The organism is Bordetella tumbae, assembly GCF_965139195.1.
GTDB lineage: Bacteria > Pseudomonadota > Gammaproteobacteria > Burkholderiales > Burkholderiaceae_B > Bordetella_A > Bordetella_A tumbae.
The window spans coordinates 637791-751914 of sequence record NZ_CBCSJH010000001.1; the positions used below are offsets into that span (position 1 = coordinate 637791).

Genomic DNA, 114124 nt, shown 5'->3' on the forward strand with positions numbered 1-114124 from the left:
GCACGGAGCGGCTTCGCCGCCGTGCCGCGTGGGGTGCGAGGCCCGCGCCAATGCAGGCATGTCCGCGTGCTCCGCACGACCGGACACGCCATAGCTTGCAGGGACCGCAGCCATGACCGACCGCCGCGACGACGATTTCCGCGTGCGCCCCAGCGCCTTGAAGGACCGGAGCAAAGGCCAGGGCCAGAGCTTCGTTTCCAAGGTGCTTAAGCAGGCTGGCAAGGCCAGCGGCGGCAAGTCCACGGTGCGCCGTCCGGTATCGGCGCGTGGCACCGGCCAGCGCCCCGGCNCGCGCCNGGGGNGNGGCCACACGGCAGCGCGCTTCGCCGGGGCGAAGCTAACGCCCATGTCGCGGCGCGTGACCATCAAGACGCTGCTGGTCAATCACCAGGGGGCCAGCCCGCAATCGCTCGCCAAGCACCTGCGCTACGTCGAGCGCGACGGCGCAGGCCGCGATGGCGAACCCGGCCGGGCCTACGGGCCACAGGCCGACGAAGCTGAGCTGGACGCCTTCAAGGAACGCTGCGCCGACGACCGGCACCATTTTCGCTGCATCGTTTCCCCGGAAGACGGCGCGGAACTGGACGACCTGCGCACCTACACCCGGCATCTGGTGAACCGCATGGAAGCCGACCTGGGCACGCGGCTGGATTGGGTGGCGGTGGATCACTGGAACACCGACAATCCGCACACCCACCTGATCGTGCGCGGGCGCGACGACACCGGCAAAGACCTCATCATCGCGGGCGACTACATCGCCCACGGCTTCCGCCATCGCGCCGCCGAACTGGCGACCGAATGGCTGGGGCCGCGCACCGAGCTGGAGATTCAGCAGGCCTTGGGGCGCGAGATGGATCAGGAACGGTGGACGAGCCTGGATCGCACGTTGCAACGTGAGGTCGGCGAGGACGGCCGGGTGCAGGTCGAGCGCTTCAACGAACCTCGACTGCTACGCCAGCGCCTGCTGCTGATCGGCCGCCTGCAACGCTTGCAGCGCCTGGGCTTGACCGACGAGGCGCAGCCCGGCTCCTGGGTCATACATGCCGATGCCGAGAAGACCTTGCGCGCCCTGGGTGAGCGTGGCGACATCATCCGCACCATGCAACGGGCCATGCGCGGCCAGCAGCGCGAGTTAGCGGTGTTCGAGCCGGGCGACGACGGCCGCACCATCATCGGCCGCGTGGCTGCCAAGGGGCTGGCCGACGAACTGCGCGACCGAGGCTATCTGGTCATCGACGGCACAGATGGCAAGGCCCACTACGTCGCACTGAACGCCCGTGACGAGCTGGCGAACTATCCCACGGGCGCGGTGGTGGAGGTGAAGGGTTCGGCCGACGTGCGCGCCGCCGACAAGAACATCGCCGCGCTGGCGAGTGATGGCCTGTACCGCGCCGATCACCACCTGGCCATCGAACAGGGCCGGGCCAAGCCCGGNCGCGACCCGCAGGAGGTTGTCGCCGCCCATGTCCGGCGGCTGGAAGCGTTACGCCGGGCCGGCATCGTCGCGCGCGTGACCGAAGGACTATGGAAGGTGCCCGACGACCTGGCCGAGCGTGGCCGCCAGTACGATGCGCAGCGCCTGGGCGGCGTGGCCGTGGAACTGAAATCGCACCTGTCCATCGAGAGGCAGGCGCGCGTGATTGGTGCCACCTGGCTCGACCAGCAGTTGATCGGCGGTGGCTCGGGCCTGGGCGAGCTGGGCTTTGGCGGCGAAGTGAAGCAGGCGATGCAGCAGCGCGCCGATTTCCTGGCCGAACAGGGGCTGGCCGAGCAGCGCGGGCAGCGCGTGATTCTCGCCCGCAACTTGCTGGGAACCCTGCGCAATCGGGAACTGACGCAAGTCGCCAAGGACATTGCCGCCGACACTGGCTTGGAGCATCGCCCGGTGACTGACGGGCAGCGCGTGGCCGGCATCTATCAACGCTCCGTCATGCTCGCCAGCGGGCGCTACGCGATGCTCGATGACGGAATGGGATTCAGCTTGGTTCCGTGGCGTCCGGTGATCGAGCAGAGGCTGGGGCAGCAGCTTGCCGCGATGGTGCGCGGTGGCGGCGTGTCGTGGGAGATTGGACGGCAGCGTGGGCCAACTGTTGGTTGAAACGGCATGCATTCATGAGAAGCTCGAAGGTATGCGCTTGGAGCCGCCTGAGGAGACGCTTCGCGATCATCGAACCAGCGAGCAACGCAATGCCGATGGTGAGTCCTCGCAATACAACAGGGGGAGTGAGCGCGCCGGATGCGTCGAAGGTGCCGAGCTTGCCCGCGTATAGAAGGATTGCGCTTGCCGCCTCCGATCCGAGGAATGCGCCACTGCTCATGCCGTAACCAGAGAAGACCGGCGCGCTGAGCGGTCCGGTGGACAATACTAATCCGGTAAGAAATCCGACCAGCGCCCCAGCGAGGGCTCATATGCCAGATGCGCAGGTGGACATGAGCGCGCCTGATGATGGGGCGTAGCGGGATCATCGCGAGGAAGAAGGCGGCTAGGAATACGTCCACGATGGCGGGTGGAATCGTCAGCAGCGTTGGGGGGCGCCTAACACTGCTGCTGGAACACCGGTCAGCGAGTAGCAAGCACCCGTCGCCAACGAAATTCGTGCCACCAAGCGATCGCTCATCCGATATTGCCGAACAGAGAGGCGATCGCCATGATGGGCACAGCGCTCCGTCGCCCGTACAAGCTCACAAGGACGGGCAGCATGATCAGTGACGAGCCTGTGCAAATCATACCGCTGAGGACGCCTGCGCCAAGTGCGAAGAGGAAAATAAGCGATAGTGAGAGCATATGCCGTAACGTCAGCCTGGACCGTCGCTCGCAGCCGCGAGCAGCGGCACCAGGATGTCGCTGATCGGCGTCGGAACACCGTGAGCCCGGCCGCGACGCGCGATGATGCCGTTGCGGATATCCCATTCCAGTGGTCGGCCAGTTTCCCGATCCGTGAGGATGGAGGTGCCCATGTCCGCAGGGGCCGACTGGAATTTGCCGAGGATCTCTTGCGGCACTTCCACACCGAGTTCAATGCCCTCTGCGTTTGCCACGGCCAGGCATTCCCGCAAATAGGCCAGCGCCAGCCCGGCGATGTCAGCGCGGCTGAACATGCCCGAACGACGATGTGTGAGTGCCATGAGGCCTGCTACCGCGTTCTGCAACAGCTTGCGCCAGGCCAGGGAACTGAAGTTTTCGGCCAAGTCCGCGGCGCACCGCGTGCCTTGCAGTGCCTGGGCCACGACACGCGCGGCAGCCGTGTCTGGCAGAGTCAGGCGCGCCTCGCCGCGCAGGCGGACCGAGCCATCGGATTGCGTCTGCGCAGGAAACCACACGACAGCGGGGACGATGTGCCCGCCTGGCGCGTGCGGGCGCACCATCTCAATCTGTTCGATCCCGTTCTGCAAGACGCACACGACGGTTTGCGGGCCGACCAGCGCCGAGAGCCATTCTGCTGCCGCATCGATCTGCGTGGTCTTGACTGCCAGAAACACAAGATCAGCCGCGTGTGTGATCTGCTTCTGGCTCGTCCGAACCGGGCCGGGGACAGTCATGGGACGGCCATCTTCCAGCAGCGTCAGGTGATCGCGGGGAGTCCGTCCACACAGCAAGGGTGTGCGGCCGACCTCATGCAGCATCGCCGCGACCGTGGTGCCGATCGCGCCGGGCCCCACGACTGCGACAACAGGGATGATTTTAGTGGCCATGAAAGTGGATTCCTTTAAGGGCATCTATCCAAGGGCAGGTTGTGTCCCTCGTACGGTGAATGTAATATATTACATATGCATAAGGATGTTGGTAATTTAATTACAGAGGCCGAGCAACGATTGCGGCAATGGATCGGCAGTATTCAAGCACGAAGCGGCGACCTCGCCGCGAGCGAGGCTAAGGTTGTCGATCTGCTGCTCAGCGATCCTTTGTTTGTTGGGACCAGCACGACCGTCCAGGTTGCTGTCCGGGCCGGTGTTTCGCCGCCTACGGTGATCCGCGCGGCGCGTGCGCTTGGGTTCAGCGGCTTTCCCGAACTGAAGATCGAAATTGCCCGTGCTCGCGGCACAGCCCGGTTCTTCGCTCCGCCCGAAGTGCTCAGCGCGGATGCGACGTCGGCCTCCGTGCTGGAAACCTCCATCCGTGCCGGCACCGATGCATTGACTGCGCTGGGCGGGGCCATCGAACTCTCTTCGCTTGATAAGGCCGTCGGTTTGATACAGGACGCGCGGCAGGTCTTTGCGTTCGGTGCCGGTCCTTCCTCGACGGTTGCTGCCGATGCGGTCTTCCGTCTGCGCGCGGTCGGCGTGATGACCGTGAGCATCCCGGATCACTTGTCGGCCATGATTGCAGCACGGCTCCTGGGCGCCGAGGACGTCGTCATCGCCGTCAGTTCGACTGGCCGCACGTCATCCACGCTTGCCGTCGCCGATGCAGCGTCATCGGCCGGCGCCTCGCTGATTGCCATCACCAACCAGTACGACACGCCTTTAGCAACCCTCGCGGACGTCGCACTTGTCGTCGGCGGCGCGCCGCTACCGGCACAGATGGCCGCTGCGGGAAGTCGGCTGGCGCAACTCGTCGTTCTTGATGCGCTGGTCGCCACCCTTGCGCTGCGCGATCCAGATCGCAGCCGCTTGGCGGAGCGGGCAGGCATTGATCTGCCTGACATTTCCTGATGCCCTGATGCAGCCCGACACCATTGCCATGGTCCTTGCCGCAGCGGTAGCGCATGCGGTGTGGAACCTGGCCTCGAAGTACAAACGAGGCAACACCTTGCTGTTCGTCTGGGCCTACAGCTGCGCTTCGACGCTGTTGTGGATCCCTATCGCGGTCGGTCTCATGGTGCAAGGGCAGCAGACGATGGATGGGCAGTTGGCGGTGGCAGCGGTTGTTTCGGCGGCATTGCACATCGCGTACTCGCTGACCTTGCAGGCTGGCTACGATCGCGCCGACCTTGGGGTGGTTTATCCGATCGCTCGTGGCACGGGGCCGGTGCTGACGATGCTGTTCGCGATTCTTGTTCTGGGCGAGTGGCTAAATTTCGTCGCGTTGTTCGGAGCACTCCTGGTTGTCTCAGGCGTGCTTGTCGTCGCAGGCAACCCGTTCCGAAGCGGCAGTCGCCGCCCGCTCCAGGGCATGCTTTGGGGGGCCGCCACAGGTGCCACCATCGCCAGCTATACCGTCTGGGACAGCTACGCGGTCACGTCGCTGCATGTGGCGCCAGTGGGCTACTACGCGGGAACGCTTCTGCTGCAAGGCCTGACCCTGACACCAGGCGCACTGCGGCAGCGACGGCACATCCCCGCAGCACTTCGTGCCAATGCCGCGCCTATTCTCATCGTGGCCATCTTCTCCCCACTGGCCTACATCCTGGTGTTGAACGCCATGCAGGCGGCGCCTCTTGCGCTTGTCGCCCCCTTGCGCGAGTCGTCCATCATCATCGGTTCCCTCTTCGCGTATCTACTCTTTCGTGAGGACCATCTCGCGCGCCGCATCGTGGGTGCGGTCGTCGTGCTGATCGGAATCGCGGCAATCAGTCTGTGATGCTTTTTGCCGCGCTGGTGCGCATTCATTAGTTGATGATGGACTGAATGCAGGCTTGCCGTTGAATGCTTCGTTCGCTATACGAAAGAGCCTATGATTGCATGAAGGTAAATCATAGGAGGGCCAGCCATGTCGCGTCCTGATCTCAATCTCCTGCTGGCGCTGGATGCGCTGCTCGACGAGGGCAGCGTCATCGGCGCCGCACGCCGCATGCATCTCAGCGCGCCGGCGATGAGTCGCACCTTGAGCCGTATCCGAGAGGCGCTGGGCGATCCGGTGTTCGTCCAGGTTGGCCGCAAGCTCGTGCCCACGCCCAGGGCGCTGGCGCTGCGTGAGCAGGTGCGGCTGGCGGTCGAACAGGCCTCGCAGGTGTTCGCCTCCGATGCTGAGATCGACCTGAAATCGCTGGATCGGCGTTTCAACGTCCGCGCCACCGATGAGTTCGTGAGCATCCATCTGGGCCATCTCCTGGATGCGATGGCGCGTGAGATGCCTCGAGCGATGCTGCGTTTTTCGCCAGAGGAAGACGACGTGGACGATGAGGCGCTGCGCAGCGGTCGCATCGACCTGTTCATCAGCGCCTCGCGCAAGCTGGGGCCGGAGATTCGCGTGCAGTCCCTGTTCACCACGACGTTCGTGGGCGTCGCGCGCGCCAACCATCCGATCTTCGACGAAGAAATCACGCCCGAGCGCCTCACGCGCTGGGAGCACATCAACGTGTCGCGGCGTGGCAAGGCCGTCGGGCCAGTCGATGCCGCGCTGGAGGCGCAGGGGCTGCGTCGACACGTCGCCTTGGTACTGCCCAATCCGTACACGGCACTGTTCGCATTGCAAGATTCGGATCTGCTGTTGCCCTTGCCCCAGCATCTGGCCACTACCGCGCTGTCCGCGGGCCTGCGTATGCGCGTGTTCGATTTGCCGACACCGCTGGAAACCGTGCTGCTGACACAAGCCTGGCACCCGCGTCTGGAGGGCGACCCGGCCCATCAATGGCTGCGACAGACCATCCATACGCTCTGCAATGAGAGCCAAGCGCAAGCGGCAATGCGCGCCAAGCCCTAACTAGGTGACTGGCTCTATGAATGCGTTTTACGCAGTCATCTGAATGCAATAAATTCACTTTTCGTAATGATCGACCCTGCCTACAGTGATGCGTATTGATCACTGTAGAAGGGTTGCATCGTGCATTTGGCGAACGTGCCTGACACGGATTCAGGCGTCTCCTTACGCCTATCCCGGTTGCGGGAGCGGTTGGCGCGTGGCCTGCCTTATCTCGACCTGAGCACCCCACGCGCGACCTATGTGATGCGGTCGATCCTGGCCGCGTGTCTGGCCTTGGTGGTGGCGTATCTGCTGGAACTGCACGGTCCCTATGCAGCGGCTTCCAGCGTGCTGCTGGTCATCAACCCCGTCCAGGGCGGCGTGGTCGGCAAGGGAGTGTGGCGAGTGCTGGGTACGCTGGTCGGCATGCTGGCGGCCTTCGTGCTGATGAGCGCCTTCGGCCAGATGCCCTGGTTGTTCCTGCTCGGTTTCGGCCTGTGGCTGGGGGCGTGCGTGGTAAGCATGACCCTGCTGCGTCATTTCCGGGCCTATGGCGCCACGCTGGCAGGCTATACCGTGGGCCTGGCGGCCTACGGCGCCATGCAGCATCCGGAACGCACCTTCGACCAAGTAATGGGACGCGGGGCGTCCGTGATGATCGGCGTGGTCTGCCTGGCGCTGGTCTCGGCCCTTTTCAGCAGCCGCAGCGTGCACAGCCGCCTGGCCTCGCTGCTCGACCGCCTTGCGGCCGCCACGGCGGGCATGCTTGCGACGCATCACCAGGCCATTCAAGGAAGCGGCGGACCCGATGCCAAGCCGCTCGATGCCGGACGGCGCTCCCTCATCACCGAGGTCTACGGCGTGGACGATCTGCTGGCGCTGGGCAAGGCCGAATCCGCCGACCTGGCCCATCGTGCCGGCACTGTGCGGCACACCATGGTCTCGCTGTTTTCCGCTCTGGTGGGCGGTGCGCCGCCCCTGCACGGACACAGCGCCAGCCTCGCTGTACTGAGCGCGTTGCAACCGGACTGGGAAAAGGTATGGCGGGAGGTGGGCCAGTCGCTAGGGCAGGAACCCGGCCAGGCCGAAAGAGCACATGCCATCCAGCTTTTGACCGACCTGCGCACCCGGCTGAGGGACGCGCTCACGGTCACCTCGCTCGACGACGCCTCCGAGCAAGCCACACTGATGATCGCGGGCGACCGCCTGGTCGAGCAACTCGACGATTACTTGCAAGCCCTCGAAGGCATCGAACGTTTCCACCAACCCAGGCCGACGCCGGCGCGCGTGTCCGTGCCGTTCCACCGCGACACCGCGGCAGCCCTCCAGAACGGCGTACGCGCCTTGTTGACCGTGGTGATGGGCGGCGCCTTCTGGATCGCCACCGGCTGGACGGAAGGCAACATGATGCTGGCGGGGTTGGCGGCGGCCTGCGCGCTGCTGTCCACCGCGCCCAATCCCGCGCTGGGTGCGGTCGAATTCATCAAGGGTACGGTGGCCGCCGTGGTGATGGCCTTCCTGTGCACCTTCATCGTGCTGCCTCACGTCTCGGGCCTGCCGCTGCTGCTGGTGATCCTGAGCCTGTTCTGGCTGCCCGGTGTGTATGCCACCACGATGCCGCGCTATGCCCTGGCGGGCGTGGCCTATCTGGTGGCGTTCACGACGCTGGCGGCGGCGGACAACCCGATGCGCTACGACTTTGCGCTGTTCCTCAATGGCGCCGTGGCCTGGATCCTGGCGACGTGTTTCACGCTGCTGGGCTTCAGGATCGTGCTGCCACGCAACGGAGCGCGTGACGTCACGCGCTTGCGCCAGCGCATCCGCGACGCGGCGCTGGGCACCTTGCGCGGCGAGCCGACGGATGCGTCGGCCTGGCAATGGCGCCAGCAGCATCGCATCGCGCAACTCGGCGCCTTGCTCAGAACGCAGCCGCAGGCGATGGATCGCGCCGTCGCCCAGGCGCTGACCAGCCTGCATCTGGGCCGGGAGGTGCTGCGCCTTCGCCGGTGGCTACGCCAAGCCTCTCCGGATGCCGAGTGGGCGCGCGTGGCGGCGCGCACCCTGCGTCATATGCGCCAGCGGGCCGGTGAACCCGCGCGGGCCGCACGCCATGCCCGCCGCGCGGCGTCCTCCTTGGCGCGATTACCGGCGCGATCCAGCGCCGCGATGGATGACGTGCGGCGCGTGACCGCCGTACTGCTCGATATCGCCGCGCTGCTGGAACGCCATGAGAACGACGTTCCGTCCCCCTCTGGAGGCCAAATCCATGCTCAGTGAGTTCTCGTTGGCCGGCATCTACCTGCCGCCGTTCTTTGCCTACGCCTGCCTGACGCTGCCGATCTATCTGGGCCTGCGCTTCGTGCTCGCGCGTAGCGGGGTGCTGCGATGGGTGTGGCATCCAGGCCTGTTCGAGTTCGCCATCTCCCTTTGCCTTGTTTCCCTGTTGGTGCTTTATGTCTGAACGCTCCTTTCCCGCCCAGCGCCTGCTGCGGGCAGGACTCACTCTCGCGGTGGTCGTTGCCGCCGGGTTCCTGGTCAGCGCGCTGTGGCGCGCCTACGTCATCGCCCCCTGGACCCGCGATGGCCGTGTCAGCGCGCAGATCGTGCGTATCGCCCCCGAGGTGTCAGGCACCGTCGCCGAGGTCTCGGTGGCGGACGATCAATACGTAAAGCGCGGCGAGGTGCTCTATCGCATCGACAATGCCAGCTTCGCGCTGGCGCTGGCCCAGGCCGAGGCGCAGTTGGCGGCGGCCGAGGTGTCTCTGCGCCAGAAAACCGAGGAGGCGCGGCGGCGCCGGGGCATGGAAAGCCTGGTGCCCGCTGAGGACATCCAGCGAGCGAATCAGGCCGTGGCCATCGCCCAGGCCGAACTGCGCGGTGCGCGGGTCACCGTGGACAGGGCGAAGCTGGATCTGGCGCGCACCGAACTGCGTGCGCCAACCGATGGCTACGTCACGCGCCTGCGCTTGAACAAGGGCGACTACGCCGTGGCGGGCCAGCCGAACCTGGCCCTGATCGACGCCCATAGCTTCTGGATCACCGGGTATTTCGAGGAAACCAAACTGCGCGGCATCAAGCCCGGCGCGGCGGCGCAAATCCGCCTGATGGGCTTCGACCAAGTGTTGCCAGGGCGGGTGGCCAGCATTGGGCGCGGCATCACCGACAGCAACCAGCAAGCCGACGCGCAGGGGCTGCCGAGCGTGGAACCCAGCTTCAGTTGGGTTCGACTGGCGCAGCGCATTCCCGTGCGCGTCGAGTTCGAGCATGTCCCGCATGAGCTAGTGCTGGCCGCCGGCATGACCGGCAGCATTGAGGTCACGCCTTCGGCAGGCACGCCGGTACCGCAGGGCCGACTGATTTCGCTGTTACACCGCTGGATGTGAGGACAAAGCCATGCATGCACCCATCCCCTGCACACAGCCGCGCCTTCAGCAGGCAATGCTGGCCTCACTGTTGGCCGTCCTGGCCGGCTGCACCACCGTGGGCCCGGACTACCGCACGCCGACGCTGGATGTGCCCGCGCACTGGATCGAGGCCGACGCCACCATGTCCGATGGCGACCACGATGGCCTGCGCACCTGGTGGCGCGCCTTCCAGGATCCGTTGCTCGACCGCCTGGTCGATCAGACCCTGACACATAACCAGGACCTAGATATTGCCTTGGCACGCCTGCGCCAGGCACGCGCCGAACGCGTGCAGATCGCATCAGCCGCCATGCCCGAAGTCTCGGTCGGCGCCGCCGGCGAGGCGGTGCGCAGTAGCAAGGCACTCAGCGCGCAGCCCGGCGGGCGGGCACGAACCTGGCACCTCGGATTCGATGCCAGTTGGGAACTGGACTTGTTTGGCGGCACGCGCCGCGCGGTCGAAGCCGCTGACGCCGGCATCCAGGCGCTCGCCGAAGACCATCGCGCGCTGCAAGTGAGTCTCGTGGCCGAATTGGTATCCGACTACGCCGGGCTGCGCGCCGCGCAATTGCGTCTGGCCATTGCGCAAGACAATATCCGTACGCTGGCCGAAGCCGAACGCCTGGCCGAACAGGCACACCGGGGCGGCTTGGGCACGCTGGCCGACGTCACCCAGGCCCGCGCTGAGCGCGAAACGGCCGAGGCGCAACCGCCTTTGCTGGAAGCGGACATCGCCCGTTTCAGTCATGCCATCGGCGTGCTGGCGGGCGGCTTTCCCGGGGATTGGCATGCCGACCTCGCCACGTCCGCACCGGCATTGCCCATGCCGGCCGACTTGCCGCTGTCACTCCCTTCGGAAGTTATTCGCCAACGCCCCGACCTGCGTGCGGACGAACGACGCCTGGCCGCCGCCACCGCGCAGATTGGCGTGGCCGAGGCCGCACGCTTTCCCGCGTTCCGCATTCCCCTGGGGTTCGGTACCACCGCCAGCGTCATCCACGACCTGTTCTCAGGCGCCAGCCTGGCGTGGTCGGCGGCGATGCAGGGTAGCCAGTCCCTCTACGACGCGGGCCGCGCGCAGGCAGGCGTGACCGCGGCGCAGGCCAACGCCGACGCCGTGCGGCGCGTCTACGAGCGGGACGTGCGTTCGGCGTTGCGCGACGTGGAAGACGCCTTGACCGCATGGACCAGCGAACGCCAGCGGCAAGCCTCGTTGCAGAAGGCTGTGGCCGATAGCCAACAGGCCCTGGGGCAGGCGACCCGACTCTATGCGCGTGGGATGAGTGCCTATTTGCCGGTGCTGGTGGCGCAGCGCAGCCTGAACCAGACACGCGATGCGCTCGCCCTCAGCCAACTGGCGCAACTGCAAGGAGGCATTGCCTTGTACAAGGCGCTGGGTGCGGGAGGGGCGGACACGGCATTGGACCCTGAGTCCGATTAACCCGTCAATGCAGAAACAGTGGCGACGCGGAGTTTCATTGCGCCGATCCGTCATCAACTCCAAAAAGCTAATGTCATGGACCGAACGGGACCAAGCCTCGACTTTGATTTCAACGATATTGCAGTTTTTGTACTAGTCGCCAAACAACGCAGCATTTCCTGCACTGCCGAGTTGATAGGGGTGAGCGCCTCGACAGTATCACGCCGTCTGAGCTCGCTTGAGGAGCACCTGGGCGTGCAGCTTATGTCGCGCAGCACTCGGCGAATCCTGTTGACCGAGGCGGGCAAGCTCTATTACGAACACTGCCATAAACTCATCGAACAGGCACACGACGCTCAGGATCTATTACTGGAGCATACCGCGCAACTACGCGGCACACTCAAGGTATTGCTTCCAGATACGCTGGACGCGATTCAATTGCCAGCCTTTATTCCGCAGTTCGCGCGTGCCTGGCCTGATTTACAGATCCACTACGACTGCCACCAAGACCTTCAATGGGAGCAGCATCGCGATTTTGATGTCGCGTTGCGCTGGGGAACACAGAGCAACAGCGATCTGATCTTACGCAATATTGCTCAAATCGAATTCGGTCTCTATGCCAGCGAGCAATATCTAAAAACACGCGGTATGCCTAAACATCCCGGCGAGTTGGCCCGACATGATTGTGTGTATGCCGACCTATGTAAAGAGCTCGCCAGTTGGACCTTTCACCACTCGGAGCAACCGCTCGTCGTCAAACCTCAAAGCCACCTTGTTCTCAATGACCTGGACCTGGCTTACCGTCTCGCATGCGAAGGCGCGGGCATCGTAGCGCTGCCCCTCACGACGACGAACAGCGAATCACTGATACCGGTATTACCCACATGGCGCCTTGCCCCAGTCACGTTGCATGCCGTGTATTCGGGCCGCACACCGCCTGCCCGTGTGCGGGTCTTCATCGATGAGTTGATCCAGCATGCAAGCGCACTGAAATTAAATATCACCAGGCTGGGTTTGTGCTCTGTGGATCTCACGCACACTGGTTTACAACGGTAATTAATAGAGCCATGCAATGGAAATTCGCCACTTACGCTGTTTTCTGGCTGTAGCAGAGGAGCTCCATTTCGCCCGTGCTGCTGAGCGGTTGCACATGGAGCAGTCGCCGCTGTCTCGGGCTATTAAGGAGCTGGAAGAAGAATTGAGTGTGGTGCTGTTCGCACGTACCACCCGCAGCACGCGGTTGACTCGAGCGGGGAAGCTGTTCCTGGATCATGTGCCGCGTGTCTTTGCCGCTTTACAGCAGGCGCGCGACAGCGTGGATGCGGCCGCCAACGGTTTTTATGGTCAGTTGCGCATCGCACTGTCAGACGGCATTACGCCATCGCGCCTACCTGCTTTGCTGGCTTTGTGCCGGCAGGAAGAACCAGAAATCGAAATCCGCTTGACTGAAGTTCCTCTGGCACAGCAGATCAAGGGGCTGCATGATGACCTGTACGACGTGGGCTTTGCCTGCGCCGATGAAGTCGGAGATGGCGTCGTGACTTTGCCCGTCTGGAGTGATCCGCTGATGGTGGCCGTGCCCGCGAGGCATCCCTTGCTGGCCCACAAGCGCATCCCGCTCGAAGAACTGCTGCGTTACCCACTGGTGCTATGCGATCAGCAAGCGTGCGAAGGCCATGCGAGGCAGGTCGAGCGCGTGCTGCGCCGTGTGGACACAGAACCGTTGGTTGCCGAGCGGGTCGCGTCCTGCGACCTGATGATGGCGTTGGTTTCAGCCGGTTTCGCCCTGGCGCTGACCGGCGCCACATATATCGCGGCTAGCCGAGAACAAGGCGTCATCGCGCGGCCACTGGCCGCTCGCTCGCCCCTGCTTACAACCTATCTCCTACGCCTGGATAGGGAACCTTCGGAAACCCTGGCTCGTTTCATTGAGCGCGTACGGACTATCGAGTCACCGGTAGACACTGGGTCAACATTGGACGACGATCCCGATTCCCTGGAGGAGTTCGGGCCATGAAGAGAACCATTCGATGCTTGTTGATTGCGATATCGACAGTCTGCTGTCACACCGAAACGCCAGAGAGTAAAAAACGTGTCGACTGTTTAAGAGCTGGCGTCTGATCCCATGCAGTTGATTACGTTCGACCCGTCTACAAATTTCCATTTTTCTCTCGTTACGTCGTAGTGTGCCCTTGCTGGCTATGACTGTCCGTACTGTGCTGTTACTGGAAATCTTGCTTTTTTCTCGACCTTTCTGTCGATAACAGTCTTTGACCAGCGATTGACCTGAGCCCGATCCTCGCCTGTACGGCACGCTTTTGTGCCGCGTGTTGTATAGGAGAGAACGGAGGCCAGGATGCAAGGTCAAGGCGTGCTGTTCGGGCAGATTGCCGTGGTTTCCGGCATCGTGATCGCCGGCGTGTGGGCTGCCACACAATGGACGGCCGCTGCTTTGGACTACCAGCTACGCCTGGGCGCGCCCTGGTTCGCCGCCTTCGATACGCCGGTCTACTACCCGTGGCGGTTGTTCGAGTGGTGGTTTTTCTATGGCGCCTATGCGCCCAAGACCTTTGACGTCGGTGGTGCCATCGCCGGTGGTAGTGGCCTGCTGGCTGTCGTCGTGGCCATCGCCATGTCGGTGTGGCGTTCACGCCAATCCAAGCTGGTCACGACTTACGGGTCGGCTCGCTGGGCGCAAATGGCCGACATCCGCAAGGCGGGGCTGGACAAGCCGGCCGGGGTTTTCCTCGGCGCATACCGCGGGCAATACCTGCGCCATGAAGGCCCGGAACACGTCCTGACCTTTGCGCCGACGCGCTCGGGCAAGGGCGTGGGCCTGGTGGTACCGACCTTGCTGAGCTGGCCGGCATCCGCCGTCATACACGACATCAAGGGCGAAAATTGGCAGATCACCGCCGGCTGGCGTTCACGCTTTTCGCATTGCCTGCCGTTCAATCCGACCGATGCCAAATCAGCGGCCTACAACCCGCTGCTGGAAGTGCGGCGCGGCGTCCATGAGGTGCGCGATGTGCAGAACATCGCCGACATCCTCGTCGATCCCGAAGGCGCACTCGAACGCCGCAACCATTGGGAGAAGACTTCGCACGCGCTGCTGGTTGGCGCCATTCTGCACGTGCTCTATGCAGGCACGGACAAGACGCTGCGCGGCGTGGCGAATTTCCTCTCCGATCCGGCATGTCCGTTCGAATTGACGTTGCATCGGATGATGACCACCTGCCATCTGGGTGATGCGCCGCACCCGGTTGTCGCCTCCGCCGCGCGGGAAGTGCTCAACAAGTCCGAGAACGAACGCTCCGGCGTGCTGTCCACGGCCATGTCTTTTCTCGGCCTGTACCGCGACCCTACGGTGGCCGAAGTGACCTCGCGCTGCGACTGGCGCATCGCTGACCTGATCGCCGCCGAATCGCCCGTTTCCCTGTATCTGGTGGTGCCGCCTTCGGATATCAGCCGCACCAAGCCACTGGTGCGCTTGATCCTCAATCAGATCGGCAGGCGCTTGACGGAATCATTGGATGGTAGCGACGGCATCGCGCGTCGCCACAAGCTGCTGCTGATGCTCGACGAGTTTCCCGCACTGGGGCGGCTGGATTTTTTCGAGACGGCGCTGGCGTTCATGGCCGGCTACGGCATCCGCAGTTTCCTGATCGCACAGTCGCTCAATCAGATCGACAAGGCCTATGGCCAGAACCATTCCATCCTCGACAACTGCCATGTACGGGTGACGTTCGCCACCAACGATGAGCGCACCGCCAAGCGCATCTCCGAAACTTTGGGCACGGCGACCGAGCTGCGTGCGCAGCGCAACTACGCCGGTCATCGGCTGGCGCCGTGGCTGGGGCATCTGATGGTGTCGCGCCAGGAAACTGCGCGTCCACTGCTCACGCCTGGTGAGGTGATGCAGCTGCCGCCGACCGAGGCGGTGGTGATGGTCAGCAGTCTGCCGCCGATCAAGGCCAAAAAGCTGCGCTATTACGCCGACGCTAATTTCAAGCGCCGTGTGTTGCCACCGCCCGTGCTGGCGCAAGGGCGCTACGCCGATGCGCCGCCGTCACGCCCGGATGATTGGCATGGCTTGGCGATGCCGGCGATCCCTGCTGCGCCTGTCACGACAGAAGTCCTGGACACGGGCAATGCCGATGACGATGGTCCGCGCCGTCAACCGGAACTGTCGGAGGTCACCGAATACCGACCTGAAGAAGGCTTGGCGAGCAATGACCTGGCGCTGCTCGATGACGACGATGCGCCGTTGCCACTTCCTCGCCAGCTAGATCCCGCTCTGCAGCGCACGGCGCGGCTGGCTTCTCTCGACCAACACGACGGGATCGAACTATGAGCCAGTACCGCCTGAACCTGTTCATTGCCCACGAACACGCCAAGCGCCTGGACGAATTGGCGGCGAAGAAGGGCGTCTCCAAATCCAGCATCGTCGCGGCGGCGCTGGCCTCCTGGCTGTCGCCGGATGCTGGCGATCAGCGTGAAGCGGCCATCGCCAAGCGGCTGGATCGGTTGACGCGCCAGTTCGAGCGGCTGGAGCGCGACCAGAACATCGCCATCGAAACCCTGGCGCTGTTCGTGCGTTATTACCTGACCGTGAGCGCGCCGGTACCGGAGGCGCATCAGGAAGCGGCGCGCGCGCAGGGCAAGGCGCGCTTCGAGCAATTCGTCGAGCAGCTCGGCCGTCATCTACTGCGCGGTCGCAGCCTGGTGCGTGACGTGGTCGAGGAATTGCAACCGGATACCGCCAGGCTGGATGACGCGGCGGCACTGGCCGAGGCTCAGGAGCGTGCTTCATGAGCGCCGTGCCGCAATCGCTGACGATCACGTCCCTGGATCGACGTATCCGCATGCTGCGCACGGCCATGGGGCCGCTGATTGCCGCAGCGCTGGAAGACCCGGACGTGGTGGAAATCATGCTCAACCCCGACCGCAGCCTGTGGGTGGATCGGCTCTCCAGCGGACGCGCGCCGATGGGCGCGGAGCTGACCGAGGAGGAGGGCGAACGCATCATCCGGTTGGTGGCGGCGCACGTCGGCGCCGAAGTGCATCGCAGCCAGCCCTTGTTGACGGCAGAGCTGCCGGAAACCGGCGAGCGTTTCGAGGGCGTGTTGCCGCCTGCCGCACCAGGCCCGGCCTTCGCGCTGCGTAAGCGCGCCGTCGGCGTGATTCCGCTGGAACGCTACATCGCCGACGGGATGATGAGCGTAGAACAGGCTGAGTTCCTGCGCGATGCGGTGCGGCAACGCCAGAACATCCTGATTGCCGGCGGCACCAGTACCGGCAAGACCACGCTTGCCAATGCCTTGCTCGCGGAAATCGCCGCCACGGGCGACCGTGTGCTGGTGCTGGAAGACACGGTGGAGCTGCAATGCGCCGCACGCGACCACGTGCCGCTGCGCACGCGCGCCGGCGTGGTGTCCATGACCGAACTGGTGCGCGCCACCATGCGCCTGCGCCCGGATCGCGTCGTCGTGGGCGAAGTGCGTGGCGGCGAGGCGCTGGATCTCATCAAGGTGTGGGGCACCGGCCACCCCGGCGGCATCGCCACCATTCATGCCGGTTCCGCGCAAGGCGCGTTGCTGCGCCTGGAGCAACTGATTCTGGAAGTGGCGGTGAACCCGCCCCGTGCGCTGATCGCCGAGGCGGTCAACGTCGTCATCCATATCGCCGGTCGAGGCCGACGCCGGCGCATCGCGTGCATTGCCCGCGTCGCCGGTTATGACGGCGCGGGTTATCGCCTGACCGATGCACTGACGCCGGCCATATCCATGCCACTGCCATTTTCTTCCTCTTCACCTTCCCCCGACCCCGTTGGAGACTCGCCATGACCCCGTTGCATGCCCCTGTTTTGCGCTTTTCCGTAAACCCGGTTTCGATGCTGACGCGACTGCGTCGGCTGGCCGCGCCCGCGCACCACGGCCTGCTGATGGCCGCCGTGATGCTGCTGAGTATCGGCACGGCCAAGGCCTCCGGTTCGTCGATGCCGTGGGAGAGTCCGCTGCAGTCGATTCTTGAGTCCATCCAGGGGCCGGTGGCGCGCATCGTGGCGGTCATCATCATCATCGCCACCGGCCTGGCGCTGGCCTTCGGCGATACCTCGGGTGGCTTTCGTAAGCTGATCCAGATCGTGTTCGGTCTATCCATCGCCTTTGCCGCATCCTCGTTCTTCCTGTCTTTCTTCAGCTTCTCCGGCGGGGCGATGGTATGAGCGCCGGCCATGATCTGCCGGGCTTTGAGGTGCCGCTGCATCGCTCGCTGACCGAGCCGATTCTGTTGGGCGGCGCACCGCGCACCGTGGCCATTGCCAACGGCACGCTGGCCGCTGCCGTCGGGCTTGGCCTGCAATTGTGGATTCCCGGCGTGGTGCTTTGGATCGTCGGCCATTCGCTGGCCGTGTGGGGCGCACGCGTCGATCCGCAGTTCATGCAGGTGTTCGCCAAGCACCTCAAGCACAAACCCTTGATGGACGTGTGAGGAAGCGCCGCGATGCTGCACCTTGCCGAATATCGCCAACGCCCGGCCTTGCTGGCTGACTGGTTGCCGTGGGCAGGACTGGTCGCGCCAGGCGTGGTGCTGAACAAGGATGGTTCCTTTCAGCGCACGGCGCGGTTTCGCGGGCCGGACCTGGACAGTGCCACCCAAGGCGAGCTGATCGCCACGACCGCGCGCCTGAACAATGCGCTGCGCCGACTCGGCGCGGGCTGGGCCTTGTATGTCGAGGCCGATCGCCGACCGGCCGCGGATTACCCGCATTCGAACTTCCCGGAGCCCTTATCCTGGCTGGTGGATGAGGAGCGCCGCGCCACCTTCGCCGAATCCGGCCACCATTTCGAGAGCGGCTACCACCTCACGCTGCATTACCTGCCGCCGGAAGAATCGCGGGCGCGCGCCGCCAAACTGCTGTACGAAAACACGCCGACTCAGGGCGTCGATTGGCGCGAACGCCTCAATGCCTTCATCGCCGAAACCGACCGCATCTTCGACCTGCTCGATGGGGTGATGCCGGAAATCGACTGGCTCGACGATGCGCAAACCCTGTGCTATCTGCACGCGACCGTCTCGACGCGCCGCTATCCCTTGCGAGTGCCGGACGTGCCATTTCACCTGGACTCGCTGCTGGCTGACCAGGTCTTGATTGGGGGCCTGGCGCCGATGCTGGGCGATGCGCACCTGCGCGTGGTGACGGTGCGGGGATTTCCAACCTCGACTTGGCCGGGGATTCTGGACGACCTCAATCGGCTGGGTTTTGCCTACCGCTGGAGCACACGCTTTTTGTGCATGGACAAGTCAGAGGCCGAAAAGGAGCTGGGCCGCTTGCGCCGGCAGTGGTTCGCCAAGCGCAAGAACGTGTTGGCGCTCCTGCGCGAAACGATCTTCCAGCAGGAGTCCCCGCTGGTCGATACCGATGCCAGCAATAAGGCCTCCGACGCGGACGCGGCCATGCAGGAGCTGGGCAGCGATCAAGTCGCCTTAGGCTTCGTCACGGCAACCGTCACGGTGCTGGACGCCGACGCTGATACGGCAGACGAAAAACTGCGCATGGTGGAACGGGCGATTCAGGGCAGGGGATTCGTGACCATTCCGGAAACCCTCAATGCGGTTGATGCCTGGTTGTCCTCGATTCCGGGCAATGCCTACGCCAATGTGCGTCAGCCCATTGTTTCGACCTTGAATCTGGCGCACCTGATGCCGGTGTCGGCGGTCTGGGCGGGTCCGGAGAAAAACGCCCATCTGGAAGGTCCACCGTTGATCGTCACTCGAACTGAAGGGGCGACGCCGTTCCGGCTGGTGACGCATGTCGGCGATGTCGGCCACACCCTGATCGCCGGCCCGACAGGCATGGGCAAGTCGGTCTTGCTGGCGACCTTGGCCATGCAGTTCCGCCGCTATCCCGGCTCGCGTATTTTCGCCTTCGACATGGGCCGGTCGATGCGTGCCACGGCGCTGGGGCTGGGCGGCGAGCATTACGACCTGGGCGCGGATGGCAGCATTGCCTTCCAGCCGCTGGCGCGCATCGACCAGGCGGGGTATCGCACCTGGGCCGCCGAATGGGTGGAGGGGCGTCTCGCGCACGAAGGCATCACGGTGGGTCCGGATGAAAAGGCGACGGTCTGGTCAGCGCTGGGCAGTCTGGCCGGCGCGCCGGTGGAGCAGCGCACCATGACCGGTCTATCGGTGTTGCTGCAATCCAATGCCTTGCGCCAGGCCTTGGCACCCTATGTGCTGGGGGGGGCACACGGCAAGCTACTGGACGCCGACCACGACCGGCTGGGCATGGCCGACGTCCAGTGCTTCGAGATGGAAGAACTGATGCATAGCCGCGCCGCCGTGCTGGCGGTGCTGGGCTATCTGTTCGCCCGCTTCGAGGAACGCTTCGATGGCGCGCCGACCCTCTTGATCCTCGACGAGTCCTGGCTGTTTCTGGACGATCCGGTCTTTGCCGCACGCATTCGCCAGTGGCTCAAGACGCTGCGCAAGAAAAACGTCAGCGTCATTTTTGCCACGCAGTCGCTGGCGGACATCAAGGATTCGAGCATCGCGCCGGCCATCATCGAAAGCTGCGCCAGCCGCATCTTCTTGCCCAATCCACAAGCTACCGAACCTCAGATTCGCACGATCTATGAAGGTTTTGGCCTCAATAGCCGGCAAATCGAAATCGTCGCCACTGCCCAGCCCAAGCGCGACTACTACTACCAGTCCCGCGCCGGCAATCGCCTGTTCGACCTTGATCTCGGGCCGGTCACCCTGGCGTTTGCCGGAGCTTCGACCCCGCAAGACCAACGTGACATCGACCGGGTGCTGGCACAGGCCGGCGCGCCAGGTTTTGCCGGTGCCTGGCTGCGCCATCGCGGTCTGGACTGGGCGGCCGACCTGCTGCCGTCCGCGCCGTCGGCCGCGTCCTTTCTCGCTTCCCAACTGCAGGAGATTTCCTCATGAAAACGCGCGTGCTTTCCGCGACGCTTGCCGCCGCACTGTCTCTTTCGCTGCTTGTTGCGCAACCGGCAACAGCCATCACCGTGTTCGATCCGTCGAATTTCGTGCAGAACACGCTGACCGCCGTGCGCACGCTGGAGCAGATCAACAACCAGATCAACCAGCTGCAGAACGAAGCCCAGATGCTGATGAACCAGGCGCGCAATCTGGCTTCGCTGGACTTCAACATCGTCAATCGGCTGCGCACCACGCTCGCCAACACCGAGCGCCTGATCGGAGAGGCACAAGGGCTGGCCTACGACGTGCAGACGATGGATGCCACGTTCTCGCGCCTTTACCCGGAGCAGTATGCCGCCACCATCAGTGGCAACCGCATGGCGCAGGATGCCCGCGAGCGCTGGCAGAACACCTTGAATAGCCTGCATACAGCGATGCGGATGCAGGCGCAGGTGTCGCAGAATCTGATCCAGGATGAAAGCGCGCTGGCTGACCTCGTGAGCCAGAGCCAGTCAGCTACCGGCGCGCTGCAAGCCCAGCAGGTAACCAACCAACTTCTGGCCTTGCAGGCCAAGCAGTCCATCCAGGCCCAGCAGCTCCAGATCACGCAAGATCGCGCGGCATCACTGGAGTTGGCGCGTCAGGCGGCAGCTACCGAGCGCGCCCGCGAGGTACGGCGACGTTTCCTGGGCACGGGAACGCCTTACACGCCGCAGACCGTCAATTTCTACAACCACTGACGGAGGCAGCCATGCGATGCGCTTGCCTCCTGCTGGCTGTGCTGTTGGCCGCGTGCGACCAATCGACAGATGTACAGCAGGGCAAGAACCTGATTGACGCCTTGGCCGCCGATCCTGTGCGGCTCAAGGCGCTGCGCACGCAATGCGCAGCCGATCAGCCGGCGGTAGGTCAAGACGCTTGCCGTGCAGCAGCCGAGGCTTTTCGGCGATGCTTCTTCGCCGGTGACACCGGGCCGGATGAATATGACTCGCTGGCTGAACTGCCACCGATTCCAGCCAGTTTTGATGTGCCCGTCGATGATGTGCCAGAGGATGGTGCCTCGCTCATTTCTCCGGAGGTCACGCCATGAACGACGTGACCATCATTGACCGATTTCTCGATACGTTCTCGCGCTATATCGACTCCGGTTTTGGGTTGCTGCAAGGCGAAGTAGCGTTTCTGACAGCCACGCTCATTGTCATCGACATGACTATCGCGGGCCTGTACTGGGCCATGAGCCATGCTACAGGCCAAGGCGAGGACGTGATCGCCAAGCTGCTGCGCAAGGTGCTCTATGTCGGCGCCTTCGCCTACATCCTCAACAATTTCAACTGGCTGGCCGGCATCGTCTTTCGTTCCTTCGCCGGTCTGGGCCTGGCTGCCACTGGCTCCACCCTGACGATGGACAACTTCCTGAAACCGGGCCGGCTGGCAAAAACCGGTATCGATGCGGCCGCGCCGATCCTGGAGCAGATCGGCGACATGGCCGGCTTTCCCGAAGTCTTCGTGAACCTCGACCCCATCGTGGTGATGTTCCTCGCCTGGTTGGTCGTCATTCTCTGCTTCTTCATATTGGCGGTACAGCTTTTCATCACGCTGATCGAGTTCAAACTCACCACGCTTGCGGGCTTCGTACTGGTGCCGTTCGCGCTGTGGAACAAAACTTCATTCTTGGCCGAGAAAGTTTTGGGGAATGTGGTGTCCTCGGGCGTCAAGGTTCTGGTGCTGGCGGTCATCGTCGGCATTGGCTCGGGCCTGTTTGCAGATTTCCAGGTGCATCCCAGCGAGGCTTCCATCGACCACGCGTTGGTGCTGATGCTGGCCTCGCTCGCCTTGTTGGCGCTTGGCATCTTTGGCCCCGGCATCGCTACGGGTCTCGTCTCTGGCGCGCCGCAGCTGGGCGTGGGTGCCATGGCGGGTGCGGCGGTTGGCGCCGCTGGCACAGCCGTGGCGATCGGCGCGGCGGCAACAGGTGTGGGTGCCGCCGTGGCGGCGGGTGCGCGCATGGCCCCGGCAGCGGCAAAGATGGCAGCCGGCGGCGTGCGTGCCGCGACCTCGGCCGCGAGCGGTGCACGTTCGGCCGCCCAGGCCGGTTCCGCTGCGGCGGGTGGAGCGGCGGCAAATAGTGCCAACGCAGCACAGCCGGGTTGGGCTAAGCGTATGCATCGCCGCCAGCAGATGACCCATGCCGCCACGACTGCCGCACACACATTGCGTGGCGGCGATGGCGGCGCTTCGACACAAGGTCCGAGCCTGGGACAGAAAGATGAATGAGCGATTCTGAGGAGAGACCGATATGCGATTCAAGCGACCGCAGGTGCGCTACGCCAACACCCCACAACCCACCACGCCATACCAAGCCGCAGCACAAGCCTGGGACGAGCGCATCGGTTCGGCCCGCGTGCAGGCGAAAAACTGGCGGTTGATGGCGTTCGGTTGTCTTGTTCTGGCGCTATTGATGGCCGGCGGCTTGGTGTGGCGTTCGGCGCAATCCATCGTCACGCCTTATGTGGTGGAAGTGGACCGGACCGGTCAGGTGCGCGCCGTCGGCGAAGCCGCCACGCCATACCAGCCGGGTGATGCGCAGATCGCCTTCCACCTTGCGCATTTCATCACCTTGGTGCGTTCGCTCTCCATCGACCCCATCGTGGTGCGGCAGAACTGGCTGGATGCCTATGACTACACCACCGATCGCGGTGCGTCTGTGCTCAATGACTACGCCAGCAAGAACGATCCTTTCGCCCGCGTCGGCAAGGAGTCGGTCACGGTGCAGATCACCAGCGTCGTGCGCGCCAGCGATGCCTCGTTCAACGTGCGCTGGACCGAGCAGCGTTTCATCAATGGCGCGACGGCTGGCACCGAGCGCTGGAACGCGGTGATTTCGACCGTGCTGCAAACCCCGCGCACCGAGCAGCGCGTGCGCAAGAACCCGTTGGGCATCTACGTCAATGGTCTGTCGTGGAGCCGCGAACTGGATGCGACCGAAGGAGCCAAGCCATGAAATATTCCAATCCGTCTCTGCGTCTTTGTGCTTTTACGCTGATCGCAACGGTCCTGTCCGGCTGCGCGTCACAGGGCAAGCCGCCGCCGCGTATCTCGCTCGATGAGCCGGTGCAGGCCCAGCCGTTGCCCGAGCCGCCCAAGCCGGTGGCAGTGGTCGAAGTGCCGACGGTGCTGCCGATGCCGGACCAGATGAAACCGCTGCCGGAGGCAGATAACGCCAAACTCGCGCCGGAGCCCGCCGACGAAACCGTGCGCGTCTCGCGTGCGAATGCCGAGGCGCGCATCGCACCCACGCGAGATGGCTACGTCAATGCCATTCAGGTCTGGCCATTCACTGACGGCGCGCTGTATCAGGTCTATGCCGCGCCGGGCCGGGTGACCGTGATTTCGCTCCAGCCCGGCGAGGAGCTGGTGACCGTCGCCGCTGGCGATACCGTGCGCTGGATCGTCGGCGATACATCCAGCGGCGCCGGCATTGATCTACGCGTCAACGTGCTGGTCAAACCGATTCGCTCGGGGCTGAAAACCAACCTGGTCATCACCACCAGCCGGCGCACCTACCTGATCGAGCTGACCTCGACCGCCAAGGCCTGGATGGCCTCGGTTTCGTGGGAATACCCCAAAGACCAGATCCTCGCCTTGCAACGCCAAGACCAGGCTGCGCAGGCCGCAACGCCTGTCGATGTCGGCCTAGCACTGGAAAACATCCGTTTCCGCTATGCGCTCAGTGGCAACAATCCGCCGTGGAAACCGCTACGCGCTTTCGACGATGGCCAGAAGGTCTATATCCAGTTCCCGCCGGGCATCGCCCAAGGCGAACTGCCGCCATTGTTCGTGATCGGCGCGCAGGGTGACGGCCAGCTCGTGAATTACCGCTTCCGCCCGCCGTATTACATAGTGGACCGCTTGTTCGGCGCGGCCGAGCTGCGCCTGGGCGGGGAGGGCGGTGACGTGGTGCGCATCGAGCGCACGGATGGCACGCGGGGGTACTGACCATGAGCCAGGAAGAAACCCCGGGCATGCCTATCCCAGAGGCCGCGCCCAAGATCGCGCCGGAGGACGTGACGCTGCGCGCGCAGCCGCGTCCGGTGACGCGCCTGAACCGGCGCACGTTGACGCTGCTGGCGGGCGGTCTTGCCGTTGCCGTGCTTGGCGCGACCTTGTGGTCGTTGCAGCCGAAGCGCTCACGCAGCACCGACCCGGCCGAGCTTTACAACGTGGATCGCGTGTCCAAGTCGGATGGACTGGACCAACTGCCTGCGGATTATTCCAAGCTACCCAAGGTGCCGGAACTTGGGCCACCACTGCCTGGCGATTTGGGGCCGGCCATCGTGAATGCTCAGCCTCCGGCCACGCCCAATTACGTACCGCCAGGCCAGAATGCGGCGGATGCCGAGCGTGATGCATTGCGAAAGGAGGCCGAAGCTGCCGCCAGTTCCTCGGTGTTTTTCCGATCCAGCAACCAGCGTGCCGCTGCGGTAGCGGGGCAGGCCGCTGCGGCGACGCCAACATCGGCCTTGGCCGGCTTCGATCCGCAGGCCGCTGGGCCGGCATCGGCGGCGCCACAGCCGGCCGACCCGACTGCCGTGCAGAATCGGCAAGACCAGAAAGAGGCGTTCCAGAAAGCTGGAACCACGGAAACCCGTAATTCCGGCAATCTGCAAATGCCAACCTCGCCCTATCAGGTCATGGCCGGCACGGTCATCGCGGCGGCGCTGGTGACAGGGATCAAGTCGGACCTGCCGGGCGACGTGATCGGCACGGTGACGGAGCCGGTGTACGACACCGCCACGAGCCACTATCTGCTGATTCCGCAGGGCTCACGCATCTTCGGCAAATACAACAGCCAGGTCGCTTACGGGCAGAGCAGGGTGCAGGTGGTGTGGAACCGCATCATCCTGCCGGATACGTCCTCGCTGACGCTGGACAACCTGGCCGGCACTGACCCAGCCGGCTATGCCGGCCTGGAAGATGACGTGGACTGGCATTGGAATCGGATTCTGGCTGGAGCCGTCATGACAACCCTGCTGGGCGTTGGCGCCGAACTGGCCGCACCCGAGAACCGCCAGGATGGAGATCGCGTCATCATCGCCGGGCGTGACGGCCTGCAGGACAGCGTGAACCAGGTCGGCCAGGAAATGACTCGGCGCAATCTCAACATCCAGCCTACCTTGACCGAACGACCCGGCCTGCCAGTGCGGATCATCGTCAACCGCGACTTGGTACTGCGGCCGTATCAGCCCTTGTTCTTCAATCGGGGGACTTCACGATGAGTACGCCCAAGAAGCTGCGGCTGGGGCCGTTGCCCAAGCACGAGAGTGTGAAACTTACCTTTGTCTGCCCGGCTAGCCTCAAGGCTGATCTTGATCGGTATGCGGCGCAACATGCGCAGGCCTATGGCGAGGTGGTGGATGCTGTGGCCCTGATTCCGCACATGCTGGAAGCGTTCATGTCGGCGGATCGGGGGTTCAGGAAAAGCCGGAAAGGGGAGGTGAGCCGTCTAGCCTGAGGTCTTACTGTCAAGGCACGATAATTGATTTGAATTTATGTTGATTGTCGTAGTTTGGCTACGATTTATAATTCTTGTATTAAATTGATCCATTTTTTCGGAATGGTAGAAATCGTAGGATGTCTACGGCTATGTCAAGCAAGCTAAATGCCCTTTATACCCAGTTGCCACCGGGAACACCGATGACTTCGAAGGATTTGGCGGGCTTGGGTATTTCTGCTGACTTGGCCGTCCACTATGTTCGGGCCGGTTGGCTCACGCGCCTGGGGCGTGGGGTGTTTTGCCGTCCAAATGATCCGTTGACCCTTGGTCTCTGCTTATTACTGTTGCAACGTAAATTCGAAGGCCTTCACGTCGGCGGAAAGTCGGTGCTGGACTGGTATGGTGTACGACAGTATGCATTACAGAAACCCGTGCTGCACCTGTATGGGTTGGCAGCAGCACGTCTGCCGGGTTGGTTCACTGAACGTTTTCCTGCCAACTACCACCGCAAGCGTTTGTTCGATGAACAGCCGGGGGCTTTGCTCCATGTGGGTGAGTTCCGAGAACATGACGGTAGTGGGGGGCCGAAAGTGTCTGGGCCGGAACGTGCACTGCTGGAACTGTTGAGTGAGGTGGGTGTTTGTCAGCCCTTGCAGGAAGCTCGTGAACTGGTTGAAGGTAGTCATGGCCTGCGAGCGGACGTGCTGCAGGAGCTCTTGCGATGTTGCACGAGCGTCAAGACTGTACGTCTCTGCCTCCAACTGGGTCGTGAAGTGTCGATGCCCTGGGTCGAAAAGCTCGATCCCGCTACGCTACCGACTGGAAGCAATCGGCCCTGGGTTTCCCAATCGACAGATGGCTTATTGGTGCTCAAACCATGAGTAATAGTCTCTCAATCATTGCAAATACAAAGAAGGCACGGAATGCCAGTCCCAATAATTGATCTCTTCGCGGGGCCGGGAGGGCTCGGGGAGGGATTCGCCTCGCTCAAAGGCCACAAACAACAGCCATTCTTTGAGATCGGGCTTTCGATTGAAAAGGATGAGGTCGCTCACCGGACGCTGACACTTAGAGCTGTGTTCCGGCGCTTGCGCGGCACCAAAAGTATCAGGCATTACTACAGCTATATACGAGGAGAGATTGACGAGCGCACTTTTCGCGAGATTCCCGCTGTTGCCAGTGCTTTCGAACATGCAGCCAAAGAGGCAAGGTGTCTGGAGCTTGGTAAGTCAGACGAATCCAGCATAGATGAGGAAATACAGGCTGCGCTAAAGGGGCAGAAGACCTGGGTGCTGATTGGTGGCCCCCCTTGTCAGGCCTATTCCCTGGCGGGCCGCTCTCGGCGTGTCAATGACAAGAGTTTTCATAAGGACGAAAAGCACTTTCTTTACAAGGAATACTTGAGGATCATTCGTGTGCACAGACCTACCATCTTCGTGATGGAGAACGTCAAGGGTCTACTCTCGTCGAAGCACTCTGGCGATTCAATGTTCGAGAAGATCATTGCCGATCTGTCGTCACCGGGTGAAGGGCTGGAGTATGAAATCCGGTCTTTTACCAAGTGTGGGGATGGTGAGTCGCTGAAGCCCTCGGACTACATTATCCAGGCGGAAGACTACGGGATCCCGCAGAGCCGTCATCGTGTGATTCTGCTCGGCGTAAGGAAGGGGGAAGGAGTTCCGCAGCAACAGTTGCTGATACGCAAATCGAAGCCCGCAACAGTAAGACAGGCAATCGACGAACTTCCAAGGATTCGCAGTCGACTGTCCAGGGGTGATTCGCTGGAAGCGTGGCGCAAGGCCGTTCAGTCAACCCCTGCGTACATCAAGGGGTGGGGGGTAGGAATGGAGTCCGAGATGATTGAAGCAACACGGGCCTTTGCTGCGTCAGCAACCAGTATTACCACCGGAGGAGCGTTCATCCCTCGGATATACAAACGGCCGAAGAAACCCACAGAACTTCAGCAGTGGCTGCACGACCGAAGTCTCGGCGGCGTTTGTCAGCATGAGGCACGCGCGCACATGGCCTCCGATTTGGCCCGTTACTTATTCTCGGCCACTTTTGCACATTTGAATGATTATTTTCCCCGGCTGGATATTTTTCCTCCGAAACTGTTGCCGGACCACATCAATGCGCGCGTCGTAAGCGAATCCGACACCATTCCGTTCCGTGACCGATTTCGTGTGCAATGCAGAAACGAGCCAGCAACGACAATCGTGGCACATATTGCCAAGGACGGTCACTACTACATCCATTACGATCCCTCGCAGTGTAGGAGCCTCACTGTGCGGGAGGCAGCACGTCTTCAGACGTTTCCAGACAATTATTTCTTCGCCGGTAACCGCACGGAGCAATACACCCAGGTCGGTAATGCTGTTCCTCCGTTGCTGGCGAACAAGCTGGCCAAGATCGTGCGAAGTCTGCTGAACGAGATGAACAGGAGAAAGCGTAGGCTGGGCAATGACCATGTGAACAGTAAACCGATGGACAGTTCGAGACGTAGAGTTACAGAGCAGGCTCAGGTTCCATTGCTTGCCGAGACCGACTGACCAATCATCAAGCTCTCTTCATTGCCATGCAGCCAGTCCTCAACCAGTCGTGCTGTTTCCTGGGCAGAACGCCTCATCGCGCATTCCCAGACAATGGCCACACGCCAGCCAAGAGACCGAAGTGTTTCTACATGCCGTTTGTCGCGGGCAACATTACCCTGGAACTTTTGCTGCCAGAACTCTTCGTTGGCCCGCGGAGTGGTGGTGTAGTGGCAACCCTCGTGTCGATGCCAGAAACAGCCGTGGACGAACACCACTGCTCGGTATTTAGGGAATACAAGATCTGGGGAGCCCGGCAGTTTTCTGACATGAACTCGATAGCGGAATCCTCTGGCGAAAAGAAGCGATCGCAGTGTTCGCTCCGGCAAAGTGTTCTTTCCGCGAATGCCCGACATCATTCGGCTGCGCTGAGGTGTGGTCGGAATTCGCATGGCCTTGGACACATTCAGTCTGGAGGTTTACTGCAGTAACCGGTCGCTTTGCACATCTGTCAGTTCCTTCTGCGGATGAAAAGTAACCTTAGGTAAGTTAGTATGCAGTTGGTTAGTGAGAAATAACAAAGGGAATCATGATGGCAAGGGAGTACGTACATCCCCCCAGTGCAGCCTGCCTTTCTGCCTCGATGAGAGATCTTGGGTATTCGCTCGAAACGGCCATCGCAGACCTGATCGACAATAGCATTTCTGCCGGCGCAGACAAGATCGACATTATCTGCGACGTTTCCAACAAACAGCCTGTTGTAGTCATTCTCGACAACGGCAGAGGGATGACGGAGTGTGAGCTGCTGGCTGCGATGCGTCATGGAACCGACAATCCCCGTCGGGATCGCTCACCAAAGGATCTCGGACGCTTTGGTCTTGGATTGAAAACAGCGTCTTTCTCTCAATGCCGTTCCCTGACGGTGGTCAGCGCAAGCAATGCTTCCGTCTCTGGTGCCGAATGGAATCTGGATCGCATTGATGCTGCAGACGATTGGATTCTGAGTCTGCTTGACGAAAGTGATATCGAGGTCTTGCCTTACGTCGATCGTCTTGATAAGCAGGGGACAGCAGTCATCTGGCGAGAGCTTGACCGCTTGCTGGAAGACGAAACTGGAGAGCGTGGGCAGGAGATAGTCAATGAGAAACTTGAGGCGGTGGGGCGACATCTTGCACTCGTCTTTCATCGTTTCCTTTCGGGCGAGGTCAAGGGGCATTCCAAAATCGCGCTGACCGTAAATGGTCACCCCATTACGGCATTTGATCCCTTTTGCAGAAAGAATCCAGCCACCCAGGTACTTCCGGAGGAAATCGTCCGCATTGGTGACACAGAGGTACGGCTGCAACCCTATGTCTTGCCACATCACAGCCGTCTTTCCGCGTCCGAGTATGACTACTATCAGGATCGCAGCGACTTCATCTCCAACCAGGGCGGCTATGTCTATCGAAGCGGACGTCTGATGGCGTGGGGAGATTGGTTCCGGTTGGTGCCAAAGGGGGAAGCCACCAAGCTGGCGCGCGTGCAGATCGATTTTCCAAATAGTCTAGACGAAGCTTGGACAATCGATATCAAGAAGTCCCGAGCGCGTCCACCACATGCGGTGCGTGAACGCCTGCGTCAGATCATCGCCAAAATAACCAACCGTAGCGTGACGGTACATCGAGGGCGAGGTCAGAAGCTATTTCAGGAGAATCAGGCGCCGTTCTGGGAGCGTTATGCAGACCATGGCGGTATTCGGTTCGCGATCAATGAACAGCATCCAATCGTCGAGTCCCTGGCAAGAAAGCTTTCGCCTGAGGATGTAGACCTGCTTCGAACATTGCTTGATTCAGTTGCTGCCTCGTTGCCAGTCGAGATGATTTATTCCGACTATTCAACTCATCCACGTGAGATCAATCAGCGGCCGGGGGATGAAAACGAAACCATGGAACGCCTGAGGAGTTTGCGTCAGGCTCTGTATGGAGACGGGCCGGGTGATGCGAAGGCCTTTCTTCAGATCGTGCGCTCCACGCACCTTTTCGATGGTCAGATCGAACTGACCGAAAAATTCATCAGTGAGGCCTTTGCATGAGCATTACAGCCATGACCGAAGAACGGAACATTGCCAACGCACTCATTTCGGGTCTGGCCAATATGGCGGAACCGCCAACCCGTGAACAGGTGGAGGAAAAGGCAATACAGATTGCGGGAATCTTTGGTTATACGGGGGATCTTCGTAATATCGTCACGGAGGCGATGGAGTCAGTTGTGACCCGCATGGGGGCTGGGGTATCACTGGTTGATGTCAATGCGAAGCATGATGATCAATGGATTCACAAGCGAGATGACATTGATTGGACCTATGCCGAGGCATACGAGGAATTCCTGCGAAACGAGGGTTGGCCACCTCAGATGGTTCAGTCTCTGGGCGATGTGACGGGCCGCATTCTTGGCCATCTTCAGGATCCGTTGAGCGAAGGCACGAGCTGGAACCGTCGAGGCTTGGTCATTGGTCATGTGCAATCAGGAAAGACGGCCAATTACACGGGGCTGATAGCCCGTGCAGCGGATGCCGGTTACAAGTTCATCATTGTCATTGCTGGCATTCACAATAATCTCCGCAGACAAACGCAGCAACGTATCGATGAGGCTTTCATCGGACGATCGAGTGATCCAGAGGATCGCCGCAAAATTGGCGTCGGTCTTGATCCAGGTTATCCCGGTGCGGCGACACTCACCAACATCAACGAAGACTTCAACAAGAATACAGCAGCCAAGAGCGGTTGGAAGATAAACGACTTCAGCAAGCCGATCATCCTGATCATCAAGAAGAACGTCACGACGCTCACGGCTCTGCACAAATGGTTGAAGGAACTGAACGCTGAAGGGAATGACCGTATTTCCGATGTGCCCATGCTGTTGATTGATGACGAGGCGGACAACGCATCGATCAACACGAACAAGGAGGACCTGGACCCGACCCGGACGAATGCGATGATTCGCCGCATCCTGGGGCTGTTCGCAAAGTCCTGTTATGTAGGATATACCGCTACTCCTTTCGCCAACATCTTTATTAATCCGGACGCGTATGGAGATGATGTCAGGGAAGAGCTTTTTCCTCGTGACTTCATCTATTGCCTGGATGCACCTACCACCTATTTCGGTGCGGAGAAGGTGTTCCTCGACGAAGCGACAAGCGAGTCGATCGTCAGGCCAATCGATGATTGCGAGGATCTGATCCCTTATTCGCATAGGCGCGACGATCCAATCCCAGAGTTGCCACCCAGTCTCTATCGAGCCCTTGACACATTCGTCGTCGCTCGCGCCATCCGGAACTTGCGTGGACAGGCAAGAAAGCATTGCTCGATGATGGTCAATGTCTCGCGCTTTGTGCCGATACAAAAGGCTGTGCGCGACTTTCTGAGCCTCAGGGAGAAGAAGATCAGGGAGGCGGTGCTGGCCAACTATGCGATGCCGGAAGAGGTTTCTTCAAGAAACATGTACATGCAAGGTCTGAAAGAAGCCTTCTATACCGAATATGCAGATGCTGGTGTTACTTGGGAAGAGGTGAAAGTCGGTCTTAACGGTGTCTTCGAAAACCTTCACCTGTATGTGATCAACAGCAAGAGTGACGAGGTGCTTGATTACAGCCGGTACGAGAAGGAAGGCATTGGGCTGACAGCAGTTGCCGTTGGCGGTCTGAGTCTTTCGCGAGGTTTGACGATCGAGGGGTTGACCGTCAGCTACATGTACCGTAATACGAAGATGTACGACACGCTCATGCAGATGGGGCGCTGGTTTGGTTACCGGCCTGGATTTGAGGATCTCTGCCGAGTCCATTTGTCACGCGATTCCATCAACTGGTATTCCCACATTGCCGAAGCAGCGGAAGAGCTTGTCCAACAGGTAAAGCGCATGCGGCGAGATCGCCTCAGTCCGGAAGATTTTGGTTTTTACGTGCGCTCGCATCCAGACAGTTTGCTGATCACGGCTGCAAACAAGATGCGATCCGGCAAGGAAGTCACCGTAGAGCAGAGTTTCAGTGGGCGACTGCGTGAAAGCTATATTGTCCCCATAGATCCAGATGTAAATGCCAAGAACTTTGCACTGATCGCTGACTATTGGCGGAGTGGCTTTGGCGGGCAACAGGAGAAGGCTACCGATAAAGGTGTGATCTTCAGAGATGTCCGAGTCGAGGTGATCGGTGATTTCCTCACACGCTTCGAATGTCATGCGAAGTTTTCAGGAATGAAATCGGATGTAGTGAGCTATCTTGAACGGATTGCAGCGAAGCATCCGCTGGCAGATGTCCTGCTGATTTCTCCGAAGGGAGGGTCGGGTGGGGAAGCTCCATTCGCTTTGAAGAATCAGGAGCGCGTCGTCGGGATCGGTCAACCGGACGGTAGCGCATGGCGTCTGAACAAAGACAGAGTCGCTTCGCGTGGTGATGAGAAGCTAGGGCTCAGTGATCCCCAACTTGCTGAGGCGAAGGCAGAGGCTGATCGTGACGATAAGTCAGGAGCTGTGTCCGACACCCATTACCGCATGGCGAGGAAAAGGCCACTCCTCATGATTCACAGTCTGGAACCCAAGGGCGATGCAGTGACGGGGCCGATTGCTGCCTTTGGCATGAGTTTCCCTTATGGAGACTATTTGACGACCATTAAGGTCGTTGTGAACAAGGTTTGGCTTGAGCAGATGCAGGGCTATAACGATGATCCCGATCAAGAGGAGGATCACGATGACTGAGTCTTCTCCTTGGGATGAAATCGCTGTTCCCAGTAAGGACTTCAATGTCCGTCAGGTTGCAGTGACTACGGCCGTCCCTTGCTTCTGGGGACGCGATGCCGGTGGCTCTTGTCTGTTCATTGTAGAACTACAGGGTGATCATACAGAACAGTATCGGAAGAACATGGTCACGGCAAAAGGCATTGACGTCGATCTTCGTGCAGGTGGCACTGGGGAGCAACACTTGGTTCTTGCTCTTGAAAAACAGGTGGATCGTGATCTTTTCGCGGGTCTGTGCCGTACTCTGGTATCGGCTCTGGAGCACTCCACCGATTCGGCGAGTTCTCTGGCAGTTTCGCTGGTGCATATCCGTCGTTGGAAGACTTTCCTCTCGGGCCGGAGTCAGCATCTTTCCATCGAGGCCGTTCGAGGCCTTTTTGCTGAACTTATTTTTCTGTTGGAACTGGTCGAACAGGGAATGTCTATTCATGAAGCAGTGGATGCCTGGCTTGGTCCGGAACGGTCGCATCAGGATTTCATCTTCGGCAATACGGCTGTCGAGGTTAAATCCCTATCTGGCGCTGAACGCAGCAGTATCCGCATTTCATCGGAAGACCAGCTTGAATCCCTGAACGATGCGTTGTTCTTGCGCGTGTACCGCCTAAGCAGTTTGGCTGGCGCCGAAGGGGCTCGGTCTCTCAACGAGATTATCACTGCAGTCCAGGCCCTGCTCGACGAAGCCGAGGCCGCCGAGGCCTTTGATCGAAAGCTGATGGCGCACGGTTATGCGCCTCTTCCTGAGTATGATGAGCCGCGCTTTGTCGTCAGTGACGTGCGCAGCTATCGAATCAATGACGGCTTTCCGTGTCTCATGCGATCTCAGCTGCCGCCAGGGATCGCCAACGTTGCCTATGACATAAGGCTGGAAGCGATTGCTGAATACGAGTGTGACGGGGCGGTTATTTTCGGAGGAGAGTGATGGAGCAGACCAGCGAAGAGTTCTTCCACGACTTTCGGCAGGAACTGCTGGCGGGGGCCGAGGCCAATGGCAGGTTTCAACTCGACGAGTTCATGGAAACCATCGCTGCAGAACTTGTCGAAACAGGCTTTACGGAAGGCTTCGAACTTTGTCATTTTCGGGCGTTACGCGGAGTGCGTGTGGACGGCTATTGGTTCAATGATGAGGGCGCCCTGGACCTCTTCATCGCAGATTTTGAGTCCCGCAACGAACTGATGTCCCTGACAAGGACAGACGTGGATGCGGCATTCAAGCGCGTTGCCAACTTCTTCGACGCGAGTATCGACAGAAATTTGGCCGACGATCTGGAAGTCACGTCGCCGGAATATGGCCTTGCCAAACAGATTGACGATCGCAGAGGTTCTTTCAGTTCGCTCAACCTTATTCTTTTCTCGGAGCGTACGCTCAGCGGGGCGGTGCAGAGCCTTCCAGATGGAGAGGTTGCTGGTGTTCCCACGAGTTATCACGTATGGGATATTTCACGACTTCAGCGTCAGCGAAGCTCACGCAGTCACAAGGAACCACTCGATCTCGACTTCGAGCAGATGTTCGGGCAAGGCATCGCCTGCCTTCCTGCTCACTTGACAACCGATGCCTACCAGTCCTATCTCATGGTCATGCCAGCAGATGTGCTGGCAACCTTGTACGGAAGTTTCGGAGCGCGCCTGCTGGAACAGAATGTCCGGACATTCCTGCAGGCTCGCGGTAATGTAAACCAGGGTATACGGGCAACGATCCTGAACGATCCAGGAATGTTCTTCGCCTACAACAACGGAATTACGGCCACTGCGCAGAGTGTAGAGACAGAGGAAACGGATTCCGGTCTGGCGATTACAAAGATTGTCGATCTTCAGATCGTCAATGGTGGACAGACAACCGCATCCTTATTTCACACGAGAAAGCGAGACAAGGCTGACCTTTCCCAGATATTTGTTCAGATGAAGCTGTCCGTCATCAACAGCCAGCAAAGCGAGATGGTTGTGCCGAAGATATCGGAGTATGCGAACACCCAGAATCGAGTGAATGCTGCCGACTTCTTTTCGAATCATCCATTCCATGTTCGGATGGAGGGGTTTTCGAGACGCATCTGGGCACCGGCACAAAAGGGATCCCCACGTGAAACTCGTTGGTTCTACGAACGCGCACGTGGCCAGTATGCTGATGCACAGTCAAAACTCACCTCGGCAGAACAGAAGCGCTTCAAGGTCGAGCATCCCAAACCTCAGATGTTCACCAAGACGGATCTCGCGAAATTCGAGAATGTCTGGGATGAGCATCCAAGATGGGTAAATCTAGGCTCCCAGAAGAACTTTGCACGCTACGCCGCCCGAATTGGTGCCGAGTGGGAGAAATCGTCCGATGGTTTCAATGAGTTCTATTTTAAGAGAGCTGTCGCTCGTGGTCTGATCTTCCGAGCCACGGAACGTATCGTGTCCGCGCAGCCTTGGTACAGCGGCGGGTATCGGGCAAACATCGTGGCCTATACCTTGGCGGTACTCGGCGATATTGCGAAGCGTGAAAAGCAGAGTATCGATTTCCTAGAAATATGGAAGGCGCAGATGGTCGATTCTGTACTAGAGAGTACTATCGCTGTGGTGTCGAAGGTGGTGAACGATGACATCATCAGCCCACCTCATGGGATCTCCAATATTTCGGAGTGGTGTAAGAAGGAAGCGTGCTGGACGAGGATACAGTCGCGTGCCGAAGCCATCGCGGATATCCTTCCGAAGGAATTCTACGATCAACTCGTTTCGTACGAAGAGCAGATTGCGACAGTGCGGTCCGCGAAGCAAACCCAGCGGATCGACAATGGCATCGAGACGCAAAGGAAAGTGCTGACTGTGCCAGCAAACGAATGGGCTCGCATTTACCAAGCTCTTCTAGACAGAGAGTTTCTTACACCCAAGGAAGCTGGGATTTTCAAGGTGGCAATGCAGATTCCTGTAAAAGTACCTACTGAGAAGCAATGTGCAGTTCTTCTCGACGTGCTCGACAGAGGACGCACGGCAGGTGTTCTTGTTGAGAAGTGATAATGCCGCCATGTAATTCGTGGGACTGGGCCAAGATATGTGTGTTCGCTGCAAGTCATATGTCCAGATGGAGGGTGAACGGTTCAAGGTGAGTAATAAGCGTGACGAAGGAGCGCTTCTTGATGATCGAGCGGCCCGGTGCCTATTCTCAGCAAGGTTCGATACCAACGCTCAAGTGAATAGTATGGTGAACAGACTGTTTTGAAAAATATTGTTACCATGCCTGATATAATCGTGCGAAAACATCAAGCTGGGAGAGCCAATGCCGCGTTTGAGACCTCGAGCAAGGATAATCAGGACCATCGGGGACCAGCTCATCAGTGGTCCCGAGGCGGCTCTCATCGAACTGGTAAAGAACGCTTTTGATGCTGACTCGCCCTCCGTACACATCGCGATCGTTCCGCCGGGGGACGGGCGCTGGGAGGGAGATGTAGGTCTTATCACGGTGACGGACGCTGGTCATGGCATGTCGGCCGCAGACTTGGTCGACAAGTGGTTCGAGCCTGCGACCAGCGACAAGGTGGAGCGACGTCTCAGTCCCGGCGGCCGCACTATGCTCGGTGCCAAGGGCGTCGGCCGCTTCGCCACAGCTCGGCTCGGGCGGCTGCTTCATCTCCGGGCTGCTCACAAGGCATCGGGGCGCCGGCTTGAAGTCAGTGAAGTTGAGATCGACTGGAGGCGCTTTGAGCAGTCCAAGTACCTCGACGAGGTGGACATTGACCTGGCTACCAAGCCTGGTGAGCGTGGTGAAGTGCCTGGGGTTACCCTGCAGATCAGGGCACTGAGAGACCTTTGGACGAAGAAGCAACTGGAAGCTCTGGTGCGCGAGCTGCGTCGCATGGTGTCACCCATAACGACCAAGGAAGGGGACTTTCGGATATACCTCGACTTGTCTGGGTTCAAGCATGACGTACACGGCTTCGATGGCCCGCCGCTGGTTTCTGGCACACTTGACCTGATTGAGAGTGGGGATTCTGGCTCGCGGGATCCCACTGAGATCCGGCCGTTCAGCATTGACCGTGTTTTCCATTACATGGTGAAGGGCACGTTCGATGCGAAGGGTCGTTTCAAGGGGTCCTTCGTTAACCAGCGTGGAGACGCCAAACCCCAGTCGATCGATATTCCCGCATCGGAGCTGACTGCGGAAGAAGAACCTTGTGGCAAGGTCAGTCTGAGATTGAACATCTACGATCGCGAAGGCGATGCGATCGTGGAGTTGTTCCAGAAGCTGGGTTTGGGTTCTATCGGCCGCCTTGATGCAAGACGAGTGCTCGATGAGAACATCGGGATAGGCATCTATCGAGGAGGTTTCCGAATCCGTCCCTACGGCGACGCTGAGACTGATTGGCTCGAACTGGAGCGCATGAGGGTCCAGAATCCCTCGCGAAAGCTAGGTCTGAACCAAGTCTGGGGCGTCGTCGAGATTCCTGATGAGAACGCGTCAGGTCTTGTCGAACGGAGCAGCCGGGAAGGTCTTGAACACAATGGCTCATTCGTCCGACTCAAGCGCTTGATAGCCGACGTGCTTGCTCATGTTGAGTCGGTGCGACAGGATTTTCGGCAAAACGCTGGTCTCAGTAGGAAGACGACCGTTGATACCGGTGAAGTCAGAAGCAAGGCTAATTTGCGTGCGACGAGTAGGGTGGTAGCGGGTCTACCACTCAAGTATCGGGAGAAGATCGAACGCGCGATTAAGCAGGACAGTGCTGCATTGAAGACATCGATCGACGAACTTGAGACCTATCAGCAAGCCCTGGCTTCCAGGTCGGCGCTCGGTTTGGTCGTTGCCCAAGTGCTGCATGATGGGCGTCGATTCCTGTCCGACATCTCTACACGTTCCAAGAGGCTCGTCGACGGAGCGCCTCGGCTTGAGGAGCAAAGTGCCTTCGGGAAACACTTTAGAGCTTCATTCGGAAAGGAGGCCGGTTCAATCAGTCAGTCGGCCGGACATCTGAGCAAGCTGTTCAAGTCGCTTGATCCCATTTCAGGGAAAAAGCGTGGACGTCCCAAGGTATTCAGCGTCCAGGAGGTCCTGGATCGATGCGTGGCACTCTTTGGCGATGCGATCACCGACACGGCTGTTGATGTGACCTATGACCTGCCTGAACCGGTCGCGCTGGTTGTCGGCTATGAGTCCGATCTTATGGCTGCGGTTCTCAACATCGTCGACAACGCCGTGCATTGGCTCGGAACGAGCCCTACAAGGCCGAGAAGGTTGGTCTTTTCTGTCAACCAGTCAAAGAAGTACGTCCGTATTTCGATTTCGAACAATGGACCTTTGATCGACGAGCGGTTCCATGCGCGGATGTTCAGCCCTGGCTTTTCCCTAAAGACGGAGGGCTCTGGGATTGGGCTCGCTATTGCCAGGGAAGCAATGCGCGCGAGCAAGGGGGATGTCGCCTTTGACGCTGGGGCCGATCAGACAACTTTCGTGATTGAGATGCAGAGGGCTCCACAGAAATGACATCTACAGTTCCAGAATTGAAGATCCTCGTTGTTGAAGATGAGGACTCGAAGATATGCGAATGGGAGGACGCCATTGCCGCCCATAATGCAGATGAAGAGAACAATGGTTTTCGCATCCAGATGACGACGTCCAAGAATGTCATGGATGCCAAACGGCAACTTGATTTGCATCGGCTTGATGCCGTGGTCGTGGATCTGCGGTTGCAGGTTGAGCCAGGTGTCACTGACAATAACAGTCAGGGCAATGATCTGGTTCGCCACATCATCGAAGTCCAGCCGCTCGGCGTAGTGGTCTATACGGGGCAGCAAGCTGATGCGGACACTGCCAGCTACGATTGCCCGCAGGTCCGTGTCATGGATAAGGCCGATGGCATGGAGCAGGTCTTCACCTGGCTGAGGGAGCACAAGGATGTCTTCCTGCGCTTGAGAGATGCAAAGAGTGCATACAACCGTGAGACGGCCAAGGTGTTCTTTCGTTCTATCTGGCCGCGTTGGCGTCACTGGACCAGTTCGAGCGTAGAGGGATCGAGTCTGTCCGACGTTGTTGCGCGCCATATAGTCGCGCATGTACACGACTCCTTGCTGAATGCAGGCGACGATGCGACCCATCCGGAGGAGGCCTACTTCGTCCCTCCCTTGAAGACGAGACTGGATACAGGTGACCTTGTTCAATACGAGGGAGGCACATGGGTCGTCGTTACCCCGCGCTGTGACTTGGCTCATCGCAGTAAGGTCTCCACGATCCTACTTGCGTCCTGTGACGATATCTCCAATAAGTGGAACGACATGGCTGCCCAAGATAAGGTTGAAAAAGCTGAGAGAGCAATCAAGAAGCTTATACAGCATGAAGGTATGCCCAAACAGCATTTCCTGTATCCGATGCGGGATGAGGCTGGTCAGCCCAGAGGACCATGGATGGTCAAGTTTCACCATTTGAAGGCTATTGCAGCCGAGCAGGCATTCGATGAGTTGACGCCGCTTCGGTTCGCCTCGCTGTCACCGCTGTTCGTTCCTTCCCTAGTGGAGCGCTTCGGAGCTTACTTCAGCCGGATTGGAACCCCAGACTACTCGAGTGATTAGTCTGGAATTGGACTTCCCTAGTCTGCTCTCCGGCTTCTTTATCCGGGCTATCCTGGCGCTGATTGATCCAATCGCCAGCGCCATCACTCGGAGTTTGCTGGACTACTCTTGAGTTGTCCAGCACTCACAAATTGACGGTAAAAGTGTCCTGCTCATTTCACCCTCGCATGTCACATCTCAAGTTCTCGAAAACTGGTTTTTTGACTTGATCGCGACCCGCCTCGTTGAGGTATGTTAACGCTGATTGGCAATACAGTTGCCTGCCGTTGTTGGTCTGCAAATCGCCCGGAATCTCTTGTGACGCAATGCTTTCGCCAGCGCACGGTAAAAACGACGGTAGTAACAAATGTCAGTCGTTTTAAATCTCTTTAATCACAAAGTCTTGCAGGACTCGTTGATGACCGAATGGGCACAGTCCAGGCGGACAGCGGCACCGCTTCAGAGCGGTATCTGCCAATTTCGTGAAGCTCATGTGTTCCTGCATTGGCTCGATCACATTGCGTTCGGAAGTGCCTGTCCGAGTACATTCGCGCACCTGCCCGTCGATAAGATCAGCGACGCACGCGAGATGCGCGTTCAGTGAACAACTGAGCAATGCGGGTATGAGCTGCGTCGATGATCTCGTCTTGGCGGCGCTCGATGTGCTTCCTTAGCCGCGCCGTGCAAGACTTGATGTTGCCGTCCTTCAATGCTTGCACAATCGCCTTGTGGTCATGGTGCGTGGCCCGGCGAGTCGGCGTACCCACATCGATCCAGCGCACGAATTGTATGCGCGCATTGATGTTGTCCAGTAGGCGGCACATCTCAACGTTTCCGGCCAATGCAACGAGGCGCTCGTGAAACTGCTCGTCCTGCGCCACTAACTCTGCTGCCGAACATTCCTCTCTGGTCGCGTCGTCGCCCACCATTGCCGCGAGTGAATCAATTTGCTCAGTACTCGCGCGCGTGGCAGCCAATTGCACCGCCGCTAGTTCAACCGTCAAACGCAATTCGTACAGATCAAAAAGCTCCTTTGGGTCGAGCTCCCTAAAGAAGAAACCTTTCCCAGATACAGAGCGCAAAAAGCCTTCTGTAGTCAGCCGGTTGAGCGCTTCCCGTAACGGAGTACGCGAAACGCGTAGTTCGTTAGCCAGCACGCCTTCGTTCAGGCGTTCGCCAGGAAGAAAGGAGTGGGTGATTGCTTTTGCACGCAGCGCTTCGTAAACCGTTGCACCAATTTTTTCAGGTATTGCGCGATCGTCTACAGCAGAGATAGAGGCGTTCATTCGATCAAAGGGTGAGTCTTCTCGGAAGGGCGGTCGCAAATGCCCCTGGGGTTGGGGGTCGAAAGACACCAGCGTATATCCATTCTAACCCTATTGCGCTTTTTCTGAACTTAGGACAGAATTCAGTCCTGAATACAGAACGATATTCTGTTCAGCAGAATATTTCGACAAATACAGCACGGACTATTAGCACGGAGCCTGCTGGACAGCTCCACAAATGGCGCCGTCTCATTCGGAAGTCTTCTCATGACCATCAAGGGAAAAGCGTGCATCGCGGGCGCCTTCGAACACCCGCTTCGAAAAGCAGAACACCACTCGGTTGCCCAGTTGCATGCCGAATGCGCGCGAGGCGCACTGGCTGATGCGGGGCTTTCCATCAAGGACGTCGATGCTTACTTCTGTGCCGGAGATGTGCCGGGGCTGGGGCCTCTCTCAATGCTGGACTACCTAGGACTGCGGGTGAAGCACCTGGACACCACGGAGACGGGCGGGTCGTCCTACCTCGTCCATGTCGCGCACGCGGCTCAGGCTATCGTGACGGGCAAGTGCAATGTCGCCCTGATTACATTGGCCGGTAAACCACGCACCGATCCGTCAATGGCCAAGCCCCGCGAATATGGCGCCGCCTCGCCGGACGCCGCCTTCGAACAACCTTTCGGCATGAACACCCTAGCCGGTTACGCGCTTGTCGCGCGCCGCCACATGTACGAACACGGGACGACGGCCGAGCAACTGGCCTGGATCAAGGTTGCAGCCTCTACGCATGCACAACACAACCCCCATGCGATGCTGCGGCAGCTCGTGACAGTCGAGGACGTCATCAACTCACCGTTGGTTGCGAACCCACTCCATCGGCTCGACTGCTGTGTGGTTAGCGACGGAGGCGGTGCGCTGGTGGTCACCCGTCCCGAGATTGCGCGTAGCCTGGCGCGCCCAGTGGTGAGCGTGCTTGGCGCGGGCGAAGCGGTGCGCGGCGTTTACAGCGGCTGGGAAGACCTACTGGTCACCGGCGCGGCGCAGTCGGGAGCGCAGGCCTTCACCGAGGCCGGCGTGAAGCCGGCAGACATCCAGTACGCGTCAATCTACGACAGTTTCACTATTACGGTGCTGCTCCAGCTAGAAGATCTGGGCTTTTGCCCCAAGGGCGAAGGTGGGCGCTTTGTGCAGGACGGCAATCTCATCTCCGGCGTTGGCCGGCTTCCCTTCAACACCGACGGCGGAGGACTATGCAACAACCATCCGGCCAATCGCGGCGGAATTACCAAAGTGATCGAGGCGGTACGTCAGTTGCGCGGCGAAGCCCATCCCAATGTGCAAGTGCCCGAATGCGAGATCGCCTTGGCGCAGGGCACGGGCGGCAACCTAGGCGCCCGCCACGGCAGCGCCACACTCATTCTTGGACGGAATTGATCACATGTTTCTCTCAGATGACCGCGAGTGGCCAGCTCCTGCCACCAATCCCGAAAACGAAGCCTTCTTCGTCGCCGCCGCGCAGGGCCGTCTCCTGTACGGTCGTTGCCGCGTCTGCGGGCGCGCTCACTACTACCCTCGCTACAGTTGTCCGCATTGCTTTTCGGCGGAAGTGGATTGGGTCGAAGCCAGCGGCCGGGGTCACATCTATACGTACACCGTGACTGGTGCGGCCTCGGACCGGCAGGTGTTGGCCTTCGTTGAGCTGGAGGAAGGCGTGCGCATGCTCAGCAATATAGTGGATGCGGCACCCGAGGAGGTTGCCGTCGGCGCCTTGGTGCAGGTTGCATTCGGCCGTGCTGGCAGCGTCAGGGTGCCGGTCTTCGTGCTGGAGCAAGTGGGAGAGCGAACGTGAACCTCGATGCTGTCAGTGCCTGGACCCGCACAGTCGTCCACGACTACAGCGCGCGTGACTCGGCGCTCTATGCGCTGGCTGTTGGCGCCGTGTCCGATCCTCTCGACGCACGTCAACTGCAACTGGTGGACGAGACCAACCAGGTGGCCGTTCCTTCCATGGCCGCCGTTATCGCCTCTCCAGGTTTCTGGGCGCGTGATGAGAAGTCGATGGAGATCGATGCCGCGCGCCTCGTCCATGGCGAGCAGCGGATTGCGTTGGAGCGTCCCCTTCCTGCACAGGGCCGCGTCGTTGGTATCTCGCGTGTGTGCCGCATTGTCGATAAGGGGGCGGGAAAGGGTGCACTGATAACAGTGTGCAAAACGCTGCAGTCGGAGAGCGGCGATCGCTACGGGCGCGCTTGGCAACTGTTCTTCTGTCGCGGCGATGGGGGGTTTTCGGCGACCGGGGCAGACGATCTCGTCTTGGGCGACGAACCGCTGCCGGCGCTGGTCGCTTCGCCGGCGCGCGAGCCGGACCTGCGCGTGCAGTACTCCGTGCGTGCCGATGCCGCGTTGCTGTATCGGCTTTGCGGCGACAACAATCGACTGCATATCGACCCGCAGGCGGCGCAGCAGGCAGGCTTTCCCGGACCCATCCTGCATGGGCTAGCGACCTATGGCTTCGCGACCATGGCGGCCATCCGGGCCTTCGCCGCGAGCGACGCACAACGGCTGACCGGTCTGGACGCACGCTTTTCGGCGCCGGTCTACCCGACCGAGGAGATCGAATTCCGAATGTGGGACGAGGGTAGCCACGTGGCACTCGAGGGCCACGTGGTTGCGCGTGGCGTCGTGGTGATCAGCCACGCGCAGGCGCGTTTTAAATGATTAAAGGTGAATTCATGAACGAATCCATGTTAGGCAAGGTAGCTGTGGTCACAGGAGCCGGAGGCGGTATCGGCCGCGACATCGCACTTCAGTTGGCGCAAGCTGGCGCGCGCGTGGTGGTTAACGACATCGGTGTGTCACTCAGTGGCGAGGGAAGTGATGCAGGGCCGGCAGCGGCGGTGGTGGCGGAAATCTGCGCTGCGGGCGGCGATGCTGTCGCCAATACGGACTCCATTGCCACGCGCGAAGGCGCGCAACGCCTGATCCAACAGGCGGTCGACAGCTTCGGTCGAATCGACTGCGTCGTCAACAATGCCGGTATTCTGCGAGACCGCTTCTTCCATAAGATGAGCGAAGAAGAATGGGACGCCGTCATGAAGGTGCATTTGTACGGCTCCTTCTATACCAGCAGAGCAGCAGCTGGGTTCTTCAAGGAGCAGGGCGGAGGGTCCTTCGTCCACATGACGTCGACTTCGGGGCTAGTTGGCAACCGCGCGCAGGCCAACTATGCGGCTGCCAAGATGGGCATCGTTGGTCTATCGCGCACAATCGCCATTGATCTGCAGCGTTCGGGAGTGCGCTCCAACTGCATCGCACCGTTCGCCTGGGGACGCATGGTCGCGTCAGTGCCCATCACGACCGACGCCCAGAGGTTGGCAGCCGAGCGCAAGCAGCAATTGATGACCCCGGCCAAAGTTGCGCCCCTAGCGGTCTTTCTGGCCAGTGACTTGGCCGCGGATGTCAATGGCCAGGTGTTCGCCGTACGTGGCAACGAAATCATGCTCATGAGCCAGCCGCGCCCGGTCAAGTCCGTACACCAGTCCGAAGGCTGGACGGTGCAAAGCATCGCCGAGCATGCGCTGCCAGCGGTGCGCAGCGCGCTCACGCCACTAGAGGAGACGGTGGACGTCTTCAACTGGCCGCCCATCTAAGCATCGGCGTAATGCTACCGGTTGGGGTACCTGCGACATAGCGATGCCACTGTGTCGCGAATGGCGGTGTGCCTTGTCCCCTCTTTGAGTCGAAATAGTCATAATTGGAGATAACGTGGACCTGACATATAGCCCGCAGGACCTGGCATTCCGCGATACCGTGGTGGCATGGCTGCAGCAGAATTTGCCAGAGGATCTACGAGACAAGGTGCTCAATCACAGGCGGCTGAGTCGTGAGGATTTCGTGCGTTGGCACAGAATCGTGGCCGCTCAAGGATGGGTGGGGAGCAGTTGGCCAGTTGATTACGGTGGAACCGGTTGGACAGCAGTGCAGCGCCACATCTGGGACGAGGCGTGCGCTGTGGCCGGTGCTCCGATCATCATGCCTTTTGGCGTCAACATGGTGGCGCCAGTCATCATGGCCTTCGGCAGTGAAGCGCAGAAGCGCCATTACCTGCCGCGTATTCTGAACTGCGACGACTGGTGGTGTCAGGGCTATTCGGAGCCGGATGCTGGCTCCGACCTGGCTGCGGTTAAGACCCGCGCCGAACGCATCGGCGATCACTACGTCGTGAATGGCCAGAAGACTTGGACGACGTGGGCGCAGTACGCCAACATGATCTTCTGCCTTGTGCGTACCGATTCGAAGGCGCGCAAGCAGGAAGGAATTTCCTTCTTGTTGATCGACATGAACAGCCCCGGCATCACGGTGCGACCCATCATTATGCTCGATGAGGAGCACGAGGTTAACGAAGTGTTCTTCGATAACGTCCGGGTGCCGGTGGACAATTTGATCGGCGAGGAGAACCGGGGGTGGACCTATGCCAAGTACCTCCTGGGACATGAACGCACCAACATCGCCGCCGTTGGGCGCTCCAAGCGAGAGTTGCGGTTGCTCAAACGGTTGGCACACAAGCAGCGCAAGAATGGTGAGTCGTTGATGAGGGATCCGGTGTTCGCCACCAAGGTGGCCTCCTTGGAGATCGAGTTGATGGCGCTTGAAATGCTCGTACAGAAGACCATCTCTCAGGAGAGTCACCGGACGTCGCCGGCTCCGGAGGCTTCCATGTTGAAGATCAAGGGTAGTGAGATCCAACTGGCTATCACCGAGCTGATGCTCGAGGCGGTGGGGCCCTATGGTGCACCCTTTGATCCTGCGTTCCTCGCCGGGGAACGAGCACACTGCATCACGCAGAACGATGACGCGGCGCCCCTCGCGTCGCTGTACCTAAACCATCGAAAGATCGCGATCTACGGCGGCTCTAACGAAATCCAGAAGAACGTCGTCGCCAAGCTCGTACTGGGCCTGTAAGGAGAGTCATCATGAACTTCGACTATACGCAGGAACAACAACAATTCGCCGACGCGCTACGCCGCTGGATTGAAAAGGACTACGGCTTCGAGCAGCGCCGCACTACCATCCATGGCGAGCTCGGCACATCCGAAAAAGCGTGGCGCGCGCTGGCCGAACTCGGCGCTATGGCATTGGCCTTGCCGTCGTCCGTGGGCGGATTCGACGGCAGCGCCGTGGACATGTTGATCGTGATGGAGGAGCTAGGGCGCGGTCTGGTGGTCGAGCCTTGCTTCTCAACGGCGATGGGCGCGGAGATCCTCAAACTGTCGGGCGGACATGACGCGCGGCTGGAAGAGGTCGCGGCAGGCCGGCTCAAGCTGGCTTGCGCACTAGGAGAACGGCAATCTAGGCACGACCTGTTCGACATCGCGACAACTGCTAGGGCGAGCGAGGGCGACTACGTGCTCGACGGCATGAAAACGGTCGTGACACATGGCGCGCAAGCCGACCACCTAATTGTGTCTGTCCGCACTTCGGGCGCGCAGCGTGAAACGAGCGGCATCTCCCTTTTTCTACTGCCGACCGACACGCCTGGTGTCTCCATGCGCGAATACCGAACCATCGACGGCATGCGCGCGGCCGACGTCGAACTATCGAATGTCCGCTTGCCGGCGTCGCTCTTGCTATGCCCCGAAGGCGCTGGATGGGAGCTTCTGGAGGCCGGGACTGACTACGGCATCGTGCTGTTGTGCGGTGAAGCCCTCGGGGCCATGGGTTCCCTGAACGCTGCGACGCTCGCGTACTTGAAAACGCGTCAGCAGTTCGGTGTGCCAATTGGCAGCTTTCAGGTATTGCAGCACCGCATGGTAGACATGGCTATCCATCTGGCCCAGGCGCGCGCCATCGCCACGCTGGCAGCAGCGAAGCTGTCGGCTGCCACCGATGCGCAGAATCGTAGGCGGATGGCATCAGCCGCGAAGGCGCGTGTCGGGCAGGCCCTGAAGTTCATCGCTCAGCAAGCTGTGCAGTTGCATGGCGGGATGGGGCTTTCGGACGAACTGCCCGTCGCCCACTACGTCAAGAGGCTTACGGTAATCGAACTGATGTTGGGGGACACGGACCATCACCTGGCCCGGTTCTCTGCGCAGCCTTTTTTTGACGATAGCGCCGTGACTTGAACTGGTATGGGCTCATTTCCTTCCCCACGGTAACCGACTGGTTTCCTTGTTCGATACAGCAAAGGAGTCATCATGAAGCGTCGCATTTTTTCCTCGTGTTGCAGGAGTCTCATTATTGCTGCTGCGCTGACATCAGCGGGTACCTTGGCTGTCGCACAATCCGACTTTCCCACTAGGCCTATCAAGCTTATCGTGCCAACCAACCCGGGAGGCAGCATTGACACGATCACGCGAATCCTCGGTGACGAACTCACCAAGGAGTTCAAGCAGCCAGTCGTTGTGGAGAACAGGACCGGTGCAGGCGGAATGATCGCTGCTACAACCGTGTCGCAAGCGGAACCCGATGGGTATACGCTGCTTGTCACGCACACGGGCGTCCTGCAGGCCGATCTGCTGCACAAGAAGCCATCCTACCGGTTGAGCGATCTCGCTCCTGTTGCAGAAGTGTCTAATACGCCGGTCGTGTTCGGGGTGGGCAGCAACGTGCCGGTGACCGATTTGAACTCGTTCGTCGCACTTGCGAAGACGGAGCCTGAGACGCTGAGCTACGGTTCTTACGGAAAAGGGACTTCGGCGCACATCTGGGCAGAGCAGTTCTCCCAGCATGCCGGAATCAAACTGCTGCACGTTCCCTATAGCGGGGAGATGCCTGCGTTGCAGGACGTTCTCGCAGGCCGCGTCACAAGCGGTTGGGGCGCCGTCGGCACATACAAGCAGTATGCCGATGCCGACAAGATTCGCATACTTGCTGTGGCGAACCCCACGCGGTCAGTTCTGCTTCCAAACGTGCCCACCTTTATCGAAGCTGGCTTCCCCGAAATGAATGCCAGCGGATGGTGTGGCGTCTTCGCCCCTGTTGGCACCCCTAAAGCTATCGTGGCGCAGCTATCGCGAGCTATCACCAGAGCCGTGCAGCGTCAGGATATTGCGCAGCGTATTTTGGCGACCGGACAGGAGCCGACCGGAGCCGATGAAGAAGCCTTCGGCAAGCGCGTGGCCCACGACCGGCAAACCTGGGCTAAGGCGATCGCCGATTTCAATATCGCCCTCGATTGACCGCCTTCCAATGAATGTGGAGAAGGTTCCATGACGAAACCGAAAAATATCCGTGCTTGGCCTCAGCATCTTCCGTATCAGTTGACGACGCCAGCCACGAACCTTTACTTCAACTTGGTCGTATCGGCGACCCGCTTCCCCGAAAAAACGGTCTTAATAGACGCGTTTGGCTCCTTGACGTACCGTGAGCTGCTCTGTCAGGTTGACTGGGTGGCAGGCTTCCTGGAACAAGACCTGGGCGTCCAAGGCGCGGAGCGGGTCATGGTGTACATGCAGAACTGCCGCGAGTTCATCATCGCCTACTACGCGATCCTGCGCGTCGGCGCCGCGCTGGTACCCGTGAATCCGATGAACAAGCGTGGGGAGATCGGGCACTATCGAGCCGACAGCGAGGCGCGTGTCGCCTTCTGTAGCAAGGAGAACCTGGACGAACTGTTGGCCATGGACGGCGCCGCAGATCTTGTGGCGGTGATTGTCGCCAACAGACAGGCGTCGACGGGCGACACCCCAGCTCGACTGCCGCCCGCTGCGGCGCCAGCAGTGTATGACTTCGAGTCTGCCATGACGGCCAGGCGCGTGCCAAGCTATCCTGTCGCGCATGACCCTGCACAATTGGCGGTGATCCTCTACAGCTCGGGGACCACCGGCAGTCCCAAAGGTTGCATGCATACGCATCAATCGATGATGGCGAGCACCAACACAGTGGCGCATTGGATGGGCATGCAGTCGGAAACGGTAGTCTTGGCGGCGCTACCTTTCTTTCATATCACGGGCATGCAGAACATGATGAACGTTCCTATTTACGTTGGCGGGACGCTGGTCCTTCTGCAGCGCTGGAATCGGGACGCTGCCGCCGAACTGATTGCTAGGCACAGGGTGACGCATTGGAATACGATGCCGACCATGCTTATTGACTTCCTGGCAAGTCCGCAGATCGCCAACTATGATCTGCGCTCGCTTAGACGTCTTGGCGGCGGCGGGGCCGGCATGCCCCAAGCGGTGGGGGAACGCATCAAGGCGCTGATGGGAGTCGATTTTCTGGAAGGCTACGGCCTCTCCGAGGGCATGCCCTTTATGGGCAACCCGGCGGCGCACTTTAAGCATCAATGCTTGGGTGTACCTCTCTTCGACACGGATGCGCGCATTGTGGATCCCGAGAGCCTACGTGAGCTTCCGCAAGGGGAGGTGGGCGAGATCGTCATTTCCAGCGATAAGATGTTCAATGGCTACTGGCAAAACGAACGGGCGACGCGCGAAGCATTCATTGAGCTGGACGGGGAACGCTTCTTTCGCAGTGGCGATCTAGGCTATGTGGACGAGGATGGCTATTTTTTCATCGTCGACCGGCTCAAGCGCATGGTCAATGCGTCCGGCTACAAGGTATGGCCGACGGAAATCGAGGCATTGCTTTACGAGCATCCGGATGTGCGCGAAGCGTGCGTGATAGCTGCCAGCGATGCGTATCGGGGCGAGACGGTGAAGGCGGTGATAGTGCTGGATGAAGCAGCAAAGGAGCGTGTATCGGCTGCGGACATAATCCTTTGGTGTAAGGCGAGGATGGCAGCCTACAAATACCCCCGGCTGGTGGATTTCGTGGACGAGCTCCCAAAATTGGCCACTGGGAAGATTGCATGGAGGCAACTTCAGGAGGCCGAGCGAGCCAAGGATCGAGCCGCGGCTGTGCAGATTGACGGCCCTGCCATATCCAATCGCGCAGTGTCTGTAGAACCATCCGATTAACGGCCTGCATTCTTCGGATCAGGGCTCCGAAATGGAAAAGGGTTGCCAAAATAGGCAACCCGATCTCCTTGGCGCGAAGTTAACCGCCAGCCTGCAAAAGGCTTACCAAATCCACTGTAGGCATTACATCGGCGTACTTGCTTGCCATGTCGAACAAGTTCACCGCGTGAGATATCTGCGACCGATCATAAACGGCGTCCTGGGGTACCACCACCTTATAGTTCAGTGCGCAAGCATCAACCACGGTGGCCCTGACACAACCGCTGGTTGTGCAGCCCGTGACTACCACCGTGTCCACGCCAAGGCCAACTAGGTAGCTTGCAAGTGCAGTACCGTGAAAGGCGCTTGCCTGGTGTTTTGGAATCTGGATGTCGCCTTCCTGTGGACTGACTTCTTTGACGAAGTCATAGTCAGGCGCCGACACGTTCATGACGCCGGGTACCTTGGCTTCGAACTGGCCACGATCGTGGGATCGTTTCGGGGCGACATGCGGATACAGCACGGGTGCGCCTATTCTTCGGAACTCGGCTAACAGTTGGGCGATATGTGGTACGGCGCGCCAGCCGTGCTCACCGCAACTGGTAGGCATGGTCTTGATGGCCTGCTCAATCGGCATAGGCTCGTAACCCATCGAACGATATTGCACATCGATAACCAGCAGTGCGGGGCGCTGGCCTATACCGGTCTGCGCTCCCCAGCCTGCCTTCCGGTATATGTTGAGCTCCTCGTCTGGGATGACCCCATCCCAGGGGCGTACACGTTGTCCCTGAACTTCATTCATGGTGTCAGATCTCCACAGAGGTAGCGTCGTACTGAAGCAGCCAGTCGTAGCGCTCACTGACGGCCTGCTCTGACCAGTGCTTATGGATGTACGGCCAAGCGGTGGCGCTTTCCGCCAGATCGGGGCTATGGAATATGCCGAACATGTTCAGCGACTCGGCCTTGGTGCGGTTGGCGCGGTCGATCCGGGCGCGATCGTATCTTTGCAGCGCTTCGGGAATATTGTCCGCATTTTGCTCCAGGCAACGTGACAGAACGAAAGCATCCTCCATGGTCAGGTTCACCCCCATCCCCAGGTAGGGTGTCATGGAATGGCAGGCATCCCCAACCAGGGTCACATGCCCCTTCGACCATGATTCAAGCGGATCACGGACGAACAAACCCCAGCGGAACAGGTTTTCCGATCCGACGAACAGATCGATGATGTCCTGGTGCCAGCCCGCGAAATCGTTCAGTGCATCGGCGAGATCGCCTTTCTCGGACCATGACTCGGTGTGCCAAGTATCGCTATCGACCTGGGCCGAGAAACTGACAAACATTTCGCCATCGCGCTGGACCGGGTACGTGGTGACATGCGCTGTGGGCCCTACCCATGTGGAGGCCAGGGCCTCGCGGTGCTGCGGTTTCAGGTTTCTCATCGGCGCCAACCCGCGCCAGGCCAGCGCACCGGTATAGCGGGCGGGCGCGGGACCGAACATCGACTGACGGACCCGGGAGTGCGCGCCATCGCAGCCGACGACCACATCGCCATCTACATGGCGGCCATCGTCGAGCAGCAGCCGGGCGCGCCCATTGACGGTTTCAGCGCCGAGCGAGCGAGCCCCAAAATGAACCGCATCTGGCTTGATGCTGATAACCGCTTCATACAGTACGCGCTGCAGTTCTGCCCGCAACACTTGAATCAGCGTATGGTCTGCCTTGGACGTACTGGCTTGCCGGTGGTAGACTGATTTTCCCTCACCGGTCCTCCAGTACCGGATAAGCCGGTCCTTCGGCGGAAGATTGATGCGCTGCAGTGTTTCGGTCAGGCCAAGCGCCGCCATGACCCGCGCGCCATTCGCGGAGATCCACAATCCCGCGCCTACCTCGCGCAACTCGGACGACTGCTCATAGATGTCGACGTCGAACCCTTTTTTCAACAAAGCGATTGCGAGGGTGAGCCCTCCCATTCCGGCACCCGCAATAATCACGTGCGGCCGAGGGCGAGTGTTTTTAGAATCAGACATTGGTTCCTCTATTGGTAATGCGATGGGTTTTGGATGAGGTCCATGACGGCCTCAAGAATCTTGACGTAGCCGGTACATCTGCAAATGTTGCCGCGCAGATAATGGCGTACGGTCTCTTCGGATGGTTTCTTGTGGCGCTCCAACATCGCCTTGACAGACAGGATCATCCCCGGCGTGCAGAACCCGCACTGCAATGCACCGTGCGCGATGAATGCGCGCTGGACGGGATCCAGCTCTTTGCCATTCGCCAGCCCCTCGATGGTCCTCACGTCGCGTTCGTGCGCATCGGCACATAGCGTGGTGCAACTAGAGGTAGGGTTCCCGTCGACAAGAACCGTGCAAGCGCCACAGACCTGGACGTCACACGATCGCTTGGTTCCCTTCAGCTGCAAGCGATCACGCAGCACATCGATCAACATCTCGCACGGTTCGACGTCCACGGAAGTGGCTTTGCCGTTGAGGTTGAAATCCACGCGCATCATGGGAAATTCGTATTCGGTCTGGCTCATGGCAAGCACGCTTTAAGAGCCCGTTCGGCAAGAACGGATACAAGATGACGTTTGTAGTCGGCGCCGCCGTGGAGGTCGTCATGGGCGTCGATGTCTTCGGCATCTTCGGCCACGGCAAGCTGCAGGTGATTCCATATCTCGTCGGCGTGCAGGTCGGGGGAGAGGCCGGCCGCCACTTGCTCCGCGCGCCCCAGCCGAGTAGGCTTGGCGGATATCGCACCGGCCCACAGGCTCAGGCGTTGCGGGTTGTCTATGGACCAGACGGCGGCCACCCCCACGGCGGGCCGCTCGGTATGCCCGAACGCCCGGTAAGCCGACCGGGTGCCCGATGACTGAGGCGCGATATCGATCGACGTCAGTATCTCGTCTTCTTTGCGGGCCGTTGCGAACTCGCCAAGATGAAAATCCCTGGACATGACTTCGCGTTGCCCCTCCGGGCCAGCCAGGACCAGCCAGGCGTCCAGAGCACAGAGCATGGTCGGCGCGTCGGCGTGGGGCTCGGCAAAGCAAAGCACACCTCCCAGGGTACCCGCGATCCGGACTCGGATATTGGCAACATGCTCGCTCAGCTCGGCATACCCTGGCAGCGACTCGCGCACGATCGGGTCATTCGCGATCTTGTCGTGCGTAGTCAGCGACCCGATTGCTATCGTACCGTCGCTTCTTAGCCGCACGCCTTTTAGCTCATCAATCTGCTTGAGATCTATTACATGCTCGTAACGCAAGACATGGGCTTTCAATGCGACCAGCAGCTCTGTCCCGCCAGCATGGAACGTGGCGGCGTCGCCGTACTGCTTCTTCAGCGCAATGGCTTCTTCGAGACTGCCAGGCCGGTGCAGAAAGAATTTCTTGGCACGCATTCAGCCACCTCGCTTGCCCAGGCTCGCAGCCGCGCCCAGCAAAGGAGCGACCAGCCACCACCACGGCGATTGGCCAAATGCGACCGCGCCGTGTGCGACTCCGACGGCGACGGCTACGTTGACACCCAGCCTTGGCCAAAGAAAAACCAGTTCGGTGCGGCCCTTTTCAGGTGAAGCCGGCGCAGGCGAGAAATGCCTGGGCTCCTGTTGTCGTGCCGCGGTGCCGGAAGGCGGGGCCTCGATCTGCACTGCAGATTCGGCGGCATGCGGCTTTCTGTCTGGTGCCGGCTTGCCCGGTGCACTGGGCTGCGGTTCCGGCGCTACGGCTCGGACGCCATCCAGGTTCGACAGTTCGGCCCGCAAGCGTTGCTCGAACTCGGCGAAAAGTTGCTCTGAACGCTTGCGCACAATCGGGTAGCCCAGGGATGCAAGACGGCCTGCGACCTGCATGCTGGCGTTGACGTCGAGCTTGCACAGCACATTCTTGCCGTCGCGCTGTTCCTCGAGATTGACAACCATGCCTACGTCGATGGTCGTGCCCGTAGCCTTATCCTTGCCGGCAGCCTTCAGGGAAACCTGCCGCTCTATATCGTAGGACTCGATAATGATGCGGGTCGGCACTTCCAGCTTGAAAGGCCCGATCTTCTGCCGCATGACCGCGGCGAACTCTTTGAGTTTTTCTACCTCGGCAACGTCCTCGCAACCCGGAATGAGGGTAGCAACCCGCTGTACATCGAAGAAGATGGCCCACAGTTGTGCAGCAGTGGCCGGTAATAGTGCGTCGATTCTGAAATCCATGGCGTCGCTTTATTTGTCGTTTAGGGGTTTGTCTCTTAACGCGCGCCAGACGCGCTCTGGAGTCAATGGCAGTTCCTTCAACCGGATTCCCCAGCCTTGGAACAGAGCGTTGGCCACGGCGGGCGCCGCAGGCAGGATTGCTCCTTCGCCGCCGCCACGAGATCCGAATGGGCCGGGTCCGTCACCGCTCTCTATCAGGGTGGTTCCAACCTGATCGGGCAGTTCTTCCATCGTGGGCACCTTGTAGTCAAAGAGTGTCCCGTTCACGACCTGGCCGTCTTCGTAGATGTATTCCTCTGATAGTGTGTGGCCCAGCGCCATTACCATGGCGCCTTCATCCTGGCCTTCGGCGGCCTTGGGATTAATCACGTGGCCTAGGTCGGCGGCACCGCCCGCCCTCAAGACCTTGATGGCACCGGTTCCTTCATCAAGGGCTATTTCAAACGCCCCGGCCCCCGTCTCCCAGAACAGCGGCTGCAGTTTGAAACTGCCGTCCTTGGTGTTGGGATTGACGCGGCCGACACCCAGGAACTCGCCCGCGGCCATGCCGTTGAAGCGCCGCAGAAGCTCCATCAATGCCATAGAGCCCTGCGGCCCTTCGATTGCGCCGTCCACCAGTTTGTAGTCGTCCGGGTTTCCACCCAGCACTTGGGCAGCGGTGTCGCGCACTTGGCGCACGATGTCTTCGCATGCCATTTGCACGGCCAGGCCTATGATGACTGTCGAGCGGCTGGCTCCGGTGCCCCAGTCATATGGAGCCTGCAAAGTGTCCGGCTGCGCGACAGAGATCATGCGCAAAGGCTGGTTCAGGGTCTGGGCGGCAATAATGCGAAGCACGCCACGGCTTCCTTGCCCGATTTCAACCGTATTCGCCGAAACATTCACGGAGCCGTCAGCGCGCAGGCGAACGATAGAGCCGCCGATCGGCATGATTCCGGGATCAGTCGCTCCCACAGCCACACCGACCCCGCGCCGCCCTTCGTGACGGGACTCGGGCAAATTCTTGAGCGTGTCGAGCGCCGCGCGCAGCGACCGCCGCATATCGACGTCGATCGGCCGCAGATCGTGCTTCAGGGTCTGGCCTTTTTCAGCCAGGTTGCGCATCCTGAATTCGACCGGGTCATAACCCATGGCATCGGCAATGATGTCCATCTGCGACTCGGTAGCCCATACAGCCTGCGGGCCCCCGATAGACCGGAATGCGGCGCCCGGTACCGTGTTCGTGTAAACGCCTACGGCCTCGAGTCGAAGATTGGGTATGTGATACGGCCCGATCGCCCGGATCGCGGCCTTGACGGCGATGGCGGGCCCGGTATCCGCGTACGCGCCCCCGTTCAGCACGGCGCGCACCGACTTCGCAACGATTCTGCCGCTTTTATCTACAGCCGTCTTGAGCGCCACCTCGGCGTCAAGGCGGCGGCAGGTCAGCATCGACTCGGCGATCGTCAGGCAGACCCGAACGGGCGCCCGTGCCTTCCATGACAGTGCCGCCACCAGGGGATCGATCTTTACCGATGCCTTTCCGCCGAACCCGCCCCCGACATAAGGAGAATGCACCCTGACGCAGGCCAACGGTATGCCCAGGATTTCTGAACAGACACGCTGGATAGCGGTGGGGGTCTGGCCTCCGCTCCAGATCTCCAGCGAGTTGGGCTTCCAGTCTGCGATGCAGACGTGCGGCTCCATCGCATAGTGGAAAACCATGGGAAAAGTGAAAGTATCCTCAAAGATCCGGACGTCGCCCTGGAACACGCGATCGACGTCGCCACTTTCATAGGCCCATTGCTGGAACTGGTTGGTTCCCTCGACTGGCGTGCAATGCCCTCGAAAATAATAGTCCTTGAGGACATCCATATCCTCGTGGACCAGTGCGGCGCCTTCGGCAAGCGCCTCTTGCGCCGTTGTCGAATGCGCCAGCGTCTCATAGGTGACAACGATAGCATCGACGGCTTCTTCTGCCGTGGCCTCGTCGATCGCGGCCACCGCGGCAACAGGGTCGCCGACGTAACGTACTTTTTCCAGCGCAATGACCGGACGATCGCGCAACGATAGTCCCCACCGGATCTCGGCACCCGGCAGGTCTTTGAGGTCGTCGCCTGTCAGGATGGCCACAACGCCCGGAATTGCAAGTGCCGCGCTCAGGTCCAGCTTCGCAATGCGAGCGTGCGGCACGGTGCTGCGCAGGATCTTGCCGTGCAGCATGTTCGGTATGGCGATGTCGCTCGCGTAGACTGCCGCGCCCGTGACTTTTTCAAGATAGTCTGAGCGGGGCTCGGTGCTGAGCGAAAACAGAGGCTTGGAATGCATGAGAAGGCCGGGGTTTTAGTTTTCGAGCGAGATCTTCGAACGCGCGATCACGTCCGTCCACAATGCGGTCTCGGCGGCTTGCCGCTTTACAACGTCTTCGGGCGTGCTGGACGCGGCTTCGACGCCCACAGCGCCCAAGCGCTTCTTGACCTCTTCCGAAGCCATCGTCTTGGCGATTTGCGGCACGACCTTGTCGATGACGTTCTGCGGCACACCCTTGGGCGCATAGAGGGCAAACCAGGTAACAACGTCGAAGCCCGGAAGCACGGTTTCAGCCAACGTGGGAACGTTGGGCAAGGCTTCGGATCGCTTTGCCGTCGTGACGGCAAGCGCCTTCAACTTGCCGGACTTGATGTAGGCCAGCACCGCAGGCCCCTGCTCGATCGCCATGACGACCCGATCAGCGATCAGGTCGATCACCATGGGGCCGCTACCCTTGTATTGCACCGGGAACACATCGACGTCGGCGCGCTGTTTGAAGAGTTCCATGAACACGTGCTGCGAGGTGCCGGCTCCGGCGGACCCGTAGCCATATTTGCCGGGGTTCTTCTTGAGGTAGGCAATTAATTCCTGGATGGAGTTGACTGGCAGCGTCGCGGGCACAACCACGTACGACGGATTGAATCCAAGAATGGAGATAGGCTCGATCTTCTGGTAGACGCCGCTCATTCGTTCGCTGAGCAGCGGCAGCACGGAAAACATGGAAGACGCGCCGATCAGCATCGTGTAGCCATCAGGCGCCATCCGGGCTGCGTAGTCCGCACCAATGATCCCCGACGCGCCTGCGCGATTCTCGACCACGACCGACTGGCCCAGCTCGTCTAGACCTGCCGCGACCGAACGGGCGTACAGATCAGTGGCTCCACCCGGCGGATAGGGTGCGATGAGTGTGATGGGCTTGTCCGGATACTGCTCGGCGTTGGCTGCGCCCATCAAACAAAGGCCGCCAAAGGCCAGGCTTGCGAAAAGCTTCTTCCAGCTTACGTTATGCATCTTGGGTACCCCTGGGAAGTTATAGGACGCAGCTGACGAGTTGCAGCCTCGTGTTCTGTTAAGAGGAACCATATTCTGCCTAGCAGTACGATACAATGTCAACTAGGATATGCACTAGATTGAGTGAACAAATGTCGGAAGCTCCGGATAATGATGTAAAAGCGGGAGGCGTTGCCGCAGTAGAGCGGGCGATTGCTATACTCAACGCCTTTCGTGCGGGCGACAGTTCCTTGTCGCTGAATGAAATCGCTCGCCGAACCAAGATGTACAAGAGCACTATCCTGCGCCTCTTGGCAACGTTGGTGCAGGAGCATTGCATCGTGCGCTTGGACGACGGAAACTATCAACTAGGTTCGATGCTGTTGCACTGGGGCGGGCTTTACCAGTCTGCGCTGCGTCTGGACGATCATGTGCCACCGATTTTGCGTCGGCTTGTTCAGGAGACTGAAGAGGGGGCGTCTTTTTTCACTCGCGAGGGCAACCACCGCGTCTGTCTTTTCCGGGTGGACTCGCCGCGATCGATCCGGGACCATATCCGAACCGGCGACCTTGTGCCGCTCGACAAAGGAGCGGCAGGCCGGGTGCTGATGGCGTTCGACCCGGCGATCACTCCTCGATCACAGGCTCCCGTGCAGCCCTACATTATTACTATCGGCGAGCGCGAGCCAGATATTGCTGCAATCGCGGCACCCGTATTCGGCCCTCAGAAAAATCTGCGCGGGGCCCTAGCCATCTCCGGGCCGGCTGCCCGATTCTCTGCGGAGTTGATTTCGGCCATGTCCGTGCGCTTGTTGGCAGCCTCGGCCGATCTGACGCGCCGACTGGGTGGTGATGCCACTATATTCGATAGTTGGCGTCCGGCGGACAGCTCCGTCGCATTGGGTGAGTCGGCAGACTAGGGCGATCCCACCGGTCGTTCAAGCGTGGTGAGCGACCCGCATTGCTGGGTGAATGACGTCGCCGTCTTTCAGAATCTGTGTTCCGTCTAACCAAAGGTTGCATCGGCGCATAGGCAAGTCCAGGTGGCAAGCCGTGTCGTTGTCTCCTCCCACTTCCAGGTTTGGCCCCAGAGAAAAAAGTACATTGCCATAGAACGACAACGCGTTCATCACATGTTCGGCCGGCAATTGGCGTGTCACCGAGAACTGGTACCAACACGCTTTCTCGTTGAGCCCCCAGCCTATGTGTGAAATCGCATAGGCCCGGTCATCACTGAAGCTCTTGATGTAGCTATCGATCAGTTGTGCATCAACGCCCGCGCCTGATATGTCCACGACATTGCCATTTCTTATCTTCAATGTCACCGGCGACTCAACATACTTCTTGAACGCGCAAAGAATATCGCCTGGCTGCAACACGACCGTGCCGTTGACGCCGCCATCATTACCCTGTGTGAAAGAAAATCCCGACGGGAAGTGATCCCAACGGCCAGGCTCATAGGTGTAGCCATATTCTGAAATCACAGGGTACTGGCCCAACTGGTAGGTGACGTCTGTGCCCGCATCAGAGGTGAACCGAAGCTCTCTTGCTTGCTCCAGCATTTCCTTGGCGTATTCGACGCGACGCCGCAAATCTTCGGTAGGGAACATCTGCTTTAATATGTGAAAGGGTTCCATTACGCGAAGAATACGTACGCCGGCGGCCTGGATTTCCGCCTGCTCGCGCGAGAATAAGAGGCCAACCATATCGATTACCATGTCCGCCGACTTGAGCGTCCGCATCGCGAGTTCATTTCCCACGACAGGATGCCGCCCTTGCACACCCACCGCGTTTTGCTGACCGCGGCGGACATTCAGATTGAAGGTCGTTGCTTCCAGACTTTGGGCCGCGGCCATAAAGGCATTTGCGTTCTCTTGCCATTCATCGTCGGCGGTCAGTACTACGACCGTTTCTCCCGATTTAACGCCGCATAGCCTCAATTCTTTCGTGAACAGATCCAGTACTTCCGCGTCCAGTTTCAATTGCTGTTCCTCTCGATAGTCTGATGATGCTGGGCAAGAATATGGCCCAACGCCTGTTTGAATGCTTCAAAGTTCTCGGCCTGCATCTGGTGGCCTACGCCGGATAGGCGCGCGACCGAGATATCGCTGCGCAACTGATGCATCTCCGTGACATCTGCGTCGGAAACGACCCCACCTTCGCCCGCACAGAGCATCGAAAGTGGTTCTTTCGTTTGCGCGAGATCAGCGAAAAGATCTTCATTATGAAAATCGTCGTAGGCAATGTGCACAGCGCGCTCGTCACAAGTAGCCAGCCATTCCGCACGCAGCTGCTGCAGTTTGCCTGGCCATGGGGCGGCTCCACTTTGTTGCATCCACTCGAGCGCTTCACCACGATGGGCCGCGCGTAACAAGGCCAGGGTTCTGGACTTCGGCACTGGATAGGCTCTCCGACCAGGGCCGCTAGTGGGGGGGTCAATCAGCACGAGTGCGCCGAAAAGCCCAGGTGATAGCGTGGCAGCGCGGAGCGCGATTCGTCCACCCATGGAATGACCCACCACGATGGGTTGTTTCATACCCGTGGTCTGAACGAACGCGACTATATCGTAGGCGCAGGCAGTTACGCCGTAATCCAAATGTGGGCCGCTTTCGGATAGTCCACGTCCTCTTACGTCTAGGATACGGCAGTCATATTCTTCACAAAGCCGTTGCCCAACGTGACGCCAGAGAGCGGCCGGACTGACGATGCCCGGGATAATGAGCACGCTGCGGCCAGCGCCGGCGAAATGCAAATAGTGCTGGCGAATACCGTTCGCACGCACATGCGCTCCTGTTCCCGTATTCACGTCACCCTCCTTTTTGGCTAGTTGCCACCGTTGTCTGTCTGCCTTCGACCGGCCACCTTGTCACAGCGAAAAAAGAATAGTGGTGCGTCAGGCAGAATCATATTCTATCAGCAGGAATTTTCAGGTCAATCCGGATATTCGCACCAATGAGTAGGTGAATCATGTGATGTACTGGAATAGCGGGTGCAACCAAGCACATGCGGCGTCGGTGCCGACTCGTGCGGGCGATGCAGATGCGCTGTTTCTGCCCGCCAGGGAGAGGGGAGGCGATGGGCGAAGAGGTCGCGGGGTCGAGTCCCTCCTGATGCAACAGCGAGCCTACACGTTCACGCAGCGCGGCACCACGCTGTTTCACAAAGAACACTAGCGGCCGCGCGACGGTTTCGAACATCGTCTGCTGGGGGTTGAGGGCAAGATCGGGATTCTGGTGGATCTACTGCAGGCGTCGGCGTTGGTCGGCGTTGCGGTGTAGGACATCAGCGCTGGCGCTTTCTCCGGCGATCCGAAACCGCCCCTGGCTCGGTTGGACGAGGCCGCAGATCACCTTGGCGAGTGTGGACTTGCCGGTACCCGAGGGCCAGGTCAGCGATACGCCTTCAACCTGCAGGGCGCGGGCTGCGCGGCAGGACTGGGCAGCTTGGTGCGCGTTGGCGCCTGGGCCTGGAACAACTGGCGAGTGTAAGGATGTTGTGGATCGGCTAGCAGGGGCGCGGCTTGGTCGCTCTCTACGACTTGGCCGTGACGCAGGACGAGCAGGTAGTCGGCCAGTCCAGCCATGGTTGGCAGATCGTGGCTGATGTAGAGCGCGGCGGTTCTCATGGCCGTCAGGGCGTGGTGGACGGCGGCAAGCACCTGTGTTTGTGTTTGCGGGTCCAGGGCCATAGGGGGTTCGTCGAAGACGATTAGGGTGGGCTAGCTACACGAAGCCATGGCCGTCATCATGCGCTGAAGCTGGCCGTCAGAGACTTCGTGTGGATAACGTTGGCCCAGACCTTCGGCGTCTTCCAGGCCGAGCAGGCGCATCAGGTTCCAGGCGCGTTCCCTGAGCAAGCGCGCCCCGGCAGGGGTAAGGTGCAGTTTGGGCGGTATACGCATGAAAAGCAGCACACCAAGTTGATCCTCCAGATCGCCGATGGTCCGCGGCAGCGGAGTGGAGTCGATGGGGACACGCTCGGCAGCGCGTCGAAAACTCAACTCCTCAGCGACCGCAATGAAGTATTGAAGATGGTACAGCTTCATCATTCGAGCTTTCTGCAAACCAGAGTTGGCCTTTGAGAACCGCCAAAATAGACATCGTGATGAAACTCCGTAACTCATCGAAAAGCACGTCGTGGCCCCTACGAACGAGAAACTCACTGTGACATCAAGAGACCACCTGCCGCCTGGTTTCACTAGTACATTTCGGTTGGCAGCGCATTCACGCTCTCGGCACCGTCCACGATGCTGTCGCGAACGCCAGGGGCGCGGCTGAGGATGTGGTCGGCGTAGAAGCGTGTGGTGGTGATCTTGCTTTGCATGAAGCCGGCGTCCGTGCCCTGGGCCAACTGGTCTTCCGCCACGATCAAAGTGCGCGCCATCTGCCAGCCCGCCACCAGGTTGCCCGCGAGCATGAGGTAGGGCACGCTGCCGGCGAAGGCGGCGTTGGGGTTGGACTTGGTATTCTCGGCGATGAATTCGACCACGTCGACAAAGGCTTCGCGTGCGGCCTTCAGGCGCATGTGAACGGCCTTGGCGTTCGCGCTGCTGCGCTTTACCAGTTCGGCCTCGGTCTTTTCTATCTGTGCAGCGATGGCCTTGGCGCCGGTACCGCTGTCGCGCGCGGTCTTGCGGCCCACGAGGTCGTTGGCCTGAATCGCGGTCGTGCCTTCGTAGATGGTGAGGATCTTGGCATCGCGGTAATGTTGCGCCGCACCGGTCTCCTCGATGAAGCCCATGCCGCCATGCACCTGCACGCCCAGGCTGGTCACTTCCAGACTCATCTCGGTGCTGTAGCCCTTGATCAGCGGCACGAGGAACTCGTAGAACGCCGCGTTCTGCTTGCGCATGTCGGCATCCGGGTGGTGGTGCGCGGCGTCGTAGGCCGCAGCGGCCACGCTGGCCATGGCGCGGCAACCTTCGGTGAACGCGCGCATCGTCATCAGCATGCGCTTGACGTCGGGGTGGTGGATGATCGGCGCCGCGGTGCTCATCGAGCCATCGACCGGGCGGCTCTGCACGCGATCCTTCGCGTAGTCCACGGCCTTCTGGTAGGCACGTTCGGCGATCGCGATGCCCTGCACGCCCACCGCGTAGCGCGCGGCGTTCATCATGATGAACATGTACTCCAACCCACGGTTTTCCTGGCCCACGAGATAGCCAACGGCCCCGCCATGGTCACCGTACTGCAGCACCGCCGTCGGGCTGGCCTTGATGCCCATCTTGTGTTCGATGCTCACGCAGTGCACGTCGTTGCGCGCGCCCAGCGAGCCGTCCTTGTTCACCATGAACTTCGGCACCACGAACAGGCTGATGCCCTTCACGCCTTCCGGCGCCCCTGTCACGCGAGCGAGAACGAGGTGCACGATGTTCTCGGCCATGTCGTGCTCACCGTAGGTGATGAAGATCTTGGTGCCGAACACCTTGTAGCTGCCATCGGGTTGCGGTTCGGCCCGGCTGCGCACCGCCGCGAGGTCGGAGCCGGCCTGCGGTTCGGTGAGGTTCATGGTGCCGGTCCACTGGCCACTCACCAGTTTATGGAGGTAAGTGGCCTTCAGATCGTCGCTGCCCGCCGTCAGCAAGGCTTCAATGGCACCATCGGTCAGCAGCGGGCAAAGCGCAAAACTCATGTTGGCGCTGTTGAGAATTTCACCGCAGGCTCCGCCGATGGTCTTGGGCAGGCCCTGGCCGCCGAAGTCCACCGGGTGCTGCAACCCCTGCCAGCCGCCTTCGGCGTATTGCCGGAACGCGTCCTTGAAGCCCGGCGTGGTGGTGACCACGCCGTCCTTGAAGGACGAGGGGTTTTTGTCGCCTTCGAAGTTCAGCGGAGCAATCACGCCCTCGTTGAGCTTGGCGCACTCTTCCAGCACGGCTTGCGCGGTGTCCAGTCCGGCGTCCTCGAAGCCCGGCATCAGCGCGATCCGGTCAATGCGCGCGAGGTGCTCGATGTCGAACAGCATGTCCTTAAGGGGGGCGACGTAGTTCATCCAATTTTTGCTTCTAGAGCAACTCCAAAATAGTGTGTGAAGCGCGGCCCCGCATATCAGCACAAGCCGGCCGGCTAAAAAGTCGGGCGTCGGGTATGGCCTCTAACATCCTACTGGCAGTCAGAGCAGTTCAACTCAGCAGGGTTAGCTCAGCTTGCCCATCTTTTCATGTGCATCCACCAACTGCGCTAGAAGCCTCATAAAAACGACGCGATCTTCTGGCGATAGCGGTTCGACGAGCAGTTCTTGAGAGCGATGGATGCTCTCTTGCAAGTCATTTATCAGGTTTAGTCCCTCCTTTGTGATGACCGAAAGTCTTGACCGACGATCGTCAGGATTTACTCTGGTTTCGACCAACCCTTTCTCGACCAGCCGTTTGAGTACTTCCGCTGTCGTTGTCCGGTCCAACGAAAGCTCTCGGCCAATGGTTTTCTGATCAAGCCAAGGGTTCATCGAAAGCGCCGTCAGCATGCCGACCTGTAGGGGCGTGATGCTCTCGGACTTGCACAGATCGAAAAAAATTGCCTGCCCAATCTGGGTCAACCGACGAATCAAAAAGCCCGGGCGACGCCACATGACATGGCGCAATGGGCTGAAAGTCTCGGGGCCAGGGAGTTTTGTCGCAACGTTGGAGCCGACTGTCTGCTTGTTCTGAACGGGAGAACGCTTTTTCATCATCTCGATATCGCCGATAGTGTCATTTGGCGAGTTTAACGATTCTCTCCATAGTGGCTGGAAAACCAAGCAGCATTCGAAGTGCAGCTACAGAAAATCGACCTGCAGGTACTCTCCCAGTAGGCGATAGAAATTCTCCTCGTCATCCCACGGGATCATGTGGCCGGCAGCAGAGACCGTGCATTGCTGCAGGTCAGGCGCGAGTACTTCGATTTCGGCCAAGTCCTCCGGGAGTAGGACACCGCCTTGCCCCGCCGTCATGAGAAGTCCAGGTGTCCGCAGCTTGGGCAGATCTGCGTGTATATCGTCTTCGTGAAAGCCCGCGTGTGCTTGGACGATCGCCTCCTCGCTGCACGTGTGAAGCCATTCGGCCCGCAGTTGCAGGTGCTCCTCTTTCCAGGCCGGAGCATAGGGGCGAAGCTCTTCTGCCGTGACTCCCTTGATAGCCAACCGGATCGACTCTACGTACCATGACAGCGGCACTGGGTACGCCCGGCGACCTGGACCAGACATGGGGGGATCGATAAGCAACAGCTTATCTATGCGCCGTGGGTCGCGCGCCGCGGCGCGAATTGCAACGCGAGCTCCCATAGAGTGCCCTAGCAGCAACACGGATGACCACCCCAGAACGTCCATCAAATCAAGCACGTCAGTCGCCATCGTGTCGAGGTCTGCGTCCATTCCTGGTGAGCTGAAGGACAAGCCACGACCACGAAAGTCAAGCACATGGACGTCGTACTGCCGAACAAGCCTCTCGGCGACGAAACCCCAAGTGACCGCAGGGCTCGTGATCCCGGGCAACAATAGCAAGCGAGGGCCCTGCCCTCCATAGCGCAGAAGGTGCAGACGCACACCGTTGGCGCGCACGTGATACCCATGAAGAAAGGAACTCATTCGGACTCCTAGGTGGTCCACTCGCCTGGGCCTTTTGATATCAGGCAAGCCTTGGGACAGATGTAATGAAGCGCTGGACCTTCGTACCAAGAGGGTGCCTCCTCCTGCACCCGGCACGTGTCGCCCTAGCCTCGTGGAGGCATTCCAAACCAGCCACGGATGTGATTCCAGAGCACGCTCAACATCATTCCCGCGATCGAGACCGTAGGCTGCGGCTCGTTGGAAACAACGGCTTCGCCACCCAGCCTGCGGGTAATCTGCTTGCCAAAGTCCGCCACCATACGGCGCACGAAGTCCTTGACGAGGCCAGAGCGGGAGAACTGGGCAAGCGGACCCTGCAACGCATAGACCATGTCCACGTGAACTCGGGTGTTGTCGGCCGACAGAGCTTCCAGGCGATAGGTGATATCCCCTTGGGTGCGCGACTTGCTCAGACTGTCCTGGCCTGCGCCGCGAAGGACGGCACGCTTGGCGGCGTCGTCACGCTGCAGGCGCGCGGCGCCAACAAAAGCGGCCGACATCGGACCAAACTTGATGGAGATGCTCCCCCGGACCTTCTCCTCTTCGTGCGAATCGACGGTTGCGCCGGGCAGACACGACGCGACTGCAGGCAGGTCGCCCATGAACGCCCAGACCTGGTCCACGGCATAAGGCACATCGAAATGGACTTCGATCGCGTTGCCCTTGGCTTTGGCTTTGGCCATCGCCACCGGATCGACTTCCGCCAATTCCGCAGAAGTGGCCCCGTTCACAGAGGGTGACTTGCCCGGAGCGTGCGTGGGCACGTCGTTCGACACAGCAGCCGCGAGCGGTTTCACCGTGGCCATTCGCGGCGCACTCAATCTTTGCCGCAGTTGTTCAAATTCCACATTTGGCGCATCGCGCTGCTGTTGCAGCACGTCCAGAATGGCATCCACGATGCCCTGGTACCCGGTGCAACGGCACAGGTTCCCGGACAGTTCCAGGCGCACCCGCGCTTCGTCGGCGTCGGGCAGACGAAGCACGATGTCGCGGGCCGTGGTCAGCATTCCGGGTGTGCAGAAACCGCACTGCAGCGCGTGATGGCGAGTGAACGCTGGCCGCAGCAGCCGCATGACCGGATCGTCGTCGTAGCCCTCGATGGTGGTGACTTCCCTGCCTTCGCATGCCACGGCGAACGTGATACACGAGCGCGTGGGCTGGCCGTCGACAAGCACCGTGCACGCGCCGCAGACGCCGTGCTCGCAACCGAGATGGGTACCGGTCAACCGCAGTTCATCGCGCAGGAAGTCGCCGAGGTGCATCCTGGGCTCGGCCTCCCGTCGGAAACTGCGGCCATTTACGTGGATGGAGATAGGGTCCAAGTCTCTTACTCCGCTTGCTTCAGATCGGCAAAGATGCCGGACTGCTCGAGGGCACGCTCTACGCAGGCCGTGAAGAGCTTCAGATCGATGGCATCGCGTTCGGGGAGAGCGGTGCAGACAGCGGCCCGCAGTTGCTCACGCCCCGCGGCGGCGCTGCCCTTGGCCGCGATGTTGGCCGCGAGCCCTTCCAGCAGAAGAGGAGGGCCGTCGGCAGCCCCCAGCACGATCCGTGCACGCGCGTGCGATGCATCGAAATAGACCGCCGCACTCGCTTCGGCAAATTCGCCCGGCTTGCGGCAGACCTTGTGATAGCCCCAATGCGACGTCGGCGTCTCTGACGGCACGGAGACAGAGACGATCAACTCATCGGACTCCAACACGGTCGTGTACGCGCCGAGCATCAGCGCATCGGCCTCGATCGTGCGTTCACCGCGCGGCGACTGAGCCACGATGCGTGCACCGAGTGCCGAGAGCGTGACAACCCAGTCGGCGGCGGGATCGGCATGCGCCAGACTGCCGCCGACGGTGCCGCGGGTGCGGATCGCCCGGTAGGCGATGCCGCCTGCGACCTGGCGCATGGGGTGTGCCGCCAGCGGCTCGTGTACGCCATCTTCTATCTCGGCGTGCGTGACGGCGGCACCGATCTCAACCCAGCCAGCCTTACGACGGACGGTGCGCAGACCTGGGATGTCAGAAACGTCGACCACCTGCGCGGGGCGTGCCAACCTCAGGTTGAGCATGGGCCCGAAGGACTGGCTTCCGCCCATGGCTTTGGCGGTGCCACCTCCCGTCGCCAGCACCGCGAGGGCGTCACTCACTTCGAGAACCCGGGTGTATGCAAAACGAGGAGCTTTCATTGGGCGCTCTCCTGTCCCAGCGTCGATTTTTCAAGGGCCTTGAGCAAGCGGCGTGGCGTCAGCGGTGTCATCAGTACTTCGGCGGCGCCCGTGCCGATCAACGCATCATTCACGGCGTTGAAGATCACCGCAGGCGGCGCGATCGCCCCCCCCTCGCCCACACCCTTCGCACCAAAGTCCGTGTGAGGCGAAGGGGTCTCGAAGTGTTCGATGCGGATGCGCGGCACTTCCGTAGCGCCGGGAAGGATGTAGTCAGCAAGGGTGGAAGCCAAAGGCTGGCCTTGCTCGTCGTAAGGACTCTCTTCGTACATGGCCGTGCCGATGCCCTGTGCGATGCCTCCGATGGTCTGTCCCTCCACGATCATCGGGTTGACCATGGTGCCGCAGTCTTCGACCACCACATAGTCCAGGATCTCCACCTCGCCCGTCTCCGTGTCGACGGCGACCACCACGGCATGCGTGGCATAGGTAAAGGTGCCGGTGTCGACGTTGGGCTTGTACGCACGAGACACTTCCAGCCCACCCAGATGAACGTTCGCCGGCAGGTCTTGGGGCGTGAGGTACCACACCCGCCCGACCTCGGAAAGGGGAATAGACTTCTCGCCAGCGACGGCGCACCCTTCGATCAAGGCAACCGCGCTCGGCTCCACGCCCATGAGGTATGCCGCAATCGACTGGATGCGGGGCAACAGCTCCTTGCACGCGGTCGATATGGCCCCACCGGACATGACCGTTGCGCGAGAGGCATAGGTTCCAGAGGAGAACGGTGTCAGCGCCGTATCACCATGCACGACCCGGATTCTGGCGACTGGAATGCCGAGCACGTCGTTGGCAATCTGCGCAAAGCTGGTCTCCATGCCCTGCCCATGCGAATGCACGCCGACGCGCACTTCGAGCCCGCCATCCGCAGTCATCCTGATCATCGCTTGATCAAAACCGGGCACCACAGGCAGCCCCCAGTTGGCGAACACCGTGGTGCCGTGGGCAGACTGCTCGGTGTATGTAGCCGTGCCGAAACCGATTCGGCGTCCGTCGGGCTCTCCACGCGCCTGCCGCTCGCGGACGGCCTCCAGTCCGATCATCTCCACTGCGCGCCGCAGGCTCGCAGGAAAGTCGCCGCTGTCGAAGTGTTTGTTGGCCACGTTGACGTAGGGCATGGCAGCGGCCGGGACCAGATTCTCCATCCGGACTTCCCAGGGCTCGCGACCGACTTCACGCGCCACCGCGTCCATCAGCAGTTCGATTGCGAAGCAGACACCGGTGCGCGCCACGCCGCGATAGGCCATAAACCCCGGCTTGTTGGTTGCGACACATAAGGTTTCGCAACGATAGCCGCGAAAGGTATACGGACCGGGCAAGTTGCCGATCGCTTGGCCAGGCTCCAGGCCGACGAAAAAAGGGTAGTAGGAATAGGCGCCGCCATCGATGGTGATGACCGCGTCCAATGCCAGGAGTTTTCCTTTCCGATCGGCATAGGCCGTGAGCTGGTAGTGGTGCTGCCGCGTGTTGGCACCGACGATCAGATGCTCGCGCCGATCTTCGAGGTAGCGGAACGGCGTACGATACGTCTTGGCCAGCCAGGCGATGCAAAGATCTTCCGGGTAGAGCTGCCCCTTGTAGCCAAAGGCACCCCCGACGTCAGGTGACACTACCCGCACAGCCTCTTCATTCATCGAAAGATGCTGTGCAATCCCTATACGCAGCAAATGCGGCACCTGGGTCGCGCTGACCACCACAAGCTGCTCGGTCTGGAAGTCCCAGTAGGCCAACACCGACTTGCCTTCCAGCGGCACGATGCACTGGCGCGACAACTCCACCGTACGGCTGACCTTTACCTCGGCCTTCGCGGCCAACTCATCGAAGTCGCGATTCGCTCGGAGCGTGAGAAATCGATTGTCTTTCCACCCGGGGTGCATAAATTCTCCGGTGGCTGCGAGGGCCGAATCCACATTGTGATAGACGGGCAGCTCTTCATACGAGACCTGAACGTCTTCGAGTAGGTCTTCCGCCACGGCTCGGGTGGGGGCCACCGCCATCGCGATGGCCTCTCCGACGTGGCGGACCCTGCCAGAGGCCAGCGGCGGCAACGCCGAGTACTGATACGTGGGTATTGAAGAGGGGGAGCCGATGTCTGTCGCGTCCGCCATCATCTCGCGCAGGAACACCTTACCGGCGAGCGCTTCCGGAATCTCAACGCCGGTGATGGAGGCGTGCGCCAGAGGACTGCGCAGAAATGCTACCTCCTGCATGTCGGGCAACACGAAGTCCCCCACGAAGTTGCCTTTGCCCACCAGATGGCGCGCGTCTTCTTTGCGAGGTACCCGGGCACCTATGCCCTCCCGCTTCAACAGCCTCGCCGGAATGTCTGCTTGGTCCATGTGTTTCCTTTCCTTCACCAATGTCCTTGTGTCGGCCGGCACTGAATGGGTCACCTGCGCAACCACCCTGCGGGACCTCTGACGCTGCATCGGGATGCCCTCTTGAAGTGATCAGCCACAGAAGGCCCGGACACTACACGCAGCCCCTTCGATGCAAGCTCGATTTTCATCGAGAAAGGCAATATATGTAAGTTCACTTTCATAAATATATGCCTGAAGGCCGTACATGTAAAGCAGGCGGATGCTAATAGCAATTTAGCCTCATACCGATCTCCATAGTGGGACTACTTGTCTATGAAAATCGCAAATATTTAGGCACAAGAAAGAACCTAGTTGCTCAGTATGGTGCATCGCATCACAGTACAAACCCGCACTTGAATACATAAAGAAATCACATTAATGTGCAAGCACACTGACTAGTTTTTTTGGTGCTTTAATTACGGGAACAAAGTCATGGATTGGATCAAGGTCGCCTGGGCGCAGGAGCTCAGCAACGATGAAGCGAAGACTGTCAATGTGGCCGGTCATGGCATCGCGCTGTACCGCATTGACGACGAGTTCTTCGCCACGGACAGCATGTGCACACATGCCACGGCGTTGCTGTCAGAGGGGTACGTGGAAGACGGTTGTGTGGAATGTCCCCTGCATCAAGGTCGATTCGACATTCGCACCGGTAAGGCCATGTGCGCGCCGGTCACCGTGGACCTGCGCATCCACACCGTGAAACGAGAAGGCGACGACATCTACGTGTTGTCGCCCGCAAGCAAATGACGTCGCCAGGCGTTGTCATCGTCGGCGCGGGCCAGTCTGCGGCAGTCGCGGCGCACACCCTGCGCGAGCAGGGCTACCGAGGTTGCATCACGATGCTCGGTCGTGAACGCCACAGACCGTACGAGCGGCCACCCTTGTCCAAGGCTGTCCTGACAGACATAGAAGAGCCCAGGCTCGAGGTGCTCACGGAAGACGCCTGGGTGCGCAGCGATATCGAACTTCTGAGCAACAGCGAAGCGGTTGCCTTGGATCTGCGGCGTCGCCATGTCTGCCTCGCCGACGGTCGGGTGCTCGGGTACGAAAAGTGCCTGATCGCCACAGGCGGGGAAGCCCACACACTGCCCTTTGTCCCCACCGCTCATCCCCGCGTACATCACATCCGTACGCTCGATGACGCACGCCGGCTACGTGCGTCCCTTCAGCTCAGGCCCGAGGTCGCGATTCTGGGTGGTGGCTTCCTGGGTCTCGAGGTCGCCCACTCTGCGCTCTCTGCAGGCGCATCGGTCACGGTTTTCGAGCGCGCGGCCTCTCTGCTAGATCGCTTTTTGCCATGCGAGGCGTCAGCTTGGCTGGAAGCCCGTATGCGGGATGCCGGTGCAAAACTCATGCTCGGGGCCTCCCTCAGCGACGTCCGTGCGTCGCCCAGAGGTCGCATGCACTTGATCACAGGCGCCGGGGCTCTGGAGGTGGACGACTTGATCGTAGCGGTCGGCCTCTCGCCCAACGACTCGCTGGCTCGCGAAGCGGGGCTTGAGGTAGCAGTGGGGGGTGGGATTCTGGTAGATGCGTCCTGCCGTACCAGCGACGAACACGTATTCGCATGCGGCGATTGCACCAGCCAGCAACGCCCGGGCCAGACGGTGCCAACGCGCCTGGAGTCCTGGCAAAACGCGAACGAGCAGGCGCGCACCGCCGCTGCCGCCATGCTCAGCGCCCCTCTTCCCGTGCCCGCAGTGCCGTGGTTCTGGACCGACCAAGGACAACACAACATTCAGGTACTCGGTCTGCCCGCTCCCGATCTTGAATACGTGCGCCGCGGAGACCTGGCCAGCGACAAGGTGATGTGGATCGGCCACCGGAGCTCGGTTCCTCTGCACGGCGTGGCCATTAATGCTGGCTCCGATCTGCGAGCCATCCGCCCTCTTTTCGAACGTGGCCAGCCTTTGCAGTGGGAGGACTTTCCACTGGACACAACCAACCTGCGCGCATGGGTCAAGCAGATGCAAGCCCACGCCAGCGCGACCGTTTAACCCTCTCTCATCGCCAAGGAACTTCCATGTATCAATCGCAGGCGGTCATCGGCATCACGAATGCCCGTAAGAACCCGCCACTGGAGCAGTGTGTCTGGCCCGCGGATGCCCTGAACAACATTCCAGACTGGGTCTACACCAGCCAGGCCATCTATGACCAGGAGATCGAACGCATCTTCCGCGGAGACACCTGGAACTTTGTCGCTCTGGAAGCAGAAATTCCAAACCAAGGCGACTACAAGCGCGGTTACGTCGGCGCCACGCCCGTCGTGATCGTCCGCGCGGAGGACAACACGATCTCTGTTTTCGAAAACCGGTGTGCCCATCGCGGTGCCGAGTTCTGCCGTTCCAGCCAAGGAAATACGAAGGAATTCGTCTGCCCCTATCACCAGTGGTCGTACGACCTCAAGGGGAACCTACAAGGCGTCCCTTTCAAACGCGGCATCAACAAGGTCGGCGGCTTGCCGGCGGATTTCGAGAATGCAGACCACGGCACCCGTCAGTTGCGTGTGACGACACGAAACGGCGTGGTGTTCGCCACGTATTCCGACAAGACGCCTCCGTTGGAGGAGTACATGACCAAGGAGATCGTCGAGGAGTTCGATGTCGCCTTCTCGGGCAAGAAACTCAAGATCCTCGGATATTGCCGCAACGAGCTTCCGTGCAACTGGAAGATGTACCACGAGAACCTCAAGGATCCGTACCACGCGACGCTGCTGCACTCGTTCCTCGTGGTGTTCGGCCTGCTGGTGCCTGGCATCAAATCGACTGTGGTCGCAGACAAGGTTCATGGTCGCCACGGCTTCATGGCCTCGTCCAAACCCGACGAGATCTATGCAAAGGTGGCCGAGGACGACAAAGCGGAGATGCGATCCTTCAGCGACGACCTCAGGTTGCGCGACGAACGTTTCCTGGACTATGTGCGGGAGTTCAAGTCGCCCTGGTCCGCCAACATGATGACTCTGTGGCCGAACCTGATCGTACAGCGCCAGATGAACACCATGGGCGTGCGCCAGATAATTCCGAACGGCCCCAACAGCATGGTGATGCAGTGGACCATGTTCGGCTACGAAGATGACACACCGGAAATGACGCGACACCGCCTGCGCCAGGGCAACTTGATGGGTCCTTCGGGTTTCCTCGGTCTTGAAGACAACGAGGCTTTGAAGTTCGTGCAAGAGGGTCTGCGCAACTCTTCAACAGACAACAACGTCGTCAAGCTTGATGCCGGCCACGAGGGTTCGGCGCGCAACCTGATCTCGGAGTCCTGCATTCGGTCCCTCTACCAGTACTACCGGGAAGTCATGGACATCCGTGTCGCGGAGAAAGCAGCATGAAACAGCGGCTCGCCTACGCCAGATCCATGGTGTCACCCCAGCGCGCGTCAGAGCTGCGCGCCGAGATCGATTCCTTCCATGTCGAGTATTGCGCCGCCCTCTACGCGAACGATGTCGAATGCTGGCCCGACTTCTTCACCAAGGAAGCTACCTACCGCATCACCTCGCGCCACAACGCCTTGCTGAACATGCCCGTGGGTCTCGTGTACTGCGAAGGCCTGGACATGATCATCGACCGCGCCCTGGCCGTAGCGCACTCGCAGATGTTCGCACCGCGGCACATGCTGCATGTGCTCGGCATCACGCGGGTGCTGAAGGAAGCCGACCACACGGTCAGCTCGCAGACGCCGTTCATCTTGATGCAGACCCTTGTCGAAGGCCCCTCCACGGTGCACCTGTCAGGCATTTATCACGATCGTTTCGTACGCGAGGATGACCGGCTGCTCCTTGCCAGCCGCGAAGTGGTGTACGACACAGAAATTCTTGACACCGACTTGGCCTATCCAGTCTGAACCTACCTAGGATTACCATGAACAAAACTCCGAAAATCGCGCTGGAAGAGCACTTCTCCGCTCCAGGATTCGGCGAGTACTCTGCTAAATACACGGGAGCACTGCCGACTGAATTGGTCGCCAAGCTCGACGCCAAGTTGACCGATTTCGATGATCAGCGCCTTCAAGATATGGACGCGGGAAATATCGAATACGTCGTTCTGTCGCAAACGATGCCCGGTGTGCAGGCCGAGACAGATCGCGACACCGCCGTCCGGCGAGCGCGCGAGAACAACGAGTTCCTGGTCGAGCGCGTGGCACGCCATCCGCGACGTTTCGGAGCCTTCGCCCACGTGGCACTGCAGGATCCCACCGCCGCAGCCGACGAGCTGGAACGCACCGTCGTCGAGTATGGTTTCAAGGGCGCAATGATCAATGGTCACACCTTGGGGCGCTACTACGAAGGTGCAGAATTCGATGTGTTCTGGGAGCGCGCACAAGCGCTCGGCGTCCCTATCTACCTCCACCCCAACGCGTTCAGCAAGCCGCCAGCACTGCTGGAGGGCATGCCGGTACTTCAGGGAGCCGCGTGGGGATGGGGCGTGGAAACGGCAGGTCATGCGTTGCGCCTGTTATTCGGAGGGGTGTTCGACCGATTCCCGCACCTGAATCTTCTTCTTGGCCACATGGGCGAGGCTTTGCCGTACCAGCGATGGCGTCTCGACAGCCGTTTTGCCGCGTATCCGTCGGGCATCAAGCTGGCACGCAAGCCCAGCGAGTACATCGGCACCAACATCCTTATCACCACGTCTGGCGTGTGCTCTGCTTCGGCATTGGCCGGTGCGATAGGCGAACTCGGGGCTCAGGCAGTGTTCTTTTCGGTGGACTACCCATACGAGTCGACCGCCGAAGCCTGCACCTTTATCGAGGAAGCACCGCTGACCGACCGAGTACGTGCATTGGTGTGCCATGGCAATGCGCGCAAGCTCTTCAAGTTGGGCAACATGGAGGAGCTTGCGCTCCTGCAGGTCTAACACTCCAAACTAAAGGACGAGAAAATGCCAGTCAGCGATTATCAATTGATCAAGGCTTGGGACGAAGTTCTGAAGCTCAGCAAGGTGGAACGTGGGCAGAAGGTTTCGATCCTGTGCGGCCCCCACACGCACCCGCAGACGCTGCAGACCGCGACGATTGCCGCGCAGGCAGCCGGCGCGGTCGTCACCAAGATCGAGCTGCAGCCCATCAACGCGGAGAAAGCAACCAGCCGCGACCGGATGAACTACTTGGGTGAAACACCCCTCACGAACAATCCAGTTGCACTCGCAGCAATGAAAAATAGCGATCTCGTCCTTGACTTGATGGTGCTGTTGTTCTCTCCCGAGCAGCTGGAAATTCTTGAGTCCGGAACAAAGATTCTTTTGGTCGCGGAGCCACCCGAGGTGCTGGTGCGGGCGATTCCGACTGAGGACGATCGCAAGCGTGTGTTGGCTGCATCGACGCTCCTCAGAAAGGCGAGAACGATGCACGTGACGTCGGCGACTGGCACGGATGTGACTTTCCAGCTCGGAGATTTCCCGACCATCTGCGAGTACGGATTTTGCGAGAAACCCGGGCGCTGGGATCACTGGCCAAGCGGCTTCCTTTTTACCTTCGCCAACGAAGGCGGCAGCGACGGCACCATCGTGGTCGATCGCGGCGACATCCTTCTGCCACAGAGGAACTACGTCTCGGACAAGATCACATTGAATTTGCGGGACGGTTTCGTGCGAAGCATTGAAGGTGATGTCGATGCTGCCATGCTGCGCGAATTCATGGAGGCCTACAACGATCCCGAAGCCTACGCTATCGCGCACATCGGCTGGGGGATGCAGCCACGCTGCTACTGGCACACGCTGTCGCTGATGGACCGCGAGGCGACAACAGGTCAGGACGCGCGCGCGTTCGAAGGCAACTTCTTATTCTCGTTAGGTCCAAACAACGAGGCAGGTGGACCTCGCACAACGCCTTGTCACCTCGACATTCCCTTGCGCAACTGCACAGTGAGGCTCGATGACATCGTCGTGGTTCAAGATGGCAAAGTCATTGACGAGGCCTTTCAATGAGCCCCGATCAGGACATCTACCAAAAGCAAGGTTTCGGCAACGCCCTCGCGCTTAAGGCGCCGTTCGGCCTGCTGATAGTCGACTTCGTCAATGGATTCGCCGATCCGCTCACGTTCGGCGGAGGCAACATAGCCCCTGCCATCGAACGCACTCACGGCCTTTTGATGGCGGCAAGAGACCGCAGCTGGCCGGTCGCGCACACGCGAGTTGTGTATCAAGACGACGGAGCCGACGCAACCATCATGGCGCTCAAGGTCCCGTCTCTCCTAACCCTGCGTGAGCACGCACCAGAAAGCCAAATCGTCTCACAGCTTGAACCTATCAGTGGCGAGTTGGTGCTGCGCAAGACTAATCCTTCTGCATTTTTCGGTACTTCGCTGGCGGCCTGGCTGTCTCAACGCGGCGTGAAAACGTTGTTGATTGCGGGCTGCACGACCAGCGGCTGTGTCCGCGCCAGCGTGGTTGACGCTATGTGTCACGGATTCCGCCCTCTCGTTGTCACTGACTGCGTGGGCGATCGATCCCTACAGGCTCACGAAGCCAATCTGTTCGATATGAAACAAAAGTATGCGACCTCGATGCCCCGCGATGTCGCTTTAGAGGCGACTAGCACGAAAGAGCAAAGCGTGTCGCCCTGACACCCCGCCTCTCACCCGTAATTCCCGCCTGCCAGAACCTCGGCGCACTCCGTGCCGGCCCCCCCCTACCTCATGGAGGATCAGATGACCATCAAGCTCGTCGCCGCAGTTGCGGTATCCCTTGCGACCATCGCGTTCCCAAGTTGGGCCGACGTCATCAAAGTTGGTGTTATCGCCCCCATGTCGGGACCATTCTCCGCAGTTGGCCAAACGTGGGAAGGTGCAATCAAGGCGTATCAGAAGCTCAATGGAACAACGGCGGGAGGCCACACGGTCCAGGTCATTTTTCGCGATCTTCCTGAAATCAACCCCGCGCAAGCCAAAGCATTGGCGCAGGAGCTCATCATCAAAGAGGGCGCCCAGTACATCGGCGGCCTCTACTTCACGCCCGATACATTGGCCGTAGCGGCGCTCGCGCGAGAGGCCAAGGTGCCTGTCGTGATATTCAACGCATCAACATCTTCGCTTCTCGAGAAATCGGACTACCTTTTGCGAACTTCGTACACCCTGCCACAGATGGCAGTGCCCGTCGCCAAGTACGCACTGGAGAAAGACGTCAAAAATGTTGTTACGCTGGTCAGCGATTTCGGCCCAGGTCTCGATGCAGAAAAGGCCTTCACCACCGAGTTCGTCAACGGCGGAGGAAAATTGCTCGAAGCGATCCGCGCCCCGCTGAAGACGACTGACTTCGGCCCCCTGATGCAACGCGTGAAGGCGCTCAAGCCCGATGCGCTCTATGTCTTCGGCCCGAGTGGCCCCGCCACCTACGCAATGGTTAAAGCCTACAACGAAGCAGGCTTGAGGGCTGCGGGCGTGCGCTTTCTCGGCACTGCCGAAACCGATGAAGATCAATTGCGCGCGATCGGTCCGGACCTGCTCGGCATCGAGACCGGCTTGTTCTATTCGGCATCACACGACTCGCCATTGAACAACGTCGTCATCAAGACCTTGGGCGAAGTGGCACCCAAGGCTATCCCGACCGTTCAGTTGGTGAACGCATTTGACGGCTTGCATGTGATCTATCACATGGTCGAGGCAACGGATGGCAAGCGCGATGGCGCCAAGGCCCTGGCGGCCGCCAAGGGCTTTTCGTGGAAAAGCCCCCGTGGTCCTGTGAAGATCGATCCGGTCTCCCGCGATTTTGTGCAGAACGTCTACATGCGCGTGGTTGAGCAAGATGCTTTAGGCCGATACGTCAACCGGGAGTTCCGGACTTTCGAGATGCAACCCGACTACGGGCGCATTCAGAACGCGTCCAAGTAACCCCAGGACGGCAGACATGTCTCTTTCTCTTCTTAGCAGCATTCTGATCGACGGGGTCACATATGCGATGATCCTGTTCATGATCACCGTGGGTCTGTCGATGACCATGGGTCTCATGCGGGTAGTGAATCTGGCTCATGGTGCATTTGCCATGCTGGGCGGGTTTCTCGCTGCCAGTCTTCCTCGGCACCTGGGCGTACCGATCGGCGTGGGCTTCGTGCTTGCGATCGTTTTGGTCGGCCTCATCGCGTTGGTGTTCGAGCACATCCTGTTGCGCCGTTTGTACCGGCGCAACGATCTCGATCAGATGCTGGTGACGATCGGGCTGATGTTTGTCGCGACGGCCGCAGTAAACCTGCTCTTCGGATCCTCGGTGACATCGGTCGCGCTGCCCGAAGCATTCACCGGCTCGGTGGATCTTGGCTTTCGTTCGATCCCCCGGCATCGGCTCATTGTTGTTGCCTGCGGCCTGGTTGTCGTCATCGTTCTCTGGCTGGCGGTGGACCGATCGTCTTTCGGCATCCGAGTGCGTGCCGCGGTCGACAACGCACCCATCGCACGGACCATCGGTATCGACACCACGAAGATCTACGCGGCCACCTTTGCAATCGGCGCAGCACTTGCGGCGTTGGGAGGTATCGCTGGCGCGGAGTTGTTGCCGATGGAGCCTACCTACGCCTCCAAGTACCTGGTGATTCTCTTGGCGGTAGTGGCGGTGGGGGGCAACGGAAATTTGTTTGGCTCATTCTTCGCAGCGTTGCTGCTTGGTATTGTGGAGACCTTCATGAAATACATGGTTCCGCAGCTCGCATCTGCCGCATTTTTTCTGACGATGATTATCGTTTTGCTGGTGCGTCCGCAAGGATTATTCGGGAGGCAGGCATGAGCGTGGCGAGTCCACCCTTGGCGATGGTCGATTCGCCTCCAACCCGCCCGTGGACGCAACTGCGTGTCGAGATCGTGCTGACGCTGGTGGGATTGCTGGCCTTCGTGCTGTTCCCTCACGATCTCGGGTTGCTGACCAACATGGCAACCATGTCAATTTTTGCGCTGTCGTTAAGCCTCGTGCTTGGCCAAGCAGGCATCGCAACCCTTGGTCAGGCCGCGTTGTACGGCAGCGGCGCATACGTGGCAGGTTGGACGGCGCTGTACCTGACGGCCGATCCCATCGTTGGCCTGCTGCTGGGCGCACTGGGTGGTGGTTTGATCGCATTGCTGAGTGGTGCCATCATGCTGCGGGCGACCAAGCTCACGCTGGTCATGCTGACCATTGCAGTGGCCCAACTTCTGTTGGAGTTGGCCAACTGGGCCAGGTGGCTCACCGGCGGCGACGACGGTCTTGCGGGCTTCAACATAGGCCCTCTGTTCGGCATCTGGGAATTCAACTTCCTCGGCCACACTGGCTACTTCTATGCGCTGGGTTCGTTAGTTCTTGTGTACTTCCTTGTTCGCAATCTGGTGGAGTCGCCTTTTGGTCTGACGGCCAAGGCGATCCGGCATGACCCCGGACGGGTCCAGGCGTTGGGGGGCCGTGTCTACCTGCATTTGCTGGCCATCTACACCGTAGGCGGCATTGTGGCAGGTCTTGCTGGCGCGTTGACGGCGCAAACCAGCAAGGTGGCCAATCTCTTCATGCTGGACTTCACAACGTCTTCGGGTGTCGTGGTCATGATCGTGCTGGGTGGCACCCGCCGTCTTTCGGGTGCGGTGCTCGGCACTGTCGCTTATATGACAATCCACCATATCGCATCAACATTTAACCCGTATCACTGGCTGTTCTTTATCGGGTCGATGCTGATCGTCGTACTCATCGTCCTACCTGAAGGTCTGATCGGGCTTCTAGATCGCGCCATGGTATACGCGAAGCGGCTGGGTGCGAGCAGGAGATCCAAATGACTTTCCGACTGCAAACCCAGAATCTGTGCCACTCCTTTGGAGGCTTAGCCGTCACGCAGAATGTCTCGCTCGCCCTTGCTAAGGGCGCCCGCACGGCATTGATCGGACCCAATGGCGCCGGCAAGACGACCTTGGTGAACCTGCTGAGTGGATCGCTGCGCCCGCAGTCCGGTGACATCTTGCTCGATGGTCGGTCCATCGTCCAGCTACCGCAATACGCGCGCGTGCGCAACGGTATCGTCCGCACGTTCCAGATCAGCCGTCTGTTCAAAGACCTCACTGTGGAGGAAAACGTCAAGGTCGCCGTGCTGCAGCGGCAACGGGCATCCATGCAGTGGTGGCCCTCACGCGCGCGTTCTATACAGGTTCGCGAGGAAGTCTACGAGACGCTAGGCATACTGGGGCTGCAGCCTTTCGCGAATCGGGTGGTGGGGCAATTGGCGCTCGGCGAGCAAAGATTGGCGGAAATCGCCCTGGCACTTGCAATGAGGCCCGAAGTGCTGCTGCTTGACGAGCCAGGTGCAGGGGTACCGCAAGGAGAAGGCGGTCGCATCATGGACGCTGTCGAGAGCCTGCCGAAGGACCTGTCCGTTCTGCTCATAGAGCACGACATGGATCTGGTCTTCCGGTTTGCCTCGCACATCATCGTTCTTGTAGCCGGTGCGGTGATGGTCGAGGGGTCGCCGCAGGAAGTTTCCGCCAACGAACAAGTCAAACAAATCTACTTTGGCAGAGACGGTCATGCCTAAACCCCATATTGAACTTCGGTTCGACAACGTCACGACAGGCTATAGCGGTGTGCCGGTTGTCGAGCACCTCAGCTTCTGCGTGCGTGAGGGCGAGCGTCTCGGACTGATCGGACGCAATGGCGCGGGCAAGACAACGACACTGGCGACAGCGATGGGGCTGGCCGACTTGATGAAGGGGCGCATTCATTTCGGCGGCAACGACATCAGCGGCGCGAGCACGTATGCGCGCGCCCGAGCCGGCCTCGGATACGTACCACAAAGCCGCGACATCTTCCCGTCGCTGACGGTGGAAGAGAATCTGCTGTCAGGCCTGCAGGGGCGCTCGGCGAGCGTTGCCCTGCCACCGATCTATGCCCTGTTCCCGCGCCTCAAGGAGCGGCAACGCAACGGCGGCACGCAGCTTTCGGGCGGCGAGCAGCAAATGCTGTCCGTGGCGCGAGCCCTCGTCGGCCAGCCTCGCATTCTGCTGTTAGACGAGCCCCTGGAAGGTCTGGCCCCGATGGTGCGCGAGGAGTTGATGGATGCCATCGTTCGAATGAGCGATCAGTTGGGCGTCGGCTGTGTCCTCGTGGAGCAGCATGTGGACGTCGTTCTCGAGTTTTCCACGAACGTCATCGTGCTGGAACGCGGCATCGCCGCTTACTCGGGCTCAGCGGCAGCGCTGCGAGACGAAGAGGAACTACTGAACCGAACCATAGGTATCCAGAAGTGCTGAAGCCGACGCCTGACGCTCAACGTCAACATCGCGGTCTGTTGTGGCCGGTGGTCATCCTCGTCGCAAGGGCCGAATTACTCCGCGCTCCTATCTGGTCATGCAGACGCTGCGCGCACTCCTAGGCTCATTGCGTGTGTTCGACGCGGTATGCCGAGCCAGGGGGGTTTCGCGCGCCGCGCACCTGCTCCATGTCACGCCGGGTGCCGTAAGCCAGCAGATCAAGCATCTGGAGACGGGGCTTGGCGTACAGCTGTTTCAGAAGTCTGGTCGCGAAATCGAGCTTACAGCGGTGGGTGAACGACTCGCTCTCCGCGTCTCGGATGCGTTTGATCGCCTGAACGATGCGTTGAGCGAAGTGACGAACGAGGCGGCGGAAAAACGGCTGCGCCTGAAAGTGGTGCCCAGTTTGGCGATCCGCTGGCTGGTTCCTCGCCTGCACGGCTTCTACGCGCGCCATCCCGACATGGATCTGGAGATCGCCACGATTGCGATAGCTGACGACATCCGGCTCGAAGGGGTCGACTGTGCGATCCGGCACGGTATGGGCGAGTGGACCGATGTCGAACTGGATCACCTGTTTGATGACGAGTTTCTCCCTGTCTGCTCACCCAGTCTGGCTGCGCAGGTGCGAGCGCCTGAGGATCTGCTGCACGCGAATCTGCTGCACTCCATGATGCGTCCGGAAGCCTGGCCGATATGGTTCAGCTCCGCCGGGTTGGTGGATCCCCCGCGGCAGCGAGGAATCACGCTGGCCAATGCTGCTTTGTGCTACCAGGCAGCAGCAGATGGCCTTGGTATCGCAATGGCTCAACGAGCCTACGTGGAGGATGACGTGCGCATCGGGCGCCTCGTCATTGCCGCGGATCACGTCGCCAAGACAGAACTCGGCTATTACCTTGTCTGCGATGCCATGAAAGCGACCACGCCCCCCGTCCGGCTGTTTCGCGACTGGATCCGTTCGGTCCGATAGGGACGTTGTCAGACTGTCGCGCGCCAGCAACGTGGTCACGACAGACCTCCCTCAGCCATCGACTGCAGCCAGAAATCGATCGAAAGAGGCGTCCACCGCGGCCCTGCCGTCGCCGATGATGTTCAAGCCCCAGGTAAATCCGAACACGTCCGCAAAATCATAGCCGTTCAACCGCTCGCGCATCGCCCGAATGTCACTGGACTTCATCGGCACGAAGTTCGGATAGCTGTACATGAACGAGACGTGCCGTCGGTCGTATACCACTTGCAACGCGTCACCCGGGAAAAGCGCACCGCCCGCACGTGGCCCTTGCTTCCAATGAAGCACCGAGCTTCCTGGAAAATGGCCGCCGACGCGAAGGAGTGTCACCTGATCGGAAACCCTATGCACATCCCCATCCCAGAATTCGATCTGAGGCGCCTCTCGCTGGATCCACGCTTTATCTGCAGCGTTCAACAGGATCGGTACGCCGCCCAAAGCTTCGCTCCACTCGATCATGGATGCGTAGAAATGAGGATGTGAGATGATGATTTTTCTTACGTCCCCACGCGCCTTGATTGCGGCAACGGCCTCGTCTGTCACCAGACTCACGCATTCCCAAAGAATATTGCCGGCGTCCGTCGGCAGGAGAAGCGCCCGCTGCGGAATGGCGAACCCATTCGGCATGCCAATACCCAGCAGACCACAGTCCTCTTCGATTCGAAGCTTGTACTTCTCTATCAGAGCATCGTGTGTGGTCCACTTCTGACCTCCCCACCCGACATACTGTCGGTCATCCACGCATATGGGACACTGGAGCGGCGGCTGGTCGGATTCTGCGTATTGCGTTCCGCAGGTTTCACAAATGTAATTTGGCATCGTTCTCTTTCCTAGATCTACGTGGTGAAGCCTATGGTCTTCTTCTGCGAAAGTCCGCAACGGCCGAGGTCGAATTCCGTTCCCAAAGTTGCGATTCATCCCGTGATGCGCTCGACATATAGGGCTGATCAGAACGAAGTTTCGATGTCAATCCCAAAACTCCGAAGGAAGTAGCACACGCATTTATAGAGTCCTACTGTCAAGACCAGGTCAGACACCTGCCCTGTTTCGAAGGTTCGCAACGCTTGCTCCCGCCCCTCTGAAGACAGTCCGTCGTTCGCCAGAATGTCGTCAGTCAAGAAGATCACTGTCCGCTCGATGGACCGAATCGAAGAGATACCTTTGTTGGATCGTGCTGCTTCGATCGCCGCTCCGGACAAGCCGGCCAATCGGCCGTAGCGCTCGTGCCTTGACGTTTGGTAGGTTGCCCTACAGGTGTAACCCACACGAAGAATCGCTAACTCCGCCAAGTCAGCAGGCAGAGAATTTTCCCGCTTGACTGCCTCTGCAAAGGCAAGAAGACCGGGCGCTATCCTCGGTGAATGCATCAACATCCGGAAGACATTTGACCCTTTGGTCCGGAGCATTTCCTGAAGCGGCGGCGGAAGGGACTCAGCAGGGGGATAGTCGATATGCGCCATATTTGGATGTGGCCGATTCAGATATGAAACGACGCGTTGGAGTTAACGAATGAAACGACGCTGGCCTTGTGCCCGGGGCGGGCGATGAACCGAACAATGCACTGGTATTTAGTCTGCCTTGAATCCCGACTCCTTGACCACCGGTTCCCAAAAGTCGCGCATTTCCTTGAACCTGGCGCGCGCTTCAGCTGGCGAGCTTCCCATGTTCACAAAGCCGAGCGTTCGAATCTTGCTCGCGAACTGCTCGGTCGCAACCGCCTTGCGGACGGACGTGCTCCATTCAGAAACGACAGGCGCAGCCGTACCGGGGGCCAGGCATATGGCCAGTAAGCCAACTGCGGTGAGGTCCTTTCGGCCAAGTTCGCTGAAGGTCGGTACATCCGGCAGAAGTGGAGAACGCTGGGCAGAGGTGACGGCCAGCACACGCAGTTTGCCGGCATTGTGGTGCTGCGCAAAGTCTCCGACGGTGGAAGTTCCTGCAGCGACAATGCCTCCCATAAGGTTCGTAATCACGGGGGCTGCGCCTTGGAAAGGCACGTCTTGCAGTGGAGCACCAATAACCTTGGCAATCTGCAATCCTAGGAAGTGCGTCGGGCCGCCTGACGCGGCATGGCCGAAGTAGGCCTTCTCCGGGTTGGACTGCACCCAATCAGCGTACTCGCGGAAGCTCTTGGAAGATGAGGAAGCGGGAACCGCCAACGCCATCGCAAACTCGACCACCGTTGACACCGGCAGAATATCCCTTTGAGGATCGTAGTCGAGCTTGTTGAAGACGAAGGGATAGATCGATTCAAGGAAGTCCGGACACAACATCGCCACACTCCCATCGACTGGTGCGGCGAGTAGCGTATTGATCGCGATCCTACCGCCGGCTCCCGGCTTGTTCTCCACCACGACCGCCCGATTCAGCGGGGCACTCAATTGGTCCGCAAGCGCACGGGTCACCACGTCCAACGTCCCACCGGGGGAGAAACCCACCAGGATTTTTACCGGGGGCCGGCTGGTTTGCTGCGCAACAGCCTGTGATGCGCCGAGAGACGCGGCCATGATAATGCCGAGCTTACATAGCCACGTGGGAAGAGGGTTTTTCACGAGCTGCTCCAGGATGAATACAGGTCTGTCACATCGGGGTTGAAAGGGAGGGTACCGGGCGACAAGCTTCGTAGGACATGCAACGATGGCGCAGTAGTCCTCTCGACGAGGCTCTCAGCGGCCCCGAAAGACCGGAGGGCGCTTTTCGGCGAAGGCCCGGCGTCCCTCCAGCCGGTCCTCACTGTCCCTCAGCACCCCGAAGGCCTGGCGTTCCAGTTCCAGCCCGCCAGCGAGCGGCAGTTCCCGCCCGGTCATCGCCAGGCGCTTGGCAGCCGTCATCGCCAGCGGGGCATTGGCGGCCAGGGTGTGTGCCAGGCGTAGGGCCGTTGCCTGCAACTCGGGCAGGGGCACCACTTTACTGACCAGCCCGATTCTCCAGGCTTCGTTAGCATCGATGCGTTCACCCGTCAGCAGCATCCACATCGCGTCCGATTGCCCCACAGCACGGATCAGGCGTTGCGTCCCGCCGGCCCCCGGGATGCTGCCGACCCGCACTTCCGGCAAGCCGAACTGGGCGTTTTCAGAGCAGATCCGGATGTCCGCAAGCAACGCGAGTTCCAGTCCACCACCGAGGGCATAGCCATTGATTGCAGCAATGACCGGCTTGTCTGTGTGCAGCGTACCAAAGTTAAAATGCTTGCTCCCAGCACGAAAGACCTGTCGAGCTGCGCTGTCGGCGGGTGGCATCGTTTTCTTGAGGTCTGCACCTGTACAAAACGCACGCTCGCCCGCGCCGGTGAGGACGGCTACGTGAATGCCTTCGTCGTTCGATACCTCTTCCCAGATCTCGAGCAATCGCTCATTCGACTCAGGATCGATCGAGTTCATGGCTTCTGGCCGATTAAGGGTAACGATGGCGACGCCATCTTGGACTGTCTTGGTGATGGGCATGGGATTGCTTCAGTTATGTGTAGGGCAGGCGGCTGTCACCGCCTCAATGTCTTCAGGCGACATGCCGAGTTCGACAAGCACCTCTCGGGTGTGCTGTCCGATCGTGGGTGCAGTTCTCCGTGCATGAGGACGCTCACCAACCGCACCCAATACGCTGCGTGGCATCGTCAGAACGCCTGCGACTGGATGCTGCAGGCGCTCAGTGAGCGCTGCCTCGACAAAGGGCGCGGACCGCGTCACCTCTGCATAGTCGTTGATGGGGCCGCAAATAATGTCCACGGCGGTGAACTTCTCGAGCCAGAAAGCACGGGGATGGGCAAGCATCCGTGCTTCGAGCAAGCGAAGCAGCGCCTCGCGGTGTTGCAGCCGGCTCCTGTTCTCGGCGAAGCGCGGATCGGATGCCAGTTCCGGCGCGCCGATGGCGACACACAAGGCCTGCCATCGCGCGGGGTGATATGCCGCCACCATGACCCATCCATCGGCACAACGAAGCGCTTCGTTCGGCGTGGCATAGGGCGCCGCGTTGCCTTGTGGACCGGGCACCTCGCCATCCGCAAGATAGGACGCAAAACTCACGTGCTGCAGCGCAATGGCGCTGGCAAACATGCTGGCTTCTACGTGCTGCCCCAAGCCCGTCCTCTGCCTCTCGGCAAGGGCGGCCAGAACCGAGATCGTGGCCAGCGACCCCGTCATCAGGTCGACCACTGGCACCGGAACCTTGCACGGCTCTCCATCGCGTGCGCCTGTGACGCTCATCAGGCCACTGACCGCCTGCAGTACGCCGTCCACGCCCGGCAGGTCTTTTGCGGCTCCGTGCTGGCCGTAAGCCGAGATCGAGCAGTAGATCAGCCGCGGGTTTTCAGCAGAAACCGAGACGTAGTCCAGCCCGAACCGGGCCATCACGCCCGGGCGAAAGCTCTCCACCACGACATCTGCTTTCGCAATCAGATGCAACGCCGCCTGCCGGTGCAACGGCTGCTTGAGATCCAGCACGATGCTGCGTTTGTTGCGATTGAGCGCCAGAAAGGGAACGCCCTCTCCGTGGACCCAGGGCGAGAGCGCCCGCGAGAGATCGCCTGCAGGTGCCTCGACCTTCACGACATCAGCGCCGAGATCGGCCATGCACAGGGTGCAGGTCGGCCCTGCCATCACCTGGGTGAAGTCAATAACCCTCAAGCCCTTAAGCGAGTTCGCCAGCATCCTACGAACCTATTTGGATATGGTTGGCGCGGACGATCGGCTCCCATTTGGCTCGCTCTGCTTGCAGCATCCGTTGGTACTCATCCTGCGTGACGGCCATAGGTTCGAGTCCCGCCGCAGTGAGAGCTGTTCGGACCTCGGTGTCCTGCAGGGACTTGGTGACCTCAGTATGCAGGCGTCCCACGACGGCCTTCGGGACACCCTTAGCAACGCAAATATCATACCAGTAGCTTGCGTCGTACCCCTTCACTCCGTCCTCTGCCAGCGTCGGGATCCCAGGTGCCAGTTCGGAGCGCTTTACGCTGCCCACACCCAACACCTTCAACTGACCGCTTCGGGCAAATTGAATTGCGGTCGACAGCCCGACGATCGCAAGTGGTAAATGCCCGCCGATGACGTCTTGAACGGCGGGAGCAGTGCCTCGATAGCCGACGTGGGTCATTTGCAGTCCAGCCATTGAAGCGAGCAGCACTCCGGCCAAATGATGCGGAGTCGCGGGACCAGGCGTTCCATAATTCATACCCGGGTTCTGCTTGACATGAGAGATCAGTTCGGCGATGTTTTTGGCAGGAACCTTGTTGCCTGCGATCAGAACAATCGGCACGCTCGCCAGAGGGACTACCTGCAACAGGTCCGTGGCGGCATCGAATGGCAACTTGCTATTCAGGAGATTCAATAGCGATGTAATGCTGGAGCCCGTCGTCAACGTGTATCCGTCGGATTTGCTTCGCAAGAGCTCGGCGTAGGCAAGTACGGCCCCGGCTCCAGGCTTGTTCTCTACGATGATCGGCTGGCCCAGCTGCTCACTTAGCTTCCTCATCACGACTCGTGCCGCGAGATCGGTACCTCCGCCAGCGGTGTAGGGGACGAGCAATCGGAGCGGCCGAGACGGATACTCCTGCGCAAACGCTGGTCTGGCGGTCACTGGCCCTAATGCCGCCAAAGATTTGATGAATGTCCGGCGTTTCACCACGGCTGTCCTGTTGTTGGTTGGCATCAAACAGATGGGCTGCTCAGGCTGCGTCCGCCGCAGACGTAGAGAAGCTGTCCAGTGACGTAGCTGGAGCCGGGTTCCGCGAAGAAACGGACGGCGCGGGCAATGTCTTCCGGCTGGCCGATGCGCTCCATCGGCACGGTCTTGTGAAGACTCTGCCGGACCTCTTCCGTCAGCGTTTCAAACAGCGGGGTCTCGACGATGCCCGGCGCGATGGCATTCACGGTGATGCCCTTGCGCGCGTATTCCAGCGCCAGCGAGCGGGTCAGACTGACCACGGCGCCCTTGGATGCGGAGTACGCCGCCTGGCCGCGATTGCCCAGCCAGGCGCGAGAGCCGATGTTGATGATGCGTCCGAAGCGGTTCTCCGCCATGTGCGCCAGCACCGCTTTGGAGCAGATGAACTGGGAATGCAGGTTGATCTCGATCACCCGGCTCCAGAACGCGAGATCCATCTTGGAGACGAGCTTGTCGCCGCCAATGCCGGCGTTGTTGACCAAGATGTCGATACGCGCATGGGTCGCCAAGAGCTGCGCTACGGTCGCCTCCACCAGCTCCATGGAGCTGACGTCGACCTTGAAGGTCTTCACGTCCCCGCCTTCACTGGTGAGGATGCGTTCGGCCTCCTGCAGCGCCCCTTCGTCGAAGTCCCAAAGCGCGATGCGACAGCCGGCCGACGCCAGTTCGCGGGCAATGCCAAAGCCAATGCCTTTCGCACCGCCGGTGACGACGGCGACAAGGCCCCGCAGTGAGGCGGGCGCGGTGGTATTTGTCTGGTTCATGCTGTTTGCCATCAGAGCGACAGAATGTTGATTGAGCAGGCTGCGTGGTCCACTCCCCAGATGCCGCCGCCGGTCACCTGAGTGAGACCGATCCGCGCGCCCTGCACCTGCCGCGCTCCCGCACGGCCTTGCAGTTGTTCACACACCTCCACGATTTGTGCAACGCCGGTCGCACCCGGGGGATGCCCCTTGGCGATGAGTCCGCCACTCGGGTTGACGGGTACCCGTCCGCCCAGTGCGGGTGCGCCGCTTTGCAAGAAGCCTGCGGCGTCACCACGGGCGCAAAGCCCGAGCGCTTCGTAGTAGAGCAACTCGGAGATGGTGAACGCGTCGTGGACCTCGAGAAGACTCAGGTCCTGCGGTCCGATGCTGGCCTGCTCATAGGCGAGTCGGGCAGCGCGTGCCGTGATCTCGGCCTCGGTCATGTCAACCGGCGTGGTTTCGAACAGGCCGGACTGCACCACGGACGCCAGCACCCGCACCGGCTTTGCAACACCCTTCGGAGGTCGGGTGCTGAGCACGATCGCCGCTGCCCCGTCCACCACGGCGGGACAGCACTGCAGCAGCGTGAGCGGATCGGCCACGGGGCGCGAAGCGAGCACCTCCTCGCGCGTGGCCTGTTTCGCAAACTTGGCGATGGGATTCAGCGCCCCGTGCTTTCGGTTCTTGACCGAGATGTCCGCCAGCGTCTCCAGTTTCAGGCCATGGTCGTGCATGTAGCGCTTCGCGCGCATGGCGTACAGAGCTGGCATGATCATGCCGCGCCTGTTGTTCCAGTCCTTCTGGCTAAGCTGCAGCGGCCCGCCTCCGAGGCTGCTCAGGTGGTCCATGCCGAACACCATAACTGTGTCGTACTGCCCGACCTTGAGCGCCTGCAAGGCGAGGTTGAGTGCGGTCGCGCCGCTCGAGCAGGCGTTGTCCACGTTGTAGACAGCGCCGCCACTGACATGCAGTTCACGCAACGTGCGCTGCCCCGGCAACGAGGCGCCGAGTGCGTTGCCGCAATAGAACGCCTGCACCTCGGAAAGAGGCGTATCCGCATCTGCCAAGGCGTCAAGAATGGCCGACTGGGCCATGACCTCTTCGGTCAACTCAGGAAAGCGGCCAAAATCCGTGATGCCCACACCGGTGATCAGGGGTTGTTTCATGGCATCACTCCTGGAAGGCGTAGTCGGGCGTGCCGTCAGGCAACGTGAAGGGCACCACACGTAGGCGGCTTCCGATGGCGGGTGGCTGGGTATCGAAAAGCAGCCGTCCGAATGCGCGCACGCCAGGCTCAAAGTCGACCATGGCCAAGCCATATGGCGACTTATCCTTCCCAGGGTGAACAACGGTGAAGCTGTAGAGCGAGCCAGTCGGCCCGAGCTCGATGTCCTCGGCCTCCTGATCATTGTGAACGAATTCAATCGGCGGGAATTGGGGCGACTGTCCGACAGCGTGGGCTGCAATCAGTACCATGCCGCCAGCGGTTTCACGGAAATGAGATCCCGTTCGCTTGATGATCTTCAAAAGTATCTCCTGTTCGTGCAGTGCTTGCCACGGCGACAGGAAGCATAGGGTATTCATGACCAAGTGGTCACTGGAGTTCTGCTTTGCAAACTTTAGCTGCGCTAAAGCATGCAAAGCTTGCAGTTCCGCTAAAGAATGGCCAGCCGAACTGAAATGACGGCTGGCAGGTGGACATGCATACTGAAGCAATGAAAGAACAAATTCGCGTGCCGGTTACCATGATGCGCGGTGGTACCAGCAAGGCCGTTTTTCTCGCGCAACAGGACGTGCCCACCGACCCGCAGGCACGTCAGAGATTCCTTCTCGCACTGTTCGGTAGCCCGGATGTGCGTCAGATCGATGGACTCGGCGGCGCCGATATCTTGACGAGCAAATGCGCCATCATTGGACCGCCCTCGCGACCGGACGCTGACATCGACTACACGTTTGTGCAGATTGGCATCGACCAGCCCACCGTGAGTTTTGAGATCGTCTGCGGCAACATTTCATCCGCCACCGGGGTCTACGCCTTGCAGGAGCGCTTGATCCCTGTGCAGGAACCGGTCACCACTGTGCGCGTGCACAACACCAACACCGGGAAGATCCTGCGGATGGTGGTGCAGTGTGCGGACGGCGAGCCGTGCGTGGAAGGCGACAGTGAGGTGGATGGGGTACCTGGCACGGGCGCTGAGGTCGCATTGGACTACTCGGGCACCAGCGGCGCCACCACAGGCAAGCTGTTGCCCACCGGCCAGGCACGGGACTGGGTGCATGTGTCCAGACTCGGTCGCGACATCCCCGTCTCGGTCGTGGATGTGGGCACGGCCTGTGTGTTCATCCGTGCGGCCGATCTGGGTGTCACCGGCAAGGAGTTGCCCGGCCAGCTCAGCCCCGACATTTACGAGATGGCCGAGGAGGTTAGGCGGTGGGCGGTCGATCGTTGCCATCTGCCCGCTGAAGGCATCCTCACGCCCTACCAGGTCCTCATCGGCCAAGCGCAAGACTACCGGACCATCGCCGACCGCGCCGTCGCGGCATCAGAGATTGACTTCGTCGCGCGGATGGTTCTGCATGGGGGGGCAATGCACAAGGCATTCCCGGGCGGCGGCTCCGTTTGCCTTTCCGTCGCGGCGCAGATCGCGGGGACGATTCCGGCTGAAGCGCGAGGGGCCCATGCGGGGCCGGCGCGCATCCGCATCGGCCATCCGAGCGGGGTGATCCAGATCTACGCGAATGTGGAACACACCGCCAAAGACGATTGGACGGTGCGCGAAGTGCACTTCTCCCGCACAGCCCGGCGCCTGTTCGACGGCACCGCTTACGTGCGGCGCGCCCTGCTCGAAACCATCTGATTCCGTAGATGGGAATTGACCCGAGAAGCACATTGATGCGGATGAATACCATGACGAAAGCTTCTCCATGAACACCCAGGATCTCTTTTCTCTACGGGGGCGCACGGCATTGATCACCGGCGGCTCACGAGGCATCGGCCGCATGATCGCCGAAGGGTTTCTGGCCCAGGGTGCACGGGTGTACATCAGCGCTCGCAAGGCCGAGGCCTGTGATCTGGCAGCGCAGGAGCTGGCTAAGCACGGCCACTGTGTCTCGTTGCCCTATGACGTGTCCACGATCGCCGGCTGCGAGGCTTTGGCCGCTGCCTACGCTCAGCACGAACCCACGTTGGACATTCTGGTCAACAACGCCGGGGCGGCCTGGGGTGAAGACTTTGATGCCTTCCCCGAGAACGGTTGGGACAAGGTGGTGGACTTGAACCTGAAAACGCCCTTCTTTCTGACGAAGGCGCTGGCCGAACCGCTGCGCGCTGCGGCGCAAGCCCGTGTGGGGAAGGTCATCAACATCGCGTCGACCGATGGCATCGGGCTTAACCCCCAGGAAAACTATTCCTACGTCGCCAGCAAAGCGGGCCTGATCCACCTCACGCGGCGCATGGCGCTGCGTCTGGCCCAGGACAACATCGGGGTCAGTGGCATCGCGCCCGGCGCGTTTCCCTCCGAGATGAACCGCAACGCGCGCGACCACGGGGAGAAATTGTCTGAGCACATTCCCGCCAAGCGCATAGGCACGGCGGAAGACATCGCGGGCGCGGCCATCTTTCTGGCCTCGCGAGCCGGCGACTACGTGATGGGCGCCACCGTGGTGGTGGATGGCGGCGTGACCCACGCCCGCGCCTACAGATGAAAGCTTCAGGCAGATCGGGCGCGTTTCAACCGCCGGCCTGAAGCCGGTCGTTGATGTAGGTCGCAGGAGGCTTTCTAAACGCTTTCCTGAACATCGTGATAAAGGCAGAAGGCGACTCGTAGCCCAGGTCGTAGGCCACTTGCTGGACGGTCGCCCCACCAGACAGTTCCCGCAACGCCATGATCATGTGCAGTTGGCGTCGCTAGCACCCAAAACTCAGGCCGGTCAGTGATGTGCACAACCTGTTCAGTGTGCCCTGCCATGTACGGGATCATCTCGCTCAACATCGGGCTGATGCGCAAGGTGCACCAGTGCGAGGGCAGTGGAGCAGCGCGTTGCGGTGACGTCCCATTCAAAAGCCAGTCACCTGCTGCGCAGCTGATCTCTGCCTGGCGCACGAGTGCGCGTAATCGTGCTCAGTATGCTTCTTTGCCGTGCCCATCCATCTTGGCGAAAGCCTTGCGCAAGTTCTCCTGAACCTGTTCCGGTGTCAGGTCTTGTTTGTGCGTGACCAGCGACCAACGATGGACGACTGGGTCGGTCGGTGGCCGTAACGATTGCCTCAGAGCATGCCGACCGGCGGCACGGTCACATTGTCAGGAGTCTGCCTGAACACGCGAAGGTTGGTGGCTGCTTGGGATATGAGAGCGTCCATTCCATTGATTATGGGGAAGAACCTGAGTAACCGGGCCTGATAAGTGTTCATCCTCCGTTAATTGGGGAAAAGCTGATTATCATTTGTATGTGTATGGGCACAAATGGGTGACTCCACTATTTGAACAGACGTTCTGGCAAGCGGTTGCGGCGACTGTGCTGCTTGTCCCTGTTGCTTAGTATGTCGACGGGCGACTTCCGTCGGTTGTTCCAGTTCGCACGCTGGAGTGGAGGGTATTCGGGACCATCTTGAAAGCTTTGCCAAAATCATCGATAGAAGCTAATTTTTAATATGCCGCATACCATGACCGCAAATCACTGACGGGCCGCACGATGAGCGATAGCCGAGGGGCAAACTTTATCTTTCGAGTTCTCCGTTCTACATTGATTAATTTTGGAGATTTATGATGGCCATGCTGTCTGACGCCTCATTGCGCCATGCATTGGAGCCAGCGGTAGTTGTGATGAACGCCTTTAGAAAGGCCTCTAGTTGGCGGGCGGTCCATGCGGCGTGGGCCGCCTCGAAACGGCGCGACCGCTGGTGCTTTATAGGTCTTTCCGTGCTTTTTATCTCACTGGGCGTTGGTTGCGTATGGCTGAATGATCGTTGGCTGTTTGGATTGGCATTAATTTTTGGCGTGCTGGGAATTTGGATCTTTCGTTGTCGAGTTATTGATCGTCATCCTCTTCGCCACGCATATGGACAGCTAGATCGCTACTTCGGGCTGAATTATCGGTTTCGGCGCTATCTGATGTTTCGAGCTCAGTTGCAGAGCGAAGGGATAGACTTAAACACGATAGATAGAGTGAAGAGAATGCTAGTTATAGAGGCGAAACTGCACGAAAGTCGTAGGCCAAAACTGGATTCTGTGGCCGGCACGGTGGTTTCTTTTGTCGCAGGCTTATTGTTAGCCCTGAGTACCCAAGAATATTTGATGAAGTCCGGATGGACCCTACTTATTTTCGTCATTTGCATGGTTGCTTTGTATTTTTACGTTCTATGGAAGAGCATATTTCCGGGGCATCGGCATACCGAACAAGAGTTAGAATGTTTTCTGACTTGGCATGCAGAAGAGTTTGCTTTTGCAAAGCAGAACTAATCGCGAATTGGCGTCACGAGATTTGAAAAGTCGTCCGCTTGCGGTGCGAACGGTACAAGAAGCCTGAGCGGCTAGTGCGCCTTCTCATAGCATGTGAAGAGTGGCAGCATCATCGTGCCCCGGCCACACGGGGAACATTGCCCATAAACCGTAGCCAGCACGGCGAAACGCAAGCGATCAAGGATTCCGGACGATCAGAGTCCTCCAACCTGCTCACAGGCACCGCCCTTGAACGCTGAGCACGCCGTGGTACGGTGAATGACAAGGTAAGCCACCCCAACGCGCAGCAAAAGGGTGGTTAAAGCCCCTCGACAATAGCAGACCTCGTTCGACAAAGAATATCGTCGCATTATCGGCCACAATGATGTGATCGGGCAGGCGGATATGACGCTGGAGAATACAGTGATAAAGGACGCTCTGAACCGAGAATTCTAACGCCGCCGGCCACGCGAAAAGTGGCTTTTCTCGCTAGGCAACTGCCTTCTGATCTCGGTTTCAGATTCCATAGGTCGAAAAAAACAAAAGGCCGTCTCTGCAAATACAGAAACGGCCTTCGAAATTGGTGCCCGGGGCCGGAATCGAACCGGCACGCCTTGCGGCGGGGGATTTTCTTCCCACTTCGGCTTTCGCCGCCGACGCTCCGAAGAACGGCGTTCGTGGTCTGGAGCACGCCTTCACCATAGCATCGCGTATTACCGCTATGCCTTAGGTGCCCGCCGTCTGCTCTCTACACCTTCCGAGGAGCCTTTCGGCTCCAGGGCTTGGCTCGGTATTAGCTCGGACTGATCGTCCAGGGCCTTCGCCGAGTTTGACGGGCTTCACCTCTGGGGTTTCCCCCGGAGGGCTCAAATTTGGTCTGAGTCCCCTGCGTCTACCAATTTCACCACCCGGGCAAAATTGTGAAGCAGTCCTACTGCACTACCTCGTACTACTACCTACTAGGAGCCAGTACGAACTGGCTTGGCTCCTATTTGGCTCCTAGAGCAAAAAGCGAACTTTCTGTTCCGGCGCCAACAAATCCCTCAAATCCTTGCCCCATGCGGCTTGGCGAGCATTTGACTCATGTTGCAAATAGGTAGAAGTCCCTATTTTTGAGTCCCCTGCGTCTACCAATTTCACCACCCGGGCTAGGAGGTCGCGAGCAGTCTGATGACTTGCTGCGGGAGATGCGAAGACAGCGATTGTATGCTGTTTTTAAAAAAATGTCAGCTCGCCCCAATTCTCGTCAGCGAGACGTGAAACTCTTCGGCGCGCACTACGCAATATTCACCTCCACCTATGTCAAATATTCACAACAATCGCAATGGATCGTTGCTTGGCGCGTTATAAAGCCTACTTGGACGGCGAGGGCTCGCCATACATGCCCATAGACCGTCACGCCGTCAACAGAGGAAGCCTGAGTAATATGAAGCGCAGCAATTCGCCATCGATCTCGTCGCCGTGTCGGTTTTTGGCGGTGCTGGCGATAGTCATGCTGGGTGCCTGCTCATCAACCCCACCGACGCCCCCAACCTCTGGAAACACCGGCCCTGTAGCCTATCTAAAGGCAAACAACGGCACTAACAACACGCGTATCCCAGGCAGCCCCCGGTCTGTACTGGAGCTACATGTGATCGAGGGCCGTCACCACGTCGAGCCGGTCGCCCAATGCGACCAGATCTACACCGGTACGGCGTTGGGCGGCGGCACGGCGCGCGAACTGCAAGTCGTGCTGTGCGATGGTGACTGGAATAACGACGGGGAATACTGGCTGATCAGCGAGGCGGGCGTCGTCAGCGTGCGCCGTGTTTCTGCCGGCAACTATCAGCAGACCGTCTTGGAATACCGCCTGCGCGATACAAAGGCGCGCGCGATTGCCAAGAGGGATTAGCAATTCCTCCGTTCGCGGTTACGCCCGCTTTCTCTCAGGCAAGAACCAATTCATCACCAACGCGCAGATCCCGCCCGTAGCTACCCCAGACTCCAGCACACTGCTGAGCGCATGCGGCAGATGCGACAGGATCTCCGGCACCTGCGATACCCCCAGCCCCAGAGCCAGGGACACAGAGATGATCAACAACGCCCGGCGGTCCAGCTGAATACTCGCCAGGATATTGATCCCCGCCGCCGCGACGGCGCCGAACATCACCATGGCAGCACCACCCAACACCGGCTCAGGCACGGCTTGCAGCGCCCCAGCCACGGCAGGAAACAGCCCCAGCACGATCAGCATGCCGGCAATCCAGATCCCTACGTGTCGGCTGGCGATCCCCGTCAGTTGAATCACGCCGTTATTCTGCGCAAACACCGAGCTGGGAAAGGTGTTGAACACGCCCGCCAGCAGCGAATTCACGCCGTTGACCAGCACGCCGCCCTTGATTCGCTGCATCCACAGGGGACCTTCGACAGGCTGCTTGGAAACCTTGCTGGTGGCGGTGACGTCGCCGATCGCCTCGAGCGAAGTGACCAGATAGATGATCAACATGGGCACAAACAGCGACCACGAGAATCCCAATCCAAAATGCAGCGGCACCGGGATCTGGAACAGCGCAGCCTCGCGCGCGCCGGTGAAATCCAGCCGTCCCATGTAGGCGGCGGCGACGTAGCCGACGATCAGCGCGATGACCAGCGCCGTGCTGCGGATCCAGACGATGGGCAGGCGGTTCAGCAGGATGATGGTGCCCAGGACCAGGCCGGACAGGGTCAGGTTTTCCGCGCTGGCGAATGTGCCGTCCTTCATGGCGTTGTAGCCACCGCCCATGCTGATGAGGCCGACTTTGATGAGGGTCAGGCCGATCAACAGGACGACGATGCCGGTGACGAGCGGGGTGATCAGCCGTTTGACGAACGGCAGGATGCGGCTGATGAAGATCTCGACAAAGGATCCCGCGATGACGACGCCGAACATGGTGGCGAGCACCGTTTCGACCGGGGTGCCGGATTTGACCATGGCCGAGCCGGCGGTGATCAGGGGCACGACGAAGTTGAAACTCGTGCCCTGCACGATGAGCAGGCCCGCGCCCAGCGGGCCGAATCGGCGGCACTGGATATAGGTGGCGATGCCGGAGACGACCAGCGACATGGAGACGATCAGGGTGGTGTCGCGGACGCTGACGCCCAGGGCCTGGCAGATCAGCAGGCCAGGGGTGACGATGGGCACCAGGATGGCCAGCAGGTGCTGCAGGGCGGCGACAAAGGCGACTGGCGGCGCGGGACGGTCGTCGGGACCGTAGACCAGGTCGTGCGCAGGGACGTCGTCGTCCGCAGCGCTGTGAGGGGCGGTTTGGGTGAGAGAGGCAGGTTGCATGAGCGGGCGCCGGCCGGCTGGGGAAAATGGGAATGGGCAGGATTTTAGCGAGGCAGGGGGCGGTATGTCCGAGGGAATGCCTGTTTTTAGGGCTCGCAGGGCAGTTTTGCGTGGGAAAGATGCCGGAAAAACCACAAAAAGGCTCAAAAAAGGGCTGATTTAGAGGTCGGTCTCGCCCAGGCCCCGCCTGACGGCGGTCTTGAAACCCTGGCCATCACCCCCATATGGGTGGGGTTTCTCAGGTTTCGTCCTGGCGAATTGCGCGGATTTCCCGGTTTTTGGGCATCCGATCAGATTCGCAGGGCTGTCCAATTTTCCTCTCGTTTTTCTGACCTTTAAAACTATGAGCCAAACCGCCACGTCTTCCAATTCTGAAACCCTGGGGTTCCAGGCCGAGGTAAAGCAACTGCTGCACCTGATGATCCACTCGCTCTACAGCAACAAGGAAATTTTCCTGCGCGAGCTGGTTTCTAACGCGTCGGATGCCTGCGACAAGCTGCGTTTCGAGGCGATTGACCAGCCGGGGCTGCTGGATGGTGATAGTGAGCTGGCGATCCGGGTGGACTACGACAAGGACGCGCGCACGATCACGATCTCGGATAACGGGATCGGCCTGTCGCGCGACGAGGCGATCGCCAATCTGGGTACGATCGCACGCTCGGGTACGCGTGAGTTTTTCTCGCAATTGACCGGTGACAAGCAGAAAGACGCGCAACTGATTGGTCAGTTTGGCGTGGGCTTTTATTCGTCGTTCATCGTGGCGGACAAGGTCACGGTGGTCAGCCGTCGTGCGGGCAGCACCGACGCTATCCGTTGGGAATCCGACGGCCAGGGCGAGTTCAACATCGCCGCAGCGGAAAAATCCACGCGCGGCACGGACGTGACGCTGCATCTGCGCGAGGACGAAGACGAGCTGCTCAATGGCTGGAAACTGCGCGAGATCCTGCGCCGCTATTCCGACCATATCTCGCTGCCGATCCGCATGTTCAAGGAAGACTGGGATTCGGAAAAGAGCGCACAGGTAAAGACCGAAGAACTGGAAACGGTGAACCAGGCCAATGCGCTGTGGACGCGCAGCAAGGGCGATGTCACCGACGAACAGTATCGCGAGTTCTACAAGACGGTCTCGCATGACTATGACGACCCGCTGGCCTGGACGCACAATCGCGTCGAGGGGCGCAGCGAATACACGCAGCTGTTGTATGTGCCAAAGCACGCGCCGTTCGATCTGTGGGATCGTGATGGTCGTCGCGGTGTGAAGCTCTACGTCAAGCGCGTATTCATCATGGACGATGCAGAGCAACTGCTGCCGTCGTACCTGCGTTTTGTGCGTGGGGTGATTGACTCGGCGGATCTGCCGTTGAACGTGTCGCGCGAGATCTTGCAGGAAAGCCGTGATGTGCGTGCGATCCGTGAGGGCTCGGCGAAACGCATTCTGTCCTTGCTCGAAGATATGGCCGAGAACAAGGCCGAAGACTACGCGACGTTCTGGACGGAATTCGGCCAGGTGTTGAAGGAAGGCACGGGCGAGGACGCGGGCAATATCGAGCGTATTGCAAAGCTGCTGCGTTTCGCCTCGACGCACACGGGCGATGCGATCCAGAACGTGTCGTTTGCCGATTACGTGTCGCGCATGAAGGAAGGCCAGGACAAGATCTACTACGTCACGGCTGATACCTTTGCAGCGGCTAGCAACAGCCCGCATCTGGAGATTTTCCGCAAGAAGGGCATCGAGGTGCTGTTGTTGTCGGATCGCGTTGACGAGTGGATGTTGTCGTATCTGCGCGAGTTTGATGGTAAGTCGTTGGTGTCGGTGGCCAAAGGCGGTCTGGATCTGGCCGAGTTGGCGGACGAGGACGAGAAAAAGCACCAGGCCGAGGTCGAGGAAAACTTCAAGCCTTTGGTCGAGCGTTTGAAAGAGACGCTGGCGGATCAGGTAAAAGAGGTGCGCGTGACGCTGCGTCTGGTGGACTCGCCGGCGTGCGTGGTGGTGGGGCAGAACGAGCTCAGCCCGCATTTGCTGCGCATGCTAAAGGCCGCGGGCCAAGAGGCGCCGGATGTGAAGCCGGTGCTGGAGATCAATCCCGAACACGCCTTGATCACGCGTGTGCGTGATGCTGACGATAGCGAGTTCGAACAATGGGCTCGTCTGTTGTTGGATCAGGCGTTGTTGGCTGAAGGCGCGCAGATCGCGGATCCGGCGGCGTTTGTGAAGCGGTTGAATGCGTTGTTGTTGAAGTAAGTGGGCGGCCTCTGTTTTTGAAGCAGAGGCGCGTTAGCAAGGTCACCCCTATGTGGTTGGATGTGAATTCAATCGCATAGGGGTGTTTTGTTGTCGGCTCGTCCCAGGCATGGGGCGAATCTGAACGGCACGCTAGCCGCGAGTGAACAGTCGAGCCAACGACGCCGCGTATTTTTTAGTAGGGCCATCTTGTGGGAACGCTATCTCAGAAATAACGCAAGATGTCCACGGGATATTGTCGCGACCTATCGATGGACTTCAGTCCGAGTCGGGAAGTGCCGGCAACGGCAACAGCTGTTGTGAAATGCTGTTGAGCGCAGCCTCGAGTTGCGCGATGAGCGCCTGCGCAGCAGGAGACAGTGATCGATCGCGCCGATGAAGCACACCGATATAGCGCCGTGCTGATGCGTCTCCTAGGGGCACGCAGCATAGCCCCGTCAGATTCAATTCCGGCAATGCCATGCGTGGCAACACACTGACGCCTAATCCCTGGCGCACCATGCCCGCTGCTGTGCCCATGTTGGTGACGTCATAACGCAGTGCAGTGATGGCGGCGCCGACTTCCTCTCGCACGGCCCGGTCGAATTGTTGACGCGCGTTGGATCCCTGGGACAGCAGGATCAGGTCATATTGCAGCAGATCGCGCCAGTGCAGCATGCGAGTCGCATGGCCCAAGGGATGACCGGCAGGGAACACAGCACAAAAGCAGTCCTCCGCCAATGGAGTGAAGGTCAAATCGGGGGCGGGCTCTGACTGCGCAGCGACCGCAAACTCGATCTGGTTGGTGCGCAGCATGGCGAGCAATTCGTCGTTGTGGGCCTCGACGACTCTCACCTTTAACGCTGGGTGCACCTGACGCAAGGTCCCCACGGCGGTAGGCAGCAAGGTCAATGCGGTCGAGGGCAGGGCGCCCAATGCAACGTTGCCCCGTCGTACGGCAGCGAGGTCTGCCAGGCTGCGGTAGGCCTCCTCCAGGTCGGCAATGGGGCGTTGAATGCGTGAATAGAAATCTTCACCGGCCGAGGTCAGGCTGATGGCGCGCGTGGTGCGCTCGAACAGGCGCAGGCCGAGGACTTCTTCCAGGTCCTGGATCAGTGCGGTGAACGACGGCTGCGTGACGCCCAGTTGATTGGCCGCATGGGTGAACGAGCCGGTGTGTATGGCCAGCAAAAAGGCTTTGAGAGGGCGGTATTTGATATTTATAGCCATGAGCTAATAATAGGGTAAAAATATCTATTTGTGTCTAATAATTGATCGGCTCATGATGACGTCACCGAAGAACTCTCGGATTCAAAGACGTTATGGACGCATCAAGCCACAAGCCTTTTCGGCTGGGCGCCAATTGGCGCCGTAGCCAGGACGGCGACGCCGTCATCACCTCCATCAATCCCGCCGACGGCAGTATTGCCGGCATCGTGACACGCGCATTGCCGCGAGACGTAGACACGGCTGTCGAGATTGCGCGGGACGCTTTTTTGCATAAGCCCTGGCGCAAGCTGCGCCCGGATCAGCGCGCGGCCACCTTGTATGAGATCGGCCGGCGTCTGTCGGCAGAGCGAGAGCCGCTCGCACGTCTGCAAATGCAGGATAGCGGCAAGCCCTGGAAAGAATGCCTGAATATGGTCGACAGTGCGGCCGGGCATTTTCGTTATTACGCCGCTGTGTGCGAGACATGGCAGAACGAGATGACCTCGCCACGTGGGGAATATTTTTCCATGGCACTGGCCGAGCCATTTGGCGTGGTCGCGGCGATTACGCCGTGGAATTCTCCGATCATGAATGAGGCGCAAAAGGTTGCGCCTGCGTTGGCGGCGGGTAATGCGGTACTGGTCAAGCCCTCTGAGGAAACGCCGCAACTGGCGCTGGAATTGGCCCGCATCTGCGACGAGGCCGGATTGCCGGAAGGTCTGGTGACGGTGTTGCCGGGACATGGCGAGGATGTGGGCGCGGCGCTGGTCAAGCATCCTGGTGTACGCATGGTGTCGTTCACAGGGGGGACCGAGACAGGGCGCGCGATTGGCGCGATTGCCGGTCAGCGGTTGATCCCTGTCGGGCTCGAGCTCGGCGGAAAGTCTCCGCATATTGTGTTTGACGATGCCGATCTGGATCGTGCTGTCGCGGGCGTGATCTCGGGGATTTTTGGCTCTGCGGGGCAGAGTTGTGTGGCGGGCTCACGCCTGTTTGTGCAGAAGTCTATCTACAAGCAGTTCATGGAAACGCTGGTGGCTCGCACACAGCAGTTGCGCGTGGGTCTGCCCGACGATCCGGCTACGCAGATGGGGCCGTTGGTATCGCGTGCGCATCGGGACAAGGTCGCAGGCTATGTGGATATCGGGCGCGCAGAAGGCGGCCGCGTATTGGTCGGTGGATCTGTGCCGGATCGTGCCGAGCTTGCGAATGGCTGGTTTTATCTGCCTACCGTGATCGATGGGCTGGGTAACAAGGCTCGTGTGTGCCAAGAGGAAATCTTTGGCCCGGTACTGGTTGCGTTGCCGTTCGAGGATGAGGGCGATGTGATTCAGCAGGCTAATGACACGCCCTTTGGACTGGGCGCCGGCATGTGGACCGGTGACTACGCTCGCGCATGGCGCGTGGCGCGCGAGATCGAGGCGGGCTCGGTCTGGATCAATACATACAAGCAATCGCATATCGCAACGCCGTTTGGTGGGTTCAAAGACAGCGGCATCGGACGCGAGAAAGGCCTGCATGGTCTGCGCCTGTATAGCCAGATCAAGAGCTTGTACTGGGGCATGCACGAAAAACCTATGGGACTGTAAAGAAAATGAGTACTGAAAAAAAGAACGCCGCGTTGTCGTTGGCGGATTCGCGTATTTTGATTGCTGGTGCGGCCAGCTTGGTGGGCTCGCACACTGCGGATGCGTTGTTGGAGGCCGGAGTAAAGGAAGTCATTCTGCTGGATAACTTCGCGTTTGGCACGCCGGAGGCTATCGCGCATCTGCAAGACAATCCTCGTGTGAAACTGGTGCGTGGCGATTTGATGCGCCTGCCGGATTTGTTGGCTGCCACTGAGGGCGTTGATGGGGTGCTGCATCTGGCGGCCTATATGACGCTGGGATTTGCGCAGACGCCTTGGCAGGCGGTGGACGTGAACGTGCGTGGCGCGCAAAACATGTTGGAAGCGTGCCGCGCCAACAAGGTGAAAAAGATCGTCTTTGCATCGTCCAATGCCGTTTATGGCTATGGCACAGGCATTGTCGGCGCGTTGGAGGAAACGGGACCGTTCCATTCGGTGGGGGCGCCTCCCGCGGCGATTCTGTATGGCGCGTCCAAGATCATGGGCGAACAGCTATGCCGTCAGTACTATCAAAAGGCTGGTCTGGATTACGTGGTGCTTCGTTATTCCACGGTCTATGGTGAACGGCAACACTATCGCGCCGCGAATTCTCTCTACATCATGGAGACCTATGATCGCGTGCGCAAAGGCGAGCGTCCCGTGCTGCCGGGTGATGGTACTGATACCAAGCATTTTGTGCATGTCTCCGATGTTGCGCGTGCCAACGTCGCTGCATTTCAGAGCCCGGCGACGGATGTGGCGGTGAATGTGTCGGGGCCCGAGCCTATTACGACGGGTGAGTTGGTGCGTCTGGTGCTGGACTATTGCAAGAGCGATCTGCAACCTGAAATCAAACCGGATCCCCCCGGCACGGTGCGTCTGACTTCGGGCGGTGCGTTTCATATTCCGCACGATCTGGCAGGCCAGCATATCGGCTGGCAGCCCAAGGTCGGTATGGCCGAGGGTGTCGCCAGGTTGCTGGCTTGGCGTGAGGCGCAGGAGTCTCGCTAGCGTTGTGCCCTAATTCTTATTCATAATCAGGAGACAAATGATGTTCCGTTCATGCAAGACGTTCGTGCGTGCCGTATTTTCCGCGGCGGTGCTGTGTGCCGCGATGCCGGCTTGGGCTTGGCCGGATCGGCCTATTGAGTTGGTGGTGGGATTTGCGCCCGGTGGTGGCACGGATCTCACGGCGCGTGCGCTTGCTGTGTATCTGGAAAAGGAATTGGGGACCACGGTTGTAGTGCAGAACAAGCCCGGGGCATCCAGCGCGATTGCGCTGTCATATGTCGCACGTGCCAAGCCTGATGGATACACGCTTGCCATGACGAACATGCCGGGCTTGGTGTCATTGCCTATTGAGCGCGATGCAGGTTTTACGACGGCGGATTTCACGTATTTGGCGAACCTGGTTCGTGATCCGAGCGCATTCAGTGTGGCGAGCACCAGCCCTTATCAGACATTGGAATCCCTGATCGCCGACGCCAAGGCGAAACCCGGGACGATCAGCTACGGATCTACCGGGGTGGGCACCGACGATCATCTGGCGTTGGTGTTGTTCCAGAGTTTGACTGGCACAAAGTTGAACCACGTTCCCTATAACGGTGCTGGCCCGTTGCGCAGTGCGGTGTTGGGCGGGCATACGGTGATCGGGGGACTCAACCTCGGTGAAGTCATGCCGTATCACGGCAAGAATATGCGTGTGCTGGCGCAAGCGAGTGAAAAGCGGTCGCCGCTGGGGAAGGATGTGCCCACGTTCAAGGAGTTGGGGGTAGACCTCGTGTTTGCCTCTGAACGCGGTATCGTGGCTCCAAAGGGTCTGCCCCCCGAGGTGTCGGAGAAACTGCGTGAAGCATTGAAGAAAGTGGCCGCGAATCCGGAGTTTCAGGCGCAGATGAAGCAACAGTTCACGGAGATGGATTATCTGGATGGACCGCAGTGGCAAGAGCGGCTAAAGGGCGATGATGCGCGTTTGCGTGAGATCTGGGCCAAGACGCCGTGGGTGGAATGAGCGCGAGGTTTATTGTCTTTGCGGTAGTTTGAATGTCTTTTCGAAGGCCGCCTGCCCGCGAGGGGTGACGGCTACCGCACGCGTGCCGTCCAGCCGTCGTACCCAATCCTGCTCGATATAGTGGGTCAGCAACGCCGCCCCAAGTGTGCCGGCCAGGTGGTGGCGGCGTTCGCTCCAGTCCAGACAGGCGCGGCAGAATACGCGATGGGATTTGCCGCGCATGGCGCTGACAGTTAACGCGTCGATGTCCATGCCTATGGATTGGAGGGTATTGATGCCTTTGGGGGTGAGCGCTCCGGCTTCTGCCGTCAATTCGATATGCCCCGCTTCGATCATGCCGTCGGTGATCGCGACGGCAATTTCGCCGGCCAGATGGTCGTAGCAGGTGCGGGCGTAACGCAGAGCCTTGTCGCGCGGGCCGGTGATGACGCGGGGGCCTCGCACCGCGGCGCCTTGTTCGCGCTCAATGGATACCGACATGATCTGTTCCAACATGCGGGCGACCGATGGGGTAGCGAGGCGGTGATAATGATGGCGGCCTTGTTTTTCCCGGGTTAATAGCCCTGCATCGGTGAGCTTCGCTAAATGCCCGCTGGCGGTTTGAGGCGAGATGCCTGCGATATGGGCGAGCTCGGAGGCGGTCAGGGCGCGGCCGTCCATCAGGGCGGCGAGCATGTTCGCGCGCGCCAGGTCGCCGATGAGGGCGGCGGTTTCGGCGAGTGAGGCGGTGCTGACCATGACGGCTCCTGTGATGAATCTGGTGATAGGTCCGGTATACGTCTCGTGATGAATCCCGTGATAAACCTCATCTGCGGGTTTCAGTCAGCTTAGCAATTTTTCTGCTGACGATACTACGGTCTGGGCCGTAGCATAGGCGCGTCGACACACGGCACAGTGTGGGCTCTGACTCTTTGGAGCGTTTGCGTGATGGTTAACGAATTTGCCTTGCCGCAGTATCGCTTTTTCGGGCCCTGGGTGGTCAGGGCGGCGTTTGTGCTGGCCATGTTCGGCTGGGGCGTGGGTTTTTACGGGCCTTCGATTTATCTGGCCGAGGTGATCGCGCGCACGGGATGGTCGTTGCAATGGGTGTCGACGGCAGTGACGGTGCATTTTTTGTTCGGTGCATTGGTGGTGGCGAATTTGCCGCGGGTGCACGCTCGGTTGGGATTGGCGCCGAGTATTGCTTTGGGGGCGGTGTGTACGGCGCTGGGCGTGTTTGGCTGGGCGATGGCTGCGCAACCGTGGCAATTGTTGGTGGCGGCCCTGGTTAGCGGCTCGGGCTGGGTGATGATGGGGGCGGTGGCAGTCAATGCGGTGATTGCGCGTTGGTACGCCGTGGGCCGGCCCTCTGCGCTGGCCAAGGCGTATAACGGCGCGAGTATCGGCGGGGCGATTTTTGCGCCCTTGTGGGTGGCGCTGATACAAGGCCTGGGCTTTCCTGCGGCAGCGGCGTTGGTTGGCGTGGTGATGATCACTGTCATCGCGGCGTTGAGTGTCGTGGTTTTTTCCAAGACGCCGCAAACCCTGGGGCAATCGCTGGATGGCCAGGCGGTCGCGCACGAGACGGTGAACAAGACCCCGTCATCAGCGCGTGGCGTGCTATCGGGCAAGGCGCTATGGCGGGATCGCGCCTTTGTCACGTTGTCGTTAGGGATGGCGATCGGCTTGTTTGCGCAGATTGGTTTGCTGGCGCATCTGTTCAAGCTATTGGTGCCGACGCTCGGTGCGCAACCGGCAGGTTGGTTGATGGGGGGCGGCACGGCGTGCGCCATTATCGGCCGTATGGTGGCGGCTCGGGCGATGGGATATGTGGGAGATCGACGCACGATCGCGGCGGCTAGTTACTGCATGCAGGCGCTGGGTTCGGCGGTGTTGTTGTGTGCGCCTGCAGGCACTGTCTGGCCTCTGGTGCTAGGTGTGGTGTTGTTGGGGGCGGGGATCGGTAATGCTACGTCGTTGCCCCCGTTGATCGCGCAAACGGACTTTGCATCGCAGGATGTATCGCGTGTGGTGGCGCTGATTGTGGCGATCAGCCAGGGGGCTTATGCGTTTGCGCCGGCTATTTTTGGTGTGTTGCAGGGGCCTACGGTCGATGTGTCGGCGGGCATGGTCCATCATGCAAGTGCGTTGTTTGCGACGGCGATGGTGATTCAGCTGATTGCTGCCGTCGTATTTTTGCTAGGCCGGCGTCGGGTGCTGGATTAGTGCGCGGATGGAGATGCGATTGGCAATGGGCTGCGGGTAAATGGCGGCGGCAGGCAGGATGCGAGACGACAGGAAAATGTGGTATCGGCATGCTCGAGCGGTGCCAAATGACAATGCGGCAGTTTCGCGAAGCCCGTTGCTGGACGCAAAGCTGACTCCCACGCTTTGCGTCCGCCTAGATATCAATTAGCCTTGAATCCTGTCGCCTTGACGACGGCGGACCAGCGTTTGGCTTCGCTGTCTAGCAGGCGTTGCAGATCTTGGCGCGTGGATCCCACCACGATAAAGCCTGCATCTCCTAACGTTTTTGCGGCCTCGGGGGTGCGTAGCGCAGCGGCGCTTTCTGTTTGCAGACGATCCAGAATGTCTGCGGGTGTGCCTGCTGGGGCAAACAGAGCGAACCACGCACCGAAATCGACTTTGCCGTATCCGGCCTGGGCAAAGGTCGGCACGCCAGGCAATGCGCTGGACGGCTTGGCACCAGTGATAGCCAGGGCACGCATTTTGCCGCCTTTTACCTGCGGCGCGGCCAAGGCCGTGGTGACAAATTCGGCCTGTACGCTGCCGGATACTAATCCGGACACGGCGTCGCCGGTGGATCGGTAATGGACGGGTTCGATTTGCATGCCGACTTCGCGTGCGAATAGTTCAGCGCCAAAATGGCCCGGTGTGCCCGCGCCGAATGTGCCGAAGTTCACGCGGTCTTTCGAGGCTTTGCCGGCTTTGATGAAGTCGGCCAACGTTTGATAGGGCGAGGTCGCCGGCACGACCAGGACGAAATCGGCGCGTACAACTTCGGATATGGGCGCAAAGTCTTTGGCCGGGTCGTAGTTCAGGTTGTTGTACGTGGCGGGTGAAATGCTGATGGAACCGACTTCGCCTAACAGCAGGGTGTAGCCATCAGCGGGGCTGCGCGCGACGGTTTGTGCGGCGATCTGGCCACCCGCGCCCGCGCGGTTTTCTACGACGACGCTTTGTTTCAGGCGCTCGCCGAGTTGTTGCGAGAGCGTGCGTGCAACGATGTCAGGTCCTGTGCCGGGCGGGAAGCCGACGTTCAGACGAATGGGCGCGTTGGGATACTGTGCGAGGGCGATGGCGGGCAAGCACAGCATGGCTGTGACGAGCAGTCGGCGCAAGGGGGATGGCATGGGATGTCTCCGTGTCGGTGATGTGAGCTGCCAGTACGTTGCTGGTGGCGTAAGTATTGATGGAACGGGGTGTTGAGCGCGGCGATGGGTGCGGCTGGTAGAGCCGTCCAAGCTTTCTCAGCAAACCCGGTAAAAGCACAACTCAACATGATCAGGAAAGCGCGCGCCGGTGCCGATGAAAATCTGTTCGTGCAACCAGCTCAGTTCGGGTGCGGCCGTTTCGAATCGTGGATAGCTGCGAAAGTAGATGCGCGACGGATCGACTTTTTCGCCGCGGGCCAGTTTCGCGATGTCCTCGGCGCTGCCGGTGCGGATGCCTGTGTTCTCGACATACACGCGATGACCGTCGGTCGTTTCGATGACGTAGCGTGCGTGAATGTCGGTATACGTGGCCGAACGGATCGACTGAAAATCCGCACCGCCGGGCAGGATGGTGCCGTTGAGCTTGGGGCCTGTGACAGTGCCGCCCAGAATCGGAATGACGCGGCGGCGGCCTTGTGGCGTGTCGCCGACCTCTTGCGGCGGGCCGACTTGTACGTGCAGCGTGGCGAGGTGTTCGAGTTTCGGAGGCGTGGGCTCGGTTGGATTAACGGTGCTCATTTTTTTCTCCGGTATGGCGACGCAGTGCGGCGGGGTCAAATCCCGCCAGCTGCTTGTAGCGCAGCGATACGGCTTGCAGTTCGTGTTCGGGGATGACGTCGGCAATGTTGGCAAAGCCTTGCGGGGCGCGCTCTTCGGCCATTTGCATGACTTGCTCTGGGCCGTTCAGGCGATTGCGCAATACGATACCGGCCGTGCGCGGCAGGCGATCGGCTTCGTATTCGAGCAGAGCGGTTTCTAACGCGCGTACTTTGCCTTGCTGGGCTTGGCTGATGCAATCGGCCAGGCAGCGGGCATCCAGAATGGCTTGGGCTGAACCGTTCGAGCCGATGGGGTACATGGGATGCGCGGCATCGCCTAACAAGGTGAGACGGCCCTTTGTCCAGCGTGGCAGGGGATCGCGGTCCACCAGCGGGAATTCATAGATGGCCTGTGCGCCGTCGATGATCGAGGGAATATCGATCCAGTCCCAGCGCCAGTCGGAAAATCGATCGGCAAAGACGGATTTGTCGACGCGGCGATTCCAATCGGTGGCGGGCAGCGTCGCGTCTGGAATGGCCAGTTCGGCGATCCAGTTGATGAGTGAACGGCCCTCCCGATACAAGGGCGCCGAGATCGGATAGCAGACGAATTTCTGATCCTGATGGCCCGCCATGAACATTGTGCGGCCATCCAGATACGGCGCCGCCTCGGTGACTGCGCGCCACAGCATGCGACCGGAGAAACGCGGTTCGTCGCCGGTGGAATAAAACTGTTTGCGTAGGGCCGAGTGAATGCCATCGGCGCCGATTACGGCATCACCCACTGCGGTATGCAACGAGCCGTCGGCGCGGCTGCGAAAATGCGCGCGCGCTGTGGTGCCGTCATTCTCGGCCGACTCCAACACCATTCCTGTGACGATGGCATCGTGACCCAGGCGCGCGCGTACTGCCTCGGCTAGCAACATCTGGAATTCGCCACGATGTATCGAGAATTGAGGCTGCGGATAGCCTGCTTTCAGGCCACGCGGTTCCTGCCAAATGGCTTGGCCGAACTTGTTGTAGTAGTGCAGGGCGGATGTGGGGATGGCGTGTTCGGCGAGCGTGTCCAGCAGACCCAGCGGTTCCAGTTCGTTCACCGCATGCGGCAGCAGGTTGATGCCCACGCCTAATGGGCGCAGTTCTTGCGTGCTTTCATAGACGCGGCAGTTGATGCCTCGCTGATGCAGCATCAGGGCCAGCGTCAGTCCACCTATGCCGCCGCCGGCAATCACGATATTCATAAAGTCTCTCTCTCTCCGACTTACCTTCGTCGCTCACGCACGAATTTTATATTGTTATGTACCATAACAAATTGGGCGTGAGAGTCGGCACTGGGACTAACCCGTAATGGGGTGGGCCTGGAGGCCGAGGACGGGCCGCGGGAGCCTGGATTCATCGAAGTATCAGGTCTTGTCATCCGTGGGCGGTTCACGCGCTTGTCGGGCGGCATGTAGCGCTAGACTCCCGTCTGCGGTAGTGTGTAGTTCCTTTTTTATTTCACTCATGGCGTGCTATGCCCTCAGCCTCTGCATCGCGACCGCGTCGGCCATCGGCCCGTGGCGAACATTTTGATCCACATGTCGCGGGCATCGAATATGGTGCGCTGGATTCGCTGGTGGGCTATGCGATCCGGCGAGCGCAGATCCTGATTTACGAGGATTTTCTGGCGGCGCTGGAGCCCTGGGACATTACGCCACAGCGATTCTCGGCTTTGACGCTGATTGCATCGAATGCCGAATTGAAGCTCACCGATCTGGCGCGGATTCTCGGTATTGCCCGGTCGGGAGCCGTGCAATTAGTCGATCAGCTGCAGGCGATGGGCTACGTCACGCGTCGCGACGCCGTAGCAGACAAACGAGCCTACGCCTTGACGCTGACGCCAGCCGGGCGACGCGCGCATACAAGTATCACTCGGGCGGTACAGGCCCACGATCAACGTATCAGTGCGCAGTTGAGTGATGTGGAACGCAAGCAGTTGATTGCGTTGTTGGGGCGGGTTGGGTAAATCAATATTCCCGGTCGGGAATAATCATGGGAATTTTGCGCGTCGTACGTTTTAAAATTACCGATCGGGAAATTTTTGATGAAAACGTCGCTTTTTTTGAATAAAAGTTCCTGAGCGGTAATTTTTTATCGCCAATCATCTATCAAACTCTCTAGAATTACCGATCGGGAATTAGCAAGTGTAATCATGACAACCGACTCTATGCCCATCGATGTGTACGCGCCGACCAAAGTCCGTACTTCTGCCGAGCTAGGCAAACTCGTCAAAGCCGTGCGGGCGGAACAAGCGTTATTGCAGGTCGACTTGGCCGGACTCGCGGGGACTGGTAACCGGTTTGTCGTTGATCTGGAGCGGGGCAAACCCACACTGCAGTTACAGAAGGTGCTCGACATGTTGGATCTGCTCGGGTTGGAGGTGGTGATCCAGCGCAAACGCGGAGACTTTTGATGGCGACGGTCGATGCGTTAGACGTCTATGCCGCCGGACGATGTGTTGGGCGTCTTTTTGACGACCAGCCGTTGAGGTTCCGCTATGACCCTGCTTGGTTGGCTTGGTCTGAAGCTCGCCCGATCGCACCGGATTTGCCCTTAGGCGAACAGGATCTGGTGGGCGATCATGTGTTCGCGTATTTCGAGAACTTGTTGCCAGAGGGCAACCTCCGGCGTTTGTTATCTGTCAGCCGCCATGCCAGTACGGTATTCGGACTCTTGCGCAGTGTGGGCGGTGATACTGCAAGCGGTGTGACGATTTTGCCTCAGGGCGAAAAACCCGCACCCCCCAGTTATCGGCCGACGAGTTGGGCGGAGATCGCGCAGCGGATGCAACAGGCAGTTGTTCCGGCGTTAGTCGCGGAGAATGCGGAGGGTACGCGCGTCTCTTTGGCGGGGGCACAAGACAAACTGCTGTTGATGGTGTTGCCGGACGGCTCACCCGCGATTCCAGAAGGCACGGCGCCGTCCACGCACATTCTCAAGCCCGATATTCGGGGGCTTGATGGTGTCTGGTCATCGGCATTGAATGAAACGATGGTGATGAAACTGGCTGCTGCGTTGCAGCTCGGGGCTGCCGAGGTCGAATATCAGCCCGATACGCGCGCTTGTCTGGTGCGCCGATATGATCGCAGGCCTGATGGCGCAGGAGGATTGGCCCGATTACATCAGTTGGATTTGTGCCAATTGGCGGGAACGCCATCGGAGGTCAAGTATGAGGCCGATGGTGGACCGACTCTGGCGCAATGTCGGGAGATCATGCGGCGTATGGGGGTGACGGCACAGGATGTGCAGCGTTTTGTGCGCTGGGTACTCTTTAATTTATTCGTGGGTAATAACGATAGTCATGCCAAGAATCTTTCGGTGATACAAGACGCGAGAGATGCATGGAGGCTGACGCCATTCTACGATTTGATGTGTACGGCTATTTATCCGGGATTGTCGCGACAGTTTGCCTTTCGGATTGGCGGTGAGATGCTGCCGGGCAAGATTGGGGTGAGCCAGTTGCAGGCGCTGGGGCGGGATCTGGGTGTTTCTGGTCGTTATGTGTTGCGCGCGGGGCGGGAGTTGGCAGATGAATTGCCTGCGGCGCTAGAGAAGGTAGTCGCAGAACTGCGAGGGCAGACTCGGGCGGGGACTGAGCATACGTTGCTGGAGCGACTGGAGCAGTGGATTCGGGGGAATACGCGTAAGCATGTGGCTCGGTGGGAGTAACGGGGGGCGTTAGTTGTCGTATGCGCAGCGGGTGTTTCTATTTTGGCCGTCCCTGTCGGTCGCCTGCAAGCCGCACCGGGCCTATCGCGGCGACTCGGCCCGTTAGCAGGGGCCTCGGCCTCGCTGCGCGAGGCTAAATCNNNGCTCAACGGCCCGGTGCGGCTTGCAGGCGACCGACAGGGACTCGCAGTAGTGGCATGCCGAGGCAGTGCTGAAGGGTTGTCGGGTTACGACAGCGGCAGCGTCAGCACGCCTTGGGTCGCCGGGCGCATCATCAGGCGGCGGTACCAGACGTTCAAGGCGGGTGTCGCGGGGCGCTCGATGGGCATTGCCAGCCAGCGGTGAGCGACGCAGCCTAGGACGATGTCGGCCATGGTGAGATGGCTGCCGATGATGTATTCCTTTTGCTGCAGGGCGTTTTCCAGGATCAGGCCCAGATCATTTGTCTTGCGCGTGGATGCCTCGATGACAGCGTGGTCGCGTTTGTCTTCCGGGGTGCGGATCAGGCCTAGGAATGCGGGGCCCATGGCGGGTTGCCATTCAGTCGCGGTCCAGTCCATCCAGCGATCGGCTTGGGCGCGCACGGCGACGTCGGTGGGCCAGAGGGTGCCTTCGCTGTAGCGTGCCGCCAGGTAGCGGACGATGGCGTTGGATTCCCACAGGATCAGGCCGCCGTCGTCGATGACGGGGACTTTGCGGTTGGGGTTCATGGCGCCGTATTCGGGCGTGTCCAGGCCACCAAATTTGCCGCCGACTTGTTCAGCGGTGTGCGGCAGCGCGAGTTCGCGCACGGTCCACAGGACTTTTTGTACGTTGACCGAGCTTGAACGTCCCCAGATTTTTAGCATGATGATTCCTTAGGTTTGCGGCGCAAGTTGGCGCCGCGCAAAGCCAGCCGTACGACCAAAGCGTGACCAATTGAATGCCGGCCCGGGGTCGGTCTTGCGCCCCGGAGCGATGTGTTCGTGGCCCCACGCCGCGCGCAGCGGATAGCGGGCGCGCAACAGACGGGTCAGTTTGGCCAGGCTGGTGTACTGGGCGTCAGTGTAGGGCAGAATGTCGGTGCCCTCGAGTTCGATGCCTAGAGAAAAATCATTGCAGCGCTCGCGGTTTTCAAAGCGCGAGACGCCTGCGTGCCAGGCCCGCTTGTCGGTCGATACGAATTGTACGATCTGGCCGTCACGTCTGATGAAGAAATGCGCCGATACTCGCAGGCCGCGTAGCCGCTCGAGCCAGGGATGGGCGGCATAGTCCAGGCGGTTCAGGAACAAACCGGCGACATGAGGCCCACCAAATTGGTTCGGCGGCAGGCTGATGTTGTGGATGACCAGTAAGGAAACCGTGGACCCGGCAGGGCGCGCGTCATGGTTGGGTGAGGGTAGCAGGCGCACCGCAGGAGCAGGCCTCAGCCACCCGTGTCGATCAAGCTGTAAAGACATAGATGCGGCTCGTTAATGGTAACTGTAAGCCTCATTATGCCTGCCTTGCTTGATGCATCAACTGGATGCCACGTTACGGCATGTGTGATCAGGTTAACGCTCGCCCAATCGCGCGTGCTCGTTGCTGCACCAGGTCTTGCCTGCGATCAGCAGCGCCTCTGAGCGCGGCAAATGCACACCACAGTGCGCACAGCGCACCATGGATTCGACGGGGCCGCTGCCGGGCTGGCGGGCGGGCGCGCTCGGGGGCGCTTTGGCGGCGGCGCTGCGTTTGGCGCTATTGCGGGCCGACACGATACGCATCACCACCATGACCGCCAGGATGATGACGACCCAGATTAACAACTTGCCCACTTCAACTCCGATGAAGAATGACTTCCAGTACAAACCGGCTGCCGGTGTAGGCCAGGATTAGAAAGGCGAATCCGGTCAGTGTCCAGCGCAACGCGACGCGGCCGCGCCAGCCGCGAATGTGGCGGCCCAGCAGTAATACTCCAAAGGTCAACCATGACAGGAGTGTGAAAACCGTTTTGTGGTCAAAGGGCAGGACCTTGCCTGTCAGTTCCATCGAGGCGATGGAACCGGTGATGACGGCGGCGGTCAGGACGGCGAAGCCGATCCAGATGACACGAAATAACAGCCGCTCCTGGACCAGTAGCGGTGCCTGGGCATCGAGGACGCGGCCGATGAGGCTGCGTGCTGCGGGGGCTTCGAGCGGGCGGTGCAGGTGGCGGTCGAGCAGGGCCATCAGCAGGGCATGCAGGGCCGCCACCGTGATCAGGGCATAGGCGGCCAGGGCGATGAGTAGATGCACGCGTAGCGAACTGTTTTCGGCATGGGGGACGAGCTGCCCCTGGGGAAACAGCGCCGCGAGGGCGCAGATCACCGTGGCGGCTGGCAATAGCAGTAGCTGCAGCCCGTCAATGTGGACCAGCAGGCTTTCCAGCCAGAACACCACCATGCCCAGCCAGACCGCGGCGGACAGGGCGAGCGCCCACCCTATGAACAGGGGTGAGCCGCCCAGCATGGCCTGATACAGGCCGATGCCGTGCAGAACCAGGGCGCCCAGCAGGCTCGCGCGGGCGACTTTGCCCGCTTTTTCGACGCTGCCTGCACCTTTCAGGCGCCACCAGAGGGCCCCACCGAGCACGGCGTAGGCCAGGGCGGCCGCTGCGTGAAATACAAT

104 protein-coding genes and 2 pseudogenes (1 of these 106 running past the window's edge) are annotated in these 114124 nt (G+C 60.0%); 66 read left to right on the plus strand and 40 right to left on the minus strand.

Annotated elements, in window-relative coordinates; genetic code table 11:
* Positions 1 to 304: 304 nt before the first annotated feature.
* Positions 305 to 1434 (plus strand): annotated as a pseudogene (locus ACNA0J_RS03070) (DUF3363 domain-containing protein); the annotation flags it as partial.
* A 1-nt stretch (position 1435) separates the two neighbouring features.
* Positions 1436 to 2098 (plus strand): annotated as a pseudogene (locus ACNA0J_RS03075) (DUF3363 domain-containing protein); the annotation flags it as partial.
* A gap of 698 nt (positions 2099 to 2796) precedes the next feature.
* Here ACNA0J_RS03075 and ACNA0J_RS03080 read toward each other — a convergent pair.
* A complete protein-coding gene (locus tag ACNA0J_RS03080) occupies positions 2797 to 3693 on the minus strand; it encodes an oxidoreductase (protein WP_415816250.1) in 897 nt (298 codons plus the stop codon).
* 75 nt (positions 3694 to 3768) lie between these two features.
* Between ACNA0J_RS03080 and ACNA0J_RS03085 the strand changes: the two genes are divergently transcribed.
* From ACNA0J_RS03085 to ACNA0J_RS03200, 24 genes are all read left to right on the plus strand, one after another.
* A complete protein-coding gene (locus ACNA0J_RS03085; RefSeq protein ID WP_415816252.1) occupies positions 3769 to 4653 on the plus strand; it encodes a MurR/RpiR family transcriptional regulator in 885 nt (294 codons plus the stop codon).
* Complete coding sequence (locus ACNA0J_RS03090) at positions 4631 to 5521, plus strand: EamA family transporter (protein ID WP_415816254.1); 891 nt, start codon at positions 4631 to 4633, stop codon at positions 5519 to 5521. Before ACNA0J_RS03085 ends, ACNA0J_RS03090 begins: the two co-directional genes overlap by 23 nt.
* A gap of 129 nt (positions 5522 to 5650) precedes the next feature.
* On the plus strand, positions 5651 to 6583 hold the full coding sequence (locus ACNA0J_RS03095; protein ID WP_415816256.1) for a LysR family transcriptional regulator: 933 nt from the start codon (positions 5651 to 5653) through the stop codon (positions 6581 to 6583).
* A gap of 120 nt (positions 6584 to 6703) precedes the next feature.
* Positions 6704 to 8839, plus strand: a complete 2136-nt coding sequence (locus tag ACNA0J_RS03100) for an FUSC family protein (protein ID WP_415816258.1) — start codon at positions 6704 to 6706, stop codon at positions 8837 to 8839.
* Positions 8829 to 9023, plus strand: coding sequence for a DUF1656 domain-containing protein (locus ACNA0J_RS03105; RefSeq protein ID WP_415816260.1), 195 nt, complete (start codon positions 8829 to 8831; stop codon positions 9021 to 9023). The genes ACNA0J_RS03100 and ACNA0J_RS03105 overlap by 11 nt, the downstream gene beginning before the upstream one ends.
* Positions 9016 to 9945: an efflux RND transporter periplasmic adaptor subunit gene (locus tag ACNA0J_RS03110; protein WP_415816262.1), complete on the plus strand. Its 930-nt coding sequence runs from the start codon at positions 9016 to 9018 to the stop codon at positions 9943 to 9945. The genes ACNA0J_RS03105 and ACNA0J_RS03110 overlap by 8 nt, the downstream gene beginning before the upstream one ends.
* Positions 9946 to 9955: 10 nt before the next feature.
* Positions 9956 to 11407, plus strand: a complete 1452-nt coding sequence (locus tag ACNA0J_RS03115; RefSeq protein WP_415816264.1) for an efflux transporter outer membrane subunit — start codon at positions 9956 to 9958, stop codon at positions 11405 to 11407.
* Between the two features lie 75 nt (positions 11408 to 11482).
* The gene (locus tag ACNA0J_RS03120) at positions 11483 to 12442 is read left to right on the plus strand and encodes a LysR family transcriptional regulator (protein WP_415816266.1); all 960 of its coding nucleotides are present in this window, start codon (positions 11483 to 11485) and stop codon (positions 12440 to 12442) included.
* Between the two features lie 16 nt (positions 12443 to 12458).
* Positions 12459 to 13403 carry a LysR family transcriptional regulator gene (locus ACNA0J_RS03125; RefSeq protein WP_415816268.1) on the plus strand — a complete coding sequence of 315 codons (945 nt, stop codon included), beginning with the start codon at positions 12459 to 12461 and terminating at the stop codon, positions 13401 to 13403.
* Positions 13404 to 13742: 339 nt separating this feature from the next.
* Entirely contained in the window at positions 13743 to 15740 is a 1998-nt protein-coding gene (locus tag ACNA0J_RS03130) for a conjugal transfer protein TraG (protein WP_415816270.1), read from the plus strand.
* Positions 15737 to 16201 carry a CopG family transcriptional regulator gene (locus tag ACNA0J_RS03135; RefSeq protein ID WP_415816272.1) on the plus strand — a complete coding sequence of 155 codons (465 nt, stop codon included), beginning with the start codon at positions 15737 to 15739 and terminating at the stop codon, positions 16199 to 16201. The genes ACNA0J_RS03130 and ACNA0J_RS03135 overlap by 4 nt, the downstream gene beginning before the upstream one ends.
* On the plus strand, positions 16198 to 17232 hold the full coding sequence (gene trbB / locus ACNA0J_RS03140) for a P-type conjugative transfer ATPase TrbB (RefSeq protein WP_415816274.1): 1035 nt from the start codon (positions 16198 to 16200) through the stop codon (positions 17230 to 17232). The genes ACNA0J_RS03135 and trbB overlap by 4 nt, the downstream gene beginning before the upstream one ends.
* A complete protein-coding gene (locus ACNA0J_RS03145) occupies positions 17229 to 17612 on the plus strand; it encodes a TrbC/VirB2 family type IV secretion system protein (RefSeq protein ID WP_415816276.1) in 384 nt (127 codons plus the stop codon). Before trbB ends, ACNA0J_RS03145 begins: the two co-directional genes overlap by 4 nt.
* On the plus strand, positions 17609 to 17878 hold the full coding sequence (locus tag ACNA0J_RS03150; RefSeq protein ID WP_415816278.1) for a VirB3 family type IV secretion system protein: 270 nt from the start codon (positions 17609 to 17611) through the stop codon (positions 17876 to 17878). Before ACNA0J_RS03145 ends, ACNA0J_RS03150 begins: the two co-directional genes overlap by 4 nt.
* A 12-nt stretch (positions 17879 to 17890) precedes the next feature.
* Positions 17891 to 20341, plus strand: coding sequence for a conjugal transfer protein TrbE (trbE, locus tag ACNA0J_RS03155; RefSeq protein WP_415816280.1), 2451 nt, complete (start codon positions 17891 to 17893; stop codon positions 20339 to 20341).
* Positions 20338 to 21075 (plus strand): P-type conjugative transfer protein TrbJ, encoded by a 738-nt coding sequence (gene trbJ / locus ACNA0J_RS03160; RefSeq protein WP_415816282.1) that lies wholly within the window; start codon positions 20338 to 20340, stop codon positions 21073 to 21075. The genes trbE and trbJ overlap by 4 nt, the downstream gene beginning before the upstream one ends.
* 11 nt (positions 21076 to 21086) lie before the next feature.
* On the plus strand, positions 21087 to 21425 hold the full coding sequence (locus ACNA0J_RS03165; RefSeq protein WP_415816284.1) for a hypothetical protein: 339 nt from the start codon (positions 21087 to 21089) through the stop codon (positions 21423 to 21425).
* Positions 21422 to 22609 carry a P-type conjugative transfer protein TrbL gene (gene trbL / locus ACNA0J_RS03170; RefSeq protein WP_415816286.1) on the plus strand — a complete coding sequence of 396 codons (1188 nt, stop codon included), beginning with the start codon at positions 21422 to 21424 and terminating at the stop codon, positions 22607 to 22609. The genes ACNA0J_RS03165 and trbL overlap by 4 nt, the downstream gene beginning before the upstream one ends.
* Positions 22610 to 22631: 22 nt before the next feature.
* Positions 22632 to 23336 (plus strand): conjugal transfer protein TrbF, encoded by a 705-nt coding sequence (trbF, locus tag ACNA0J_RS03175; RefSeq protein ID WP_415816288.1) that lies wholly within the window; start codon positions 22632 to 22634, stop codon positions 23334 to 23336.
* Complete coding sequence (gene trbG / locus ACNA0J_RS03180; protein ID WP_415816290.1) at positions 23333 to 24331, plus strand: P-type conjugative transfer protein TrbG; 999 nt, start codon at positions 23333 to 23335, stop codon at positions 24329 to 24331. Before trbF ends, trbG begins: the two co-directional genes overlap by 4 nt.
* A gap of 2 nt (positions 24332 to 24333) precedes the next feature.
* On the plus strand, positions 24334 to 25611 hold the full coding sequence (locus tag ACNA0J_RS03185) for a TraB/TrbI/VirB10 family type IV secretion system protein (RefSeq protein WP_415816292.1): 1278 nt from the start codon (positions 24334 to 24336) through the stop codon (positions 25609 to 25611).
* Entirely contained in the window at positions 25608 to 25847 is a 240-nt protein-coding gene (locus tag ACNA0J_RS03190; RefSeq protein ID WP_415816294.1) for a DUF2274 domain-containing protein, read from the plus strand. The genes ACNA0J_RS03185 and ACNA0J_RS03190 overlap by 4 nt, the downstream gene beginning before the upstream one ends.
* A gap of 119 nt (positions 25848 to 25966) precedes the next feature.
* Entirely contained in the window at positions 25967 to 26710 is a 744-nt protein-coding gene (locus tag ACNA0J_RS03195; protein WP_415816296.1) for a type IV toxin-antitoxin system AbiEi family antitoxin domain-containing protein, read from the plus strand.
* Between the two features lie 42 nt (positions 26711 to 26752).
* Positions 26753 to 28378 carry a DNA cytosine methyltransferase gene (locus ACNA0J_RS03200; RefSeq protein ID WP_415816298.1) on the plus strand — a complete coding sequence of 542 codons (1626 nt, stop codon included), beginning with the start codon at positions 26753 to 26755 and terminating at the stop codon, positions 28376 to 28378.
* On the opposite strand, the gene ACNA0J_RS03205 is transcribed toward ACNA0J_RS03200, so the two are convergent.
* Positions 28348 to 28809 (minus strand): very short patch repair endonuclease, encoded by a 462-nt coding sequence (locus ACNA0J_RS03205; RefSeq protein WP_415816300.1) that lies wholly within the window; start codon positions 28807 to 28809, stop codon positions 28348 to 28350. The two genes, ACNA0J_RS03200 and ACNA0J_RS03205, sit on opposite strands and share 31 nt — an antisense overlap.
* 137 nt (positions 28810 to 28946) lie before the next feature.
* Between ACNA0J_RS03205 and ACNA0J_RS03210 the strand changes: the two genes are divergently transcribed.
* The 6 genes from ACNA0J_RS03210 (at position 28947) to ACNA0J_RS03235 (ending at position 39658) form a co-directional block, all read left to right on the plus strand.
* Positions 28947 to 30428 carry an ATP-binding protein gene (locus ACNA0J_RS03210; protein ID WP_415816302.1) on the plus strand — a complete coding sequence of 494 codons (1482 nt, stop codon included), beginning with the start codon at positions 28947 to 28949 and terminating at the stop codon, positions 30426 to 30428.
* 11 nt (positions 30429 to 30439) lie between these two features.
* Entirely contained in the window at positions 30440 to 33085 is a 2646-nt protein-coding gene (locus ACNA0J_RS03215) for a Z1 domain-containing protein (RefSeq protein WP_415816304.1), read from the plus strand.
* Positions 33078 to 34043 (plus strand): PD-(D/E)XK motif protein, encoded by a 966-nt coding sequence (locus ACNA0J_RS03220; protein WP_415816306.1) that lies wholly within the window; start codon positions 33078 to 33080, stop codon positions 34041 to 34043. The genes ACNA0J_RS03215 and ACNA0J_RS03220 overlap by 8 nt, the downstream gene beginning before the upstream one ends.
* Entirely contained in the window at positions 34043 to 36112 is a 2070-nt protein-coding gene (locus ACNA0J_RS03225; RefSeq protein WP_415816308.1) for an AIPR family protein, read from the plus strand. The genes ACNA0J_RS03220 and ACNA0J_RS03225 overlap by 1 nt, the downstream gene beginning before the upstream one ends.
* A 262-nt stretch (positions 36113 to 36374) precedes the next feature.
* The gene (locus ACNA0J_RS03230; RefSeq protein WP_415816310.1) at positions 36375 to 38576 is read left to right on the plus strand and encodes a sensor histidine kinase; all 2202 of its coding nucleotides are present in this window, start codon (positions 36375 to 36377) and stop codon (positions 38574 to 38576) included.
* Positions 38573 to 39658, plus strand: a complete 1086-nt coding sequence (locus ACNA0J_RS03235; RefSeq protein WP_415816312.1) for a DNA-binding transcriptional response regulator — start codon at positions 38573 to 38575, stop codon at positions 39656 to 39658. The genes ACNA0J_RS03230 and ACNA0J_RS03235 overlap by 4 nt, the downstream gene beginning before the upstream one ends.
* A gap of 551 nt (positions 39659 to 40209) precedes the next feature.
* On the opposite strand, the gene ACNA0J_RS03240 is transcribed toward ACNA0J_RS03235, so the two are convergent.
* Positions 40210 to 40923: a GntR family transcriptional regulator gene (locus ACNA0J_RS03240; RefSeq protein WP_415816314.1), complete on the minus strand. Its 714-nt coding sequence runs from the start codon at positions 40921 to 40923 to the stop codon at positions 40210 to 40212.
* A 246-nt stretch (positions 40924 to 41169) separates the two neighbouring features.
* Here ACNA0J_RS03240 and ACNA0J_RS03245 point away from each other — a divergent pair, with 246 nt between their 5' ends.
* The 8 genes from ACNA0J_RS03245 to ACNA0J_RS03280 all read left to right on the plus strand — a co-directional run bounded on the left by ACNA0J_RS03245 (position 41170) and on the right by ACNA0J_RS03280 (position 49817).
* On the plus strand, positions 41170 to 42333 hold the full coding sequence (locus ACNA0J_RS03245; RefSeq protein ID WP_415816316.1) for a thiolase domain-containing protein: 1164 nt from the start codon (positions 41170 to 41172) through the stop codon (positions 42331 to 42333).
* Between the two features lie 4 nt (positions 42334 to 42337).
* Positions 42338 to 42748 carry a Zn-ribbon domain-containing OB-fold protein gene (locus ACNA0J_RS03250; RefSeq protein ID WP_415816318.1) on the plus strand — a complete coding sequence of 137 codons (411 nt, stop codon included), beginning with the start codon at positions 42338 to 42340 and terminating at the stop codon, positions 42746 to 42748.
* Complete coding sequence (locus ACNA0J_RS03255; RefSeq protein ID WP_415816320.1) at positions 42745 to 43617, plus strand: MaoC family dehydratase; 873 nt, start codon at positions 42745 to 42747, stop codon at positions 43615 to 43617. Before ACNA0J_RS03250 ends, ACNA0J_RS03255 begins: the two co-directional genes overlap by 4 nt.
* Before the next feature lie 14 nt (positions 43618 to 43631).
* The gene (locus ACNA0J_RS03260; RefSeq protein WP_415816322.1) at positions 43632 to 44549 is read left to right on the plus strand and encodes an SDR family NAD(P)-dependent oxidoreductase; all 918 of its coding nucleotides are present in this window, start codon (positions 43632 to 43634) and stop codon (positions 44547 to 44549) included.
* A gap of 115 nt (positions 44550 to 44664) precedes the next feature.
* Positions 44665 to 45861, plus strand: a complete 1197-nt coding sequence (locus tag ACNA0J_RS03265) for an acyl-CoA dehydrogenase family protein (protein ID WP_415816324.1) — start codon at positions 44665 to 44667, stop codon at positions 45859 to 45861.
* Positions 45862 to 45872: 11 nt separating this feature from the next.
* The gene (locus ACNA0J_RS03270) at positions 45873 to 47021 is read left to right on the plus strand and encodes an acyl-CoA dehydrogenase family protein (RefSeq protein ID WP_415816326.1); all 1149 of its coding nucleotides are present in this window, start codon (positions 45873 to 45875) and stop codon (positions 47019 to 47021) included.
* A 72-nt stretch (positions 47022 to 47093) separates the two neighbouring features.
* Positions 47094 to 48077, plus strand: a complete 984-nt coding sequence (locus tag ACNA0J_RS03275; protein ID WP_415816328.1) for a Bug family tripartite tricarboxylate transporter substrate binding protein — start codon at positions 47094 to 47096, stop codon at positions 48075 to 48077.
* A 30-nt stretch (positions 48078 to 48107) separates the two neighbouring features.
* Positions 48108 to 49817 (plus strand): long-chain-fatty-acid--CoA ligase, encoded by a 1710-nt coding sequence (locus ACNA0J_RS03280; RefSeq protein ID WP_415816330.1) that lies wholly within the window; start codon positions 48108 to 48110, stop codon positions 49815 to 49817.
* A gap of 79 nt (positions 49818 to 49896) precedes the next feature.
* On the opposite strand, the gene ACNA0J_RS03285 is transcribed toward ACNA0J_RS03280, so the two are convergent.
* Genes ACNA0J_RS03285 through ACNA0J_RS03315 form a run of 7 tightly spaced genes read right to left on the minus strand, consistent with a single transcriptional unit; the run spans position 49897 to position 57290 of the window.
* On the minus strand, positions 49897 to 50598 hold the full coding sequence (locus ACNA0J_RS03285; RefSeq protein WP_415816332.1) for an isochorismatase family protein: 702 nt from the start codon (positions 50596 to 50598) through the stop codon (positions 49897 to 49899).
* A 4-nt stretch (positions 50599 to 50602) separates the two neighbouring features.
* A complete protein-coding gene (locus tag ACNA0J_RS03290) occupies positions 50603 to 51823 on the minus strand; it encodes an FAD-dependent oxidoreductase (protein ID WP_415816334.1) in 1221 nt (406 codons plus the stop codon).
* A gap of 8 nt (positions 51824 to 51831) precedes the next feature.
* On the minus strand, positions 51832 to 52332 hold the full coding sequence (locus ACNA0J_RS03295) for a (2Fe-2S)-binding protein (protein ID WP_415816336.1): 501 nt from the start codon (positions 52330 to 52332) through the stop codon (positions 51832 to 51834).
* Positions 52329 to 53192 carry an FAD binding domain-containing protein gene (locus tag ACNA0J_RS03300; protein WP_415816338.1) on the minus strand — a complete coding sequence of 288 codons (864 nt, stop codon included), beginning with the start codon at positions 53190 to 53192 and terminating at the stop codon, positions 52329 to 52331. Before ACNA0J_RS03300 ends, ACNA0J_RS03295 begins: the two co-directional genes overlap by 4 nt.
* Positions 53193 to 53990 (minus strand): CoxG family protein, encoded by a 798-nt coding sequence (locus ACNA0J_RS03305; protein WP_415816340.1) that lies wholly within the window; start codon positions 53988 to 53990, stop codon positions 53193 to 53195.
* A 9-nt stretch (positions 53991 to 53999) separates the two neighbouring features.
* Positions 54000 to 56297 (minus strand): xanthine dehydrogenase family protein molybdopterin-binding subunit, encoded by a 2298-nt coding sequence (locus tag ACNA0J_RS03310; protein WP_415816342.1) that lies wholly within the window; start codon positions 56295 to 56297, stop codon positions 54000 to 54002.
* Between the two features lie 15 nt (positions 56298 to 56312).
* Positions 56313 to 57290, minus strand: coding sequence for a Bug family tripartite tricarboxylate transporter substrate binding protein (locus ACNA0J_RS03315; protein ID WP_415816344.1), 978 nt, complete (start codon positions 57288 to 57290; stop codon positions 56313 to 56315).
* A gap of 131 nt (positions 57291 to 57421) precedes the next feature.
* Here ACNA0J_RS03315 and ACNA0J_RS03320 point away from each other — a divergent pair, with 131 nt between their 5' ends.
* Positions 57422 to 58189, plus strand: coding sequence for an IclR family transcriptional regulator (locus ACNA0J_RS03320; protein ID WP_415816346.1), 768 nt, complete (start codon positions 57422 to 57424; stop codon positions 58187 to 58189).
* An 18-nt stretch (positions 58190 to 58207) separates the two neighbouring features.
* Here the strand turns inward: ACNA0J_RS03320 and ACNA0J_RS03325 are convergent, their stop codons facing one another.
* The 11 genes from ACNA0J_RS03325 to ACNA0J_RS03375 all read right to left on the minus strand — a co-directional run bounded on the left by ACNA0J_RS03325 (position 58208) and on the right by ACNA0J_RS03375 (position 69404).
* A complete protein-coding gene (locus tag ACNA0J_RS03325) occupies positions 58208 to 59251 on the minus strand; it encodes a M29 family metallopeptidase (protein WP_415816348.1) in 1044 nt (347 codons plus the stop codon).
* On the minus strand, positions 59248 to 60051 hold the full coding sequence (locus tag ACNA0J_RS03330; RefSeq protein WP_415816350.1) for an alpha/beta fold hydrolase: 804 nt from the start codon (positions 60049 to 60051) through the stop codon (positions 59248 to 59250). Before ACNA0J_RS03330 ends, ACNA0J_RS03325 begins: the two co-directional genes overlap by 4 nt.
* A 457-nt stretch (positions 60052 to 60508) precedes the next feature.
* The gene (locus ACNA0J_RS03335; RefSeq protein WP_415816352.1) at positions 60509 to 60619 is read right to left on the minus strand and encodes a hypothetical protein; all 111 of its coding nucleotides are present in this window, start codon (positions 60617 to 60619) and stop codon (positions 60509 to 60511) included.
* A gap of 38 nt (positions 60620 to 60657) precedes the next feature.
* Positions 60658 to 60957, minus strand: coding sequence for a hypothetical protein (locus tag ACNA0J_RS03340; protein ID WP_415816354.1), 300 nt, complete (start codon positions 60955 to 60957; stop codon positions 60658 to 60660).
* Positions 60958 to 60987: 30 nt separating this feature from the next.
* Complete coding sequence (locus tag ACNA0J_RS03345) at positions 60988 to 61317, minus strand: LysR family transcriptional regulator (RefSeq protein WP_415816356.1); 330 nt, start codon at positions 61315 to 61317, stop codon at positions 60988 to 60990.
* 149 nt (positions 61318 to 61466) lie between these two features.
* A complete protein-coding gene (locus ACNA0J_RS03350; RefSeq protein WP_415816358.1) occupies positions 61467 to 63257 on the minus strand; it encodes an acyl-CoA dehydrogenase in 1791 nt (596 codons plus the stop codon).
* Positions 63258 to 63401: 144 nt separating this feature from the next.
* Positions 63402 to 63935, minus strand: coding sequence for a MarR family winged helix-turn-helix transcriptional regulator (locus ACNA0J_RS03355; protein ID WP_415816360.1), 534 nt, complete (start codon positions 63933 to 63935; stop codon positions 63402 to 63404).
* 84 nt (positions 63936 to 64019) lie between these two features.
* Positions 64020 to 64826, minus strand: coding sequence for an alpha/beta fold hydrolase (locus ACNA0J_RS03360; protein ID WP_415816362.1), 807 nt, complete (start codon positions 64824 to 64826; stop codon positions 64020 to 64022).
* Between the two features lie 125 nt (positions 64827 to 64951).
* Entirely contained in the window at positions 64952 to 66109 is a 1158-nt protein-coding gene (locus ACNA0J_RS03365; protein WP_415816364.1) for a xanthine dehydrogenase family Fe-S subunit, read from the minus strand.
* Positions 66110 to 66174: 65 nt separating this feature from the next.
* Positions 66175 to 67026: an FAD binding domain-containing protein gene (locus ACNA0J_RS03370; protein ID WP_415816366.1), complete on the minus strand. Its 852-nt coding sequence runs from the start codon at positions 67024 to 67026 to the stop codon at positions 66175 to 66177.
* A complete protein-coding gene (locus ACNA0J_RS03375) occupies positions 67023 to 69404 on the minus strand; it encodes a xanthine dehydrogenase family protein molybdopterin-binding subunit (RefSeq protein WP_415816368.1) in 2382 nt (793 codons plus the stop codon). Before ACNA0J_RS03375 ends, ACNA0J_RS03370 begins: the two co-directional genes overlap by 4 nt.
* Positions 69405 to 69857: 453 nt before the next feature.
* Here ACNA0J_RS03375 and ACNA0J_RS03380 point away from each other — a divergent pair, with 453 nt between their 5' ends.
* From ACNA0J_RS03380 to ACNA0J_RS03440, 13 genes are all read left to right on the plus strand, one after another.
* Entirely contained in the window at positions 69858 to 70175 is a 318-nt protein-coding gene (locus ACNA0J_RS03380) for a non-heme iron oxygenase ferredoxin subunit (RefSeq protein ID WP_415816370.1), read from the plus strand.
* Positions 70172 to 71425 (plus strand): NAD(P)/FAD-dependent oxidoreductase, encoded by a 1254-nt coding sequence (locus ACNA0J_RS03385; protein WP_415816372.1) that lies wholly within the window; start codon positions 70172 to 70174, stop codon positions 71423 to 71425. The genes ACNA0J_RS03380 and ACNA0J_RS03385 overlap by 4 nt, the downstream gene beginning before the upstream one ends.
* A gap of 26 nt (positions 71426 to 71451) precedes the next feature.
* Complete coding sequence (locus ACNA0J_RS03390; protein ID WP_415816374.1) at positions 71452 to 72762, plus strand: aromatic ring-hydroxylating oxygenase subunit alpha; 1311 nt, start codon at positions 71452 to 71454, stop codon at positions 72760 to 72762.
* Positions 72759 to 73274, plus strand: a complete 516-nt coding sequence (locus ACNA0J_RS03395) for an aromatic-ring-hydroxylating dioxygenase subunit beta (protein ID WP_415816376.1) — start codon at positions 72759 to 72761, stop codon at positions 73272 to 73274. Before ACNA0J_RS03390 ends, ACNA0J_RS03395 begins: the two co-directional genes overlap by 4 nt.
* 17 nt (positions 73275 to 73291) lie before the next feature.
* A complete protein-coding gene (locus ACNA0J_RS03400) occupies positions 73292 to 74287 on the plus strand; it encodes an amidohydrolase family protein (protein WP_415816378.1) in 996 nt (331 codons plus the stop codon).
* Positions 74288 to 74311: 24 nt separating this feature from the next.
* Positions 74312 to 75355, plus strand: a complete 1044-nt coding sequence (locus ACNA0J_RS03405) for a M29 family metallopeptidase (protein ID WP_415816380.1) — start codon at positions 74312 to 74314, stop codon at positions 75353 to 75355.
* Positions 75352 to 75993: an isochorismatase family protein gene (locus ACNA0J_RS03410; protein ID WP_415816382.1), complete on the plus strand. Its 642-nt coding sequence runs from the start codon at positions 75352 to 75354 to the stop codon at positions 75991 to 75993. The genes ACNA0J_RS03405 and ACNA0J_RS03410 overlap by 4 nt, the downstream gene beginning before the upstream one ends.
* An 84-nt stretch (positions 75994 to 76077) precedes the next feature.
* Complete coding sequence (locus ACNA0J_RS03415) at positions 76078 to 77256, plus strand: ABC transporter substrate-binding protein (protein ID WP_415816384.1); 1179 nt, start codon at positions 76078 to 76080, stop codon at positions 77254 to 77256.
* A gap of 16 nt (positions 77257 to 77272) precedes the next feature.
* Positions 77273 to 78142 (plus strand): branched-chain amino acid ABC transporter permease, encoded by an 870-nt coding sequence (locus ACNA0J_RS03420; RefSeq protein WP_415816386.1) that lies wholly within the window; start codon positions 77273 to 77275, stop codon positions 78140 to 78142.
* Positions 78139 to 79152 (plus strand): branched-chain amino acid ABC transporter permease, encoded by a 1014-nt coding sequence (locus ACNA0J_RS03425; RefSeq protein WP_415816388.1) that lies wholly within the window; start codon positions 78139 to 78141, stop codon positions 79150 to 79152. Before ACNA0J_RS03420 ends, ACNA0J_RS03425 begins: the two co-directional genes overlap by 4 nt.
* Complete coding sequence (locus ACNA0J_RS03430; protein WP_415816390.1) at positions 79149 to 79901, plus strand: ABC transporter ATP-binding protein; 753 nt, start codon at positions 79149 to 79151, stop codon at positions 79899 to 79901. The genes ACNA0J_RS03425 and ACNA0J_RS03430 overlap by 4 nt, the downstream gene beginning before the upstream one ends.
* A complete protein-coding gene (locus tag ACNA0J_RS03435) occupies positions 79894 to 80616 on the plus strand; it encodes an ABC transporter ATP-binding protein (protein WP_415816392.1) in 723 nt (240 codons plus the stop codon). The genes ACNA0J_RS03430 and ACNA0J_RS03435 overlap by 8 nt, the downstream gene beginning before the upstream one ends.
* A 97-nt stretch (positions 80617 to 80713) precedes the next feature.
* Positions 80714 to 81586, plus strand: a complete 873-nt coding sequence (locus ACNA0J_RS03440) for a LysR substrate-binding domain-containing protein (RefSeq protein WP_415816394.1) — start codon at positions 80714 to 80716, stop codon at positions 81584 to 81586.
* Positions 81587 to 81637: 51 nt separating this feature from the next.
* Here the strand turns inward: ACNA0J_RS03440 and ACNA0J_RS03445 are convergent, their stop codons facing one another.
* The 8 genes from ACNA0J_RS03445 to ACNA0J_RS03480 form a co-directional block, all read right to left on the minus strand.
* The gene (locus tag ACNA0J_RS03445; protein ID WP_415816396.1) at positions 81638 to 82444 is read right to left on the minus strand and encodes an MBL fold metallo-hydrolase; all 807 of its coding nucleotides are present in this window, start codon (positions 82442 to 82444) and stop codon (positions 81638 to 81640) included.
* A 749-nt stretch (positions 82445 to 83193) separates the two neighbouring features.
* Positions 83194 to 84177 carry a Bug family tripartite tricarboxylate transporter substrate binding protein gene (locus tag ACNA0J_RS03450; RefSeq protein WP_415816398.1) on the minus strand — a complete coding sequence of 328 codons (984 nt, stop codon included), beginning with the start codon at positions 84175 to 84177 and terminating at the stop codon, positions 83194 to 83196.
* 114 nt (positions 84178 to 84291) lie between these two features.
* Positions 84292 to 85068: an enoyl-CoA hydratase/isomerase family protein gene (locus tag ACNA0J_RS03455; RefSeq protein ID WP_415816400.1), complete on the minus strand. Its 777-nt coding sequence runs from the start codon at positions 85066 to 85068 to the stop codon at positions 84292 to 84294.
* 9 nt (positions 85069 to 85077) lie between these two features.
* Complete coding sequence (locus ACNA0J_RS03460) at positions 85078 to 86268, minus strand: CaiB/BaiF CoA transferase family protein (RefSeq protein ID WP_415816402.1); 1191 nt, start codon at positions 86266 to 86268, stop codon at positions 85078 to 85080.
* A gap of 1 nt (position 86269) precedes the next feature.
* On the minus strand, positions 86270 to 87088 hold the full coding sequence (locus tag ACNA0J_RS03465) for a Bug family tripartite tricarboxylate transporter substrate binding protein (RefSeq protein ID WP_415816404.1): 819 nt from the start codon (positions 87086 to 87088) through the stop codon (positions 86270 to 86272).
* A 176-nt stretch (positions 87089 to 87264) separates the two neighbouring features.
* Positions 87265 to 88044 (minus strand): SDR family NAD(P)-dependent oxidoreductase, encoded by a 780-nt coding sequence (locus ACNA0J_RS03470; RefSeq protein WP_415816406.1) that lies wholly within the window; start codon positions 88042 to 88044, stop codon positions 87265 to 87267.
* Between the two features lie 11 nt (positions 88045 to 88055).
* Positions 88056 to 89192, minus strand: coding sequence for a thiolase family protein (locus tag ACNA0J_RS03475; RefSeq protein WP_415816408.1), 1137 nt, complete (start codon positions 89190 to 89192; stop codon positions 88056 to 88058).
* Positions 89193 to 89196: 4 nt separating this feature from the next.
* Positions 89197 to 89553, minus strand: a complete 357-nt coding sequence (locus ACNA0J_RS03480) for a Zn-ribbon domain-containing OB-fold protein (RefSeq protein WP_415816410.1) — start codon at positions 89551 to 89553, stop codon at positions 89197 to 89199.
* A gap of 188 nt (positions 89554 to 89741) precedes the next feature.
* Between ACNA0J_RS03480 and ACNA0J_RS03485 the strand changes: the two genes are divergently transcribed.
* Positions 89742 to 90884 carry a PrpF domain-containing protein gene (locus tag ACNA0J_RS03485; protein ID WP_415816412.1) on the plus strand — a complete coding sequence of 381 codons (1143 nt, stop codon included), beginning with the start codon at positions 89742 to 89744 and terminating at the stop codon, positions 90882 to 90884.
* A gap of 67 nt (positions 90885 to 90951) precedes the next feature.
* Positions 90952 to 91731, plus strand: a complete 780-nt coding sequence (locus ACNA0J_RS03490) for an SDR family oxidoreductase (RefSeq protein ID WP_415816414.1) — start codon at positions 90952 to 90954, stop codon at positions 91729 to 91731.
* A 25-nt stretch (positions 91732 to 91756) separates the two neighbouring features.
* Here the strand turns inward: ACNA0J_RS03490 and ACNA0J_RS03495 are convergent, their stop codons facing one another.
* Positions 91757 to 91918, minus strand: coding sequence for a helix-turn-helix domain-containing protein (locus ACNA0J_RS03495; protein WP_415816416.1), 162 nt, complete (start codon positions 91916 to 91918; stop codon positions 91757 to 91759).
* An 871-nt stretch (positions 91919 to 92789) separates the two neighbouring features.
* Between ACNA0J_RS03495 and ACNA0J_RS03500 the strand changes: the two genes are divergently transcribed.
* Positions 92790 to 93485, plus strand: coding sequence for a hypothetical protein (locus tag ACNA0J_RS03500; protein ID WP_415816418.1), 696 nt, complete (start codon positions 92790 to 92792; stop codon positions 93483 to 93485).
* A gap of 1405 nt (positions 93486 to 94890) precedes the next feature.
* Positions 94891 to 95355: a hypothetical protein gene (locus ACNA0J_RS03505; RefSeq protein WP_415816420.1), complete on the plus strand. Its 465-nt coding sequence runs from the start codon at positions 94891 to 94893 to the stop codon at positions 95353 to 95355.
* A gap of 18 nt (positions 95356 to 95373) precedes the next feature.
* Here ACNA0J_RS03505 and ACNA0J_RS03510 read toward each other — a convergent pair whose 3' ends face one another.
* Positions 95374 to 96771, minus strand: a complete 1398-nt coding sequence (locus tag ACNA0J_RS03510; protein WP_415816422.1) for a uracil-xanthine permease family protein — start codon at positions 96769 to 96771, stop codon at positions 95374 to 95376.
* A 343-nt stretch (positions 96772 to 97114) separates the two neighbouring features.
* Between ACNA0J_RS03510 and htpG the strand changes: the two genes are divergently transcribed.
* Positions 97115 to 99013 (plus strand): molecular chaperone HtpG, encoded by a 1899-nt coding sequence (gene htpG, locus ACNA0J_RS03515; protein ID WP_415816424.1) that lies wholly within the window; start codon positions 97115 to 97117, stop codon positions 99011 to 99013.
* A 258-nt stretch (positions 99014 to 99271) separates the two neighbouring features.
* Here htpG and ACNA0J_RS03520 read toward each other — a convergent pair whose 3' ends face one another.
* On the minus strand, positions 99272 to 100222 hold the full coding sequence (locus ACNA0J_RS03520; RefSeq protein WP_415816426.1) for a LysR family transcriptional regulator: 951 nt from the start codon (positions 100220 to 100222) through the stop codon (positions 99272 to 99274).
* 92 nt (positions 100223 to 100314) lie between these two features.
* Here ACNA0J_RS03520 and ACNA0J_RS03525 point away from each other — a divergent pair, with 92 nt between their 5' ends.
* The 3 genes from ACNA0J_RS03525 to ACNA0J_RS03535 are packed head-to-tail and all read left to right on the plus strand — an operon-like array spanning position 100315 to position 103818.
* Positions 100315 to 101790 (plus strand): aldehyde dehydrogenase, encoded by a 1476-nt coding sequence (locus ACNA0J_RS03525; protein ID WP_415816428.1) that lies wholly within the window; start codon positions 100315 to 100317, stop codon positions 101788 to 101790.
* Positions 101791 to 101795: 5 nt separating this feature from the next.
* Entirely contained in the window at positions 101796 to 102818 is a 1023-nt protein-coding gene (locus tag ACNA0J_RS03530) for an NAD-dependent epimerase/dehydratase family protein (protein ID WP_415816430.1), read from the plus strand.
* 37 nt (positions 102819 to 102855) lie between these two features.
* Positions 102856 to 103818: a tripartite tricarboxylate transporter substrate binding protein gene (locus ACNA0J_RS03535; protein WP_415816432.1), complete on the plus strand. Its 963-nt coding sequence runs from the start codon at positions 102856 to 102858 to the stop codon at positions 103816 to 103818.
* A 9-nt stretch (positions 103819 to 103827) separates the two neighbouring features.
* On the opposite strand, the gene ACNA0J_RS03540 is transcribed toward ACNA0J_RS03535, so the two are convergent.
* Positions 103828 to 104556: an ArsR/SmtB family transcription factor gene (locus ACNA0J_RS03540; RefSeq protein WP_415816434.1), complete on the minus strand. Its 729-nt coding sequence runs from the start codon at positions 104554 to 104556 to the stop codon at positions 103828 to 103830.
* Positions 104557 to 104745: 189 nt separating this feature from the next.
* On the opposite strand from ACNA0J_RS03540, the gene ACNA0J_RS03545 reads away from it, so the two are divergent.
* The gene (locus ACNA0J_RS03545) at positions 104746 to 106023 is read left to right on the plus strand and encodes an MFS transporter (protein ID WP_415816436.1); all 1278 of its coding nucleotides are present in this window, start codon (positions 104746 to 104748) and stop codon (positions 106021 to 106023) included.
* Between the two features lie 182 nt (positions 106024 to 106205).
* Here the strand turns inward: ACNA0J_RS03545 and ACNA0J_RS03550 are convergent, their stop codons facing one another.
* From ACNA0J_RS03550 to ACNA0J_RS03560, 3 genes are all read right to left on the minus strand, one after another.
* Positions 106206 to 107171 (minus strand): Bug family tripartite tricarboxylate transporter substrate binding protein, encoded by a 966-nt coding sequence (locus ACNA0J_RS03550; protein ID WP_094823441.1) that lies wholly within the window; start codon positions 107169 to 107171, stop codon positions 106206 to 106208.
* Between the two features lie 117 nt (positions 107172 to 107288).
* The gene (locus tag ACNA0J_RS03555) at positions 107289 to 107771 is read right to left on the minus strand and encodes a DUF3237 domain-containing protein (protein WP_415816439.1); all 483 of its coding nucleotides are present in this window, start codon (positions 107769 to 107771) and stop codon (positions 107289 to 107291) included.
* The gene (locus tag ACNA0J_RS03560; RefSeq protein ID WP_415816441.1) at positions 107758 to 109032 is read right to left on the minus strand and encodes a flavin-dependent oxidoreductase; all 1275 of its coding nucleotides are present in this window, start codon (positions 109030 to 109032) and stop codon (positions 107758 to 107760) included. The genes ACNA0J_RS03555 and ACNA0J_RS03560 overlap by 14 nt, the downstream gene beginning before the upstream one ends.
* Before the next feature lie 272 nt (positions 109033 to 109304).
* Between ACNA0J_RS03560 and ACNA0J_RS03565 the strand changes: the two genes are divergently transcribed.
* The 3 genes from ACNA0J_RS03565 to ACNA0J_RS03575 all read left to right on the plus strand — a co-directional run bounded on the left by ACNA0J_RS03565 (position 109305) and on the right by ACNA0J_RS03575 (position 111499).
* A complete protein-coding gene (locus ACNA0J_RS03565; RefSeq protein WP_415816443.1) occupies positions 109305 to 109796 on the plus strand; it encodes a MarR family winged helix-turn-helix transcriptional regulator in 492 nt (163 codons plus the stop codon).
* A gap of 186 nt (positions 109797 to 109982) precedes the next feature.
* Positions 109983 to 110243: a helix-turn-helix domain-containing protein gene (locus tag ACNA0J_RS03570; RefSeq protein WP_254924372.1), complete on the plus strand. Its 261-nt coding sequence runs from the start codon at positions 109983 to 109985 to the stop codon at positions 110241 to 110243.
* Positions 110243 to 111499 (plus strand): type II toxin-antitoxin system HipA family toxin, encoded by a 1257-nt coding sequence (locus ACNA0J_RS03575; RefSeq protein WP_415816445.1) that lies wholly within the window; start codon positions 110243 to 110245, stop codon positions 111497 to 111499. The genes ACNA0J_RS03570 and ACNA0J_RS03575 overlap by 1 nt, the downstream gene beginning before the upstream one ends.
* A gap of 227 nt (positions 111500 to 111726) precedes the next feature.
* Here the strand turns inward: ACNA0J_RS03575 and ACNA0J_RS03580 are convergent, their stop codons facing one another.
* The 4 genes from ACNA0J_RS03580 to ACNA0J_RS03595 form a co-directional block, all read right to left on the minus strand.
* Positions 111727 to 112347 (minus strand): glutathione S-transferase family protein, encoded by a 621-nt coding sequence (locus ACNA0J_RS03580; RefSeq protein WP_415816447.1) that lies wholly within the window; start codon positions 112345 to 112347, stop codon positions 111727 to 111729.
* 9 nt (positions 112348 to 112356) lie between these two features.
* Positions 112357 to 112938 carry a 1,6-anhydro-N-acetylmuramyl-L-alanine amidase AmpD gene (ampD, locus tag ACNA0J_RS03585; protein ID WP_415816449.1) on the minus strand — a complete coding sequence of 194 codons (582 nt, stop codon included), beginning with the start codon at positions 112936 to 112938 and terminating at the stop codon, positions 112357 to 112359.
* A 93-nt stretch (positions 112939 to 113031) separates the two neighbouring features.
* Positions 113032 to 113292 carry a PP0621 family protein gene (locus tag ACNA0J_RS03590; RefSeq protein ID WP_094823433.1) on the minus strand — a complete coding sequence of 87 codons (261 nt, stop codon included), beginning with the start codon at positions 113290 to 113292 and terminating at the stop codon, positions 113032 to 113034.
* Between the two features lies 1 nt (position 113293).
* Positions 113294 to 114124, minus strand: the 3' portion of a protein-coding gene (locus ACNA0J_RS03595) for a cytochrome C assembly family protein (RefSeq protein WP_415816451.1). Its footprint extends 12 nt past the window's final position; 831 of the gene's 843 nt are visible here — the last part of the coding sequence; its start codon lies beyond the right edge, outside the window — the gene reads right to left on this strand; its stop codon occupies positions 113294 to 113296.

Coding starts and splice junctions, on each gene's coding strand:
- ACNA0J_RS03080 (WP_415816250.1), bottom strand. CDS start 3,693: ATGGCCACTAAAATCATCCCTGTTGTCGCAGTCGTGGGGCCCGGCGCG.
- ACNA0J_RS03085 (WP_415816252.1), top strand. CDS start 3,769: ATGCATAAGGATGTTGGTAATTTAATTACAGAGGCCGAGCAACGATTG.
- ACNA0J_RS03095 (WP_415816256.1), top strand. CDS start 5,651: ATGTCGCGTCCTGATCTCAATCTCCTGCTGGCGCTGGATGCGCTGCTC.
- ACNA0J_RS03105 (WP_415816260.1), top strand. CDS start 8,829: ATGCTCAGTGAGTTCTCGTTGGCCGGCATCTACCTGCCGCCGTTCTTT.
- ACNA0J_RS03110 (WP_415816262.1), top strand. CDS start 9,016: ATGTCTGAACGCTCCTTTCCCGCCCAGCGCCTGCTGCGGGCAGGACTC.
- ACNA0J_RS03115 (WP_415816264.1), top strand. CDS start 9,956: ATGCATGCACCCATCCCCTGCACACAGCCGCGCCTTCAGCAGGCAATG.
- ACNA0J_RS03120 (WP_415816266.1), top strand. CDS start 11,483: ATGGACCGAACGGGACCAAGCCTCGACTTTGATTTCAACGATATTGCA.
- ACNA0J_RS03125 (WP_415816268.1), top strand. CDS start 12,459: ATGGAAATTCGCCACTTACGCTGTTTTCTGGCTGTAGCAGAGGAGCTC.
- ACNA0J_RS03130 (WP_415816270.1), top strand. CDS start 13,743: ATGCAAGGTCAAGGCGTGCTGTTCGGGCAGATTGCCGTGGTTTCCGGC.
- ACNA0J_RS03135 (WP_415816272.1), top strand. CDS start 15,737: ATGAGCCAGTACCGCCTGAACCTGTTCATTGCCCACGAACACGCCAAG.
- trbB (WP_415816274.1), top strand. CDS start 16,198: ATGAGCGCCGTGCCGCAATCGCTGACGATCACGTCCCTGGATCGACGT.
- ACNA0J_RS03145 (WP_415816276.1), top strand. CDS start 17,229: ATGACCCCGTTGCATGCCCCTGTTTTGCGCTTTTCCGTAAACCCGGTT.
- ACNA0J_RS03150 (WP_415816278.1), top strand. CDS start 17,609: ATGAGCGCCGGCCATGATCTGCCGGGCTTTGAGGTGCCGCTGCATCGC.
- trbE (WP_415816280.1), top strand. CDS start 17,891: ATGCTGCACCTTGCCGAATATCGCCAACGCCCGGCCTTGCTGGCTGAC.
- trbJ (WP_415816282.1), top strand. CDS start 20,338: ATGAAAACGCGCGTGCTTTCCGCGACGCTTGCCGCCGCACTGTCTCTT.
- ACNA0J_RS03165 (WP_415816284.1), top strand. CDS start 21,087: ATGCGATGCGCTTGCCTCCTGCTGGCTGTGCTGTTGGCCGCGTGCGAC.
- trbL (WP_415816286.1), top strand. CDS start 21,422: ATGAACGACGTGACCATCATTGACCGATTTCTCGATACGTTCTCGCGC.
- trbF (WP_415816288.1), top strand. CDS start 22,632: ATGCGATTCAAGCGACCGCAGGTGCGCTACGCCAACACCCCACAACCC.
- trbG (WP_415816290.1), top strand. CDS start 23,333: ATGAAATATTCCAATCCGTCTCTGCGTCTTTGTGCTTTTACGCTGATC.
- ACNA0J_RS03185 (WP_415816292.1), top strand. CDS start 24,334: ATGAGCCAGGAAGAAACCCCGGGCATGCCTATCCCAGAGGCCGCGCCC.
- ACNA0J_RS03190 (WP_415816294.1), top strand. CDS start 25,608: ATGAGTACGCCCAAGAAGCTGCGGCTGGGGCCGTTGCCCAAGCACGAG.
- ACNA0J_RS03195 (WP_415816296.1), top strand. CDS start 25,967: ATGTCTACGGCTATGTCAAGCAAGCTAAATGCCCTTTATACCCAGTTG.
- ACNA0J_RS03200 (WP_415816298.1), top strand. CDS start 26,753: ATGCCAGTCCCAATAATTGATCTCTTCGCGGGGCCGGGAGGGCTCGGG.
- ACNA0J_RS03205 (WP_415816300.1), bottom strand. CDS start 28,809: ATGCGAATTCCGACCACACCTCAGCGCAGCCGAATGATGTCGGGCATT.
- ACNA0J_RS03210 (WP_415816302.1), top strand. CDS start 28,947: ATGATGGCAAGGGAGTACGTACATCCCCCCAGTGCAGCCTGCCTTTCT.
- ACNA0J_RS03215 (WP_415816304.1), top strand. CDS start 30,440: ATGACCGAAGAACGGAACATTGCCAACGCACTCATTTCGGGTCTGGCC.
- ACNA0J_RS03220 (WP_415816306.1), top strand. CDS start 33,078: ATGACTGAGTCTTCTCCTTGGGATGAAATCGCTGTTCCCAGTAAGGAC.
- ACNA0J_RS03225 (WP_415816308.1), top strand. CDS start 34,043: ATGGAGCAGACCAGCGAAGAGTTCTTCCACGACTTTCGGCAGGAACTG.
- ACNA0J_RS03230 (WP_415816310.1), top strand. CDS start 36,375: ATGCCGCGTTTGAGACCTCGAGCAAGGATAATCAGGACCATCGGGGAC.
- ACNA0J_RS03235 (WP_415816312.1), top strand. CDS start 38,573: ATGACATCTACAGTTCCAGAATTGAAGATCCTCGTTGTTGAAGATGAG.
- ACNA0J_RS03240 (WP_415816314.1), bottom strand. CDS start 40,923: ATGAACGCCTCTATCTCTGCTGTAGACGATCGCGCAATACCTGAAAAA.
- ACNA0J_RS03245 (WP_415816316.1), top strand. CDS start 41,170: ATGACCATCAAGGGAAAAGCGTGCATCGCGGGCGCCTTCGAACACCCG.
- ACNA0J_RS03250 (WP_415816318.1), top strand. CDS start 42,338: ATGTTTCTCTCAGATGACCGCGAGTGGCCAGCTCCTGCCACCAATCCC.
- ACNA0J_RS03260 (WP_415816322.1), top strand. CDS start 43,632: ATGAACGAATCCATGTTAGGCAAGGTAGCTGTGGTCACAGGAGCCGGA.
- ACNA0J_RS03270 (WP_415816326.1), top strand. CDS start 45,873: ATGAACTTCGACTATACGCAGGAACAACAACAATTCGCCGACGCGCTA.
- ACNA0J_RS03275 (WP_415816328.1), top strand. CDS start 47,094: ATGAAGCGTCGCATTTTTTCCTCGTGTTGCAGGAGTCTCATTATTGCT.
- ACNA0J_RS03280 (WP_415816330.1), top strand. CDS start 48,108: ATGACGAAACCGAAAAATATCCGTGCTTGGCCTCAGCATCTTCCGTAT.
- ACNA0J_RS03285 (WP_415816332.1), bottom strand. CDS start 50,598: ATGAATGAAGTTCAGGGACAACGTGTACGCCCCTGGGATGGGGTCATC.
- ACNA0J_RS03290 (WP_415816334.1), bottom strand. CDS start 51,823: ATGTCTGATTCTAAAAACACTCGCCCTCGGCCGCACGTGATTATTGCG.
- ACNA0J_RS03295 (WP_415816336.1), bottom strand. CDS start 52,332: ATGAGCCAGACCGAATACGAATTTCCCATGATGCGCGTGGATTTCAAC.
- ACNA0J_RS03300 (WP_415816338.1), bottom strand. CDS start 53,192: ATGCGTGCCAAGAAATTCTTTCTGCACCGGCCTGGCAGTCTCGAAGAA.
- ACNA0J_RS03305 (WP_415816340.1), bottom strand. CDS start 53,990: ATGGATTTCAGAATCGACGCACTATTACCGGCCACTGCTGCACAACTG.
- ACNA0J_RS03310 (WP_415816342.1), bottom strand. CDS start 56,297: ATGCATTCCAAGCCTCTGTTTTCGCTCAGCACCGAGCCCCGCTCAGAC.
- ACNA0J_RS03315 (WP_415816344.1), bottom strand. CDS start 57,290: ATGCATAACGTAAGCTGGAAGAAGCTTTTCGCAAGCCTGGCCTTTGGC.
- ACNA0J_RS03320 (WP_415816346.1), top strand. CDS start 57,422: ATGTCGGAAGCTCCGGATAATGATGTAAAAGCGGGAGGCGTTGCCGCA.
- ACNA0J_RS03340 (WP_415816354.1), bottom strand. CDS start 60,957: ATGGCCCTGGACCCGCAAACACAAACACAGGTGCTTGCCGCCGTCCAC.
- ACNA0J_RS03345 (WP_415816356.1), bottom strand. CDS start 61,317: ATGATGAAGCTGTACCATCTTCAATACTTCATTGCGGTCGCTGAGGAG.
- ACNA0J_RS03350 (WP_415816358.1), bottom strand. CDS start 63,257: ATGAACTACGTCGCCCCCCTTAAGGACATGCTGTTCGACATCGAGCAC.
- ACNA0J_RS03355 (WP_415816360.1), bottom strand. CDS start 63,935: ATGATGAAAAAGCGTTCTCCCGTTCAGAACAAGCAGACAGTCGGCTCC.
- ACNA0J_RS03360 (WP_415816362.1), bottom strand. CDS start 64,826: ATGAGTTCCTTTCTTCATGGGTATCACGTGCGCGCCAACGGTGTGCGT.
- ACNA0J_RS03365 (WP_415816364.1), bottom strand. CDS start 66,109: ATGCACCTCGGCGACTTCCTGCGCGATGAACTGCGGTTGACCGGTACC.
- ACNA0J_RS03370 (WP_415816366.1), bottom strand. CDS start 67,026: ATGAAAGCTCCTCGTTTTGCATACACCCGGGTTCTCGAAGTGAGTGAC.
- ACNA0J_RS03375 (WP_415816368.1), bottom strand. CDS start 69,404: ATGGACCAAGCAGACATTCCGGCGAGGCTGTTGAAGCGGGAGGGCATA.
- ACNA0J_RS03380 (WP_415816370.1), top strand. CDS start 69,858: ATGGATTGGATCAAGGTCGCCTGGGCGCAGGAGCTCAGCAACGATGAA.
- ACNA0J_RS03385 (WP_415816372.1), top strand. CDS start 70,172: ATGACGTCGCCAGGCGTTGTCATCGTCGGCGCGGGCCAGTCTGCGGCA.
- ACNA0J_RS03390 (WP_415816374.1), top strand. CDS start 71,452: ATGTATCAATCGCAGGCGGTCATCGGCATCACGAATGCCCGTAAGAAC.
- ACNA0J_RS03395 (WP_415816376.1), top strand. CDS start 72,759: ATGAAACAGCGGCTCGCCTACGCCAGATCCATGGTGTCACCCCAGCGC.
- ACNA0J_RS03400 (WP_415816378.1), top strand. CDS start 73,292: ATGAACAAAACTCCGAAAATCGCGCTGGAAGAGCACTTCTCCGCTCCA.
- ACNA0J_RS03405 (WP_415816380.1), top strand. CDS start 74,312: ATGCCAGTCAGCGATTATCAATTGATCAAGGCTTGGGACGAAGTTCTG.
- ACNA0J_RS03410 (WP_415816382.1), top strand. CDS start 75,352: ATGAGCCCCGATCAGGACATCTACCAAAAGCAAGGTTTCGGCAACGCC.
- ACNA0J_RS03415 (WP_415816384.1), top strand. CDS start 76,078: ATGACCATCAAGCTCGTCGCCGCAGTTGCGGTATCCCTTGCGACCATC.
- ACNA0J_RS03420 (WP_415816386.1), top strand. CDS start 77,273: ATGTCTCTTTCTCTTCTTAGCAGCATTCTGATCGACGGGGTCACATAT.
- ACNA0J_RS03425 (WP_415816388.1), top strand. CDS start 78,139: ATGAGCGTGGCGAGTCCACCCTTGGCGATGGTCGATTCGCCTCCAACC.
- ACNA0J_RS03430 (WP_415816390.1), top strand. CDS start 79,149: ATGACTTTCCGACTGCAAACCCAGAATCTGTGCCACTCCTTTGGAGGC.
- ACNA0J_RS03435 (WP_415816392.1), top strand. CDS start 79,894: ATGCCTAAACCCCATATTGAACTTCGGTTCGACAACGTCACGACAGGC.
- ACNA0J_RS03440 (WP_415816394.1), top strand. CDS start 80,714: ATGCAGACGCTGCGCGCACTCCTAGGCTCATTGCGTGTGTTCGACGCG.
- ACNA0J_RS03445 (WP_415816396.1), bottom strand. CDS start 82,444: ATGCCAAATTACATTTGTGAAACCTGCGGAACGCAATACGCAGAATCC.
- ACNA0J_RS03455 (WP_415816400.1), bottom strand. CDS start 85,068: ATGCCCATCACCAAGACAGTCCAAGATGGCGTCGCCATCGTTACCCTT.
- ACNA0J_RS03460 (WP_415816402.1), bottom strand. CDS start 86,268: ATGCTGGCGAACTCGCTTAAGGGCTTGAGGGTTATTGACTTCACCCAG.
- ACNA0J_RS03465 (WP_415816404.1), bottom strand. CDS start 87,088: ATGAGGAAGCTAAGTGAGCAGCTGGGCCAGCCGATCATCGTAGAGAAC.
- ACNA0J_RS03470 (WP_415816406.1), bottom strand. CDS start 88,044: ATGAACCAGACAAATACCACCGCGCCCGCCTCACTGCGGGGCCTTGTC.
- ACNA0J_RS03475 (WP_415816408.1), bottom strand. CDS start 89,192: ATGAAACAACCCCTGATCACCGGTGTGGGCATCACGGATTTTGGCCGC.
- ACNA0J_RS03485 (WP_415816412.1), top strand. CDS start 89,742: ATGAAAGAACAAATTCGCGTGCCGGTTACCATGATGCGCGGTGGTACC.
- ACNA0J_RS03490 (WP_415816414.1), top strand. CDS start 90,952: ATGAACACCCAGGATCTCTTTTCTCTACGGGGGCGCACGGCATTGATC.
- ACNA0J_RS03495 (WP_415816416.1), bottom strand. CDS start 91,918: ATGATCATGGCGTTGCGGGAACTGTCTGGTGGGGCGACCGTCCAGCAA.
- ACNA0J_RS03500 (WP_415816418.1), top strand. CDS start 92,790: ATGATGGCCATGCTGTCTGACGCCTCATTGCGCCATGCATTGGAGCCA.
- ACNA0J_RS03505 (WP_415816420.1), top strand. CDS start 94,891: ATGAAGCGCAGCAATTCGCCATCGATCTCGTCGCCGTGTCGGTTTTTG.
- ACNA0J_RS03510 (WP_415816422.1), bottom strand. CDS start 96,771: ATGCAACCTGCCTCTCTCACCCAAACCGCCCCTCACAGCGCTGCGGAC.
- htpG (WP_415816424.1), top strand. CDS start 97,115: ATGAGCCAAACCGCCACGTCTTCCAATTCTGAAACCCTGGGGTTCCAG.
- ACNA0J_RS03520 (WP_415816426.1), bottom strand. CDS start 100,222: ATGGCTATAAATATCAAATACCGCCCTCTCAAAGCCTTTTTGCTGGCC.
- ACNA0J_RS03525 (WP_415816428.1), top strand. CDS start 100,315: ATGGACGCATCAAGCCACAAGCCTTTTCGGCTGGGCGCCAATTGGCGC.
- ACNA0J_RS03530 (WP_415816430.1), top strand. CDS start 101,796: ATGAGTACTGAAAAAAAGAACGCCGCGTTGTCGTTGGCGGATTCGCGT.
- ACNA0J_RS03535 (WP_415816432.1), top strand. CDS start 102,856: ATGATGTTCCGTTCATGCAAGACGTTCGTGCGTGCCGTATTTTCCGCG.
- ACNA0J_RS03540 (WP_415816434.1), bottom strand. CDS start 104,556: ATGGTCAGCACCGCCTCACTCGCCGAAACCGCCGCCCTCATCGGCGAC.
- ACNA0J_RS03545 (WP_415816436.1), top strand. CDS start 104,746: ATGGTTAACGAATTTGCCTTGCCGCAGTATCGCTTTTTCGGGCCCTGG.
- ACNA0J_RS03550 (WP_094823441.1), bottom strand. CDS start 107,171: ATGCCATCCCCCTTGCGCCGACTGCTCGTCACAGCCATGCTGTGCTTG.
- ACNA0J_RS03555 (WP_415816439.1), bottom strand. CDS start 107,771: ATGAGCACCGTTAATCCAACCGAGCCCACGCCTCCGAAACTCGAACAC.
- ACNA0J_RS03560 (WP_415816441.1), bottom strand. CDS start 109,032: ATGAATATCGTGATTGCCGGCGGCGGCATAGGTGGACTGACGCTGGCC.
- ACNA0J_RS03565 (WP_415816443.1), top strand. CDS start 109,305: ATGCCCTCAGCCTCTGCATCGCGACCGCGTCGGCCATCGGCCCGTGGC.
- ACNA0J_RS03570 (WP_254924372.1), top strand. CDS start 109,983: ATGACAACCGACTCTATGCCCATCGATGTGTACGCGCCGACCAAAGTC.
- ACNA0J_RS03575 (WP_415816445.1), top strand. CDS start 110,243: ATGGCGACGGTCGATGCGTTAGACGTCTATGCCGCCGGACGATGTGTT.
- ACNA0J_RS03580 (WP_415816447.1), bottom strand. CDS start 112,347: ATGCTAAAAATCTGGGGACGTTCAAGCTCGGTCAACGTACAAAAAGTC.
- ampD (WP_415816449.1), bottom strand. CDS start 112,938: ATGTCTTTACAGCTTGATCGACACGGGTGGCTGAGGCCTGCTCCTGCG.